The sequence below is a fragment of the uncultured Desulfobulbus sp. genome (genome assembly GCF_963662935.2).
Classification (GTDB): domain Bacteria; phylum Desulfobacterota; class Desulfobulbia; order Desulfobulbales; family Desulfobulbaceae; genus Desulfobulbus.
Window position 1 is genome coordinate 807,244 of record NZ_CAXXTL010000002.1, and the last position, 115,343, is coordinate 922,586.

General features: G+C 52.4%; 103 protein-coding genes, 1 tRNA gene and 1 pseudogene (2 of these 105 only partly in view). 43 read left to right on the top strand and 62 right to left on the bottom strand.

Translation table 11 applies throughout. The features are described 5' to 3' along the window. The 4 genes from ACHZCX_RS07840 to ACHZCX_RS07855 form a co-directional block, all read right to left on the bottom strand. Positions 1 to 773 carry the beginning of an ABC-F family ATP-binding cassette domain-containing protein gene (locus ACHZCX_RS07840; RefSeq protein ID WP_319586678.1) on the bottom strand. 868 nt of this gene lie to the left of the window's left edge, so 773 of the gene's 1,641 nt are visible here — the first part of the coding sequence; the start codon lies at positions 771 to 773; its stop codon lies off the left edge, out of view. A gap of 312 nt (positions 774 to 1,085) precedes the next feature. Then, positions 1,086 to 1,970 carry a radical SAM/SPASM domain-containing protein gene (locus ACHZCX_RS07845; RefSeq protein ID WP_319586679.1) on the bottom strand — a complete coding sequence of 295 codons (885 nt, stop codon included), beginning with the start codon at positions 1,968 to 1,970 and terminating at the stop codon, positions 1,086 to 1,088. Between the two features lie 11 nt (positions 1,971 to 1,981). Continuing rightward, positions 1,982 to 3,121 (bottom strand): radical SAM protein, encoded by a 1,140-nt coding sequence (locus ACHZCX_RS07850; protein ID WP_319586680.1) that lies wholly within the window; start codon positions 3,119 to 3,121, stop codon positions 1,982 to 1,984. Between the two features lie 61 nt (positions 3,122 to 3,182). Continuing rightward, positions 3,183 to 3,590, bottom strand: a complete 408-nt coding sequence (locus ACHZCX_RS07855) for a PilZ domain-containing protein (protein WP_319586681.1) — start codon at positions 3,588 to 3,590, stop codon at positions 3,183 to 3,185. 122 nt (positions 3,591 to 3,712) lie between these two features. Between ACHZCX_RS07855 and ACHZCX_RS07860 the strand changes: the two genes are divergently transcribed. The 4 genes from ACHZCX_RS07860 (at position 3,713) to ACHZCX_RS07875 (ending at position 7,199) form a co-directional block, all read left to right on the top strand. Continuing rightward, positions 3,713 to 3,925 (top strand): hypothetical protein, encoded by a 213-nt coding sequence (locus ACHZCX_RS07860; RefSeq protein WP_319586682.1) that lies wholly within the window; start codon positions 3,713 to 3,715, stop codon positions 3,923 to 3,925. A 207-nt stretch (positions 3,926 to 4,132) separates the two neighbouring features. Beyond that, positions 4,133 to 4,654, top strand: coding sequence for an NUDIX domain-containing protein (locus ACHZCX_RS07865; RefSeq protein WP_319586683.1), 522 nt, complete (start codon positions 4,133 to 4,135; stop codon positions 4,652 to 4,654). A gap of 366 nt (positions 4,655 to 5,020) precedes the next feature. Beyond that, positions 5,021 to 6,001 (top strand): malate dehydrogenase, encoded by a 981-nt coding sequence (locus tag ACHZCX_RS07870; protein ID WP_319586684.1) that lies wholly within the window; start codon positions 5,021 to 5,023, stop codon positions 5,999 to 6,001. A gap of 142 nt (positions 6,002 to 6,143) precedes the next feature. After that, entirely contained in the window at positions 6,144 to 7,199 is a 1,056-nt protein-coding gene (locus tag ACHZCX_RS07875) for a LysM peptidoglycan-binding domain-containing protein (protein ID WP_319586685.1), read from the top strand. On the opposite strand, the gene ACHZCX_RS07880 is transcribed toward ACHZCX_RS07875, so the two are convergent. The 4 genes from ACHZCX_RS07880 to ACHZCX_RS07895 all read right to left on the bottom strand — a co-directional run bounded on the left by ACHZCX_RS07880 (position 7,163) and on the right by ACHZCX_RS07895 (position 9,712). Beyond that, entirely contained in the window at positions 7,163 to 7,807 is a 645-nt protein-coding gene (locus ACHZCX_RS07880) for an RluA family pseudouridine synthase (RefSeq protein ID WP_319586686.1), read from the bottom strand. The two genes, ACHZCX_RS07875 and ACHZCX_RS07880, sit on opposite strands and share 37 nt — an antisense overlap. Beyond that, complete coding sequence (locus ACHZCX_RS07885; protein WP_319586687.1) at positions 7,804 to 8,499, bottom strand: hypothetical protein; 696 nt, start codon at positions 8,497 to 8,499, stop codon at positions 7,804 to 7,806. The genes ACHZCX_RS07880 and ACHZCX_RS07885 overlap by 4 nt, the downstream gene beginning before the upstream one ends. A 107-nt stretch (positions 8,500 to 8,606) precedes the next feature. After that, positions 8,607 to 8,807: a DUF2905 domain-containing protein gene (locus ACHZCX_RS07890; RefSeq protein WP_319586688.1), complete on the bottom strand. Its 201-nt coding sequence runs from the start codon at positions 8,805 to 8,807 to the stop codon at positions 8,607 to 8,609. After that, positions 8,804 to 9,712 (bottom strand): DMT family transporter, encoded by a 909-nt coding sequence (locus ACHZCX_RS07895; protein WP_319586689.1) that lies wholly within the window; start codon positions 9,710 to 9,712, stop codon positions 8,804 to 8,806. The genes ACHZCX_RS07890 and ACHZCX_RS07895 overlap by 4 nt, the downstream gene beginning before the upstream one ends. 18 nt (positions 9,713 to 9,730) lie before the next feature. On the opposite strand from ACHZCX_RS07895, the gene ACHZCX_RS07900 reads away from it, so the two are divergent. The 6 genes from ACHZCX_RS07900 (at position 9,731) to pgeF (ending at position 19,070) form a co-directional block, all read left to right on the top strand. Then, positions 9,731 to 12,181, top strand: coding sequence for a hypothetical protein (locus ACHZCX_RS07900; protein WP_319586690.1), 2,451 nt, complete (start codon positions 9,731 to 9,733; stop codon positions 12,179 to 12,181). An 8-nt stretch (positions 12,182 to 12,189) separates the two neighbouring features. Then, positions 12,190 to 13,551 (top strand): DNA polymerase III subunit delta, encoded by a 1,362-nt coding sequence (gene holA, locus ACHZCX_RS07905; protein WP_319586691.1) that lies wholly within the window; start codon positions 12,190 to 12,192, stop codon positions 13,549 to 13,551. Between the two features lie 203 nt (positions 13,552 to 13,754). Then, entirely contained in the window at positions 13,755 to 14,072 is a 318-nt protein-coding gene (gene clpS / locus ACHZCX_RS07910) for an ATP-dependent Clp protease adapter ClpS (RefSeq protein WP_319586692.1), read from the top strand. Between the two features lie 73 nt (positions 14,073 to 14,145). After that, the gene (gene clpA, locus ACHZCX_RS07915; protein ID WP_319586693.1) at positions 14,146 to 16,419 is read left to right on the top strand and encodes an ATP-dependent Clp protease ATP-binding subunit ClpA; all 2,274 of its coding nucleotides are present in this window, start codon (positions 14,146 to 14,148) and stop codon (positions 16,417 to 16,419) included. A 249-nt stretch (positions 16,420 to 16,668) separates the two neighbouring features. Continuing rightward, the gene (locus tag ACHZCX_RS07920) at positions 16,669 to 18,234 is read left to right on the top strand and encodes a DUF3373 family protein (RefSeq protein ID WP_319586694.1); all 1,566 of its coding nucleotides are present in this window, start codon (positions 16,669 to 16,671) and stop codon (positions 18,232 to 18,234) included. A gap of 74 nt (positions 18,235 to 18,308) precedes the next feature. After that, positions 18,309 to 19,070 (top strand): peptidoglycan editing factor PgeF, encoded by a 762-nt coding sequence (gene pgeF, locus ACHZCX_RS07925; protein ID WP_319586695.1) that lies wholly within the window; start codon positions 18,309 to 18,311, stop codon positions 19,068 to 19,070. A 90-nt stretch (positions 19,071 to 19,160) separates the two neighbouring features. On the opposite strand, the gene ACHZCX_RS07930 is transcribed toward pgeF, so the two are convergent. The 16 genes from ACHZCX_RS07930 to ACHZCX_RS08005 form a co-directional block, all read right to left on the bottom strand. After that, positions 19,161 to 20,156 (bottom strand): hypothetical protein, encoded by a 996-nt coding sequence (locus ACHZCX_RS07930; protein ID WP_319586696.1) that lies wholly within the window; start codon positions 20,154 to 20,156, stop codon positions 19,161 to 19,163. Next, positions 20,156 to 20,608, bottom strand: coding sequence for a universal stress protein (locus ACHZCX_RS07935; protein WP_319586697.1), 453 nt, complete (start codon positions 20,606 to 20,608; stop codon positions 20,156 to 20,158). The genes ACHZCX_RS07930 and ACHZCX_RS07935 overlap by 1 nt, the downstream gene beginning before the upstream one ends. A gap of 135 nt (positions 20,609 to 20,743) precedes the next feature. Further along, positions 20,744 to 23,239: a PAS domain S-box protein gene (locus ACHZCX_RS07940; protein WP_319586698.1), complete on the bottom strand. Its 2,496-nt coding sequence runs from the start codon at positions 23,237 to 23,239 to the stop codon at positions 20,744 to 20,746. A 186-nt stretch (positions 23,240 to 23,425) separates the two neighbouring features. Continuing rightward, positions 23,426 to 23,965 (bottom strand): Hsp20/alpha crystallin family protein, encoded by a 540-nt coding sequence (locus ACHZCX_RS07945; protein ID WP_319586699.1) that lies wholly within the window; start codon positions 23,963 to 23,965, stop codon positions 23,426 to 23,428. Between the two features lie 66 nt (positions 23,966 to 24,031). Further along, complete coding sequence (locus ACHZCX_RS07950; protein ID WP_319586700.1) at positions 24,032 to 24,226, bottom strand: hypothetical protein; 195 nt, start codon at positions 24,224 to 24,226, stop codon at positions 24,032 to 24,034. A gap of 22 nt (positions 24,227 to 24,248) precedes the next feature. Continuing rightward, positions 24,249 to 24,470 (bottom strand): hypothetical protein, encoded by a 222-nt coding sequence (locus ACHZCX_RS07955; protein WP_319586701.1) that lies wholly within the window; start codon positions 24,468 to 24,470, stop codon positions 24,249 to 24,251. Between the two features lie 140 nt (positions 24,471 to 24,610). Continuing rightward, the gene (locus ACHZCX_RS07960; protein WP_319586702.1) at positions 24,611 to 25,114 is read right to left on the bottom strand and encodes a universal stress protein; all 504 of its coding nucleotides are present in this window, start codon (positions 25,112 to 25,114) and stop codon (positions 24,611 to 24,613) included. Positions 25,115 to 25,349: 235 nt separating this feature from the next. Beyond that, positions 25,350 to 25,946, bottom strand: coding sequence for a response regulator (locus ACHZCX_RS07965; protein ID WP_319586703.1), 597 nt, complete (start codon positions 25,944 to 25,946; stop codon positions 25,350 to 25,352). Between the two features lie 71 nt (positions 25,947 to 26,017). Then, positions 26,018 to 26,638: a lipoyl(octanoyl) transferase LipB gene (lipB, locus tag ACHZCX_RS07970; RefSeq protein ID WP_394708777.1), complete on the bottom strand. Its 621-nt coding sequence runs from the start codon at positions 26,636 to 26,638 to the stop codon at positions 26,018 to 26,020. 36 nt (positions 26,639 to 26,674) lie between these two features. After that, positions 26,675 to 26,920: an acyl carrier protein gene (locus ACHZCX_RS07975; RefSeq protein ID WP_319586705.1), complete on the bottom strand. Its 246-nt coding sequence runs from the start codon at positions 26,918 to 26,920 to the stop codon at positions 26,675 to 26,677. Then, positions 26,917 to 28,125, bottom strand: coding sequence for a dihydrolipoamide acetyltransferase family protein (locus tag ACHZCX_RS07980; protein ID WP_319586706.1), 1,209 nt, complete (start codon positions 28,123 to 28,125; stop codon positions 26,917 to 26,919). The genes ACHZCX_RS07975 and ACHZCX_RS07980 overlap by 4 nt, the downstream gene beginning before the upstream one ends. Next, a complete protein-coding gene (locus tag ACHZCX_RS07985; protein ID WP_319586707.1) occupies positions 28,118 to 29,116 on the bottom strand; it encodes an alpha-ketoacid dehydrogenase subunit beta in 999 nt (332 codons plus the stop codon). The genes ACHZCX_RS07980 and ACHZCX_RS07985 overlap by 8 nt, the downstream gene beginning before the upstream one ends. Then, positions 29,113 to 30,093: a pyruvate dehydrogenase (acetyl-transferring) E1 component subunit alpha gene (gene pdhA, locus ACHZCX_RS07990; protein ID WP_319586708.1), complete on the bottom strand. Its 981-nt coding sequence runs from the start codon at positions 30,091 to 30,093 to the stop codon at positions 29,113 to 29,115. Before pdhA ends, ACHZCX_RS07985 begins: the two co-directional genes overlap by 4 nt. After that, positions 30,093 to 31,853: an acetate--CoA ligase gene (gene acsA, locus ACHZCX_RS07995; RefSeq protein ID WP_319586709.1), complete on the bottom strand. Its 1,761-nt coding sequence runs from the start codon at positions 31,851 to 31,853 to the stop codon at positions 30,093 to 30,095. Before acsA ends, pdhA begins: the two co-directional genes overlap by 1 nt. Before the next feature lie 285 nt (positions 31,854 to 32,138). Beyond that, complete coding sequence (locus tag ACHZCX_RS08000; RefSeq protein ID WP_319586710.1) at positions 32,139 to 33,443, bottom strand: response regulator; 1,305 nt, start codon at positions 33,441 to 33,443, stop codon at positions 32,139 to 32,141. Between the two features lie 235 nt (positions 33,444 to 33,678). Then, entirely contained in the window at positions 33,679 to 37,209 is a 3,531-nt protein-coding gene (locus ACHZCX_RS08005; protein ID WP_319586711.1) for a PAS domain S-box protein, read from the bottom strand. A gap of 509 nt (positions 37,210 to 37,718) precedes the next feature. Between ACHZCX_RS08005 and ACHZCX_RS08010 the strand changes: the two genes are divergently transcribed. Both ACHZCX_RS08010 and ACHZCX_RS08015 read left to right on the top strand, forming a co-directional pair. Beyond that, positions 37,719 to 38,303 (top strand): hypothetical protein, encoded by a 585-nt coding sequence (locus ACHZCX_RS08010; protein ID WP_319586712.1) that lies wholly within the window; start codon positions 37,719 to 37,721, stop codon positions 38,301 to 38,303. Positions 38,304 to 38,874: 571 nt separating this feature from the next. Beyond that, positions 38,875 to 39,231, top strand: coding sequence for a hypothetical protein (locus tag ACHZCX_RS08015; protein ID WP_319586713.1), 357 nt, complete (start codon positions 38,875 to 38,877; stop codon positions 39,229 to 39,231). A 152-nt stretch (positions 39,232 to 39,383) separates the two neighbouring features. Here the strand turns inward: ACHZCX_RS08015 and ACHZCX_RS08020 are convergent, their stop codons facing one another. From ACHZCX_RS08020 to ACHZCX_RS08045, 6 genes are all read right to left on the bottom strand, one after another. Next, positions 39,384 to 41,120, bottom strand: a complete 1,737-nt coding sequence (locus ACHZCX_RS08020) for a ParB N-terminal domain-containing protein (protein ID WP_319586714.1) — start codon at positions 41,118 to 41,120, stop codon at positions 39,384 to 39,386. Next, the gene (locus ACHZCX_RS08025; RefSeq protein ID WP_319586715.1) at positions 41,071 to 42,597 is read right to left on the bottom strand and encodes a YihY/virulence factor BrkB family protein; all 1,527 of its coding nucleotides are present in this window, start codon (positions 42,595 to 42,597) and stop codon (positions 41,071 to 41,073) included. The genes ACHZCX_RS08020 and ACHZCX_RS08025 overlap by 50 nt, the downstream gene beginning before the upstream one ends. Beyond that, entirely contained in the window at positions 42,570 to 44,726 is a 2,157-nt protein-coding gene (locus ACHZCX_RS08030) for a response regulator (protein WP_319586716.1), read from the bottom strand. The genes ACHZCX_RS08025 and ACHZCX_RS08030 overlap by 28 nt, the downstream gene beginning before the upstream one ends. An 11-nt stretch (positions 44,727 to 44,737) precedes the next feature. Beyond that, a complete protein-coding gene (locus tag ACHZCX_RS08035; RefSeq protein WP_319586717.1) occupies positions 44,738 to 45,586 on the bottom strand; it encodes an HDOD domain-containing protein in 849 nt (282 codons plus the stop codon). Between the two features lie 51 nt (positions 45,587 to 45,637). Then, the gene (locus tag ACHZCX_RS08040; protein WP_319586718.1) at positions 45,638 to 46,000 is read right to left on the bottom strand and encodes a molybdenum cofactor biosynthesis protein MoaE; all 363 of its coding nucleotides are present in this window, start codon (positions 45,998 to 46,000) and stop codon (positions 45,638 to 45,640) included. 135 nt (positions 46,001 to 46,135) lie between these two features. After that, positions 46,136 to 47,188, bottom strand: coding sequence for a lytic transglycosylase domain-containing protein (locus ACHZCX_RS08045; protein ID WP_319586719.1), 1,053 nt, complete (start codon positions 47,186 to 47,188; stop codon positions 46,136 to 46,138). Positions 47,189 to 47,437: 249 nt separating this feature from the next. Between ACHZCX_RS08045 and ACHZCX_RS08050 the strand changes: the two genes are divergently transcribed. From ACHZCX_RS08050 to tyrS, 5 genes are all read left to right on the top strand, one after another. Next, positions 47,438 to 47,923 (top strand): NUDIX domain-containing protein, encoded by a 486-nt coding sequence (locus ACHZCX_RS08050; protein WP_394708778.1) that lies wholly within the window; start codon positions 47,438 to 47,440, stop codon positions 47,921 to 47,923. Between the two features lie 163 nt (positions 47,924 to 48,086). Next, complete coding sequence (zapB, locus tag ACHZCX_RS08055; protein ID WP_319586721.1) at positions 48,087 to 48,404, top strand: cell division protein ZapB; 318 nt, start codon at positions 48,087 to 48,089, stop codon at positions 48,402 to 48,404. Positions 48,405 to 48,422: 18 nt separating this feature from the next. Beyond that, on the top strand, positions 48,423 to 48,710 hold the full coding sequence (locus ACHZCX_RS08060; RefSeq protein WP_319586722.1) for a cell division protein ZapA: 288 nt from the start codon (positions 48,423 to 48,425) through the stop codon (positions 48,708 to 48,710). A 669-nt stretch (positions 48,711 to 49,379) separates the two neighbouring features. After that, positions 49,380 to 50,945: a ribonuclease Y gene (gene rny, locus ACHZCX_RS08065; RefSeq protein WP_319586723.1), complete on the top strand. Its 1,566-nt coding sequence runs from the start codon at positions 49,380 to 49,382 to the stop codon at positions 50,943 to 50,945. A 9-nt stretch (positions 50,946 to 50,954) separates the two neighbouring features. Further along, complete coding sequence (gene tyrS / locus ACHZCX_RS08070) at positions 50,955 to 52,169, top strand: tyrosine--tRNA ligase (RefSeq protein WP_319588725.1); 1,215 nt, start codon at positions 50,955 to 50,957, stop codon at positions 52,167 to 52,169. A 90-nt stretch (positions 52,170 to 52,259) separates the two neighbouring features. Here tyrS and ACHZCX_RS08075 read toward each other — a convergent pair whose 3' ends face one another. After that, a complete protein-coding gene (locus ACHZCX_RS08075) occupies positions 52,260 to 52,679 on the bottom strand; it encodes a transcriptional repressor (RefSeq protein ID WP_319586724.1) in 420 nt (139 codons plus the stop codon). 173 nt (positions 52,680 to 52,852) lie between these two features. On the opposite strand from ACHZCX_RS08075, the gene ACHZCX_RS08080 reads away from it, so the two are divergent. Continuing rightward, complete coding sequence (locus tag ACHZCX_RS08080; protein ID WP_319586725.1) at positions 52,853 to 53,860, top strand: tRNA-dihydrouridine synthase family protein; 1,008 nt, start codon at positions 52,853 to 52,855, stop codon at positions 53,858 to 53,860. On the opposite strand, the gene ACHZCX_RS08085 is transcribed toward ACHZCX_RS08080, so the two are convergent. The 3 genes from ACHZCX_RS08085 to glgP form a co-directional block, all read right to left on the bottom strand. Then, positions 53,802 to 55,097 carry a radical SAM protein gene (locus tag ACHZCX_RS08085; protein WP_319586726.1) on the bottom strand — a complete coding sequence of 432 codons (1,296 nt, stop codon included), beginning with the start codon at positions 55,095 to 55,097 and terminating at the stop codon, positions 53,802 to 53,804. The genes ACHZCX_RS08080 and ACHZCX_RS08085 overlap by 59 nt on opposite strands. Positions 55,098 to 55,109: 12 nt before the next feature. Continuing rightward, complete coding sequence (locus ACHZCX_RS08090; protein ID WP_319586727.1) at positions 55,110 to 55,532, bottom strand: hypothetical protein; 423 nt, start codon at positions 55,530 to 55,532, stop codon at positions 55,110 to 55,112. Between the two features lie 393 nt (positions 55,533 to 55,925). Next, positions 55,926 to 58,121 carry an alpha-glucan family phosphorylase gene (gene glgP / locus ACHZCX_RS08095; protein ID WP_319586728.1) on the bottom strand — a complete coding sequence of 732 codons (2,196 nt, stop codon included), beginning with the start codon at positions 58,119 to 58,121 and terminating at the stop codon, positions 55,926 to 55,928. A gap of 192 nt (positions 58,122 to 58,313) precedes the next feature. On the opposite strand from glgP, the gene pal reads away from it, so the two are divergent. The 7 genes from pal to rlmB all read left to right on the top strand — a co-directional run bounded on the left by pal (position 58,314) and on the right by rlmB (position 63,224). Then, on the top strand, positions 58,314 to 58,820 hold the full coding sequence (gene pal, locus ACHZCX_RS08100) for a peptidoglycan-associated lipoprotein Pal (protein WP_319586729.1): 507 nt from the start codon (positions 58,314 to 58,316) through the stop codon (positions 58,818 to 58,820). Between the two features lie 135 nt (positions 58,821 to 58,955). Further along, entirely contained in the window at positions 58,956 to 59,486 is a 531-nt protein-coding gene (locus tag ACHZCX_RS08105) for an OmpH family outer membrane protein (RefSeq protein WP_319586730.1), read from the top strand. A 31-nt stretch (positions 59,487 to 59,517) separates the two neighbouring features. Then, positions 59,518 to 60,519, top strand: coding sequence for a D-glycero-beta-D-manno-heptose-7-phosphate kinase (rfaE1, locus tag ACHZCX_RS08110; protein ID WP_319586731.1), 1,002 nt, complete (start codon positions 59,518 to 59,520; stop codon positions 60,517 to 60,519). Between the two features lie 59 nt (positions 60,520 to 60,578). Then, entirely contained in the window at positions 60,579 to 61,460 is an 882-nt protein-coding gene (locus tag ACHZCX_RS08115) for a YicC/YloC family endoribonuclease (RefSeq protein ID WP_319586732.1), read from the top strand. Between the two features lie 54 nt (positions 61,461 to 61,514). Then, positions 61,515 to 61,820: a DUF370 domain-containing protein gene (locus tag ACHZCX_RS08120; RefSeq protein ID WP_319586733.1), complete on the top strand. Its 306-nt coding sequence runs from the start codon at positions 61,515 to 61,517 to the stop codon at positions 61,818 to 61,820. Further along, positions 61,813 to 62,421, top strand: coding sequence for a guanylate kinase (gmk, locus tag ACHZCX_RS08125; RefSeq protein WP_319586734.1), 609 nt, complete (start codon positions 61,813 to 61,815; stop codon positions 62,419 to 62,421). Before ACHZCX_RS08120 ends, gmk begins: the two co-directional genes overlap by 8 nt. After that, complete coding sequence (rlmB, locus tag ACHZCX_RS08130) at positions 62,421 to 63,224, top strand: 23S rRNA (guanosine(2251)-2'-O)-methyltransferase RlmB (RefSeq protein ID WP_319586735.1); 804 nt, start codon at positions 62,421 to 62,423, stop codon at positions 63,222 to 63,224. The genes gmk and rlmB overlap by 1 nt, the downstream gene beginning before the upstream one ends. Positions 63,225 to 63,295: 71 nt before the next feature. On the opposite strand, the gene rpsA is transcribed toward rlmB, so the two are convergent. From rpsA to ACHZCX_RS08155, 5 genes are all read right to left on the bottom strand, one after another. Continuing rightward, positions 63,296 to 64,450, bottom strand: coding sequence for a 30S ribosomal protein S1 (gene rpsA / locus ACHZCX_RS08135; protein ID WP_319586736.1), 1,155 nt, complete (start codon positions 64,448 to 64,450; stop codon positions 63,296 to 63,298). A gap of 78 nt (positions 64,451 to 64,528) precedes the next feature. Next, entirely contained in the window at positions 64,529 to 65,044 is a 516-nt protein-coding gene (locus tag ACHZCX_RS08140) for a YfcE family phosphodiesterase (RefSeq protein ID WP_319586737.1), read from the bottom strand. Positions 65,045 to 65,248: 204 nt separating this feature from the next. After that, positions 65,249 to 65,974 (bottom strand): outer membrane lipoprotein carrier protein LolA, encoded by a 726-nt coding sequence (locus ACHZCX_RS08145; RefSeq protein WP_319586738.1) that lies wholly within the window; start codon positions 65,972 to 65,974, stop codon positions 65,249 to 65,251. Beyond that, positions 65,967 to 66,755: a glutamate racemase gene (murI, locus tag ACHZCX_RS08150; protein WP_319586739.1), complete on the bottom strand. Its 789-nt coding sequence runs from the start codon at positions 66,753 to 66,755 to the stop codon at positions 65,967 to 65,969. The genes ACHZCX_RS08145 and murI overlap by 8 nt, the downstream gene beginning before the upstream one ends. A gap of 216 nt (positions 66,756 to 66,971) precedes the next feature. Continuing rightward, positions 66,972 to 67,409, bottom strand: coding sequence for a MucR family transcriptional regulator (locus tag ACHZCX_RS08155; RefSeq protein WP_319586740.1), 438 nt, complete (start codon positions 67,407 to 67,409; stop codon positions 66,972 to 66,974). A gap of 361 nt (positions 67,410 to 67,770) precedes the next feature. Between ACHZCX_RS08155 and ACHZCX_RS08160 the strand changes: the two genes are divergently transcribed. Then, positions 67,771 to 68,064 carry a zinc ribbon domain-containing protein gene (locus ACHZCX_RS08160; protein WP_319586741.1) on the top strand — a complete coding sequence of 98 codons (294 nt, stop codon included), beginning with the start codon at positions 67,771 to 67,773 and terminating at the stop codon, positions 68,062 to 68,064. Positions 68,065 to 68,149: 85 nt separating this feature from the next. Here ACHZCX_RS08160 and queA read toward each other — a convergent pair whose 3' ends face one another. Next, positions 68,150 to 69,256 carry a tRNA preQ1(34) S-adenosylmethionine ribosyltransferase-isomerase QueA gene (queA, locus tag ACHZCX_RS08165; protein WP_319586742.1) on the bottom strand — a complete coding sequence of 369 codons (1,107 nt, stop codon included), beginning with the start codon at positions 69,254 to 69,256 and terminating at the stop codon, positions 68,150 to 68,152. 163 nt (positions 69,257 to 69,419) lie between these two features. On the opposite strand from queA, the gene mqnB reads away from it, so the two are divergent. The 5 genes from mqnB to ACHZCX_RS08190 are packed head-to-tail and all read left to right on the top strand — an operon-like array spanning position 69,420 to position 73,679. Next, positions 69,420 to 70,082, top strand: a complete 663-nt coding sequence (gene mqnB / locus ACHZCX_RS08170; RefSeq protein ID WP_319586743.1) for a futalosine hydrolase — start codon at positions 69,420 to 69,422, stop codon at positions 70,080 to 70,082. After that, complete coding sequence (locus ACHZCX_RS08175; protein ID WP_319586744.1) at positions 70,075 to 70,911, top strand: 1,4-dihydroxy-6-naphthoate synthase; 837 nt, start codon at positions 70,075 to 70,077, stop codon at positions 70,909 to 70,911. The genes mqnB and ACHZCX_RS08175 overlap by 8 nt, the downstream gene beginning before the upstream one ends. Continuing rightward, positions 70,908 to 71,528 carry a molybdenum cofactor guanylyltransferase gene (locus ACHZCX_RS08180; RefSeq protein WP_319586745.1) on the top strand — a complete coding sequence of 207 codons (621 nt, stop codon included), beginning with the start codon at positions 70,908 to 70,910 and terminating at the stop codon, positions 71,526 to 71,528. The genes ACHZCX_RS08175 and ACHZCX_RS08180 overlap by 4 nt, the downstream gene beginning before the upstream one ends. Before the next feature lie 43 nt (positions 71,529 to 71,571). Further along, positions 71,572 to 72,921, top strand: a complete 1,350-nt coding sequence (gene gdhA / locus ACHZCX_RS08185) for an NADP-specific glutamate dehydrogenase (protein ID WP_319588726.1) — start codon at positions 71,572 to 71,574, stop codon at positions 72,919 to 72,921. 17 nt (positions 72,922 to 72,938) lie between these two features. After that, on the top strand, positions 72,939 to 73,679 hold the full coding sequence (locus ACHZCX_RS08190; protein ID WP_319586746.1) for an arginyltransferase: 741 nt from the start codon (positions 72,939 to 72,941) through the stop codon (positions 73,677 to 73,679). A 10-nt stretch (positions 73,680 to 73,689) separates the two neighbouring features. On the opposite strand, the gene nadE is transcribed toward ACHZCX_RS08190, so the two are convergent. The 3 genes from nadE to hisS all read right to left on the bottom strand — a co-directional run bounded on the left by nadE (position 73,690) and on the right by hisS (position 77,941). After that, positions 73,690 to 74,691, bottom strand: coding sequence for an NAD(+) synthase (gene nadE / locus ACHZCX_RS08195; RefSeq protein ID WP_319586747.1), 1,002 nt, complete (start codon positions 74,689 to 74,691; stop codon positions 73,690 to 73,692). Positions 74,692 to 74,766: 75 nt separating this feature from the next. Continuing rightward, positions 74,767 to 76,554: an aspartate--tRNA ligase gene (gene aspS / locus ACHZCX_RS08200; RefSeq protein ID WP_319586748.1), complete on the bottom strand. Its 1,788-nt coding sequence runs from the start codon at positions 76,552 to 76,554 to the stop codon at positions 74,767 to 74,769. Between the two features lie 112 nt (positions 76,555 to 76,666). After that, entirely contained in the window at positions 76,667 to 77,941 is a 1,275-nt protein-coding gene (hisS, locus tag ACHZCX_RS08205; protein WP_319586749.1) for a histidine--tRNA ligase, read from the bottom strand. Between the two features lie 289 nt (positions 77,942 to 78,230). Between hisS and ACHZCX_RS08210 the strand changes: the two genes are divergently transcribed. The 5 genes from ACHZCX_RS08210 to ACHZCX_RS08230 all read left to right on the top strand — a co-directional run bounded on the left by ACHZCX_RS08210 (position 78,231) and on the right by ACHZCX_RS08230 (position 83,932). Then, complete coding sequence (locus tag ACHZCX_RS08210) at positions 78,231 to 79,208, top strand: nitronate monooxygenase family protein (RefSeq protein WP_319586750.1); 978 nt, start codon at positions 78,231 to 78,233, stop codon at positions 79,206 to 79,208. A 55-nt stretch (positions 79,209 to 79,263) separates the two neighbouring features. Then, positions 79,264 to 80,658 carry a polynucleotide adenylyltransferase PcnB gene (gene pcnB / locus ACHZCX_RS08215; RefSeq protein WP_319586751.1) on the top strand — a complete coding sequence of 465 codons (1,395 nt, stop codon included), beginning with the start codon at positions 79,264 to 79,266 and terminating at the stop codon, positions 80,656 to 80,658. 18 nt (positions 80,659 to 80,676) lie between these two features. Beyond that, entirely contained in the window at positions 80,677 to 81,408 is a 732-nt protein-coding gene (locus ACHZCX_RS08220; protein ID WP_319586752.1) for an endonuclease/exonuclease/phosphatase family protein, read from the top strand. Between the two features lie 524 nt (positions 81,409 to 81,932). Then, positions 81,933 to 82,718: an integrase arm-type DNA-binding domain-containing protein gene (locus ACHZCX_RS08225; RefSeq protein WP_319586753.1), complete on the top strand. Its 786-nt coding sequence runs from the start codon at positions 81,933 to 81,935 to the stop codon at positions 82,716 to 82,718. 66 nt (positions 82,719 to 82,784) lie between these two features. Beyond that, positions 82,785 to 83,932 (top strand): IS3 family transposase gene (locus ACHZCX_RS08230; RefSeq protein ID WP_319585211.1). Its coding sequence is split into 2 segments (ribosomal slippage): positions 82,785 to 83,043 and positions 83,043 to 83,932, totalling 1,149 coding nucleotides; the frame shifts between segments, so codons are not numbered across the junction. A gap of 486 nt (positions 83,933 to 84,418) precedes the next feature. On the opposite strand, the gene istB is transcribed toward ACHZCX_RS08230, so the two are convergent. The 6 genes and pseudogenes from istB to ACHZCX_RS08260 form a co-directional block, all read right to left on the bottom strand. Beyond that, complete coding sequence (gene istB, locus ACHZCX_RS08235; RefSeq protein ID WP_319586754.1) at positions 84,419 to 85,147, bottom strand: IS21-like element helper ATPase IstB; 729 nt, start codon at positions 85,145 to 85,147, stop codon at positions 84,419 to 84,421. Continuing rightward, positions 85,134 to 86,659, bottom strand: a pseudogene (gene istA / locus ACHZCX_RS08240) (IS21 family transposase). The gene istB and the pseudogene istA overlap by 14 nt, the downstream one beginning before the upstream one ends. Before the next feature lie 651 nt (positions 86,660 to 87,310). Beyond that, the gene (locus ACHZCX_RS08245) at positions 87,311 to 88,351 is read right to left on the bottom strand and encodes an IS481 family transposase (RefSeq protein WP_319585981.1); all 1,041 of its coding nucleotides are present in this window, start codon (positions 88,349 to 88,351) and stop codon (positions 87,311 to 87,313) included. Positions 88,352 to 88,712: 361 nt separating this feature from the next. Next, entirely contained in the window at positions 88,713 to 90,047 is a 1,335-nt protein-coding gene (locus ACHZCX_RS08250) for a diguanylate cyclase domain-containing protein (RefSeq protein WP_319586755.1), read from the bottom strand. Positions 90,048 to 90,078: 31 nt separating this feature from the next. Continuing rightward, positions 90,079 to 93,522: a CHASE domain-containing protein gene (locus ACHZCX_RS08255; RefSeq protein ID WP_319586756.1), complete on the bottom strand. Its 3,444-nt coding sequence runs from the start codon at positions 93,520 to 93,522 to the stop codon at positions 90,079 to 90,081. A gap of 112 nt (positions 93,523 to 93,634) precedes the next feature. Further along, positions 93,635 to 93,850 (bottom strand): ATP-binding protein, encoded by a 216-nt coding sequence (locus tag ACHZCX_RS08260; protein ID WP_319588727.1) that lies wholly within the window; start codon positions 93,848 to 93,850, stop codon positions 93,635 to 93,637. A 249-nt stretch (positions 93,851 to 94,099) separates the two neighbouring features. Here ACHZCX_RS08260 and ACHZCX_RS08265 point away from each other — a divergent pair, with 249 nt between their 5' ends. The 5 genes from ACHZCX_RS08265 (at position 94,100) to ACHZCX_RS08285 (ending at position 100,633) form a co-directional block, all read left to right on the top strand. Continuing rightward, positions 94,100 to 94,342, top strand: coding sequence for a hypothetical protein (locus tag ACHZCX_RS08265; protein ID WP_319586757.1), 243 nt, complete (start codon positions 94,100 to 94,102; stop codon positions 94,340 to 94,342). A gap of 166 nt (positions 94,343 to 94,508) precedes the next feature. After that, complete coding sequence (locus ACHZCX_RS08270; protein ID WP_319586758.1) at positions 94,509 to 94,964, top strand: hypothetical protein; 456 nt, start codon at positions 94,509 to 94,511, stop codon at positions 94,962 to 94,964. Next, a complete protein-coding gene (locus ACHZCX_RS08275) occupies positions 94,942 to 95,340 on the top strand; it encodes an antirestriction protein (RefSeq protein WP_319586759.1) in 399 nt (132 codons plus the stop codon). The genes ACHZCX_RS08270 and ACHZCX_RS08275 overlap by 23 nt, the downstream gene beginning before the upstream one ends. A 799-nt stretch (positions 95,341 to 96,139) precedes the next feature. Next, entirely contained in the window at positions 96,140 to 98,971 is a 2,832-nt protein-coding gene (locus tag ACHZCX_RS08280; protein WP_319586760.1) for a phage/plasmid primase, P4 family, read from the top strand. 498 nt (positions 98,972 to 99,469) lie between these two features. Further along, a complete protein-coding gene (locus ACHZCX_RS08285) occupies positions 99,470 to 100,633 on the top strand; it encodes a site-specific integrase (RefSeq protein WP_319586761.1) in 1,164 nt (387 codons plus the stop codon). A 155-nt stretch (positions 100,634 to 100,788) separates the two neighbouring features. Here the strand turns inward: ACHZCX_RS08285 and ACHZCX_RS08290 are convergent, their stop codons facing one another. After that, complete coding sequence (locus ACHZCX_RS08290; protein WP_319586762.1) at positions 100,789 to 101,325, bottom strand: lipocalin-like domain-containing protein; 537 nt, start codon at positions 101,323 to 101,325, stop codon at positions 100,789 to 100,791. A 603-nt stretch (positions 101,326 to 101,928) separates the two neighbouring features. Further along, the gene (locus ACHZCX_RS08295; RefSeq protein ID WP_319586763.1) at positions 101,929 to 102,426 is read right to left on the bottom strand and encodes a hypothetical protein; all 498 of its coding nucleotides are present in this window, start codon (positions 102,424 to 102,426) and stop codon (positions 101,929 to 101,931) included. A 104-nt stretch (positions 102,427 to 102,530) separates the two neighbouring features. On the opposite strand from ACHZCX_RS08295, the gene ACHZCX_RS08300 reads away from it, so the two are divergent. Both ACHZCX_RS08300 and ACHZCX_RS08305 read left to right on the top strand, forming a co-directional pair. After that, positions 102,531 to 102,857, top strand: coding sequence for a transposase (locus ACHZCX_RS08300; protein WP_319585208.1), 327 nt, complete (start codon positions 102,531 to 102,533; stop codon positions 102,855 to 102,857). A gap of 74 nt (positions 102,858 to 102,931) precedes the next feature. Next, the gene (locus ACHZCX_RS08305) at positions 102,932 to 103,873 is read left to right on the top strand and encodes an IS3 family transposase (protein WP_319586764.1); all 942 of its coding nucleotides are present in this window, start codon (positions 102,932 to 102,934) and stop codon (positions 103,871 to 103,873) included. A gap of 69 nt (positions 103,874 to 103,942) precedes the next feature. Here ACHZCX_RS08305 and ACHZCX_RS08310 read toward each other — a convergent pair whose 3' ends face one another. The 11 genes from ACHZCX_RS08310 to cysS form a co-directional block, all read right to left on the bottom strand. Beyond that, complete coding sequence (locus ACHZCX_RS08310; RefSeq protein WP_319586765.1) at positions 103,943 to 105,469, bottom strand: ankyrin repeat domain-containing protein; 1,527 nt, start codon at positions 105,467 to 105,469, stop codon at positions 103,943 to 103,945. Positions 105,470 to 105,545: 76 nt separating this feature from the next. Then, on the bottom strand, positions 105,546 to 106,064 hold the full coding sequence (locus ACHZCX_RS08315) for a hypothetical protein (protein ID WP_319586766.1): 519 nt from the start codon (positions 106,062 to 106,064) through the stop codon (positions 105,546 to 105,548). 79 nt (positions 106,065 to 106,143) lie between these two features. Then, positions 106,144 to 106,860, bottom strand: a complete 717-nt coding sequence (locus ACHZCX_RS08320; protein WP_319586767.1) for a thermonuclease family protein — start codon at positions 106,858 to 106,860, stop codon at positions 106,144 to 106,146. A 796-nt stretch (positions 106,861 to 107,656) separates the two neighbouring features. Then, positions 107,657 to 109,090, bottom strand: a complete 1,434-nt coding sequence (locus ACHZCX_RS08325; protein WP_319586768.1) for a type IV secretory system conjugative DNA transfer family protein — start codon at positions 109,088 to 109,090, stop codon at positions 107,657 to 107,659. 20 nt (positions 109,091 to 109,110) lie between these two features. Further along, complete coding sequence (locus tag ACHZCX_RS08330) at positions 109,111 to 109,896, bottom strand: MobA/MobL family protein (RefSeq protein ID WP_319586769.1); 786 nt, start codon at positions 109,894 to 109,896, stop codon at positions 109,111 to 109,113. Between the two features lie 104 nt (positions 109,897 to 110,000). After that, positions 110,001 to 110,792, bottom strand: coding sequence for a hypothetical protein (locus ACHZCX_RS08335; RefSeq protein ID WP_319586770.1), 792 nt, complete (start codon positions 110,790 to 110,792; stop codon positions 110,001 to 110,003). A gap of 75 nt (positions 110,793 to 110,867) precedes the next feature. Further along, on the bottom strand, positions 110,868 to 111,137 hold the full coding sequence (locus tag ACHZCX_RS08340; RefSeq protein WP_319586771.1) for a hypothetical protein: 270 nt from the start codon (positions 111,135 to 111,137) through the stop codon (positions 110,868 to 110,870). 152 nt (positions 111,138 to 111,289) lie between these two features. Beyond that, entirely contained in the window at positions 111,290 to 111,598 is a 309-nt protein-coding gene (locus tag ACHZCX_RS08345; RefSeq protein ID WP_319586772.1) for a helix-turn-helix domain-containing protein, read from the bottom strand. A 726-nt stretch (positions 111,599 to 112,324) separates the two neighbouring features. Further along, positions 112,325 to 113,074: a hypothetical protein gene (locus ACHZCX_RS08350; protein WP_319586773.1), complete on the bottom strand. Its 750-nt coding sequence runs from the start codon at positions 113,072 to 113,074 to the stop codon at positions 112,325 to 112,327. A gap of 451 nt (positions 113,075 to 113,525) precedes the next feature. Then, positions 113,526 to 113,602 (bottom strand) — tRNA-Arg (locus tag ACHZCX_RS08355). Positions 113,603 to 113,703: 101 nt separating this feature from the next. Next, on the bottom strand, positions 113,704 to 115,343 hold the 3' portion of the coding sequence (cysS, locus tag ACHZCX_RS08360; protein WP_319586774.1) for a cysteine--tRNA ligase. 688 nt of this gene lie beyond the right edge of the window; only the last 1,640 of its 2,328 coding nucleotides appear in the window; its start codon lies off the right edge, out of view; it ends in the stop codon at positions 113,704 to 113,706.

Below are 115,343 nucleotides of genomic sequence, written 5' to 3' on the forward strand. Positions count from 1 at the left end.
AGTTGTTCGCGCCGGATCTCCCGTTCGCGCAGATAAAAATCGTAGTTGCCGCTGTAGGTGGTCACGGTCTGATTGGCGACCTCGACGATCCGGCTGACCACCCGGTTCATGAATTCACGGTCATGGCAGGTCATCAGCAGCGCGCCCTTGAACTCGCTCACCAGCCACTCCTCCAGCCAGACGATCGATTCGACGTCAAGGTGGTTGGTCGGCTCGTCGAGCAGCAGGACATCCGGGTTGATGGTGAGGATCCCGGCCAGGGCGATGCGCATCTTCCAGCCACCGCTGAAGGTCTCGACCGGAAAGCCGTAGCGGTCGCTGCCGATGCCGAGTCCGGTGAGCACCGCCTGGGCCCGATTTTCCAGGTCATAACCGCCCCGATGCTCAAACTCCTCGGTGGCGTTGCCGTAGCGCTCGAGCAGGGCCGTCATCTCGTCATCCGCCATCGGCGTGGACATGGCCGCTTCCATCTCCCGGATCTGCTCGCCCAAAGCCGTAATCGCACCAGCGGCAGCCATGACCTCGGCTAGGGCTGAACGGCCGGACATCTCGCCCACCTCCTGGGAAAAATAGCCGATCACCGTCCGTTTGGAACAAGAGATCTCACCCTTATCCGGCTCCTCCTGGCCGGTAATCAGCCGGAACAAGGTGGTTTTACCGGCTCCGTTGGGCCCGACCAGGCCGGTGCGGGTGGCAGGGAGGATCTGCATGGAGGCGTCGCGAAATAAAACCCGGGAGCCGTGCTGTTTGGTGATATTGGTCAGATGGATCATGGAAACTCACAAGGAAAGGGACGGATGGAGACAGACGGGAACCAAGGTGGTGCTCCGCCTAAAAAAAGGCCGCAACATAGCCGGGAAAGGAAGCACATGCAAGGGGCAAGCAGCTTTTTGTGCAGCAGAGGAGTCTCGTGCAAAATGACACAATCACACCGCAGGTCCCACTCGTCTCTCGGGAGGCTGAGGACTAGATGTCGTCATTTCGAGTGTTAGCGAGAAATCTACGCCTTCAAGACAAGGAGATTTCTCCCTCCGGTCGAAATGACACAACCTGCAACCGTTCATTGTGCAATAGGCTCAGAGTAATCAGGCCCGGGAAGTGGTGGAAAAACGAAGCCGATACGAACAGCGGCGGCAGAGGGGCTCGACCAGCCATTGATGGCCAAACCCCTCCTCCATCCGGCGAGCACGGGGACCGGCGAGAATATCATCCAAGGATTGGCTGAAAATATTACCCAGAGCCAGCAGGCCCTCGGCATCCAGGCAACAGGGAACCACTGTGCCGTCCACCAGGATAGCGAGATGATCGCGCAGGCCCCGGCAGTATCCCTGCCGGCCGAGATCCGGGCTGGAAAGATGCGGCCAGGAAAATTGCGGTTCAGGATTGAGAAAAACCCTGGGCGCCAGGGGAAGGCCACGTTCCGCCCGAAGGGCATCGGCCCGGATGACCGGCAGGGCAAAGGCACTGCCCAGCCGCTCCAGCAGCCATTCGTTCCAGCCACTGCCCTCTTGGCTTTTCCCCGTTCCCAAGTTCCACAGCCGCAGACTGATATAGAGCCTAGTGGTCCGGCTCGCCTCCTTGGCAAAATCGATCATTTCCTGCAGGTGCCCCTCCGCAGCCTCGCGCTCCAAATGGGCCAGCCCGTGAAGAGAAATATTGATCTGGCGCAGGGCCGGGGCAGTGAGCAGGGTGCGTCGGTGCCGGCCCAGCAGGGTACCGTTGGTGGTGAGGTTGACTTGCATCCCCTGCTCGCCGCTGATGGCCAGCAGTTGGCAGAATTCGGGATGGAGCAGAGGTTCGCCGAGCACGTGAAAGGAGATGAATCGGGTGGCGCCGTGGATGCGGCGCAGCACCTCGGTAAAAGCCGCTGCAGCCATGAACGCTTTGACGCGGCTGCTCTGGGCGCAGAACGGGCAGGCCAGATTGCAGCGGTTGGTGATTTCGATATAGATTTTTTTAAAACCGGGCAAGGTGGTGTCTCTTAGATTAACCGCTTGACCAGCTCATCGCAGATCAAATCGACATTCTCGGGCGTGACCATCCATTGCTCGACAAATTCCTGGGCCTGCCGCCGCAATCCCGGGTCGCGGCAATCGTCGAGGCGCCGGAAGAGGCCTGTGCGACGGCCGATCTGGTAAAGCACCTGCTCCTCGGGGTCCATGGCGAGAAAACGGCGGATCACGGCCAGCATCCGCTGGCGATCATCGGGCAGGACGCCATCGATCTCCTCGAACAGATTGAGAATGTGATCGCTCTTGACCCGGCTGGTGATCCCGGAGAGCGATTGCAGAAAGAGCAGCAGCTCCTCGGCGGTATCCCGGTCACCCATTTTCTCGAAACCACCTTTTGCCTGTTCACGGGTGAGTTCATGCCCCTCGGGCAGGGCCAGGGTGCGCAGCCGGATAAAATCCGGGTTGATCCGGTTGAGGGCGTCGGCACTTTCCAGGGCGTGCTGTTGCGAGAGCGTGCGCCCACCGAGACCGGGCATGTAGTATTCGGAGAGTTCCATCCCGGCCTGCTTCACCATGCACCCGGCCAGAATATGGGCCGCCTTGTCCGCTCCCTTTTTCACCCGAGTAAGCACGGCGTCGCAGCCCGATTCCAGGCCGATATGAATGCGGTTGAGTCCGGCGGCGGCGATGCGGCCAAGATCGGCATCGTCCATCCGGGCGATGGTCTGGGAACGGGCATAGGAGGTGATGCGTTCGATGCCGGGAAAGACCGCCTTGAGGTGATGCAGGATGGCCACCAGGTGGTCCGGATTGATGATCAGACTGTTGGAATCCTGGAGAAAAACCGAGATACCGCCTGCCAGCAGCCAGTTGCGGGCCGCGTACAGGGCCATCTGGTCGTCCCAGTTCATTGCTGGGTCAAGCGTCGGGAGTGAACCGAATGCTCCCTGCCCCCCGCGCAATAATTCGACGTAGTGCCGGACAGTCTCGATATCCCGCAGCACATGGGCCACGGGCCGCTGGCTGAAGGGCTCGCCTTTGTACAGGCCACAGAAGGTGCAGCGGTTCCAGGGACAGTTCCGGGTGACCCGGATCAACAGGCTGCCGCTCTCACTGGGTGGCCGGATCGGTCCCTGTTCAAAGCCCTGGTAGGGTTCCACTTTATGCATGTATCGGGCTGATCTTCAAAATGGCCTAAGGAGCGGAGGGGAAGATGGGCCCACTTGGTGCTCAATCATTTGGGGGTGAGAAGCGAGCCGTGCTGGATTCGAGCAATTTGACGCTGATCAGGTTGGCGATATTGCCTCGGCTCTCCTCCGGCAATTCAAGAAACCGGCACCCCATATACAGTCGGCTGAATTCAGCCTGCGTGAAGACCCACCGAATCTCCACGGGAATCTCCTCCTCGCACACCAGCCCAGTTCGGTGCCTTAATCGGGTCAGAATAATGCGGTCGCCGGTCACAAAATTGAAATCGCCGGTGACGGAGAGATGCAGCCCCCCCAAGCTCAAATCAAGAACCGATGCCCGCAACATCTTGGTCGCCCCGGCACCATTACTGAATTCGCACCCCATCTCCTCCGTGGCATCAAAATAAACACGAATATGTCGCCTTCTTTCCGCAAAATCCGTCTGCATTCCTTCCCCCCTTGCATAAACGCTCATAGGTTGACGTAGCAAATACAGTTTCCGACTTTTCCCTCACCTTATACAAGGGAAAAATGGATTATCGTTTAAATACCAAGAAATCGGGATGGAGCATGGCGAGAAAGGGGGATCAGCTCCAGCCGGCCGACCACCATATCAACGATGAAGATAATCTTGGTCAAACTGGCGAGGTGGCCAAAACTGCCCATGGAGCCAATGGCACCGTATCTCGGCCCGATATTGCTAGGGTGGCAGCCGTGCCGACAATACCGACGGCGGCATCGCCCTCGATGATGCTCACCGCCAGCGACGGCAGAACCAATTGAGACATTCAACGATGCCATACAGTTTAGGATGAACTTCTCTTCATCCTCTGGAAAATTATGAAAAAATGATTATTCTTAGAGCGAACATACAAGCATTTGAGAAAAAATGTTTGTGGCCAATGACTGTTCCGGTTGGATTGCATCATTTTTTCTTCTATTCGGTTCTTGGCGCACAGAGAGATTATTTGCTATAAAGAAGGGATGGACGTGCATAGAACAACCGAAGCCGCCGTGGCGACCATCATTACCTGTGAACCGGTTCCGGAGGTGCTGGTCCTGAAACGCAAAGCCAACCCGAGGGATCCATGGTCCGGGCACTATGCCTTTCCCGGCGGCCGGCGCGATGAAGAGGACCCGTCCCTGCTGGCGACCTGCCTCCGGGAAACCTACGAGGAGTGCGGCATTCAGCTTTCCGTCGGCAATCTGGTCAAGCAGTATCCTGTTCGCAAAGCGGGCAACCACCTGAATCAGCCCGTTCCGGTCACTACCTATCTTTTTGAACTGAGTGAGCAGCCGAATATCAGGCTGCAAACCTCTGAAATCAGCTGCCACGAATGGCTTGAACTGGAATATATTGCCGACAGTGCCAATATCATCCAGCGACCGATGAGTCCGCGCTGTCCCGACGTTCTGTTTCCCTGCATCCCTGCCACCGAGGGCTTTGTCTGGGGATTCACCTACGAGACACTCATGATGGTGATCGCCGACCGCTACGCCTCTATTTCCTGAAAAATCTCTCTATTGCAGAGAGTTACACCGTGCAGCAAAGAGCGCTTGACTTTTGAGCCGTTGACTTGTATCAATAACGGCGGATTTGAAAGGGGATTTGTCTCTTTGGTTGGAGCGTTTAAGAATTCTTCACATTTCTTCCGTCTCCCGGATTCGTGCCTCTTCCGCGACACGCTTCCCGTCCGGCCCACCAAGCCACATCCAAAACATTCCTACTCTTCATTTCCATTGTTCGGCCTTGCTTCACCAAAGGTACCCAGCTTCTTGATCGACATTCCTTTCATAAGGAAACGCATGACAACGTTACGGTAGGTTACCAAATTTATTGGTCTACTAATTGTTAGGTTCAACCACAAGGAGATACAAATGAAAGCACCAGTACGTGTAGCAGTAACCGGAGCTGCCGGCCAGATCAGCTATTCCCTCATTTTCCGCATTGCCAGCGGCAGCATGCTCGGACCTGATCAGCCTGTTATCCTTCAGCTCCTGGAAATCCCCCCGGCAATGGGCGCCCTCCAAGGCGTTCTGATGGAGCTCAATGACTGCGCCTTCCCGCTGGTTGCAGGTGTAATCGCCACCGATGATCCCAATGTCGCCTTCAAAGATATCGATTTCGGCCTGTTGGTCGGTTCCAGACCACGTGGACCGGGCATGGAGCGCTCTGACCTGCTCAACGCCAACGGCGCGATCTTCACTGTCCAGGGCAAGGCTCTGAGTGACAATGCCAAACCCACCGTCAAGATCCTGGTTGTCGGCAATCCTGCCAACACCAACGCCCTGATCTGCATGAAAAATGCCCCGAAACTCAATCCGCGCAACGTCACCGCTATGATGCGTCTGGACCACAACCGGGCCATGTCCCAGATCGCCGAGAAAACCGGCACCCACTCCACCAAGGTCGAGAAGGTTGTTGTCTGGGGTAACCATTCCGCCACCCAGTATCCGGACATCAGCTACGCAACCGCTGACGGTAAAGCGGTTAAATCCCTGGTCAGCGACGAGTGGAACAAGAGCGACTTCATCCCGACCGTCCAGCAGCGCGGCGCAGCCATCATCAAGGCCCGCGGCGCTTCCTCTGCAGCATCCGCAGCTTCCGCCGCGGTTGATCACATGAGAACCTGGGCTTTGGGCAGCAACGGCCAATGGGTCAGCATGGGCGTATTCAGCAAGGGCAACCCCTACGGCGTTGACCAAGACCTGATTTTCGCTTTCCCGATCACCTGCGAAAACGGCGACTGGAAGATCGTTGAAGGACTGGAAATCAGCGACTACAGCCGCGAGATGATCAAAAAGACCGAAGCCGAGCTGCAAGGCGAAAGAGCCGCTGTAGCCGATCACGTCAAATAATCGTTTCCTCGATTTCTGATGCTGTCCAAGGGGTGCTCATTGAGCACCCCTTTTTTTTACCCAATTTTTTCCACTAGCTTGACAAAGCGATCGGCCGCCCGTTACGCTCCTTGCAAAGTGAACCTTCTCCAGGAGCCGCCAGTTGGACACCATCACCGCAGCAACCATTGAGGAAACGATGAAGACCGGCCGGATAGTAGAAGCCAGGACCCTGCTCACTCTGCATGAATCCGCTCTTAGCACGGAAGAATGCCAGGCGCTCAACCGGGAGTTGGAACAACAGCAGGCCAAGGCGGAAACCATGATTGCCCAGGCAGAGGCGCTGGAAATTTCAGGGAAAACCGAAGAAGCGAAAGCGCTCTACGAATCGGTTCTGCTCTTAGCCGTCGATTTCCCCGACATCCACGAGCAGATCAAACGATTGGATGAGGCCCTGCTGCTCACCAAGGCGGTCAAACGAAGAAACCAGCGGATCCGGGAAACACCGTCGACGCCCAAACAAGGGACTGCGGGAAAACGACTTCTGCCGCTGCTTGGCGCGGGAGTAGCCGCAGGTTTGGCAGCTGCGATCATCTTCCTGATCTTGGCCAAACCTCAACCGACTCTGTCTCCAGAAAAAACATCTTCGGAGGTGCAGGTGCCGAGAGCAAGCCAGCAACCCGTCTTTGCTCCGGCAACGCCAGCGGCAATGGTGACGGAAAAATCTCAAGAAGTGAAAACGGCCGATCCACCGGTTCAGGAAAAAATATTGCCGGAAACGCTGGTCCCGGTGGCGGCCCAAAAAACCGTCGCTGCTTCGGAGGCACCGGCACCGCCGACGTTTTCACCACCGGAAAAAGTTCAGAATGCGAAACCGGTTCAGGCTCATCCGGTCCAGAGCAGTCCACCCGAGAACATCATGGCAGCCGAACAGGAGCCTTCCTTACCCGCAAACAATCACCGGAATCGCATCGATACCTACACGGTGCAATCCGGCGACTCACTGAGTCTGATTGCCGAACGGCAGCTCTGCCAGGAAGATTTGTGGAGAAAAATCCATCAGCTCAACCGGGAACAGGTTACTGATCCACGGAAGCTTCAACCTGGCATGGTTCTGCGCCTGAACGGCATAGAAAACCGCTGCCCCGTTACGGACCAGCCAGTCCTGAAAAGCCAAACCGGTCAAAAGGAAGGATCCGAAAAAAATTCCACCCTTTGACCGGTCTCCGGATGCACAAATTGCAGCCATGCGGCATGGAGCATGAGTTGCTCGCCAAGGCATCCGGCCCCATACAGACGATCACCGACGACAGGACAGCCCAGGCCCAGAGGATGACTGGCATGTAAACGGAGTTGATGCGTCCGGCCAGTCAGCGGCGTGAAAAGCACCCGGGTGCGACCGGATCGAATCTCGATTCTCTGCCACCGGCTGATACCCACCTTGCCCTGGACCGGGTCATAGATCTGGTAGGGGCGGTTGGCCGGATCAAGCCGGAAGGGCAGTGTTATTTCACCCGACTCTCCCGTCACTTCTCCTTCGAGCAGGGCAAGGTACCGTTTACCCACCCGCCGTTCGGCGAACTGGAGCGAGAGATGGCGATGGGCTGCGGGTGTTAGGCCCAGGACCATCAGGCCGTAAGTGTCCATATCCAGGCGATGCGCCGCCGGTTGATCGATGCACCAGGGGATCATCTGCCGCACCCTGCCGACCACCGAATCCTGCTTGTCCGGACCGCGCCCTGGAACCGCCAGCAACCCGCCGGGTTTATCCACCACCACAATTGCCTGGTCCTGATACAGGATACGCAACAACCCCGGTTCGCTCATTCCAGGCCGCACAGTTGAAAGCCCAGGATCATCCGGCATTTTGCGGCGCAAGCCGGATACAACTCGCGGTGGCTCTTGGTAGCAGAAGCATTGCTTCGGCCCCAGTAGAACTCGGCCAGCGCCTCCGGTCGCAATCCGTTGATGGCGGCACGATGGAGTAATTTCGGACCACAGCAATCACCCGTACCCGACGGTGGCGCCCCGTCGCCGCAAAAGGCTGCGACAAGCGGCAAGGCCTCACCGCGAAAATTGACCAGCCGATACAGATCGTGGATCTCCCGCATCAAGAGTCGGGAAAGTGTTCTCCGTTTGACAAGGAGCTGCCGGCGGCGGACCGAATCCTTGGGCAGCAGTGCCATCTCCCTGCCGATTTGCTTGATTTCTCGCTCGGGCTCCAAAGTGAGATGGGCAAAAGCGGCGACATCGAAGATCGGATCCACCCATCCCGCCACCCGCCACAGACCATTGAATTGCCCGGAAAAAGCGCGAAGCACCACCCGTGCTCCGGCTGCGTCCCGGCAGCAGAGGACGCCGAACATCTTGCCACCGGCGTCGCCGAACAAGGGGTCGGTCGAGCAGCGGGGATCGGCCAGAGCCTCCGGAATCGGCCAATCGATCCGCCGGTGGTAATGAAGAAGTGCCATCAGCTCCAGGCAATCCTCCCTGGCTGGAGCTGATGGCAGCTCGTGCATCGTCCCGCAACCTGAGCACCAACCACCGTTCACGGGCGGCCGAAGGGTATCCTGATCCTCACAGTCAGGACATGGTGTGGGTGATGAGGCTGGGTAAGGAAGCAAGGTTATTTGCGAAACAGCCAGAAAAGGATCGTCAGCAGCACACTGACCACAACACAACTGGTGAGGGGAAAAAAGAAACGAAAATTCTCTCGAACAACAACAATATCACCCGGAAAACGGCCGAGCGGCACCGCGCGCAGCCAGGGCCAAAGCAGTCCGGCGACGATACAACAGATGCCTATGAGGACCAGAGGCCTGTTCATGCCGCGCACACCTGTTTTTTCCCAATTGCGGAATCCTGGCTCAACAGCACTCCGCTGAACACCAAGGCACAGGCCATCCCCTGCCCGAAGGTCAACCGCTCTCCCAAAAGAAAAAATCCCAGGACAATGGAGAACACCGGGATCAAGTTGACAAAAGCAGAGGCCTGACTTGCCGGAATCCGACTGATACCGAAATTATACAACCCGTAGGCCCCGACACTGACCACGGTTCCCAGATAGAGCACAGCCAGCCAGCCGTTCACCGACAGCGACGTGGCCCGCACCGAAGGCAGCAGCAAGGCCGGAGTAAAGAAGAGGGCACCGGCAAAGGCCTGCAGCCCGGTGAGAAAAAAAGGATGGAGCTCTTTACTTAACCGTTTCATTAGAATAGTATAGCCTGCTGCACAAATCATGGCCATAAATTCGAGGAAATTGCCCAAAGCGGGGTGGGGGGCCGCCACGGTTGCCTGGCCGCCCATGCTGAGCCAGAGCGCACCGGCGGCGGCGACAACAAACCCACCGATGGTCCGGCTGGAGATCTGCTCTCCGAGAAAAAAACCGGCGCTCAAGGCAACCATAAGTGGCAGCATGGATGTGATCATGGATGCTTGCGAAGCACTGGTATAGACCAATGCCATGGATTCAAATAAAAAGTACAAGCAGGGCTCACACAGACACATCGCCAGAACCGGCAGAAGGTTCCGTCGCTTGAGCCCCATTCTGCCCACGGAACGATAAAAAGGAAGAAAGCAGAAGGAAGCGATCACCATTCGCCCCAGAATAACCATCAGGGGGTGCATCTCCTGAAAGCTGTATTTCAATGCCACAAAAGAACTGCCCCAAAGCGCCATGGCCAGCACCAAGGCCATAAAGGGTAACATTTTTTGCAACCCTTCAGATTCCATCAACCCACTCTTCACACTATGCGACATCACACTCTCTGTCCCCGCGCCCTGCTGTTTCTAGCCACGTTTGTTGTTTTTCTCTCCGGTCCCGTGCTACCGGTTCGCGGGGCAAGCCCTCAGCCGAACCAGGCAAGCGCCCAGTTGGACCAGGCAAGCGCCCAACAAACCCTGGACCTATACCAGAGCATTCCCGGTTTGACCAGCCAGCAGATTGACTATGGCAAGGCGGTCATACCCAAAATGCACTATAACGCCCAACGCATTCTCCGCAAGATATGCGCCCTGCCCGGCGTCAACTTTGAGTACGCCAAGCAGACGATTGACATCCTCGGCCGGGAGCGTTTCAACTTTGAGCAGGTCCAGACCTTCGAGTCCTTGGCCAGCCTTAGCACCGCCGACATCAAACTCGGCATGGCCAGCCTGGCCACGGTCAAGGAAATGAGTTTCGAAGCGGGCCGAGCCTTCCGCAGTTATCTCGGCATGCAGGGCGTGACCGCTAATCAGGCCATGCCTATGATCTCGCTGCTCAACAACATGGACGACTACAACAACCGGGCTGCCAAGGCTTTTTTTGCCGTCAAGGGCATGCGGGTCGATATTGCCCAAAAAGGCATGCCGGCCCTGATGCGGCTGAGAAACAACCAGGCCAAAGCGGCGGAAACCTATGCCAAAGTTTCCGGCATGGACATCGAAACCCTGCTCGACGGCCTGGAACTGATCCAGAAGCTGCACCAGGACGACGCCTGGAACGCCCGTTGCCTGTTCACCGACAAATCCCTGGCGCCCCGGGATGCCTGGAACTGGCTGGTCAGCTACTTCGCTCTTCCCGCCAATGTCCAGGAAGCTCAATACGACAAACTCGACAGCCACCAGAAGACCGTTCTGCTCCAGGCCCTGGAGGAAGGTAGCACGGAAATAGTATGGAAAATCAATAATTTTCACGCCGTTACCGATGCAAACGGCTACGAGCTCTCCGAGTCCACACTCAACAGCTATTCCATGGGTCAACTGGCAAATAAATTCGGAGAACTGCCCCCTTCGGTTCAGGAACGGTTCAGCGGCCAATTTTCAGGCGGCAGCAAGGGCCAAGCCATCTCCGTTCTCAAGCAGGCTACCTCAGCCGCCAGGGTGCAGACCGCCCGCGACCTGAGCGTGGCCAACGCCTATGCCGTCATGACGCAGGGCGGCGAACTGTATGATTCATCCTTTCGCGAAATCCTGGTACCTGTACTACAGGCTAGAATTGCCAGCAGAAACCAGGGAGATCTGTTGAGCTTTCTCAAGTCGATTGATCCGGAAAGCCGTCTGGTCTCCGATTTCATTTCCAGTTGCGCCCAGAAAGGGAAACTGACCGTTTTTTTCCCGACCGATGGCGGCAAGCAGCGGGAAATCCTCAGCCTGGTCGCTGCTTCCGCCTTCCAAAACGAGGATTCGATTCTGCTCTTCTCCGCCACCCTGAGCCATCTGCTCAAGGTGTTGACGCCCGACGCCCGCACCTATCTGATTACCATTATGGCACAGAACAGCGAAGCGGAGAACTCGGCCTTTGCCAAACTGATCAATGTCATTCTCCAATACTATCTTCAGACCTATCCGGAACTGCTTGGTCCGGCAGACCGCACCCTCATCAGCCGGCTTATCGTCCGTCATGGCGCGGTCAATCTTGATCGTTATCAGGTCACCCCGTTTGCCGAATGGAAACAGGACGGCCGCCTTGGTTCGGTTTCGATGTTCCACCCAGACGACGACGGACGGCAGTCGTTTATCTCCAATGCCAATCTACTGCTCAGCAATGGCTACCAGTTGGTGCCCTCGCAACAGTATTCCGTAGGCTCGGCCCCCTCTGGCGTCCAGGGTATCGGGCTGGCCTCACTGTTCCAGTCTATGCGGGAGCGGCATTTCGCTGTGGCTTTTGTCAAGAAGGTGGGGAGCGTCACCATCGTGCATACCCAATTCGTCTATTCCGATAAAGAAAACCAGATGGAGATGTTGAACCGCTTCATCCATTCCAAGGACGAGATGCTCGCCCAGCGCGGCCACAGCTACTGGCGCTCGGAACAGATTATTGAGCCGCTAACCAAGCTGATCGAAGATAACAAGGTGACCGAATCCGAGCTTCGCGAAAAACAACGCTTTCTCAGTCTCGGTTCCTGCGGCGGGGTCAAAGTGTACACCACCCTTACCCGGCTGTTCGCCAGTTCGGTGGATATTCTGGCCACCATCGGCACCGGTCTGGCCCTGATCAACGATCCCTACAACAAAATGTTCTTTGAGATCATCGCCAGCAACCCCTCCACCATCTCCTGGAAAACCGTGGCCCAGCAATCGTCCTCTATTTTCCAGGGCGACCGGGGACAAGACTACCTGCTGCCCGGCTCACTCACCGCTATCTTGCACAAAATTCTCGATGAAACCCAGCAGGCCTCCGGCACGGCAACGAGGAACCGGTTCGAGCGCCCCCAGGGCTGAAACCGGTTATGGCGCTCTACACCCGTGAAACGCTGCCCGCGCTGCTCACCCAGGCGGCAGTTGGCCCCTCACAGGTGTTTTTGCTGTTTGGCGAGCGTTACCTCTGCCAGAATGCACTGGAACAACTGGAACAGGTCCTGCTGCAAGGATCGGGCGGCACCGTTCACCCCATTGACGGCGATCAGGAGGACGGCACTGCCACCCTTGCCAAACTCCGCAGTTTCAGCCTCTTGCCCGGTCGACAGGTCTACAGAGTCACTGACACCCGGCTGTTTCTCTCCAAACAGGTCGCGAAAAGCATCTGGGACAGGGCGTGCAAGGCCCACGCCGACGCCAAACCGGAGCAGGCTGGGCGTGCGCTCCGTGCCCTGCTGGAAAGCGGCGGCCTTGCGCAGGTCCCGGATAACGACCTGGAAACCATGGCTGCAGCCGAGTGGCAACAATGTTTCGGCTTTGCCCGGCCCGATGGCGACCTGAGCTGGACCCGGAACTCTTTGTCCGCCGACCGGACAACCTCGCACGGCAGTGGGGGGGCGACCACACCATCAGATCCGGGGGAGATGCTGGCGGCCATCCTCGCTACGGGCATTCCGCAGAACAACACCCTCATCCTGCTGACCGAGGAGGTCGACAAACGGAAAAAACTGTTCAAACTGCTCAAGGATGAACAGACCGTGGTCGACCTGAGCGTCGAAGGCGGATCGGGTGCGAAGGCGCAGAAGGAACAAAAAGCCGTCCTCCAGGAACTGGTCCGGCAAACCCTGGCCGAGCAGAACAAGACCATAGCGCCGGGATTGACCGACCTCCTCTTCGAACGGGTCGGCTTCCACCCCGTGGCCGTGGTCATGGAGCTGCGCAAGGTAATGGCGTACATCGGCGAGCGCCGGCAGATCACCCGCGACGACCTTGATCTCCTCGTCGGCCGCACCCGTCAGGAAGCCCTCTTCGAACTGACTACCGCCCTCTCCCGAAGGGACCTGGAACAAGCCCTCGTTATCGCCGATCGGCTCCAGGAAAACGGCATTCACCCCCTGGCCGTGGTCGCCACCCTACGGAATTTTGCCCGGGGGCTCCTCCTCTGCCGCGCTCTATTGGAGCAACCTATGGTGCGCTATGAACCGGCCATGACCGCAGCTGCATTCCAACAGACCTGCCTGCCCCTGCTTAAGGAGCGGGAACAGTGGAAAAAAGAGTTGGGAGGCCATCCCTATGCCCTCTTCATGCAATTCAAAACCGCATCCCTCTTTCCGCTGCCAGTGCTCTCCTCATGGCTGCAGCTCCTTCTCCGTGCCGAATTGCGGCTCAAGGGATCACCGATTGCTGCGCCTACCATTCTGCAGCACTTGATTCTGTCCATGCTTTCCCGATAGCCTGCAAAAGAAAGAGCCGCCCGCTTAACCGGCCTTGCAAAAACAAAAGCGGGCATTAAAATAATAACATGGATTATCGTTTCAAGTCGGCACCCGACGATAACCATGGCCCTGTTGATCTTGTCCCCTATCAAGGGGTGACGGACACCAGGGAAATGATGAGGGGTTGAGGCGCAGACCATCCGCCCCGATTGAGTTGAGGCATGGCGAAAGAAGATTCATTTATTCAAGAAAAAATTGAAACCACCGATCGGGAATCCGTGCAGGAACCACCTCTCTACAAGGTGCTGCTGCATAATGACGATTACACCACAATGGATTTTGTCGTCTTGGTTTTGCAAACGGTTTTCCACAAGGATACGGACGAAGCCACCCGGATCATGCTGAATGTGCATCATCAGGGAGTGGGCATAGCGGGTCTTTACACCCGTGAAATCGGTGAAACCAAGGTGGCCATTGTTCACCGGATGGCGAGAAGAAATCAGTTTCCGCTGCGGTGCTCGCTGGAAAAAGACAGTTGAACATGACACAATGTTTTAGACATCGGACAATCCAGAGAAGCGGAAAGATGTCTTCCTCCAAAGGAAAGAAATTATGTTGAGTAAAGAGCTCGAACTCGCCCTGATTAAGGCGATCAAGGAAGCAAAAAGTCACCGTCATGAGTATGTCACGGTTGAACATATGCTCTACGGATTGCTGCATGATGACCTCGCCCGCCATATCATCGATAAATGCGGCGGCAATAACAGCACCCTCAAAGAACGCCTCGAACGTTTCTTTGAAACAGGTATGCCTGTCTTGAAAACGGACGACGGCGAACCGGCGCAGACCGTTGCCTTTAATCGGGTGCTGCAACGGGCGGTTAGCCATGTCCAGAGTTGCGGCAAAAAACAGGTCGACACCGGTGACGTTCTTGTCTCCATTTTCACCGAGCCTGATTCGCATGCCGTTTACTTCCTTGGCAGTGAAGGGGTCGGCCGCCTGGAAGTGGTGGAATACATCTCCCACAGCCTGCCGGAATATCTGCAAAGCGAACCGCTCCGGCAGCCACCTCCTGGGCAGCAGCAAACGAAAAAGAAACAAGATAAACCCACCGATGCCCTAGACGAATTCACCGTGAATTTTGCCAAACGGGCCGCCGAGGGCACGATCGATCCTTTGATCGGACGGGATCGCGAACTGTACCGGATGATGCAGGTCCTCTGCCGGCGGAAAAAAAACAACCCGCTGCTGGTCGGGGAACCAGGGGTCGGCAAAACGGCCATGGCCGAAGGACTGGCTCTCAGAATTCACGAGGACAGCATTGCCCGGCGGGAACTCTACCCGGATCCGAAAAAGCTGATCCCCGACTTGCTCCAGGATGCGGAAATTTACATGCTCGATCTCGGCACTCTGGTGGCCGGCACCAAATACCGGGGCGATTTCGAGAAACGCCTGAAAGAAGTGGTGGCAGCCATCGAAAAGAAGGACAAGGCCATTCTGTTTATCGATGAGATGCACACCATCATCGGCGCCGGGGCCACCAGCGGCGGTTCCATGGACGCCTCCAACCTGCTCAAACCCGCGCTGCAGGCCGGCACCATCCGCTGCATCGGGTCCACCACCTACGAGGAATACAAAAATCATATCGAAAAAGACCGGGCCCTGTCCCGCCGCTTTCAAAAGATTGACATCGACGAACCCTCGGTGGAGGATACCTGCAAAATCCTTCAGGGCCTGCAATCGCGCTATGAAGAGCATCACCAGATCCGTTATGCCAAGACCGCGATTGAAGCCACGGCTGAATTGGCGCATCGCTTTATCAACGACCGGTTCCTGCCGGACAAAGCCATTGATGTAATGGACGAAGTCGGAGCCTTCTTCCGCTTAAGCGGCAAGACCGGACGCACGGTCGGGGTGCGTGATGTCGAGCAGATCGTTTCAAAAATAGCCCGGGTACCGGTCAACAGCAAGGCGACAGGCAGCGATACCGGGGAACTCCTGCATCTGGAAGACAAACTCAAAACCGTGATCTTCGGCCAGGATGAGGCCATCAGCGCCCTGGTCAAGGCAGTTAAGCGTTCAAGAGCGGGGCTGGGCAATCCGCAGGCGCCGACCGGCTCCTTCCTCTTTGCCGGCCCCACCGGCGTGGGTAAAACGGAAGTGGCCCGGCAATTGGCGGCCTCCCTCTCGGTTCATTTCGAGCGTTTCGACATGAGCGAATACATGGAAAAACATGCGGTGGCCCGACTGATTGGTGCTCCTCCCGGCTATATCGGCTTTGACCAGGGCGGCCTGCTGACCGACGCCATCCGCAAGCATCCCTACACTGTGCTCCTCCTGGATGAAATAGAGAAAGCGCACCCGGACGTTTTTTCCATCCTCCTCCAGGTTATGGATCATTCCACCCTGACCGACAATGCCGGACGCCGGGCCGATTTCCGCAATGTCATCCTGATTATGACCACCAATGCCGGCGCCCGTGAAATGAGTGAACGAGCCATTGGTTTCCTTGGTGATTCCAAAGGCAAAGAACAAAAGGCTATTAAAAATCTCTTTTCACCGGAATTTCGTAACCGGTTGGACGCCACCATCACCTTTTCGGCGCTGGAAATCGAAACTGTGGAGAAGGTAGTCGACAAGATGGTCCAGGAGCTGCAGCAACAACTGGCCAGCAAAAAAGTGACCATCACCCTCAGCCCTTCGGCCCGCTCCTGGCTGGCCAAGGAAGGCTACGAACCGGCCTTCGGCGCACGGCCGCTGCGACGGCTGATCATGAAGGAGATCGGTGATGTGCTCACCGAGGAGATCCTGTTCGGCAGCCTGGCCAAAGGCGGCAAGGTGGAAATCAGCAGGGAAAACAACCAAACCACCTTCTCCTACCTCTAAATCCCCCCTCAAAAAAAAGCCGGGCAGTATCACGATGCCCGGCTTTTTTTTTCTCTTCCCCTTCCGTTAGTATCATTTTTTTAACTGTGCCGTTCTGTTCAATTGACATCAGGCAATAAGCAAGATAGTGTTTGTTGGCAATCAGGAATCTTACCTATTGTCGTCGGCCCGGACTTGCAATGCCGGATACTAACCAGCAAGATCACGCCGTGGCAAAGCTGGGGAATCAACCGAGAGGGAGGGAGAAGAATGGTAAAAAAAATTTCCATACTGGCCTTTGCTGGACTCTTTGCACTACCGGCGTTTGCAATCGCCGGCGGCGGTAAAAACCCGGCGGACCTGGAGCGCAAAATCGACGAGCTGTCGCGCCAACTCGATGAACTCAAAGCCCAGATGGCCCGGCAAAACGAGACTGTGACCGAGTACAGCACCAAAGTCGACGACATGGACACCATGCTCGAAGAAAAATCCGAAAAATGGGACCTGGCTTCCCGCTTCCAGTTTGACGGCGATTTCCGGGCTCGGGGAGATTATTATCAAGGGAGCAATGTGTTTGCAGCGGGTACCCCTATAAGAATGGTGGGATTGGATGGCGGCGGTAATCCAATATGGGGTGCACAAGCCGCCGGTGATGAGGGCAACGATACCCTTATGACCAACCGCCTCCGCCTCAACATGCGGGTCAAGGCGACTGAAGATGTGGAATTTAAGGGACGACTGGCCATGTATAAGGCATGGGGCATGCAATCCACCCCTGACGGCTTAGGTGGGGGAATGCCTATTTTTGATGGCAACACTACCCGGACCCCCAATGACAGTGCCCTGTATGTTGACCGCGCCTTTGTCAACTGGAACAATATTGGCGGAGCACCGGTGTGGTTCTCCATTGGCCGGCGACCCACCACCGACGGGCCGCCCGCAGATCTCCGCATGGGCACCGACACCCGGATGGCCACACCACCAGCCTATATGGATTACCCCTTTGACGGCCTTTCCCTTGGCTATGCCTATAATTGGGGCAACGATGCCCTGGGAGATGGCCGTATCCGCTTCTGCTATGGACGCGGATTTGAAAATGGACTGGAAAACGATTTGGGTCCAAGAATTGACGACACCGATTTCGCCGGCTTCAGCTGGGATGTCTTCAAAAAGGGACCACGTTTCCTTAACGTCCAAACCTTTGAGGCCTTCAATCTCTTTAACTACCCAGCTTTTTCTAGCGATCTTATTCGCATTGCTGGGGCACCTAGTCTTTATGGCGACCAGGTCAATCTGGGCAACGTCTATCACACCAGCGGCGTCTACATGGACAAAATCAACAACCTGAACTACTTCATCGCCGGTGGCTGGAGCCGGACTGACCCCAATGAGAATGGTATGTTCAATGACTACACAAGTCGCACCTCACCTTACAATACTGATTCCGAAAATGGCTACTCCGTCTATGCCGGCATCCGCTATGACATTGACAGACTAGGCCTCAAACTTGGTGCCGAGTACAATTATGGTTCACAGTACTGGATCTCTTTCTCGCCCGGACATGATGACCTCTACATGTCGAAGCTGGCCACCCGAGGCAACGCCTATGAATTGTACATGATTTATGATTTGCCCACAGGGGAGGCCATCTCGAAATATGCCAAAACCTTTATCCGCTTGGGCTGGCAGTTGTATGACTACAACTATTCCGGCGGATTCGATTGGAATATGAAACCGTATGATCTGGATGACGAGAAAGATAAATTGCAGGCACTGGGACAGAATCCGGTTGAAAGCGCCAATCAGGTGTACCTGACCTTTGAAGCGTATTTCTAACCTGTCCTAGCCCACCATCACTTCAATCAAGGGAAAGCCTTAAGGGCTTTCCCTTTTTTCATTCCACGCCAGTTATGCAACTTCAGGAAACATCGCCTCCCCATTACACCAGTCAGCTATTGCCCGTTCCCCATGGGATGTTCTCCAATGCGGGCGGTGTGAACAGCGAGTTGTTCGCCTCGCTGAACCTCAGCTATCATGTGGGAGATCAACCCGAGCGGGTACAGACAAACCGGAACCGCGCCCTGGCATCCCTGGGGCTGCACCACTTAGTGTCGGTCAATCAGGTTCATTCCGATCACATTCTTTTGGTGGGGGAGGAGCATGCGAAGGTTGAACTGAAAGGCTATGACGCCTTAATTTCGACCTTGCCAGGAACCGGTCTGCTGATTCAGCAGGCCGACTGCCAGGCGATCCTTCTGGCAGCACCACAATCAGGAGTTATCGCCGCCATCCATTGCGGCTGGCGGGGCAGCGTGGTCGGTATTATCGGCAAGACCATCCGGTGTCTGCAAGAAAAATACAACGTGGCTCCAGACAGTCTGGTGGCGGCGATCAGCCCATCCCTTGGGCCGTGCTGCGCCGAATTCATCCATTATCGCAATGAACTGCCGGCCTGGATGCACAAGTATCAGGTCCGGCCGCATTACTTTGATTTCTGGGCCATCAGCCAGCGGCAGTTGCTTGATGCGGGAGTGCTGCCCGCACATATCGATGTGGCCGCCCTCTGCACCTGCTGCAATCCGCAGTTTTTTTCTTATCGCCGGGCAACCAAAACAACAAAGGGAATAACGGGTAGAAATGGCTCGATCATCGGCCTACCGGCCGTTGCCTGAATCAGGGGCCGCATTCCACGGAGAGAGCCAACGTGTGAGCCGAGAAGCTTCAGGCCCAAAGGTTCTCCGCCGGACCAAGGGTTCTCCGCTTCACCCTCCCAGTTGTTGCAGGGCGTCACTGAGATCTTGTTGGAGTTCATCCACTGTCTCATAAAATACCTCGGCGCCGAGAGAGAAATGCAGCAGAATATTGTTTAATTTTTCGGGAATATACGGAAACAGCTTGCGCAGATTGACGATTCTGTTTTGTGAGAGCAAGGCATAGTCTGAGGGAACGATGGTCTGCAGCACCGTGTCCCCCATCTTCGGATTCGCCAGGATCTCCCTTGGATTATAATCGCCTTTGCCCGTGAGATAGATCAGAACATTGCCCAGTTCAAGCAGATCCAGGGCAAAGGGCTTCTCGGGCAGATAGAATTCATAATCAAAATCGATCCAATAAAAAACGCCGGTGTTGCGATCAACAAAAATATGATCCCGCCTGATATCTCCATGGCGGAAGCCATGCTCATGGAGAAAACCGATAGCCTGCAGGGCTCCGAGAAAACGCGCCAGGATGCCTGGCAATTCTTCGAAAAAATACTCTTGATGGGGAAGTTCGCTGCGATGGATGACCTTATCAAGACGATTGCCGCTGACCGGAACGATAACCCGAATCAGATTGCCGACGGCATCCAGTAACAATTCGCCCTGCATGAAATGCGGCCGCCCCTGCACAAGCTCCAGGATGCGCGCCTCCTTTTCAGGGCTCCGGTAGCAGGGAATGGTGAATGGCCCGAGGTTGATTTCAAATGTCTCGTAAAAGACTAATTTGACAATGTACGATACCCCTGTAGCCAGATCCTCGACCTTTGGAACCCATTGCTTGACCTGCTCATCCACGCCAAACCGCCCCTCCTTGGTGTAGGAGGTAATAAGAAAATACCTGTCTTCCACCTGAAGAATGTCGCCGTAATCAATCGAGGTAAAATCGGTTGTATCGGTGAACACTCGGGACGCCCGCCGCAGACTTCGGGTCACCCGGTGTTCTTTCAAGGTGCGGGCAATAGAATCAGGTAAGGAACTGACTTCAGTGTAGGGGCCCATCAGCCGATCACCCAGACGGCAATATCCTTGCCGGTATGAACAAGGGCATTGGAAATGGAGCCGAAGAGAAATTCCTCTGCCTTGGGTATCCCCCGTTTGCCGACCACGATGGTCCCGTAATGTTCCCGCACCTGCATATCAAGGATAGCGGCACTGATCGATTTCTGATCCGCCATCAGGCATCTGGAGGTCAGGTTGGCAGCCGTAACCCCATACCGCACCAGAATTGTTTCCGCCCGGTCGAAGAGCTTCTGCGCCTGCTCCTCCTGCACCTTTTTATAGGCGTCCAAGGTTCCTCCGGATCGATAATAGTCTGGCGGCGGTTCCGGGTAGATATGGAGCAAACAGAGAACAACATCCTCCCGATTCCCCAGGAGACGGCCCACATACTCAACTGCATTGAATGCTCTGGCTGAATCATCGAGCGCGATAATAATTCTTTTCCAATCCATGAGTTGACTTCCTCCCCCGAGTGGGTACTACCCTCTTGTCCCTGTTGTTCAACGCCGGAAAAATTCCGTGATCTGATCTTGGCGAGACAGCATCAACGTATCTCTCATCCCCCGTGTCGTTTACAGCCAGGTCTATCACCGCGGAGAGACCTTTTGTTCATTGAGGATGACCTCTCGCAGCTTTTTTCGTAAATCGGAAAATCGATACGGTTTGGCCATAACGCCTCTGAAACCATAGCTCTCAAAATCAGCCATAACCGAATTGCTGCTGTAGCCGCTGGAGACAATCACCTTCACATGCGGGTCAATTGATTGCAGTCGTTCCATCGCTTCCCTGCCCCCCATGCCGTCAGGAACGATTAAATCCATGATGACCACATCAAAAGGCGCACCGGATTGCTGGGCTTGGACGAACTTTTCCACAGCCTGGGCACCATCTGTTGCGAACGCTGCTTCGTGCCCAAGTCTTTCAAGCATGGCCCCGAGGATATCGCGCACCATAGCGTCATCGTCCATGACAAGGATTTTCTGCCTCTCATCCTCCCCCTGGGGTTCCTCCAACCTCGGCACGGTCGCCGAAGAGAGCGAGGCGGGGAGGAAAAACGTAAAGGTAGCGCCCGCCCCTTCGGTCGATTCCACAGTAAGATAGCCCTCATGTTTTTTCACAATCGAGTAGGCAGAGGTCAGTCCGAGTCCGTTGCCCTTTTCTTTGGTGGTGAAATAGGGATCAAAAACCCGGGAAAGATACTCTTCAGGTATGCCTTTCCCCGGGTCGGTAATTGATATTTTCACATACCGGCCACTTTTCATCGGCAGGTCGTCGCCGGAGATCATCACATTTTCGCAGTTGACCTTGAAGACCCCACCATCCTGCATCGCCTGGTCAGCATTGATCAGGATGTTGGTCACCACCTGGCCGATCTGCCCCTCGTCTGCGTCAATGCGCCAGAGATCATCGGGAATGACGTACTCACAGGTCGACAAGGTCCCGCTCAGGGTTAAACGACCATACGATTTGACCAGATTCGCCACGGAAACCGAATGCTTAACAGGAGCGCCCCCCTTGGCGAAGGTGAGAAATTGTAGGGCAATTTTTTGAGCCTTTAAAGCTGCGGTTTCAGCTGTTGTCAGACGCTCATAGGCGTTGTCCGTTGGAGAGATATTAGTTTTAGCAAAAGAAATATTGCCCATGATCACCATGAGAATATTGTTGAAGTCATGGGCAATACCACTGGCGAGCAGGCCGAGGGATTCAATCTTTTGAGCCTTGAGCAGTTCCTCCTCGGCCCATTTACGCCGGGTGATATCTTCGTATGAGCCCAAAACCCCGATAATTTCACCCTGTGTATTGCGAAGCGGCACCTTGGATGTGGAGAGCCAAATCTGTTTGCCATCGGGCGTGGTCTGTATTTCTTCATATTGCAATTTAGGCTTGCCGGAGGTCATGACTTCAAGGTCGTCCCGGCGATATCTCTCCGCTTGCTCTTTCCAGCCCATACTGTAATCGTCTAATCCGATCACTTCCTCTGGCACCTGAAATCCGGCGTCCTCGGCAAAGAGTCGATTGCATCCCATAAAGGTTGAAGTCAGGTCTTTCCAGAAAAGACGAACCGGTATGGTATCCAGCACCAACTTCAACAAATTTTTTGCCTCATTCGCCCGCTGTTCGCTCTGTTGGAGTGCTTCCTCTGCTCGTTTTCGTTTGGTAATATCGGTCAGCATGGCGAACGAACCGAGGAATCGACCATGGCTATCCCTTTGCGGTGTTGCAGAGACCAGCACCCAGACTTCGCGACCCTCCTTGTGGCGGAATCGGCATTCGCAGGTCTCGCTTTGGCCTTGCTTTCGTGATTGCATGCGCTGAAGATACTCGCCGGTTTCTTCTGGAGAGATAAAATCAGCAAACGGCCTTCCCATCATCTCCTGGGGATCATGTCCCAGCAGCTTGGCCATTTGGGGGTTCACATAGGTTGTTTTCCCGCTTTCATCGACCGCCCAGATGCCCTCTTGCGCGGTTTCCACAATCCGGCGATATTGCGCCTCGCTTGCATGGACAGCCTCTTCGGCCTGTTTACGATCAGTAATATCGCTTATCACCAGCCGACATTCGAGCTGGCCGCTCGTTGTCCGAACCGCGGTGGTGGCCAGATGCGCCCAAAACTTTGTTCCGTTCTGTTTCACCATCCGCAATTCACAGACCTGTGGATCAAAGACGTCGTTCTGTGTGTTATGGAGGCAAAAAACATCCTGATCCTTGCCGTCAATGAAGAGGAAGAACGGCTGGTTGATCAGATCTCCCTGCGATATGCCCAGCATTTTGGCGATAGTGCGGTTCGCCTCCAAGATCACCCCAGTGTCGGAGAGTGTGCAATAGCCGACCGGGGCGAAATCATAGAGATCAAAATACCGGGCCCGTTCGTTGTCCAGTTCACTCTGGAGACGGCGGAGTTCCTCGTTTTGCATCTCCAGTTCGATCTGATGCACGGAGAGTTCGTGGAAGATCAACCGGGTTTCTTCCGGCGTCTGGGCATCGAGAGTATCCGGCGACATGCCCGTCCTCTTTTCAACCGCTTCCTCGGCGAACTGGCGTAATTGAGCAATCGGTTCTGTCGGCTTACCGGTCTTGATCATTGAGGCGCTCCATCTCGCTTGGGTCGGCCATGCATATATTTTGATCTCTCGTGTTGTCTTCTTTCACCCAAGGTGAACGGGGAAATGATCTGCCAATCGCATGCACGGGTGAGGAAATCATCAACTGCCACGAGGACGAAGTGCGGTGTATTTCGTCCTCGCGGCCTGGAAAAAATTAGAATGCTATCACTCGACTTTGATTGTTGACCGTTTGGCCTTTTCCATTTTGGGGATTGTCAACTCCAGGACACCGTTCTTGAAGGTGGCTTTGGCCTCGTTTTCCTTCACCGCTGCCGGTAAATCGATAACCCGCCTATACGAGCCACGGCAAATTTCCTGCCGGAAATACTCAGCTTTTTCCTCCTTCTCCTCTTTGCTCATGTTGGCTTCAAGCGTGAGCGTATTGTTGGTGATGGTGATATTGATGTCCTTTTTCTCCACCCCCGGCATCTCGGCTTTGATCAGAAAATCATTTTCCCGGTCCTGGATATCTACACTGGGTGATTTACCCTCGAACGGCAGCATCCCGTGGCCAGCCAATCTACCCGGCCATCCAAAATTTGCATGCCGCCACCGGCGGGGGAGGTAATCCTCAAAGAACCGGTCCATTTCCTTAAAAAAACCGGAATCGGAGAGGAGATCAAACCGTTCAAAGGGTGAGGCAAGACCTCGGGGTTGCACTTTCTGCACTTCCTGTTTCTTTTCTTCATTTTTTTTGTCGTTCATGAACGTTCCTCCAAGTTGAAGCGAGTTGAAAAGAACAGTCGCATACGCGGCAGGCTGCCAAGTTGTTTACGACATGGCGATGGTCTCGCCCGGTTTGCAGTCATCACGCCAGCAGCAGTCGTCCTGATCACAGCTGGGCTGATCGGTCTTGAAGCAGGGGATATTCCCCTCCTGCTCCTGGATGAACCGGATCAACTCTTTCTTGTCCATCGGCCCGGGATCGATACTCATCTTTTTTGCTATTGCTCTGATTTTATTCATGTGCATAAGCGTTCTCTCCTTTTTACGGTGCGTTGTCAGCGAGCAAGACGTAGCAGCCAAACAGCAAAAGCAGTATCCCATTGAAAAACAGCGGCTGTTTGGTAAGGGCAATGTCGGCGATGTAGAGCAGGACACAAATTATAAAAAATATTTTTCCATAAAGAGGGCTTCGTCTATTGTTGCGAATCCTCGCCCCCGTCCTTCCGGCTTCATTGGTGTTCATGGTCCGCATCAAGATGTCCATAAATATCCTCCCTCTCTGCAAGCCAATCTTTGGGTTTTCTTTTCTCAACGCCTGTCGTGTTCGAATAGGGCAGAGGCATCGAAGAGATCCAATGCCTCTTGCCCCCAGCCAGCATGGCCGCACCCGCTGCAGCCAGCGTGCTACACCGGCTGCAAAATTTCATTGATCGGGGAACTGATCTGATAGCCTCTCTCGCCCTTGTACGGGTTGAAAATTAAGACCGGACAAGAGGCCCTCTTCAGCACTCTTTCCGCAACGCTGCCCAACAGGATCTTTTCAATCCCCTGAGCACCGTGGGTCGCCATGATGATCATGTCACTGTTCTTATCACTGGCATAATCAACAATAGCATCGGCTACCTCGCCCCTGAGCACCACACCGGTGCAACCGGGGCAGGTGCTTTTGCTTTTCTCCACTAGGTTGGTCATCTTCTTTTGCGCATAACCGAAGAGCTCTTCATCGACCACCGCAAAGGAGGTGGGCACAACGTCGGAATAACTGGCGCCTTCTGCCATTATTCTCGACACATTGAGGAAGGTGAGTTTGGCCTCCAACTTGTTGGCAATACCGATGGCGAAGGCAGCCAGATCTTCGGTATGCTGATGAAAATCAACCGGCACGATAATCTCTTGAATGTTCTGCATGTGCTCCTCCTTTGAAAATTTTCGATGATAGCCCCCAATCCTGCGGCGGATGACCTGCGCTGCCCCGTGCTTCTGTTCATCGCTGACAAAAAAGACGTGCAGCCAGATTGTTGTGCAAAGAAAATAGAACGTGGAAAGCGATTTGATAAGGAAGCTTAAATAAAGAGAAAATGGATATATCAATTATTCATTCAACCAAAGGCACCCTGTCAGTGCCCCTCATCTTCTCTTGCAATTACGAGGAATTATCCATCTCCAGAGCGATGCCTGGCATCAGCTTGGCAAAACAATCGGGACAGCAGCCATGCGAACAGTTCACGCCTTTCACTTTCACGAAGTATTCTTCCAGGCTGTACCACTGACCTTTGCCGAGTTCTCCTGGCTGACCATCCCGTATTCTCTTGCAGTAGCTGCACACCGGCAGGATTTTTTCATACATTCCAATGGTCCTCTGCAGGTCCTGCTTGCTGAAACAATTGTTCATCCTGTACAGTAACTCATCAGTATCACATGGTTTTTGCAGAAAATCATCTGCGCCGAGCCGCAAGGCATCAATGGCGGACTGCATGTCCGCATACCCGGTCAAAATAATCACCATAATATGGGGGTCTTTTCGCTTCGCCGCCTTGAGTACCTGGAAACCGTCGAGACCCGGCATCAGCAGATCGGTGACCACAAGATCCCAATGACCGCTGTTGATCTTGTCGATAGCCTCCTCCCCGCTTGTTGCCAGCCCCACATCAAAACCGAGTGGTTCACTGGTCAACTCTCTGGAAAAACATTCCAAAATCAGTTGTTCATCATCGACAAGAAGTATTGATTTGCCATCCATTTTCTCTTTCCTTCCCATTGGAATACGCGCTGATGCCGGCTCCGTGGGCTGATAATTCCATGAGTTGCTGGTCATGGTAACGGCAGCCACCTGTTCAGGAGATGGACAAAGTCATTCTTCAACTGCAGCACAACCTGTTGTTCTGAAAGAGGGGATTGTCCCTCCATCGCCATGGACGTCACCGGGCAGCCGGAAATGCCGCAGGGGTTGATCCGGCTGAAGACGGCAAGATCGGGGAGTACATTGAGGCTGAACCCGTGCATGGTCACCCAGCGGCGGACGCCGACACCGATAAAAGCGATTTTTCCCTGCGCGGTCCAGACCCCGGTGCTGCCTGGGCACCGGTGCCCCTTGATGCCGAACGCGGTCAGGGTGTGCACCAGCACCTCCTCCAGAAAACGCAGCCAGCGGTGCAGGTCACGGCCGCGCCTGCCCAGGTTGACCAGGGGATAGCCGACCACCTGGCCGGGACCGTGCCAGGTGACATCACCGCCGCGATTGACCCGTTCCACCCTGACCGCCGGATCAAGGATATTGGCGGGATTGCCGCCGCGGCCGATGGTGTACACCGGCGGGTGCTGCAGCAGCAGAAGTGTTTCCTCTTCATTGCCTGCCCCAATGGCGGCAACGAGCCGTTCCTGCAAGGCAAGAGACTGGTGATACTCCATCAGGCCGCAATCGATGATCCGCATGCTCTCCACCTCGCCTTGGATAAATGCTCGGTCAGTTCAATGAAGGTGTACGGTGAGGTAGGCGGTCATCGTCGCCACAGTCGGCACCTTGCCGTAATCGCTCTCCGGAATGTCGATACCGGTCCGCTCACTCAACCCCACTAAGACCCGGAGAAAACTAAAAGAGTCGATATCGAGCGACTCACGAATGTTCTCGTCCGGGCCGAGTTCGGCGGGATTGCTCTCCGGTGCGACCTTTTGTAACTCCTGAAAGATGATGGCTTGTAATTCTTGCTCGGTCATAGCCCCTCCGGCGACTGCAGATGACGATTGAGGGCTTCAAGAAACAGGGCGCCCTGATGCCCGTCGGTGGCCCGGTGGTCAGCCGCCAAGGTCGCGGTGACGCACCGGCGCGCGCCGACCATGCCCCCTTCGGCCCAGGGCCGTTCCATGATGCGGCCAAAGGCAACCAAGGCGACCTGCGGCGGGTAGATGATGCCGTACACCGTTTTCACCCCGCGATCGCCGAGGTTGGTGACCGAAACGGTGGCATCGGTCATCTCCGAACTCCGCAGGCGACCGGCACGGGTCCGCTCGATCAGATCGCCCATGGCCTGCATCAGTTCTCCAAGGCTCAAGGTATCGACATTGTGCAGGGCGGGGCTGAGCAAGCCGCCTTGGCGCAGGGCCACGGCAAAGCCGATATGGATTTTCGCTTTGACCTGCAAGCGGTCGTCCAGCCAGTAGCCGTTTAATTCCGGCACCTCGCGCAGCGCCTTTGCCACCGCCTTGAGCAGCAGGGTTGCCGGCAGGATGCGCTCGCGGATGGGCCGTTTCAAATTTTCCGCCTCCAGCCATTGCAGGGGACGGCTCATATCGATCTCCATCTCCAGGTAATAATGCGGGATCTCCCGGTTGGAACGGCTCATGGCCGCGGCAATCGCCTGCCGCATCCCGGCACGCATCCCTCCGGCTTCCGACTCGACGCGGACAGGTGCTGCAATTTTTTGGACTGCGTCTCCGGTTTTCTGCGCCGCCTGCTCGACATCGCCGCGCTGGATAACCCCATGCGGACCGGTGCCCTGAACGGTGGCCAAGTCCACCCCGAGTTCCGCCGCCAGTCGGCGTGCCGAAGGCGATGCTGCTCTCCGTTCCGTTTCATCCTTCGGCTGAGGCGGGGCAACAGGGACCTCCGGCGGTGGTTGCTGCGGGGTTGACTGTTCCACCGTGCTTGCTGTCGCCGGGGGAGCAGCCGTGTCCACCGCCGTTGCGCCCTCGCTCTGAATCAAGGCCAACACCGTGCCCACCGCCACCTCCTCTCCCGCTTGGACCAGCGGTTCGCCCATGATTCCGTCCTCGAAGATCTCCACCTCAAACAACCCTTTCTGGGTCTCGACCACGGCGACGATGTCCCCCCGTTTGACCGGCGTCCCCGGTGCAACCAGCCATTCGACCAGCTTACCGGTTTCCATATCCGCGCCCAAACTGGGCATGCAAAATTCACCCATGGCTCATCATCCTCTGCACTGTGGCAATGATGCTGTCGACCTGCGGCAGGGCCGCCTCTTCCATGTGGCGGGCATAGGGCATGGGCACCTCGGCGCTGCAGAGGCGCTCCACCGGCAGATCAAGATCATAGAATCCCTGCTCCATGATCCGGGCCGAAATTTCGGCCGCAAGGCTGCCGCTGCGCCACCCCTCGTCGACGATTAGCACCCGATGCGTTTGGGCGATGGAGGCAAGATAGGTGGCGTCGTCCAACGGCCGCAAACTGCGCAGATCGATGACCTCTGCTTCGATCCCTTCCCGCGCCAGCGCCTCGGCGGCATCAAGGCATTTGAACAGGCTGGCGCTGTAGGTAATCAGGGTGATGTCGCGCCCCGGCCGCCGCACCCGCGCCGTGTCGATATCCACCGGCCCCGCGTTTTCGCTCAGCATGCCCTCCATATTGTAGAGGGTATTGTTTTCAAAAATCAGCACCGGGTCGGGGTCCTGGAGAGCCGTCCAGAGCATGCCGCGCGCGTCCTCGACCGTGGCCGGCGACAGGACCCGGATGCCGGGGATATGGGCAATCCATCCCTCCAGCGAATGAGCGTGCTGGGCGGCCAATTGCTTGCCTGCGCCCGTGGCCATCCGGATCACCAGCGGTACGTTGAACTGACCACCCGACATGTGGAGCAGGGTGGCGGCGGTGTTGAGAATCTGGTCCAGGGCCAGAAGACTGAAATTGACCGTCATCACCTCGACAATCGGCCGCATGCCGCCCAGGGCCGCGCCAATTCCCGCGCCGACAAAACCCGATTCGCACAACGGTGTGTCACGGATGCGCTCCGGGCCGAACTCGGCCAGCATCCCCTTGCTGACTGCATAACAGCCGCCGTAATGGCCGACATCCTCACCCATGAGAAAAACCCGCTCATCCTTGTGCAGGGCTTCACAAATGGCCGCTTTCACGGCCTCGCGGTAGGTGATCGCTTTCATTGCCGTTTGTTCACTCATGCCGACCTCCTTTCCGAAGTGACAAATCGAGTCAGGTCCTCAACCGGCTCCCAGGTTCCGGCCTCGGCAAAGGCCACCGCCGCCTCGACCTCGGCGGCGACGTCCCGCTCCAGAGCGTCCCGGTCTGCCTGCCGGAACAAACCGGCGTCAGCGAGATGTCGCGCCAGGACTTCGATCGGGTCACGCCGCTTCCACAGCTCCACCTCCTCTTTGGTACGGTACAGTTCGGTGTCGAACATGGAGTGCGGCCGGAACCGGTAGGTCCGGCATTCAAGCAGATACGGCCCATCTCCCCGGCGGATGTACTCCACGGCTATTTGAGCCGCGTCCTCCACAGCCATGACATCCATGCCGTCGGCAAAGGCCGAGGCCATGGAATAGCAGCCGCCCTTGCCGGCAATATCCTGGTTGGCCTCGGTGTAGCGGAGGGCGGTGCCCATGGCATAGAGATTGTTTTCACAGAGAAAAAGCACCGGCAGTTGCCAGAGCGCCGCCAGATTCATGGCTTCGTGGAAATCGCCCTCGGCCACGGCGCCGTCGCCGAAGAAGCAGGCAGTCACCCGTTTGCGCCCCTGCATCTTGTCGGCCAGGGCCAGACCGACCGCGAGAGGAAGGCCGCCGCCGACAATGGCGTTGCCGCCGTAAAACCGGGTGGCCGAGTCAAAGAGATGCATCGAACCCCCGCGACCCCGGCAGCACCCCTCCTGCTTGCCGTACATCTCGGCCATGATGACGCCTGCGCCCATGCCGCGGGCCAGGGCCTGACCATGTTCACGGTAGGTGGCCACCACGGCGTCCTCGGGGGTGAGCACCGCCATGACGCCCACCGCCACCGCTTCCTCACCGATGTAGAGATGCAAAAAACCGCGAATCTTGCTGGCGCTGTAGAGCTCGGCCGATTTTTCCTCGAAACGGCGGATCAGGAGCATCTGCCGCAGCTGCTGGATCGCATGATGCCTGTCGATATAGGTCTCCATTACAATTCACTCCCTTCCAGGGTAGAGGTGTCGCCAATGGGCAGTCCCAGTTCCCGCGCCTTGAGCAGCCGGCGCATGATCTTGCCGCTGCGGGTCTTCGGCAGATTATCGGTGAATTCAATCTCCTTGGGGGCCACCGCCGAGCCGAGCCGGGTGCGCCCGAAGCCAAGTAATTCCAGTTTCAGCTCTTCGCTGGCCGCAAAACCGGGCTTGAGCACGACAAAGGCTTTGACCAGCTCCCCGATGGTCGCTTCCGGCTTGCCGATAATCCCGGCCTCGGCCACGGCGGGATGTTCCATCAGGCTGCTCTCCACCTCAAACGGCCCGACCATGTGACCGGCCGTCTTGATGATGTCGTCGGCCCGGCCGATGAACCAGTAGTAGCCGTCCGCGTCCCGTTTGGCGAGATCGCCGGTCAGGTACCAGTCTCCGGCAAAACATTTGCGGTACCGCTGTTCCTCATGGAGATAGGTGCGGAACATAGAAGGCCAGCCGCGCCGCAGGGCCAGTTCGCCCTCGATCCCATCGCCCTCGACTCGAACAGTATCCTCGTCGAGGCGGGTGACAATAGCCGCCTCGATCCCCGGCAGAGGCAGCCCCATGGAACCGGGACGAATATCCAGGGCAGCGTAGTTGGCGATCATGATCCCGCCGGTTTCCGTCTGCCACCAGTTGTCGTGGATCGGCAGCCCCAGCACCCGCTGGCCCCAGAGGACGGCCTCCGGGTTGAGCGGTTCACCGACGCTGTGCACCAGCCGCAGCGCCGAAAGATCGTGCTGCTGCCGCTGTTCCGCCGGGGTGCGCATCAGCATCCGGATCGCGGTCGGGGCTGTGTACCAGACGGTGACTCGCTGCTCGGCAAGGATGCGGTACCAGCGGTCCGGATCAAAGTCCGCCTCATCGACAATGCTGGTGACACCATGAACCAGGGGCGCGATAATGCCGTACGAGGTGCCGGTCACCCAACCCGGATCGGCGGTGCACCAGTAGATATCCTCGGGATGGAGGTCAAGCACATACCGGCCGGTGATGAAATGGGTATGAACGGCATCATGAACATGGATCGCTCCCTTGGGCATGCCGGTGGTGCCGCTGGTGAAATGGAGGATCGCCATGTCCTCGGGGCCTGTCGGCGGGATGGTGAAGCTGGTGGAGGACTGCTTCATAAGCCGCGGCAGCGAGAGGGCGCGTGCATTCAAATCATCCTCCCGGTCAACCAGGAGAACGGTGCAGAGTTCCGGCAGCCGCCCCAGGAGGCTGGCCACCTTTTTGCTGTATTGCCGCTCGGTGGTGACCAGAACCCTGGCATTGCCCCGCTCCAACCGTTGAAAAACCGGTTCCGGGCCGAAGGCGGAAAAGAGGGGGCAGAAGATATTGCGGTTCTTCAGGGTGCCGAAAAAGACCGGATAGAGAATGGGGACACGCCCGGCCAGCCAGAAAACCCGTTCCCCCCTGGTTATTCCCAACGTGCCGAGGAGATGGGCAAAACGGTTGCTCTGCTCTTGCAGATCGGCATAGGTCAGGTCGGTGACCGTCGCGTCCTTGCCCAGACAGCGAAGAGCCACCCGGTCGCGCAAGGGGCCGTTGGCGTAGCGGTCCACCGCCTCATGGGCGATGTTCAAGCCGTTGCCATCGGGCAGACCATCCAGCTCCTGACGGACAGCGTCCCAGGAAAAGCCGGCGCAGGTTTTCGCATAGTCGAGCAGATTGGGTTGCACCGGCATGGATGCCATATTCTTCTTGATGGGGAGGGCAGCCATAAAAACCTCCAACAGCAGAGTCGGTCACCCGAGGGAAGGGCAACCATGGGGAAAGGCAAGAACCTACGGTGGAACTATGACCAGATGTCCCACAAATGACAATGGAGCAAAAAAAGAGGAAGAATAGATAGAAGATCTACCTCCTTGATCCGGAGCACAATGACGATGATTATTAAAAAAACCGGAAAAAAAGGCAGAACCGTGCCCTTTCGCCCCTCTTTCGAGGGGAAGAGCACTGGGCAAAAAATCAGGAGGGAGGAACGAAAAAGAAGGTCGGCTAGCGCCTTACGATTCGATAGACAGCATGGTCTGGAGATTGGTTTTCTGGTGGGTCAAATTGAGTTTTTTCCGGATGTTTTTGCGATGAATACTGATAGTTCCCGGCGACAGATGCATGATGTCGGCGATCTCCTTGGTTCTCTTGCCCAATTTGACCAGATTGGCGATTTGCATTTCCGTGGGAGTCAGCCGGATCAGTTTGCTGGAAAAACCAGCGGCAAACGGAGAGGTCAGCTCAACGATATTGGCGCGGAGGATCTCAACCAGCGCCCGCTGTTGCTCATTGAGTCCGCTCTCCGAGAGCCGGTCAAGAAACGGCTCAACCAGCTTGGTCGAGTTGGCGAGCACCTGCTCAGACAGGGTCGCCCGGTCCTCTTCCCGTTTTTTCAGCAGCACGGTTAAGGCGATGTTTGTTTCGGATAATTCGGCGGTTCGTTCCTGCACCCTCTTTTCCAGATCAGCCTTGGCACAGTGGAGTTCTGCCTCCACCTCCTTTAAGCGGGTTATGTCGGTATGGGTGCCGATGATCCGCAGCGCCTTTCCCTGCGCATCCCGATCAACAGCCTGCCCCCTGGAGAGCATCCACTGCCAGCCGCCCTCCTTGTTCCGAATCCGGAACTCAGCCTCATAACGCGCTGTTTCTCCTTGGATATGGGCGTCCCGCAGAGCCAGTACCCTTGCCCGGTCTTCGGGATGGAGCAGCTCTTCAAAGGATTGATTGTCACTGATCTCGCCTTTGTCCCTATAGCCCAAAGTGCGGTGCCAGTTTTCGCCAAAATAGACCTCGCCGGTGCGCAGGTCACGATCCCAGACACCGTTGGATGAGGTGTCCAGCGCCAGACGGAAACGATGTTCACTTTCGATCAATTGCGTTTCCACCTGTTGCCGGCGATGAATTTCCTCCTCCAGGCGTTGATTCTGTTGCGACAGCATCTGCAGCAGGTTTCGTTTCTCCAGACAGCGCCTGATTCGAAAGACCAGCTCCTCGACCTCGCAGGGTTTGAGGGTGAAATCGTCCGCTCCCAGACGCAGGGCGTCGATGGCCGAACCCATGTCTCCGTATCCGGTGAGGATGATGACGCTGGTAAACGGTGCAAGGTTCTTGGCAGCTTTGAGGACGCCAAAGCCGTCAATGCCGGGCATCATCAGGTCGGTCACAACCAGGTCGTATTGCCCGTTTTCCAGGGCGCTGATCGCCTCACCGCCGCTAGCAACTGCAGTGACCTCGAAATGTTCCAGCTGCAGTTCCCGGGTAAAAGACTTCCGGATAATATCCTCGTCATCGACAAATAAAATCGTTGTTTCAGCCAAAAGGGTTTCTCCTCTCTCGTGCATGCTCAAAGGTGCCATCTGATCCGCTTATTTGCAGCTGCATTCAAGATGTCCTCGTCAGTATGTATATTTCACGCGGTCACAATCCCTGGATTTGTCATTGCGAACGCATGTGAGGAATCTCGAGATTTCTCCCGTTCGGTCGATGACAAGCCGGAAAGTGTCAATTTGAAAGCAAACCGAAATTACACTACGTTCAGTCTGGAGGCATGGTTCATTTATCGATTGCCGAAACGGCGCGGACCGTACTGTTGATGGGGAGCAGAACCGTAAACGTTGCGCCTTCCCCCGGCCGGCTCTCGACCCGGATCTCACCCCCGTGGCTTTCGACAATGCCATGACTGACCGACAAGCCCAGACCAGTTCCCTTAATTTCGGGCTTGGTGGTGTAGAAGGGTTGAAAGATTAAGTCCATTTCCTCGGGTTTGATGCCGATACCGGTATCCGAAATGGTAATGGCCACCCGGTTGCCCTCTTGCCGGGTGCCGACGGTAATCACCCCACCGGGCAGCCTGCAGGCATCCGCCGCATTGGTCAGCAAATTGAGAAACACCTGCTTGATCTGGTCGGGAACTGCCAGGATGGGGGGTAACTGCTCGGCGTAGTGGCACTCCACGACAATCCGTTTCCCCTTGAAATCACTTTTGTGCAAGAGCAGCATGGAATCAAGCGCCTTGTGCACATCCATCGGCACCTTACGCCCGGAGGAGGGGCGGTTAAACTCCTGGAGGCCGCGGATCAGCTCCTTAATCCGGTCGCTCTCGCCAATGGCTGCATCCAGCAAGACCGTATCTTCCGCCCCCAATTTTGCCCTTTTCCTCAACCCTTTAAGAATGGTCAGGATGCCTTGCAGGGGATTGTTGAATTCATGGGCGATTGAAGCCGAGAGCTTGCCGATAGCTGAAAGTTTTTCAGCATGGAGATATTGTTTTTGCGTTTCCTGCAACTCCCGGGTCCGCTGCTCAACCCGCAGCTCCAGCTCCTGATTGAGAGTTTGGAGGTGCTCAGCCTGCTGACGTTTGGTGATGTCATGCGCGATCAGGGACGCAGCAATCATCTTGCCATTGGCATCCCTGATCGCCGAGATAGTCAGGGAGATGGGGATGATCACGCCATCCTTCCGCATGCGGACAGACTCAAAATTCTCTACGATTTGGCCGTGCGATATCCGCTCCAGGATCTCGGGAATCTCATCAGTATGACCGGGAGGAACAAGAAGAGAAATATTTTTGCCAATCACTTCATGGGCTTTGTATCCAAAGACGTTCTCTGCGCCCACATTCCACGTTTGAATGATTCCATTCAGATCCTTACTGAGAATCGCCACTTCCGCGCTCGCGACAATGGCTGCCAGACGGCTCTCTACCACGGCGGATTGCTTCCACTCGGTGATATCCTCAAACACCGTTGCAAAAAAATCCTGCATCGGCCGGTAGGCCATAACTGCGTACCAGCGCCCGAGCTGTTCGGAATATTGTTCAAAGCAAAGTTCTTTGCCGGTCAGCGCAACCTCGCCAAAGAGGTCTATCCAGCCGGCGGGGTCTTTCTCAATACCGGGCAGCACATGGGTTACCGTTTTATTGAGAATATCAGCGGACTTCAACCCCGTAAGCTTTTCAAAGGCATGGTTGACTTCCCGAAAAATATAATCAATGGGTTTTCCTGATTCATCGGCGACAATTTGATGAAGCGCGAACCCGTTGATCATGTTCTCGAACAGCGCGCGGTACTTTGTTTCGCTGACTCGTAATGCCCCTTCGGCCTGCTTACGCATCAACGCCGCCCCAATATGCGAGGCGATTGTTTCCAGGATTTCAATCAAGTTGAGACTGAAACTATCTTTGCGCTGATTGTTGAGTTGGAGCAACCCAACAATCTTCTTGTGATCCAGAATTGGGATCAGTGCAATAGAGGCATAATCGTAATGAATGCAATGGTTGCGTGGCTGAAACCGGAGATCTTCGTTGGCAGGGATGTCCAAGAGTACCGAGGAATCGTTTGTCCAGAAACTCCCCCCCGGTGTGAAAAGGGAATTACCTGGGTCGGTTTGGCCGGAAATGACCAGGCCGCAGGTACACTCGAGCCGAAAGTTACCGTCTTCGTCCTGGCAAATCGAACCCTCCAAGTTACGCGCAATAATGGTGTTTTCCCGCTGTACAAACTCCTGGGGAAATCCTCTTTGGGCAACATAGGGGAAGTCCTCTCCGTCTTGCAGGCGAATACCCACAGCATCCAATCCTGTTCCATTCTGCAGCACATCGACAACCTGGTGAATGGAATCTGTTAACATTCCTGGATTGTTGAGTATCTGCAGGACTTCCCTGCCCATTTCCCGATAGGATTCCGCTTGCTTACGCTCGGTGACATCACGACCTGTGACCACGGACCCGATGATTGCGCCACTTTTATCGCGAATGGGAGCGAAACTATAACTGCCCACCCAGGTCTCGCCCGTATCTTTCCGCCGGAAGGTGTATTCCACGTTTTTGGCCGTCTCTCCACGGAGCGCTCGCGGTATGGCCCACATTTTAGGCGGCACGGGCTCACCGTTGGGCGTAAACATCTCGAACAAGCCAGGGTATCGGGTTAAATCTCTGGAGCACTCATTATTATTTTTAAACCTGTGAAACGTCACAAAAGCGTCGTTGAAATCGATGAACTGTCCATCAGCATCGGAAATACACACGGCTTCCGCCATGCTGGCCAGCGCTGCTTCCAGCTTTATCTGGCCAGCACGCAATGCCGCTTCCATATGCTTGCGAACGGTTATGTCGTTGCCGACGGAGAGGATTTCGACAACCCGGCCGTTCCTATCGAGTATCGCCTTGTTGGTCCAGTTCATCCACACCCTGCGACCGTTCCGGCAGACATTCTCGTTTTCGGTGTTCTGGGAACACTCCGGGTGGGCGACTGCATCACAAAACGAGTCTGGAAGGTCAGGCCCTTTGCGATCCTTTTGCGGCAGCAGCATGCTCACGTTCCTACCGACCATCTCGTCTGCGCAGTAACCGAAAAAAGACTGGGCGAATTCATTGCAGAAGGCAATGGTGCCGTCATTCTTAAAACGGAAGATGGCACTATTCGCATTCTGCACCAGCTCGCGGTAACGCTCTTCGCTCGCCTTCAACGTCGCCTCGGTATGCTTTTGCTCGGTAATGTCGCTCAGCACGAGACGGTAGACAGGTGTGCCATCGGCATCACTCGCGACAATGGTCCGCAACTGTGCCCAGAATGCCACGTCGCCCTTGCTCACCATCCGCAAATCGAACACCTGGGGACTGCCGGTTTCAAATAATTTTTTCCGGTGTGCGTAGTAGATATCCTGGTCTTCCTTATGAATAAACCGGGAGATCGGCTGCGTGACCAGCACTCCAAGCTCTACTCCCAAGATCACCGCGGCGGTAAGGTTGGCTTCCAGGATCAACCCTTTCTCGCTGAGGGTGCAATAGCCCACCGGCGCCAGATTATAGAGCTCGAAGTAGCGTGACCGGATGCTCTCGAGTTCTTCCTGCGCCCGGCGCAGCTCATCATTTTGCAGCTCAAGTTCGACTTGATACACCTGCAGCTCATGGAGTTTGTGCCGTATTTCTTGGGGCCAGGTCAGCACTAGGTCTCCCGGCAACTGGACCGTTTTCTCCTTAAACATTTCTTCAGCCCGTTGGCGCAGAGTTTGCGCAGCTTGCACCTGGCGTGTCGTGCGCGTTGAAGGGACAGCTTGTTCGGTTCGTTCATCTTTGCTGGTCATTGTTGAATCCCCGGATCACATAATTCCCGCCTGGTAATTCTCGGCCCATGCCGGTGCACTGATTTTAAAGCCGGTTATCTGCATCGTTGTTGCAACCTGATTCATTGCCTACATTATATTGAGAAAAATGGCCTATCAATACGTCCCTGATCTTGAAAACTTGACACGGTTAGAACGCCGGATGAGGTCGGCAAGGAGAACACGAGGCGAAGATCGCCATCGGTTGGTAATTCAAACTGAACATGGTAATGATGACAATAAAATCTCATCATTTTCAATAAAAAGATGCAGAGTGACAACCAGGCAGCTCCCTTCCAGAAAAATTGGGGGCGAGATTGTTCCCGCATGAGAATTTCATTACCCCGAAAAGGTACCGTTTCCATTTTACTTGAGCATTAAGGGGCAATAAAAGTTACCCCTTACGTGTACAAACATATTGATGTATCAATTGCCCTGTTCGGTTACAACACTTTATAAAGAGTGCAACACTCAATGCGGATGACCACAAAATGAATAAAATTCAAAATATTATAGAAGAAATAAAGAAACTTGAAAAAGAATTACTCCTTGAAGTAGAAAAAAAGGAGGACGAATTTTTTTATAGAATAAAAGGGAAGAAAATCTATTTTGAGGAAGAGGCAAAAAAATACCAGAGAAAATTCCATGTGAAATTATCAGCGTATCTAATCCAGGCTTCTTTTTTCAACCTGATGACTTTTCCAATTATTTGGATCTGCCTAATTCCTGCAGTCTGCCTGGACTTATCTGTAACTTTTTACCAAATGATTTGCTTTCCCATCTATGGGATGCCTAAGGTAAAAAGAAGTGAATATATAATAATAGACAGACATTCTCTTCAATATTTGAATATCATTGAAAAATTAAACTGCTCCTATTGCGGATATTTCAATGGGTTGATCGCCTATATTCAAGAGATAGCAGCGAGAACGGAACAGTACTGGTGTCCGATTAAACATGCCAGAAAACTGGCTTCCATCCATAGCCGTTATCACAAGTTCTTAGAATATGGCGACTGTAAGGATTACCAGGATAAACTTGCAGCGTTACGGAAAGATTTCACGGATCTTCAATGAAAAACGTTTTTTTGCGCATGCCCTGGTTCCCGTAGAGTTCATACCCAGTCGCAGCAATGAGGCCTTCAGAAGTTGAGCACAATGAGCGGGATGACCTCTTTCTTTGGCACCCGGGGTACCCCGATACGCCAGGATGGAGAAGGCTCAGTTTTCTGCAGGTCGACCGACAAGTCGACTTGATTGAGCCCCCCCCCCCCCAGAGAGTTCGCTCAACCAACAGTCATGAAAAACTTGGCCTCTCCAAAAGGGTCCTCGATCAAATGCATCCGCTCCGCACAGGATATTTGTACTATCCATTTTACCTGCAATTTCTCTTTGTTGATTTTTCTTCTCTATCTGAGCATCGTTATTTTAAATAACTGGAGTGGCGGGACAAGATTGCTTCGTTGGTGTACGAAAAAAATATTTCTCAACGGATCAAGGATGCTGGTTCAAAGCTTTCGACTCATGATCGAAAAGAGCCGTTTCGGAAAAGGGCAGCTCAACTTTTCATCGCATCGTCCCGTCTATACGCTTTTTCATTAAATGTAACCATGGACATCCACCAACCTGACAGTGAGGAGGGAACCTGATGCAGCAATTTTCATTTACCCATGTGGAAAACGAACTGATATCCAAATTTAGGAAGAAAATCAACGAGGCCGAGTCGACTGAGGATGTGAAGAAATCGTTTGTCTACTGTATGCAGGAACTGTTCAGGAAAGTCAGTGACGGCGCCTTGGAGGTACGGCCTGACGAAATCTCCCTGAAACCGGACGAGGCTTCCTTTTTTATTGGAGAAAACATTCGCTCCCGCACAGAGTTTGCTAGGGTCTGGAACAACTCCGACTTGCCCCGCATCGTCGGCCGGTTCGCCGAACTCGCGCTGAACCAGTACAAGCATCTTGCGAAAAATCCAGCCAAGACCGAAGCCAAAATCAGGATGTAGCCCACGGGAGCTTGGTTGGAGGCGAAACGCTCCAGTTAGAACTGGGCATAGAGCGCTCAATCAATGCTCAAGCAGCCAGCCAATTGAGCACTTGTCGAGAGGGGCGGGCGGTCTTTTCGCATGCGAAAAAAGCCGCCCCTTTGATCAGGGGGCTACGTGCTCTTCGGTTCAGCAAAAAGATCGTTTTGTTCCAGGGCGGCGCGCAACCGCTGCAAAATGTCCTGGGTTTTTCCTTTTTGAATACGGACATTGATAATGAGTTCGTCTTTACTTGAGGACGAAGAAGGAACAATATTGAAATCGCGTTTGCTGGCTTGCTCACCAAAGTAGTTTTTCCTGATCATATCCACTTTACTCTCGAAACCAACCTGCCGCGAGCTCTGTTGATCTTCATTTTTTTTATTCAAGAGCTTGAGCAGGGTCGCAGCCGGTTGGGGCGATTTGTTGGCTTTGGTCAATGCCTGTTGCACACTTTTCAAAGCAATCGCTTCATTCAGGCTGGGGGCCATGTTTCCAAGAAGATCGAGCATTTTGGTGAGCTGGGGCCGTGTCGGAGCAAGCGGCTTGACGAGCTGCAGATAGAAGCTATCTCTATCCTCGCCATTTTTGATGGGCGCTAAAATTTCGGAAGCGATTGAAAACTGCAATTTTTCATTGATGACATCGGAGATGATTTCCGGAGATTCGCCGCAAAGGCGGATCTGATTCACCTTTCTGTATTTATGAATAGTTGAATGCGAGACCTTTTGACCGGGTTTACCGATGCCGAGTGTGCCTCCGAATTGCTCGGCCAGCGCCGCGTTGTTTAACCCCAGAGAAACGCTGGCTGATTCGAGAAAATTGCCAATTTCGATTGGATTGAGGTTCCTTCGTTTGGTGTTTTCCGCCAAGGAGATATTAAAAAAATCTTCAGCCGAGAAATCTGTTTCCTGGTAAACCTTGGCCTCCACCAACGGACGGTTGAGTCGTTTCAGGGCCTGGTATCTTCTAAATCCGCACAGAATTTTATAGCGCCCATCATTTTTTTTCAGCAGCACCAGCGGATGCAGTAAACCATTTCGCTCAATCGATCCCGCCAGTTCCTCAATGTACGATTCCCGCAACAAATCAGCATATCGCTTGTCGCCCTGTAGCCGGAAGATATACTGCAAATCGCCCGAACTGGCGGTGTCGATATTGTTGATGTCAATATTGCGCACCAAGGACATGGCCAAGCTAAACTGGGCCAAGGCCGGCGCCAACATCAGGGCGATTGATTCAGCTGTCTGTTGTTGATTGACCAAATCATCGCGAACGGAAATGAGCACGGAACGGACTTCAGGATCATACAAATCCTCAACTGATTGTTTTTGCCGGAACAGTTGATTGAGGTGGTGCGCTTCCCTGCCACTATGCGGCGAATCAACGGGCGCGAGTGCAGTGCTGAGATGCTGATCCTCAACGGCGACCCGGATTCGGGAGAGAAGAGAGGGTGAGATGGTCGGGCGATGGGGGGCGGCCAAAGAGGCGCGTTCACCCTGCCCATATCCAAAAAGAAACATCTCCTCGCGCATTTCGGCACTGGGGAGCATCTGAAAGTAAAAAATAAGCGGCAGCAATCCATTGCTGGTGATTTCATCCTTGAACTTTACAATCGGCTGAAGAAACGCCTCTCGCACCTTGGAACGGGTTTGGATGGCGCTGACATCAAAAAGATCCATGATCTCTCTTTTGTACTTGGTGTTGACAACGGCGTAAGAGGTAAGTTTCGCCGCCAGGGTTAGGGCCATATCGGCGAGATAATTGCCTGGCTGATCACCCGACGAGGTGTTGTACCCGTCAGCGACAACAATGAGAATATTATTGCTTCCAAGAATTCGATGAATGGTCTGGGCCAAGGGTCGCTTCATGTTCGCTCGACAAGATGTTACGTTTGAGGAAGGTTGCATCTAAAGCGCCTGCTGCCGCATCAATTGCCTGTGTGGCAAGGTGTCCGCCGGGTGCAGGATACGCCTCCCCGCCGAGAATCAATCGCACGACTTCGCTGGCAGGCAACCTGTCCGCTGTCGTGACCGGGACAAGCATAACTTCAGACTGTTTGTTGCTGCTGTTGAGCAGATGCCCTTTGACGAGAAGGTCTACAGCCATCTGAACGTCAGCGCATCGGGCTTGCGGTAGTTGCTTGCACAGCGAAGCCATTGTGGTCGGTAGCCGTCTTTCAAAGCTGTCGTAGACAATCCGGAGAATGTCAAAGGCGACCTGGAGCTGTCTTTGTGGCGGAAGTGTTCCGTCGGAATGATGGTAATGATGGTGGTGTTGAATGGCATAGGCCAGGGATGCGCCGAGAAGAATGAAGGTCCAGCCGATTTGCAACCAAATGAGAAAAAGAGGAATGGACGCAAAGGAGCCGTAGATAGCGTTATAATTGGCCACACCCACCTGGAGAGCGATGTACAATTTCTGAAAGATAAACCAGAAGATGGAGGCAAACACCGCCCCGATCAAGGCTGCCGATGTCTTCACTTTCACGTGGGGGAAAAACAGATACATAGTCATGAGGGTGACGACTATGAAGAAAAAAGGCACCAGCTTAATTAAAAAAGTGACCATCCAGGCCGATGGCAGGAGCACACTCAAATACTCCATAATTTTTTGATTGGCGAGAATGGCTTCCCCTGCCAGGGCAACGTTCAGGGATATGGGCAAGAGGATCAACAACGCCATGTAATCCATTATTTTTCGTAAAAATGACCGCCCTTTCTGGGTATGCCAGATAACGTTCATCGCCTCTTCAATGGAAGAAAGGACAAGCAGAACGACAATTATCAGGCCAAGGACGCCGAAAATACCGAGAGCGGCAAAGTTGGTGCGATCAACGTACTGAAATATAATATCAACGGCCCGATGGAGATGCGCTGTTGCCGACAGACTCGCCGGCTGAGATGCGTTGGGAGTGTCAGGTGCGACCGGTTGGAGTTGCGACAGGTCCATGGCTGCCGGCACTTCTCTCGAGAGAACCGGCGCTTCCAATTGATCGATAAAGCGTATAGCCGCTTTTTTTAATTGCTCGTCATTGCCGAGCCCTTTCAGGATGGACGTGCTGAGCGCCAGTATGGGAATGAGGGAAAGAAGAATGGCGTAGGTAAGGGCGGACGCCCTGATCGCGAGGTGAGTCCGGAAAAACTCCTCATACATGATGAGAAGGATACGCAGGCTGATGCGAAAGAAATGAATGCATCTGTTGGTTGCAGTCGCCGAGGAAAAAACCCATCGGTGAAATCGGTGGGAACTGTCATGGGGTCGAGGCCAGGAGTCAGAGGGTGCCGGTGAGGGCATCGTCCCTGTGTCTTCCGGTTCGGTTATCTCCCCAGTTCGCGGTGCAGCCATTTCTCAATGATCTCAAAGATAATTTCCCGTTTCACCGGTTTAGTGATGTAATCGTTCATGCCGGCCCCCAGGCAGATTTCCCGGTCGCCTTTCATCGCATTGGCGGTCATGGCAATGATGGGAATAGAGTTGAATCCCTTGGCCCGCAGCTCCTTGGTTGCGGCAAGGCCATCCATCTCGGGCATTTGAATATCCATAAGGATGAGATCGAAATCTGCTGAACGTTCCGAGAACGCCTCAACTGCTTTGCGGCCATTATTGACCACCTCAACCTTGTAGCCTGCCTTGGTGAGAATGAGCACGGCAAGCTTCTGGTTAACCGGGTTGTCCTCGGCCAAGAGGATACGAACAGATTGCTTGAGTTCCTCACGCACGCTGTACTGGGTGATGAATTCTTCCTTGGCCGAGGTGGCGGCTGCGATTGGTTCGTCGGTCCCCAGAAGTTTTTCAATGGTTTTGAAGAGGATTTCCCGCCGGGTAGGTTTGGTGAGAAAGGCATCAAAACCGGCATCCTTACAGCGTTGGGCGTTTCTATCTGTTGTTGATGTATATGCCAATAATGGAATGGTCGCTGTCTCGGGTAGCTCGTGACGAATCAGCCGGGCCAGGGCGTATCCATCCGGCGCCGGCATTTGGATGTCGAGGATAATGAGGTCGAAAAGATGACGGGCATTGATAGCCTCCTGGAGAACCGAATGCACAGTGCCGCTCTCCTGAATGGCCACGACCTCAAGCTTCGCAGCCTGGAGGATGTGTTTAAGTATGCTGAGATTGGTGGGATTGTCATCAACGATCAGCACCCGTTTGTCGTCCAAACTGACCTTATTGAAGGTTTTGGTCTGTTGCTGCTGCGCTTTTTGCAGCTTGGCGGTGAAATGAAAGATGCTGCCCTTGCCAATTTGGCTTTCAACCCAGACATGGCCGCCCATCAGTTTAGCGATTTTGCGGCAAATAGAAAGCCCGAGGCCCGTCCCGCCATACTCTCTGGTGGTGGAACCGTCAGCCTGGCGAAAGGCTTCAAATATCGATTCCAGTTTATCCTCAGGAATACCGATGCCGGTGTCGCGGATCGTTGCATGCAGGGTAATGGTTGCCTCGGTTTCCTCGTCGACCCTCAGTGCTAATTCAAGCTCGCCTTGCTTGGTAAATTTTGCCGAATTACCCATGAGGTTGACCAAGACTTGGCGAAATCTGCCCGGGTCGCCCATGACATTGGCCGGTAGAGCGTCGTCGATCCGGCAGAGCACCTCTATCGGCCGGGAGACCACTTTAGGCCGGACCAGATCGCAGACATCCTGCGCGGTAATTTCAGGGTCAAAATTGATGCATTCCAGGTCGAGTTTTCCCGCTTCCACCTTGGAGAAATCGAGGATGTCGTTAATAAGCGAAAGCAGCGCGTCAGAGCTGCGCTTGATGGTCTGGGCAAACTCCTCCTGCTCGCCGTCCAGCCCCGTATCCAAGAGCATGTCGGTGAAGCCGATAATACCGTTCATGGGAGTGCGAATTTCATGGCTCATGGCGGCCAAAAACTCGCTCTTGGCAATATTAGCGGCCTCGGCTGCCTTTTTTGCGGTTCGCAATTCTGCGGTCTGCTTTTTGATTTCCCCCTGCAGCGTGTTGGAATAATTAAGCTGTTGATCTTGTATTTTTCTGTAATTCTGTTCGTTTTCAGCCATGATGTCCTGGAACTTCTTTTCCAGAACCGCCGATTTCCGGTCAAATTGTTTCTTCTGAATCCGGAGCCGGTTGACCGTCTCAACCGTTTCCCGATGGGCAAGAAAGAGGCGAACCGCAAGACGGATGATGGTTGCAACCCAATGGCTGGTTTCACTCTGGTTGGAATCGCTTGGGGTCGCCAGAACGTATCCTTGGAGATCGGGAACGGCCAAAAGGTAAAACATCCGGCCCTGCAAGGAGAAAGCTTGCTCCGAAGATTTCTTTTCATTTTCCGCGATGGCGCCAACAGCTTGGTCGGCCTTTAGGGGAAAACCGTCGGAAACCACATGGTGACCCGAGTGATCCAGGCAGAAAAAAAGGATATCTTCGGTTTCTTGCTCCAGATGAACTCGCAGAGCGGTCAATTCCCCAATCGGGTCAACAAGATCGGCAAAAAGAGGAGTCAGAGTCATAAAATCTAACCTCAACCGCCGTACATTTGTTTTGTTTTTTCAAGCTCTTCCGGAAGATCTTCCGCGAGCACCCTGTATTCTTCCACGTTGGCTTGAATATGCGCGGCCAGAGAGGGGGCGAGGCTGGGTATAAGCCCCTCCTTTATGGCGGAAAAATGGAGTTGCTGAATGATGTATTCACTCATTTGGAGAATACCGGTGGGCGAATGGGGAGCGATGGAGCCGTTATTTTCCTGATGGTGATCGCGAATGGCCTCAGCTATCGGGTCGGTGATGCGCCAATCTTTGGCGAGGATATACCCTATCTGACAATGATCGGTTTGAAACAGTTGGCTCTCCAATTCCACAATAGAAGGGCCACCCACCGCAAGTTGCTCTGTAAGTTGGAGAAAAGTTTCCTGGTCCGCTGCCATTTCCACTATCAATCCAATATCATGGAGGATGCCGCAGAGGTAGGCGTCGTCGCCGTTAATGGTAAAAATGCGCTCAGCAATCATCTTGCAGCAGATGCCGGAGGCAGCGCTGTGCAACCATAAACGCTGAGGAGAGAATTCGGCGGCTCCGGAATGACTGCGGAGCATGCCCTGAATGGCGTCGGTCACCGCAATATTATGCAAATTTTTCATTCCCAAAAGAGCGACAGCCCGGGAAATAGAATCAACCTTCCGGGTCAGGCCAAAATAGGAACTATTGACCAGGGTCAGCAGTCGGGCGACAAGGGCAGGATCCAGCCGGATCACCGCCTCAAAATCCTGCAGGGTCGATTCCTCATCGTTCACCAGCTGGACAAGTCGCGTGACAATATGAGGAAGCGTCCTGATTTTCTTGAATTTTTCAATAAGCGTTTCGGCTGAGGTCATAAAATAGCTCCTTGGCTTAGCTGGCCATGGGCAGACGCGGTTGGAAAGGTGCTACAGAAAAATCTCTTTTTTCCTTACAGCCTCGGCTTTGATGCGGTCAAGCAGTTCGGCCAGCACTGGTTTGATGTTTTCCCGTAAATCGCCGGCAACAATGATGAACAGCAGGTCGTCACCGGGAGCAAAACGACCGGAGCGGGCTTCAACTATTATGTCATAAATACCTGGCCATTCAAGATATTCCTGACGAAGGCGGTCAATCTTTTCGAAATCGACCGTCGTTTCCAGCATGCTTACCTGTTGGCGATCGTTTCGTGACCAACTGCGCACCGTCCCGTTGTGGATGAGAATCATGCCAACTTTCTCATTAAAATCGGGACGTTTTTTCATTTCAGCAATGGTTTTCGAGATGTCCATGGTGTTCATCTACCGAGTGTGTTGAAGTCTTCTTTACCGTTTCCTCAAACGAGGGCGGTGCACAATATTTCCCTGTCCAGGACCGGTTTTCAGTGTACGCCGATCAAACCAGAGACGGGGCTAGTAATCTCTGGGTTATGGAACGCGCCGCTGTTTCCCCTGTTTGGTGGCGGGCAGGCGCACTAGATATCCTTTGGGGACAGCTTTTTCTCCGTTAAGAACGGGTTGCATCAAGGCAGGGTTGAACCGAGCAAAATTCTCGGGAGAAATGTGAAAAGTTGCAAGCAGACGGCCAATGGGCACGTCTTCCTTGAGGCGAAAGATGTCTGTAGCCTCAGGCCGCTCAAAAGGCAATGCCGGGTTGCCTCCCAACCGTTTGGCAACCCGCATGGCTGCAAGGAATTCCGAGTAGAAATTGCGGGAAGCAAATTTGAAATATCCTTGATTGTATGATTTGAAAATGCCTTCATAACTCCCCTCTTCTCTTACGGCTCGCACCATCCCTGCCCGACCATAATTGTATGCCGTCAGAGCCAGTGGCCAGGTTTGCAGTTGTGCGTAGTTCTCTTTGAGCAACTGGGCGGCGGCCTGGGTGGCGAGATAAGGATCGTAGCGTTCATCGACCAGTTGGTTAATGGTCATAAAATCCTTACCAGTGGTTCGGGTAAACTGCCAGAGGCCAGCCGCACCGACCTTGCTATAGGCCTTGGGGTTGTAAGAGGATTCCACATGGGGCAGGAAAACCAGTTCTGCGGGAAGTCCTTGAGCCTCAAAGATTTGCCTGAATTGCTGCAGATATCTGCCGGAACGGATAAGTCCCTCCTTGAAGCGATCGCTTTGACCGATTTGCAGACGGATATTTTCTCCTGCCTCGTGATAGGTGGTATGGCGCTGTTTGGGAAAAAGGCCGGCTATTCGCCGCTCTTCGACGGTACGAGGAGGGGTGCCGGATCCAAGGTTGGCAAGGATGGCATTGATCCGGCTTTTTGCCGCCTGGATGCGTCCACTGTTTGTTTTCGCCGAATCCGGGGCTTCCCAGTCGACAAGGTCGATGACCGCATAGACCCGGCTAAGATCGTCCGTATCATGCAAAATGCCCTGGCGGGTAGAATAGCGGCTGTAGACATCCTCCCAAAATTTTACATTTGCCCTGATACAGGGGTAAAGAGGGAAGTTTTCTGCTGCCAAGGCCCCTGTGGGTGAGACACAAAGCACGAAAGAAAAAAAGAAGAAAAAAGCAAAAAAGAGGAGGACGTGGGTTGCTTTGCGTTCCGATTGGGGAAAAATCATGGTACATGCAGGTTCTGCTGGGGAAAAGGAGGAGGAGACACCAATTAACACATGGGATTGTATCATATTACGTCCGCCCCGGCGATAAAAGTTACAATGACATGTTGCTTCGAGCTAACATGTTGTATTTGTTATGGAGAAAGCCGTATGTATATGCCCATCATTGGCACCCTTGGTTATATTGTTTCCCCCGATGGTTTACAGACCTTGCTGGTGCATCGGAATGCCCGGGAGTCAGATCAACATCTCGGTAAATATAACGGTCTTGGCGGAAAGATGAAGGCGAACGAGGATGTCATGACCTGTATGAGAAGGGAGATCCGGGAGGAATCCGGTTTCGAGTGCACCAGATTAGAGTTGCGGGGCACGATCAACTGGACAGGGTTTGGCCCCGAAGGTGAGAATTGGCTTGGTTTTATTTTTTTGATTACAGCCTTTGCAGGGAAACTGAAAGAAAGCAACGAGGAAGGGGAACTCGACTGGCATCCGATCGCCACCCTCGATCAATTGCCGATGTGGGAGGGTGATCGATATTTCCTTCCTTTGGTTTTTGATGGTGATCCGCGTATCTTTCACGGGTACATGCCCTACGCTAACGGACGGGCCGTTGCATGGGAATACAGCCGGATATAAATTTTATTTGGAAAAAAGAACGCCCTCTCCCCTGCTCCAAGCAAAGTCCTTGCGTTCAGGGGGCTCGATCTGTATAGTTACACCCTGTTTCATTCTGTCACAATTTCGTAAGGTTATGATTTTTTTTAACCTTTTCGGCAACTTAAATATTAAAGGATGCGTTATGGAAAACAATGCGGAATTGGTTCGCCTGGAGGAGTTTGTCGATAAACTGTTGACGAAATACAATCAACTGAAATCGGATTTTCATGCACTGCAGGCGACCTTACAGGAACGTGATGCTGAGTGCGCCGACCTGAAAAGCAACGTCTTTCATCTGAGTACTGAGCGAACCGAGGTCGGCAACAGAGTCGCAGGATTGCTGGATCGTATCGAACAGTGGGAGACTGAACAAGTAGGGTCTCCTGTTGAGAAAAGCGGCTCACACGGCAACATCCAGGGGTCACTGTTCAGTGATGCCCCTGAAGACAAGGACAATTGAGCCTGACCTCTGACTCCGATGCAGGATCGTCTTGTTCGCTTTCATCTGTTCGGGCAGGAATTCACCTTTTATAGCGATGCGCCCGAGGAAGAGGTGGAATCCGCCATCGCCCTTTTACGTCAAGAATTGGAAAGCAGTGAAAAGCTAAGTCGAAGCTCTGTACCTTCCAGCAAAATGCTGGTGCTTGGCTGCTTGCGGATGGCGGCGAAATATGTCAATTTAAATCGAGATTTTAGCGAATTTCGACAGGCGCAAGAACGCGCCATTGACCGCCTGGTCGAGAAAGTATCTTCAGGTTTGGACTGACTTCCTGAAGATTCTCTTTTGGCTGGCGAGACGTTCTGGTATAGTAAAAATAAGAAAGCATTGTACCCCTGCTCTGTTGGTGATCAGCGAAGTATTGAGCCAACTCGCAAGAAAAGGGTAGCCCTAGAGTTGAATCATGGAAATCTTTATTGAATTCCAGCCGTCAGCGGGGGCATTGCCCACCTAATTCAATTAGGTTTAATCATTTCGTTGACACGGCAGCGTGGGGGCTTTTCTTTACCGGCGGATTAAGCCGCTGTTTTTATAGATGCCATTTTCAATGCTGAGAGAGGATGGTTGCGTGGGTACGAACGGACATAGCTGGTCCAGTGATAGAAAGACAACTCTGATGCGATCAGGTTTACCATATACGAGTAATCCTCCATACAGGCTGTTCAAGAAAAATATTTGTCGAATTAATATGTAGCGCCAGAAATTTTTCTTTCATTTCTTTAAGACTGAGAACCACCGGGACGACCTGAGCCTCTCCTGAAAGCGCTCGGGCCCCACTGCTGAATTTCATCAGCGTTTCCGTTTGCAGCGATGATTGATCGCGGCACCCCTTCGCAGCCCCACTTCCCCTTTCTTCATTTCACAATCCGTGCGCATCAGAAAATGGCGTGGCGTGGTTGGTACTTCATTCACATATAGAGGGGCAGGTGTTTTCTTATGGAACTCAATGTTATAACGTTACTCTTGGCGTTGGTGAATCTCGTGGCCGGTTTGGCTATCGGCATTCTTCTGCGCAAAAGACTGGTTGAGGGAAACCAGAAAAATATTGCACTGCAGGGACGGCAGATCATTGAAAATGCCATCAGTGAAGCCGAACAAATTAAGAAAGAAGCTCTACTGCAGGCCAAGGAAGAGGCCTTCTTGATCAAACAGGAAGCTGATCGTGAATTGAAGGCCAGCCGGCTCGAGATCAAAGAGGATCAGCGTCGCTTAAATCGCAAGTTTGATGAGATCCAGCGGGAGTTTCAGATTCTCGAAGAAAAACAGGTCAGCTTGAAATATCGGGAAGAACATCTTGAAAGGAATGAAGCCGATGTTGTCGAGAAGAAGAAACAGTTGGACGGCCTCATTGATGAGCAGCGCTACAAACTCGAACAGATTGCCGGCATAGACCGCGAGGAAGCCAAACTTCAGCTCATGCAGTCTATTGAGAGTGAAGCACGGATGGACTGTGCCAAGCGGCTGTCACGGATCGAAAACGAGATGAAAATGGAGGCGGACCGCAAAGGCAAGAATATTCTGGCCCTTGCCATCGCCAGGTATGCCGGTGATTATGTAGCCGACAAGACCGTTTCCATGGTTCCCCTGCCCAACGAGGAGATGAAGGGGCGGATTATCGGTAGGGAAGGCCGGAATATCAGGGCGATTGAGGCTGCAACCGGCATTGACATTATTATTGACGACACCCCGGAAGCAGTTATCCTTTCCGGTTTCAACCCCATCCGGCGTGAAGTAGCTCGACTTGCACTGGAACAGCTCATTTCCGATGGTCGCATTCATCCAGCCCGGATTGAAGAGGTTGTGCAAAAAGTTGCCGAGGAGTTGGAAGTCGGCATTCGCGAATCCGGCGAGCGTGCCACCTTTGACGTCGGCGCCCATGGCATGCATGTCGAATTGATTAATCTGATTGGCCGTCTCAAATACCGCACCAGCTATGGCCAGAACATTCTACAGCACTCTCTTGAGGTAGCCTTCCTCTGCGGAGTGATGGCGGCCGAACTCGGTCTGGATGTCAAGAAGGCCAAGCGTGCCGGCCTGCTCCATGACATCGGCAAAGCAGTGGACCACGAGGTAGAGGGTTCACACGCGATTATCGGCCGTGATCTTGCCCGCAAATATGGAGAAGCCGAGGACATTATCTATGCCATCGGCGCCCATCATGAGGATCAACCACCCAAAAGCGTGCTCGACGTATTGGTGCAGTCTGCAGATGCCCTTTCAGGAGCCCGTCCAGGTGCCCGAAAAGAGATGCTGCAAAGTTATGTTAAACGACTTGAAGACCTTGAAAAGATTGCCAACAATTTTGAGGGGGTGGAAAAGTCTTATGCCATCCAGGCCGGCCGCGATCTGCGCATTATTGTTGACAGTCAAAAGATCAAGGACGAGGAAACCACGCTGCTGAGTCGAGACATCGCCAAGGCCATTGAAGAACAATTGACCTATCCTGGCCAGATCCGGGTGACGGTCATCCGTGAAACCAGAGCAGTGGAATATGCCAAGTAGGGGGTGATGATGAAGTCGGTAGCAGAACAGATAGCCCTAATCGAAAGGGGCGCCGTTGATTTTCATTCCAAGGAAGATCTCGTCAAAAAACTCACCCGATCCCTGGATACGGGTGTGCCATTGATCATTAAGGCTGGATTCGATCCGACAGCCCCGGATCTGCATCTTGGGCATACGGTTCTCATTCAGAAACTGCGGCACTTTCAACTTCTCGGTCACGATGTCCATTTTCTCATTGGTGACTTCACCGGCCTGATCGGCGATCCCACCGGCAAGTCCGACACTCGGCCGGCCCTGACCCCGGAAGACGTCAAACGCAATGCCGAAACCTACAAAGATCAGGTTTTCAAGATTCTCGATCCTGAGAAGACCAAGGTCGTGTTCAACTCCACCTGGCTGGGTCAATTGACCTCCTTTGAAATGATTCGCCTGGCCTCGGAGTTGACCGTTGCCCGCATGTTGGAACGGGATGATTTTAAAAAGCGATTTGAGTCGAACCGGCCGATCTCCATTCACGAATTTCTCTATCCCCTGATTCAAGGCTATGACTCGGTGGCGATGAAGGCAGATGTGGAATTGGGCGGCACCGATCAGTTGTTCAACCTGTTAATGGGACGAGATCTGCAACGAAGCCGGGGACAAGAACCGCAGGTGGTGCTGACCATGCCGCTCCTGGAGGGATTGGATGGCGTCAATAAAATGAGTAAGTCGCTTGGCAATTATATTGGCATTTCCGAGGCGCCGGACAGCATCTTCGGCAAGATCATGTCGATCAGTGACGATCTGATGTTCCGCTATTACGAGTTGCTCAGCGATCTCCCGATGACGGAAATAACTACCTTAAAGGGAAGAATTGCTGCTGGCCAGATTCATCCTAAGGCGGCGAAGGTCCAGTTAGCCAAGGAAATGGTGGCGCGGTTTCACAATCAAGCAGCAGCTGAGGATGCAGAGCGTACTTTCGAGCAGGTCTTTGCCCGTCACGAAATGCCCGACGAGATTGAAGAGGCGCGGGTCGTTACCACGGAAGCTGAGATCTGGGTGCCAAAACTGCTTCTTGATGCGGGGCTGGTGAAATCAACCTCCGATGGCCGCCGCATGATTCAACAGCATGCGGTTTCAATAGAAGGCGAGAAGGTGGAAGATATCAATGCCGTTATTCCCACTAAGGGCACAGTTCTCCTCAAGGTTGGAAAGCGGCGGTTCTGCCGGGTCATCTTTTCTTGAAATCAGTCCATCAGGGCAAAAAAGAGCGGCTCTCCACAAGGAGAGCCGCTCTTGGCGTTTCAGGGCGGATAAAAGAAAAACACCTTGTCGTCAGTGGGTTTGATGCGTTTTCTGCTGTTTCTGGCAGGCGCTGCAGATGCCGGTGAATTCGACATGATGGCCAAGAATGAGATAGGGCGTGGTGTTGGCCGCCTGGGCCACAAGCTCTTTGACAACCGGCACGTCGATGTCATCCACCTTGCCGCAGGCCGAGCAACGAATATGGTAATGTTCATCGGTGGTGGCATCAAAGCGCTTTTGGGTCCCACCGACTTCAATTTTGAGAATCATGCCGCTTTCCGCCATCAACTCCAAGTTACGATAAACCGTGCCCAAGCCAATACGCGGTAAGCGTTTCCGGACCATATCGTATAATTCGCTGGCAGTTGGATGTGTTTTCACTTTTGACAGTTCCTCAAGAATGATCTGTCGTTGAGTTGTCAGCCGGATCATTGGGGCGGGGGCATTCATGGTTTCTCTATCATTGGCAGTGAAGGTTTAAGTAAATAATAGTTATCAAAGGCTACCATGCTCGATGTTTTTATGTCAAGCCAGAAGTGGCAACCATCGTTTTGGGGCAACACAGGCGGGTTCGGATGCGAATAAAGGAGATGAATATATGGCCACCTCTCTTGTTGGCACCCATGGCTGGATTAACTCACTCAGCCCTCCGGACAACAATTCTGCAATACGGCGGAGTCGGACTGCTCAGCACGGAAATGCTCGCGGCCGCACGTCTGCCGGCTGAGCGGTCACCGCATTCCCCCTATCTTGTGCGGACCGAACAGGAATCGCCCCTTTCGTATCAACTCCTGCTGGCAAACGACAAAAATATCCCCCAGATTTTCGAGGCGCTTCATCGTCTCAAGGCAGATTTTATCGACCTCAATCTAGGCTGCCCGGCTCCCCTGGTCCGCAGGGCGGGAGGCGGCAGCAGTTTGATGGAAGACCCGATACGGGTGCGCAAAATCGTTTCCAGCGCTCGACAAAACACAACTCTGCCGTTAACAGCCAAAATTCGGTTGGGTGAGACACTCGATGAAGACAAACTGCGAAATTTCTGCCTGATGCTGGCCGGCGAGGGGATCGAAATGTTGACGGTGCATGCCCGTCTGCGCTCGGAGCCTTTCGCCCGACTGCCTCGGTGGAACTGGGTTGCCAAGGTTAAGCGATGGGTGGATATTCCGGTGGTCGCCAACGGATCGATCGACTCGGTGGCAAGTGCTCGCCGCTGTCTTGAGGAAAGTGGGGCCGACGGCCTGATGATTGGACGAGCGGCGGCACGAACCCCTTGGGTTTTTGCAACAATTGCCAGGGAGGTTTACGGGCTAGAGATACCCGAGCCGAACATCTGTCTACCGCAACTTTACCAGGGGTATGTGGATGCACTGATCCAGCGCTTTCAACCCGATCGGCGCCTGGGACGGTTGAAGGAATTCACGCACTACTTTGCCAGAAACTATTTTTTTGGCCATCACTTGGCGGCCAAGGTTCAGGCGAGCTCTTCACTTGACGAGGCGTGGGAACAGGCGGTCGCCTTCTTTGTGGTGAACGATGTCGATGGGTGCGAGGGGTTGGCCACACTCTCTGCCACTAAGGCCGAAGAGGTGGATTGTAGTAGCCAAAGCCCAGGGAAGGAAACTTTGCTTTGAGCAACTGCAGCCAGTTTCTGATCCCTAACGGCGGCGTGGCCGCACGGTGTTCAATCACCCGCAGGTAGTATTCCGGGTCCATGTTCAGATTGCGCAATTGGATAAAATCAGGACGATATTCGGTGATCAGCCCTGAGAAGGCAGCAAATTCAGCAGGATCGTCGGTGCATCCTGGCAAGATAAAGTAATTAAGGGAAACATGACGGCCGTAGCCTTTCATGACCGCAATAGAACGACAGACATCTGCAAAGGAAAACCCCTTAGGCCGATAGTAGAGCCGGTGTTTTTCTGGCTGGGCGCTGTTCAGAGAGATGCGGATCGAGTCCAAACCTGCCTTGGCCAGTCGATCGACAGCCTCGGGCAGGCTGCCGTTGGTGTTGAGATTGATGGTGCCCTTACTTGTTCGCGAACGGATAAGGCGAATACTTTTTTCCATGACGCCGGCCTGTAGCAGCGGCTCGCCCTCACAACCCTGGCCAAAGCTGACCACTGGGCGGGGTGCAGTCTCAAGATGCGCTACCGCGACCTCGGCGATTTCTTTTTCCGTGGGAACAAAGGAGATCCTATCCTGGGTCGAAGGGCAGCACCCCGAAGGTTGCAGGGAGATGCATCCAGCGCAGGCTGCGTTGCAGGTTGGAGAGCAGGGAAGTGGCGCTTCCCATCGTCCGAGAAAGTAGTTGCGGGCAGCGGGGCAGCCATAAGTGAGGCAGCATTTGCCGAGATGCTGAATCAGCCTATTTTCGCTCTGTCGCTGGAGGTGTTTTTGGGTGCGTTGCTCCAGGAGGCGCTGATTGAACTGATCGGCGTCCTGCCGGCAATCGGTATCGCTGCGGAAACCTGCTACCCAGAACTTACCGTCAGCCCAGCCGACGGCCGTATAAGCAAAAAGCGGCAGCAGGGCTGTCTTGGTCCCATGATTTTGATAAGCTGCGGTCAAGATGGCCGTATGGGCAGGAGCCATGAAGGCGGCAACGGCCTGAATGGATTCGCTGGAATTGTAAGGGTTGGCGTCGAGTAAGGCCGGCTCGCCGGTTTCAGGTTCGATACCGACCGGCAGGCGATCCGGCAAGGCAAACAGTTCGCTCCCGGGGGGCAATTCGATCAGATCTTCAAGTTGCGGCTTATAAAATAGCCCAGCAGCACTTCCGGCCATTGCCAGACCGTCGTAGTCCAGTATTTCTCCATTGCTCGTAGCAAAAAGCAGAACGGGGAGGGTTTTGGGGTGGGCAACCGCCATGACGCAGCATGATCAGCGAGGACGGATTTTGGAGAAGACCGAATCCACAGCCCGGTAGATCTCCAGGTCATCGCCGAAGACATCCTGGATGTTGGTGTGATTGATTAAATCTTCAATAATATATTGTGTCAGATACAGACTGATGACGTTGGGATCAGGGGTCAGGTTTCTGATCGGTGCAATCTTGAATTGCATGTCGAACTCTTCCATATCGCCCAACTGCTGCAGTTGTTTGGCCATAACTTCCTGAATGGCGTGCACCGAATTGGTCTCGATGATATGGAGGTCCAATAGGCGCTGTACCAGGGATACGGCGAGTTCCGGCGCCATTTCCCGGGATTTTTTCAGCATGAATTGCCGTTCCCTTTCCCGTTTCCGGTCAATGGCGTCTATGGTTTTATTGGTGGAATTACTGGGGTTAATGTGGCGGGCCATGGGTTGCTCCTTGGGTAGTCTATATCTTCTAAAAAAGGTTGTCTTTTATTATAGCGGTGTTAGCGGCTGTCAACCGCTTATTGAACGAAGAGCGGTGAGTGGCTCACAGTGTTTAGCCATTGGCTTGAGTATACAAACGATCTTGAGGACTCACCAGATCCATCATGATTTTTTCTGCCGGTTACCCAAGAGTCGCCAGATGAAAACGCTTATCTGTCAGCAACTCCGCCCTGCATGAACGCTTGCCCTGTTCACTGTTACCGCGAATGGTTCGAGGGAGGATGAAGGTTCTTATACTGTAACTCAAAGCGATAAGCACTGCTTTTGTACGGGAAAGATCCTTTCAACTCGTGGATGGACCTTCCTAAAGAGGTACGGAGGGGGGAAAGCTTTTTACCTTTGGACCTCTTCACTTTGATACAGTCGGCGAAAACGACTGAGCGTGTGTTCTAATTCCGGGTTGAACCGAAGACCGTATTGATCGACGTACTCGGCCGCCATCCTGTGGGTATTGAAAATAGGGACGTTGAGCTGCAGGTTGTTCAGTGCTCGAGCTACATAGGCTTGTGGTTGCTGATAAAATGTCTGGAGCACAGAGGGGAGGAGATCATAGAAAGCAGCGGCATCCTCCGTGTAGAGCAGAGCATCAGGAGCCTCACTGAGATCGGCGTCTTCTACAGGACCCTCGTGCCCGAATTTCCAGCCCGTTTGCCCATCGTGATACCCTTCAACCCACCATCCATCCATGATGCTAATATTAGGGACCCCGTTCATGGCTGCTTTCATGCCGCTGGTACCGCTGGCCTCAAGAGGACGTTTGGGACTATTGAGCCAAGCGTGGACGCCGCTAACCATCAGTTTGGCGACTTGCATATCATATCCCGGGATAAAAACAAGTTTACCTAGGCCGTTGCTCCGCCTGTACAGTTCTTCCTGATTGTCGAGAATCAGCTTGAGCACCGATTTACCGGGCTCGTCTGCAGGGTGGGCTTTACCGGCAAAGAGAAAATTCACCGGCCAGTTATGTTCAATGAGGATGTCAGAAAGACGATCAATATCATCGAAAATGAGATCGGCCCGTTTGTAGGTGGAAAATCGACGGGCAAACCCAAGGGTGAACACTCCGGGCTGGAGCCATTCCGTTTCGGGAAGACTGGAGAGATGGTTAGGCGGATCGATCCAGGTTTCGACCATCTGCTCACGATGACTTTTTAGCATGTTGTTCACATAGTCAATCAACTGTTTATTATCTAAATTCCAGGCGTTCTCAAGTGTTTGGGCCAGCAGCGGCATGTCCTTGTCCGTGATAGCCACAAAACAGCTGGGATCGGTGCGCCAGTTGCGCAGTGAGGGAATCTGGTTAAAGCAGGCAGCACGATTTTCACTGATCCAGGTCAGGTGATGCACGCCATTGGTAATTGCCTTAATCTTATCTGAAAAAACAGGGAACTGCTTCTTGGTGACATCACGATGCAGTCGGCTGACGCTGTTGATCGCCCGGTTAATCCGCATAGCCATAGCCGTGAAATTATATTCATGGCTGACCTCATCATCGTGGGCGAGCAGATTGAGTATTCGCTGAAAGGCAGTGTGGCTGATCGCTGAGTAGAGGTCTCGAGAAAAACGGTCGTGCCCTGCCTTGACCGGGGTATGGATGGTATAGACAATTTTGCGGGAGACTCGGTCCGCCGCTGCCAGGATGTCGGCATCGGTCATGTGGTCAAGGAAGGTGTCACCGAGGGTGGCCTGCAGCTCCTGCAGAATAAGATGCAGGGTAACCGTTACGCCGTGCTGTTCGTTGAGGTGAATAGTTTGTGCGTTGAATCCAAGGGTTTCGAGGAGTGGCAGAATGGCGGCCCCCAACATGCGCCGCTGGTTGGCTTTGATGGTCGCTGATTTAGCATTGTACAATTGGTGGGCCGATTCCCTCACCCAAACCGGGGCATCCGGTAGGTGGTAATCCAACAGGAATTCCGGAACAAAATAGTCAAGTTCGCCGGCGATCTCCAGCTTCATCCAGACATGGGCCTTGATCAGCGTCGGCTTCACTTGCCCGTTGTAGAAGGGGATATCAATTGTCAGCGGTTGCCCGGGGGACAGCGGGTTCCGGAGCTGAAACAGAGTGGGAGTTGTTTCGGGAGTCCAGCGGGTCGCATGGTCGATCTGCCCCACCTTTGAGTCAACAATCTGGGAAAAGTATCCTTCCCGGTATAGTAAACTGACAGCTAGGGCCGGAATGTGCAAATCGGCAAAGCTTTTAAGCGTATCACCGGCAAGCACACCAAGGCCGCCACTGTAGTTGGGAATTTTACGGGGGCCGTGCAAATACTTTTGCAGCAGGGTGTTCAGTTGCGGATTGGGAGTTTCCGTAACCCCTTCCTTTTCCAAAAGGTCACGGACAGGATGAAAGACATCGGGGTCGCCACCGATTTCCATCGAGACATAGGCTATGGCGTTGCCTTCGGGGCGGCTAAGATTATCCCAGACCAGGTCAAAAATCGGCTGGGTCACACCAAAAAAAGTTCCAAAACGGTTGGAACAAACTATTCGTTCGAGGATATTGAGTGAGTTGGGAAACGTGGAACCCATATGAGTGATTCTTTTTCTTGTTAAAAAAAGGAGGAAATTCTCCTCAGAATTGTAAGCGGAATGACTTTAGATAGGCTCTTCTTCTTTTGCAAGGAAATTCATTTTTTTAGGAGAAAATTGTTGTATTTCCTTGTTGGTGCAGTAAATTGTGAACTCGTGCATTTTTAAATTTTAATTATAAGGGAGGGAAGAATGAGCAGTAAAAAAATGGGGTACTGGGTCACCTTAGCGGTGCTTATCTTAGGCTTGAGCCTGACGGGCTGTAGCAAAAAAGCGCCGGAAACCGCACAGCAAGGAACAGAGGGCGCTGGAACATCGGAATCGCTGGAAACTGCGGATTCGGGAATCATGGAAGGCAGAACCTCTGGGCCGATGGTGCCGGTCTATTTTGAGTTTGACAGCTCAAAGATTACCGGCGAACAAGTGCAGCGGATTGAAACTAATGCAGATTTTCTTAAAAAGAATAGCCAGTTAAATATCCGGATTGAGGGAAATAGTGATCCTCGGGGTACGCAGGAATATAACCTTGCCTTGGGTGAACGCCGTGCCCAGGCCGCAAAGTCGTACCTCATTAAGCTCGGCGTCAATGCCGAGCAACTGTCCACGGTTAGTTTTGGCGAAGAGAAACTGCTTCTGTTCGGCCATGATGAAATTTCCTGGGCGCAAAATCGGCGGGACGACTTTGTTATTGTAAAATAACTGGTTGGTTTAATGAGTGAGTGACCGGGTAAGGGCTTGTGTCCCTGCCCGGTTTTGTATTTTTCTGCCCCACATTGCCTCTTCGGTAATAAATACAACAGGGGCGAATGCAACCAATTAAAAGGAGCAAGGACAATGAATGTTGTTAAAAAAACGGTTGGCTGCATTGGCAGCCTGTTGATCGTAGCGGCTGTTCTTTTCAATGGCCAGGCTTTGGCTGCAGACACCAAGATCGGCGTCATTGATATGAAGCAGGTGCTGTCAACCTCCACGGCCGGAAAGAGGGCAGAAGGCATCATCAAGCAGAAAATGGATTCTCTCCAGTCCTCCTTTAAAAACGAGGAAAACGAGCTTATCACTCTGCAGAAGGAAATGGAAAAAAAGGGTTCCGCCTGGAGTGATAGCGTGAAGCAGGAAAAAGCCGCCTCCTTCCAGAAAAAGCGGCGCGATCTCGCGGTGAAGCAGGATGAGGCAAATCAGGAATTAAAGAAACTGCGTGAGCAGCATGTCAATCCTATCCTCAAAAAACTCGAGGAAGTTGTCGGGAAGGTGGCTGCCGACGGTGGGTATTCGGTCGTGCTCCCCCGCAATGTGGTGCTTTATGCTACTGATTCGATTGATATATCGAATGCGGTTATTGCAGAGCTGAACAAAGCGATGAAATAAAGGCGCTGATCACTCGTTTGTTTTATTGATCATGGCCGATTATACGCTTCGGGACGTTATCCCCCGATTTTCCAATGCCAGGGTGCTGGTGATCGGTGACATTATCGTCGATCATTTTCTTTGGGGAACAGCCACCCGCATTTCTCCAGAGGCGCCGGTTCCAGTTGTCAATGTTCAGCGCGAGGAACTCCTGCTGGGTGGCAGTGCCAATGTCTTACGAAACATTGTTTCCCTTGGGGGAAAAGGCGCTTTGTGCGGCATTATCGGGGATGATGCCATGGGGAAAAAAGCTGCCGAGCTGGTCGAGGAGTTGGGCGTTCCGACCCAAGGGTTGGTTGTCGGGCAACGCCCGACGACCATCAAAACCAGGGTGGTGGCGCAAGGGCAGCAGGTCGTCCGTTTTGATCGAGAACAAACTGGTGTCCCGTCGAAAAGTTCGCTGAACGCTCTTCTTTCCTACCTTGAAGAACATGTGCATACCTTTGATGCCGTGATGGTTTCGGATTACGCTAAAGGTGTGGTCAGCGAACAGTTGATGATCCGGCTGCATCAACTGCTCCACGCAGCCCGATATCGGGAAAAACGAAAGCTGCCGTTGATAGTGGATCCCAAACCTTCAAATATTCATTGTTTCGTCGGGGCCACTGTCATCACCCCCAATCACCATGAGGCCATGCAGATAGCTGGAATTCGGATTTCGGATGAACCGAGCCTGATCGCAGCTGCTCGTCATCTCCGCGACGATATCGGCTGCGAGGCGGTCTTGATTACCCGTGGAGAAGCCGGCATGGCGCTGTTGCAGGATGACGACCAACTGGTTACCATTCCGACGATGGCCAAAGAAGTCTATGACGTCACCGGTGCCGGAGATACGGTTGCTGCCACGCTTGCTCTCGGGCTGGCCGCCGGATGCACCATGAATGAGGCTGCAATTTTGGCCAATCATGCCGCTGGTATCGTCGTCGGCAAGATTGGAACCGCTTGTGTCTCAGCCGTCGAATTGGGTGACGCCATCCCCCTCAATCAATCGTAGCGCGTACAAATTTTAGTTTTACTTAACGAATGAGTCCCCGGAAACGGGAAGGATAAGGAATGCGACCACGAAGCATGACAGGATTTGGCCGAGGCGAGGCCTCGGCAGAAGGCAGGACCTGGGTCGCCGAAATCCGAACCGTGAATCACCGCTTTCTTGACCAACGAGTCGTTCTGCCCCGGCTTTATAACGCCTTCGAGGAACCGGTAAAAAAAATGGTGGCGACCATTCTCGATCGCGGCCGTGTCGATATTACCTTCAGCGTGCAAGGTCTTTCCGCAGTTGAACCGCAGTTGGTGGTCAACGAAAGCGTGGCCCGGCAATACCACCGCTGTCTCCAACAATTGATTGACGTTTACGGGCTCGATGGCACGGTAACCCTGCGAGACATGCTGACTCTACGCGATGTGATTACCCTGGAAGAACAGCGGCCCGATTTGGATGCGGAATGGGTCTTGATCAGTTCCGCCTTGGGTGCCGCCCTCAAGGATTGCGACATCATGCGAGAACGGGAGGGTCAAGCCCTACAGCAGGACCTCCTCGGACGCCTTGCCACATTTGAATCGGTTGTTCGCCAGATCGACACCCATATTCCCGAACTCCAACAGCAACGCCAGAGCGATCTGAGGCTCAGGGTAGGAAAATTACTTGAAGGCTTGGATCTCGACCCGATTCGCTTAGCCCAGGAAACGGCGCTCATGGCCGACAAGAGCGACGTCACCGAAGAGATAACTCGTCTCGACAGCCATATGGCCCAGTTTCGCGCCTTTCTTGCCAGCGAAGAACCGGTGGGGCGGCGACTTGATTTTCTTCTGCAAGAGTTCCTCCGTGAAGTGAACACCCTCTCCTCTAAAATCTCCAGCGCCAGCATTGCTCACCTGGGCGTTGAGATGAAAAATGAAATCGAAAAACTGCGCGAACAGGTACAGAACATCGAATAACCACCCCTTTGTCGCCTTTTATTTAGATTTTCCCTTTGAGCACCGCTATCAGCCATGGACAGCAGACTCGTTAATATCGGCTTTGGCAATGCCGTCAAGGTCAACCGTATTCTCGCCATCGTCAATCCCGGGTCCTCGCCCATAAGAAAATTGAAGGACGATGCCCGAATCGAGAAAAAACTCATCGATGTCACCGAGGGAAGGCGGACGCGGGCCATCCTCATCCTTGATTCCGGCCACCTGATTTTGTCCTCGGTTCAGCCGGAAACCATCAACCAGCGCCTGCTGGCCCTGGACCAGGAACAGCGCAATCCGGAAATGGTGCTGACAAAGGAAAAGAACGAGGAAAAAGATGAGTAATGCTCTCCTGCTTGTGCTTTCCGCTCCCTCTGGATGCGGCAAAACAACCATTGTCAACCGGGTGATGCACAACCTGCCAGGACTGGTTTTTTCGGTATCGCACACCACCAGACAACCTCGCCCCGGAGAGGTGAATGGCGTCCACTATCATTTCGTCGAAGGAGCTGTTTTTTCGGGCATTCGCAATCAACAGCCCACTGGCTTTCTTGAATGGGCCGAGGTGCACGGCAACATGTACGGCACCAGCGTTGAAGAAGTCGACAAACATCAACGAGCCGGTTGCGATGTCATTCTCGATATCGATGTCCAGGGTGCGGCCCAGGTTCGCCTGCGGGCCAATCCGGTGACTGTTTTTATTGCACCACCGTCACTTGTGGAATTGGAACGTCGCCTGCGCGGGCGGGCGACAGAGAACGAGACGACCATTGCCGTGCGACTTAACAACGCCCGCAAGGAATTAGCCTGCGTTGGCGCCTACGACTATCTGATCGTTAACGATCGACTCGAAGATGCAGTGGAAAGTCTCCGCAGTATCCTCATTGCCGAGCGCTGCCGCCAGCGTCGCGCTCCTGATGGCCAACCGATGCAATGGGGTGTTTGATGGAGACAAGGAAAAAGGAGAAGAGGCCTGTTGACCGTGGTCAATCCGCAGCAAGCGATCCCGCCGATGACCTGATATGGGGGATCAATGCGGTCTGGGAGGCCCTGGAGCAGAAGGCGGCCAACATCAGTGAGATTTTCATCCAACAGGGCAAGGCTGGTCCGCGTCTGCAGCAGATCATTGACCTAGCCAAGGAACGTTCCATTGCAATCCGTTTTGTCGAGGAAGGCAGAATGCACGTTCCCCGCCATTGCCGCCATCAAGGGGTGGTTGCCCGACAGAACGAGGCCCGGCTCATTTCACTCGACGTCCTTCTGGAAAGCCTGGCAAAGGAGCAAACCACGGGCCCGGCGAGGATTCTGGCACTTGACTCCATTCAGGATCCCCGCAACCTCGGATCAATTCTCCGCTCGGCCCTGGCGGCCGGATTTTCCCATATACTCATGACCCGGGAGCGCAGCGTGCCCGTCACCGGCACGGTCGCCCGGACTTCAGCCGGAGCGGTGGCCCACCTCCAAATCTGCCAGGTCGTCAACCTGGTCGATGCATTCAATGTATTGAAAGAAAGGGGATTCTGGATCTATGGAGCTGTGGCGGAACCGGATGCATCCACGATTTATAGCACCGATTTTTCCGGGCCAATCTGCCTGGTGATTGGTAGCGAAGGCAAGGGAATCCGGCCTTTGGTTCGAAAACAGTGCGATTTTCTGGTGACGATCCCAATGAAGGCGGCGTTTAATTCACTCAATGCCTCGGCGGCGGCGGCCGTCATCATGTTCGAAATAACCCGCCGTTCCTATTGATCCCATTTAGGTCGTCGGTCGTCATTATGCAGGGGGAAACTCAGTCTCCCCCTACAGCAAGCAACAAACCACTATTTCTTCTTTATTTGCGATTTCAGCAGGTCGCCCAGTGTCCCCATCGAAGGAGACTCCTTGCTTATCGGGGGCGGCGTATACTCCTCGGCCGATTCCTTGGCCACATAATCTTCGGGCGCCAAAGAAAGCCGTTTCTGCCCAACATCGATCGACTCAATTTTAACGGTCAGATCCTGACCAACCTCCACTACCTCACGAGGGTGGTGAATCCGGCGGCCGGCGCCAAGTTTGGAAATATGGAGCAGGCCGTCGATGCCGGTTTCCAGGGTGACAAAGGCCCCAAAGGCGGCCATCCGCGAGACCCGGCCCTGATGGATCGAACCGGCTGGGTATTTTTCCGCCACCTTATCCCACGGATTCTCGGTGGTTTCTCTGAGGCTCAGCGAGATCCTGTCTTTATCCCAGTCAAGCCGTTTGATGACAACCTCGACCTGCTGCCCTGGGCTCAATATGTCCTCCACCCTGTCGGTCTGGCCCCAGGCTAATTCCGAGATGGGGATGAGACCATCGACACCTCCGATGTCGACAAAGGCTCCAAAATCACGGATGGAGGTCACTGTTCCACTGACCTGCATGCCCTCGGCGAGCCGTTCCTTGAGCTGCTCCCGATCCTGTTGCCGTTGTTCTTCTTGAATGGCTCGGGCTGAGAGGATGATGTTTTTTCCCTGGCTACCAAATTCAATAATTTTGAAGGCAAAGGATTTTTCAATGTAGTCCTCGGGTTTCTCGACCCTGCGGACATCCATTTGCGAGTACGGACAAAATCCGCGCTGACCGGCAACAGTGACGGAAAATCCGCCCTTGACCTCCCCTGTTACCTTGCCTTCAACGGGAATACCGGAGTGGAAGGCCTCCTCCAGTTCGCGGGATGAGGTCTGGCCGGAACCAAGCCGGGTGGTAAACACCATCTCGCCGTTTCGTGCTGCCAGAAAAAAGACGATCACCCGGTCGCCGACAGCAACCGTAAGTTCTCCCGCCTCATTGCGCAGTTCCGCCGCACCGAGAATGCCCTCACTTTTTCCGCCGGCATCAAGGAAGATATTCTCTCCACTCATGCCGACAACGGTTGCCTCTACCCGGTTGCCCGGCTGGAGGTTTTTACGGGAAGCGGGTTTATCCTGGAAAAGATCTGCAAAAGTTTCGTCACTCATGGTTCTCTGTAGGGTGGAAGAATTGACCGGCAGAATCATACATCTCTGCAGGGGGCTGCAATCGCAGAGAATCTGCGATCAATTATCTAAGACTAATTTCTCCCCAACCTCAATCCGGCGAACGGAAAAATCGTCAGTATCGAAGAGGGCAAAGGCCGGGACTGCATCCTTCCCCAGAAGATCGCCGGGGTTGAGCAACAGGCAGTTCCCAAGCCGTTCAGCATGAAAAATATGATTATGGCCACAACAGACTAGGTCAAAATTCCCTGAGCAGGCCAGTTGGCGAGCCCATTTTGGAAAATGCTCGATGGCAATACGAAGGCCACCTGCGAGAAGGGTTCCGTGCGTGCCGTGGTGCTGGATTCTGCTGTCAGATGAGGCGCATCGCGAGGATATGAGATGCTGATCCCCGGCATTATTCCCATAAATCAAATGCGCCTGACCGTTGAATGATTCAAGGTAAGCCAGCATGAAAGGGGAAATGAGATCGCCACAGTGAATCAGCAGTTCGGCCCCTTCCTGATTGGCACGGAGAACGGCCCGCCTGAGGTGCGGGATGTGGTCATGACTATCCGATAAAACAGCGATGCGCATGAAGATCGAGGGATAGGGTTGGTCTGGCTGCATTCCGTCACCCGCGTAAAAAAGACGTGGGAGACAGCGAAACAATGAACAAGCTGCTCCTCTTTAACCCGCTTGCCGAACAGGGGCAACGTCTTTTCCACTCTGGCTGCACAGAGAAAACGGACAAATTTTAATCAGAGAGTGGCAGGCCTTGGGGCACGGAAGCATCCACAGTCATGGCCGAATGGTTTCCGTTCCGGGCACCAAGTCCAGTTTGAGCAGAGCTTGCACCTGGCGCACATCCCCCTGCGGCAGGGTGTTGATGCGAACCTTGGCAAAGGTCAGCTCAGTCAGCGCACCAAAATGATCCTCCATGAGCAGCCGATGAATGGTGAAGTCGCCGTTGAGCCAGAGCTGGACACGTTTCACCTGCGGATGCGGCTGCCGGGGTGTCAGCAGGATGGCATCGAAACCGGCCGGCGGATCGCTCAGGATAAAGAGCTTGTCCGCAGGCGAAGCCTCGAACTCATCGAGCAGGCTTTTCGTGCCGGTAAAGATTGCATAAGTGATGTCGGATTCCATATCCTGCGCTGGCGAAACGATCAACTGTTTATCTTGGGGTGTATAGATGGAGAGTTCCTTGCCGTCGTTTATGATGGTCTGGGCAGTCGGCTCGATATAGTTCCAGCGCATGATCCCCTGGCTCGTTCCAGCAGGTTTATCGAGAGCCCCCCCCGGTCGGAAAAAAACGGCGTTACCGGCCCCCTGTTTAACCCTGCCGCCGGTCTGGGTCGATTGAGAAAACTCAAATTCCAGACTCCGTAACTGCTGATATTTTTTTTGGAGTTGCAGAACCCGTTGCTCCAATCCGGAGGCCGCCTCGGCTGAGGGGGCCATGAAAAGCGAGCCAAAAGCACTCAATAAAAACAAAACCAGGATAAAACGCCCACGGTTAAACATCAGTTTTTTCCAAGAGAACAGGCCGGCCAAAAATAGCACTGGCCAGAGCATGCACCGGCGAAGGCAGATCGGAGACAAAAAAACGGCTGGGCGTGCCGGGACAGTAGAGTTCATTGCGGAGTTGTTCACCGGAATCAAGAATCGATTTGAGATGGAGCGCCACTTCAACCGAGGAATCGATAATGTGTACCCCGCGACCAATGCGCGTTGCAATCGTTTTTTTCAGGAGAGGATAGTGGGTGCATCCAAGGATCAGGGTGTCGATCTGTTTGTCTCGCAAGGGATGGAGATATTTTTTAACGATCATTTTGGTTTCCTGCCGATCAAGCCAGCCCTCTTCGACCAGAGGCACCAAGAGAGGACAGGCCTGGCTGTACACCTTGCAATCTGGACGAGCCGCCAGAAGACGCTGTTCGTAGAGACCAGAATTAATGGTGGCCCGGGTCCCGATAATTCCGATCCTGCCGTTTTTGCTGACCTCTGCTGCCCTGGTCACTGCTGGGAAGATAACGTCGACGATCGCTTGACTGTAATGCGATCGCAGAAAAGTGGAAGCGGTGCTCGCGGCTGAATTGCAGGCAATGACAATCAGCTTGGCCCCTTGCTTGAGCAGGAACTCAGTGTTGCGATGCGAGTATTCGGTAATCATGGCCGGACTTTTGGAGCCATAGGGTGTCCGGGCAAGGTCACCGAGGTACACCAGGGGATACCCTGGGCAGAATTGTTCAATAGCACGGGCGACGGTCATGCCGCCGACGCCGGAGTCGAAGATCCCAATCATGAGTTAACGAATACAGGTTAGAGAGGAGAAGCGGAAAGCGAGGCGTACAGGCGCGAAACTGAGCGTTATTGTATTGTGAAAAACTCTCTCCACAAGGTAGACAGCCTTACTCTTATCTCGGCACCAGCAAGATTTCAGGACTATTCACTCAGGCGGCGGAAAATGAGAATACCGCCGCCTGAAAGGTCTCGCTGGCGACTGTTACCGGGAATGAAATTATTTTTTCTTGCTCTTGGTTCGCATTTCAATGGCCTTGCGAAGATTATCGGGCAACCCTCTTTCTTTTCCCGATTGAGAACGCCTTTCAGAAAGGGCCTTGGCACACAGCGGCTGCCGTGCTGAAAATCCATGTTTCTTGCGGTACTCTCTTGAGGTGAGTGCATGTGATTTCAGATGCTTTGGCGAAAGCATCTTGAACTCCTGGCCGCATTCTAAACAGACAATTTTATTTTTCTGTATGGACTTTTTCGGATCGATAACAGGATTGACCTCTTCGGGCTCTGCATCAATCCCGATGGCCTCCGAGTCCTGAAGCGCCTTAAGGGTTTGGAATGTATCGTTAAGAGCCGCCTTTATTTCCTCGGTGGTCATTTGCTTGCTGCTGATTTGGGACTGGATTATTTCGGCGGTCATTTCAACGAGTGATTTACTCATCGGTTTCTCCTGAGAATAAATTTAAATGGATGCATATCGCTTGTTCCTGCGACTGCTGCAATAATAGAACATGAAACCGATCAATGCAAATTTTTTGTGCTGTTACAAAATAAATAAAGAGTAAAAAAGGGCGGCAAACGGATCTGTTGATGAATGCGCTAGGAAAGTATGAAACCACCGGGCGGTCAAACCGTTATCGTAGAAAATGGAAGCCTTGTTTCAGTCGGCCAAGGATGTCCTGCGCCTCAGATTATCCCGTCACAGGAGTTGACAGTGCGCAACGGAGACATTAAAGTTGCCGACACTTGACGTTTCGGTCTTTTTTTAACCTTAATATAATAAAGAGTTGTGAGGTGATGTGATGCCGGTGTACGAGTACGAATGTAGCGGGTGCCAGAAAATTTTTGAAATTCAGCAACGTATAGCCGATACCCCCATCTCGGTTTGCCCGAGTTGTGGCGAAAATGTAAAAAAACTGATTTCCATGAGTTCTTTTCGCCTGAAAGGCGGCGGTTGGTACACGGACGGCTATAGCGGGACCGCCTGTGGAAAGAATGCGCAAGGAGACAGTGCTCCTTGTTCAGACTCCAGCGCTCCGCCTTCCTGCCCGGTAGCGGCTGGTTCGTGCTGCAATTGTCCAGCCGCTACACCATGAGCTGTACCCGTATTTATGCACAAAGCCCGGCCTTGCGCCGGGTTTTTCATTTTGATCATCCTCACCAACCAGACAAGGCGCCTTTTTATGGGCACGGCTTGGTGATTATGGTCATGGCGTCCCCATACGAGAAGAACCGATAGTCAGCCGCAACAGCCTGCTTGTACGCCGCAAGAATCCGTTGTCGCCCAGCTAGAGCCGACACCAGAAAAAGGAGCGATGACTTGGGCAGGTGAAAGTTAGTAATCAAGTTGTCCACGACCCGGAACTGAAAGCCGGGATAAATAAATAGATCGCATTCCCCGGTGCCGGGCTGAATGCGCCCCTGCGCATCGGCGGCAAACTCAAGGGTTCGCACAGTGGTGGTTCCCACCGCCCAGATCCTTCCGCCTGAGAGCTTCGTCTGGTTTATTTTTTCCGCAGTCTCCGTTGAAATCTCCACAGCCTCCTTGTGGATCTGGTGATCGCGGATATCCTCTGTCCGCACCGGCGCAAAGGTTCCGTAGCCGACATGAAGGACGACATGGGCAATACCCACTCCTTTTCCCCTAATCTTCCCCAATAAATCGTCGCTGAAATGCAGCCCGGCCGTTGGGGCCGCAACCGACCCGGTCTGCCGTGCATATCGGGTCTGATACCTGTGCAAATCGTCATCGGAACTGCCGTCAGGCCGGCTGATATAGGGCGGCAGCGGCATCTGGCCGTGTGCTTCCAGCAGTATTTCCAGGGTTTGATCATTCTCCGGGTACTGTAGGGTCACCTCGGCTTTGCCATCGGGGAGCAGATCATCGATCCGAGCCCGGAGTTGTTTGCTAAAGTGAATGAGGCTGCCAATTTTGGGTCGTTTTGAACTCTTGATCAGGGCCGGAGCGGTGGCTTCACGCCACAATGATCCTGTGCCGGAAATGGCCGAGGACCTGGGAAAGGAGAGGAGGAAAAGTTCGGCCTTACCGCCGGTCTGTTTGTGTCCGAGCAGCCGTGCCGGAAACACCTTGGTGGTATTGACGACCAGCAGATCAGCAGGATGGAGATAGTCGACGATGTCAGAGAAGGCGCGATGCGCAAGCGATGGCGAGCTGGCATCGAGAACAAGCAGCCGGGAACGGTCCCGCTGCGAGGCCGGGAACTGGGCTATTCGGTCCAGAGGCAGATCGTAGTCGTAATCGTCCAAACGGTGAGAATAATCAGTCATGAAAAACAGGGGCATCAAAGAGACAGGGTGATTTTCTTGCAAAGCGAGATAACCTACTTTACATTGCGCAAAATGTCTTGGCCGAATTTGACGTGATCGGGGTGGGAATCGTATCTTACCCGCCCCAGTCCCCGTGCTCACTCATCGTTAAGAAAGGGATGTAATGTTTTTGGTGACTGCCGCAACCGATTTTGAGATGGAAGCCTATCTTCGCGCCTATTCGCCGACCACAGCATCCGCCCAATTGGTCACCGGCATCGGGCCGGTTGAAACGGCTGTTCGCTTGACTGCTTTTCTCGCCGCGTCCTCCTTGCCGTTGCACGGTATCGTCAATTTTGGGGTGGCGGGAGCGTATATTCGGGATGATCAGAGCGGTGCCGATTTGCTGGACATCTGCCTGGCGGAGCGTGAGGTGCTGGCCGATTTCGGCATCTGTTACGGCGACGAGATTGAGCCGTTGCGGGGAGAGACGCTCGAAATTCTCGACACCTTTGATCTCGACCCCGGTTTACTGGACCAGGCAGAGTCGTTGCTTGCTTCCGCGTCCATCCCGTACCACCGCGGCGTCTTTGCCACCGTCCATGGCGTCAGCGGAACCCGCAAACGAGGCGAGATGCTGGCGCGTCAACACCAAGCCCTTTGCGAGAACATGGAAGGGGCGGCAGCGGCGCGGGTATGCCAGCACTTTGGACTGCCCCTGCTTGAGCTGCGCTGTATTTCCAACCTGGTTGAGGACCGTCATCTGCAAAATTGGCACCTGCACAAGGCCTGCGCCCGCTGCGGTGAGGTTGCGGCATTGGTTGTCAAAGGACTGCAACATGTCTGAAAAAATGGCGGTCACCCTCGGTTTTTCTCCCTGCCCCAATGATACCTATATCTTCAATGCTCTGGTGCACGGTCAAGTGCCGTTAACCCGGCTCAGCTTGGCCGGCGTACAACTTGAGGATGTGGAAACGCTCAACGATTGGGCCTTGCAGGGACGACTGGATATCAGCAAGCTGTCTTTCCATGCCTTTGGCCATATCCGGGATCAATATGCCCTCCTCCAGGCCGGTTCTGCCTTGGGGCGCGGCTGCGGCCCCCTGCTCATCACCGGCAAAGGCGACAAACCGATCGACATTGCCGACTGGAAGATTGCCATTCCCGGTACGTATACCACAGCGGCCCTCCTGCTCCGGCTCTATCAACCGGCCTGTCGCCATCTCGTGGTCATGCGTTTTGACCGGATCATGGAGGCCCTGGCCGAAGGAACGGTCGATGGCGGCGTAATTATCCATGAAAGCCGCTTTACCTACCGGCAATTCGGGTTGCACTGTATCCAGGATCTCGGCGAATGGTGGGAGCAAGCCACCGGCCTCCCTATTCCCCTGGGGTGCATTGCCGCAAAAAAGACTTTGCCGATTGATGTCCGCGAGGAGATCGATGCCGCCATCCAAGCCAGTATCCACTGGGCGGAAGCGCATCCCGGCGAGGGTTGGGATTATATCCGGGCACATGCCCAGGAGATGAATCCGCAGGTCATGCAAAGCCATATTGATTTGTACGTCAATCAGTATTCCAAGGGGCTTGGCGAAGAGGGGTTGCATGCCGTGCGAGAACTGCTACGCCGGGGCGCGGAGGCCCGCCTCTTTCCTGCCGGAGCCGACTTGGCATGACCCCGGAACATCACGTAGCAACCGATCCGGTCTGGGGCTGTGTCCTGATCGGCGGACAAAGCCGCCGCATGGGGAGCCCAAAACATCTGCTGCAACAGGGTGGGCGCACCTGGATTGAAGGAACGGTTTCCCTCCTTCGGCCGAGAGTTACGCAGGTGGTCATCGCCGGAGCAGGACACTTACCCGCATCCCTTGCCGGGGAACGACGGGTCGATGACGTGCCGGAACTCGGCGGACCGCTGGCCGGAATCCTCGCCGCTTTTCGCTGCTATCCCCAGGTGTCCTGGCTGGTGGCGGCTTGTGATCTTCCCGACATACAGGATGAGGCGCTGCAATGGTTGCTGGATTGCCGCCGTCCGGGCGTGTTGGCGGTCATGCCCGATTTAGCGGCAGATGGCCAGCTTGAACCCCTGTTGGCCTATTATGACCGGTCCTGCCGGCCGCTGTTGGAAGTAATGGCGGCCAGCGGACAGCGGCGGATGAACCGATTACGGGAATTTGAAGGTGTGATTACCCCCCAACCACCGCTGTCGCTGCGAATTTCCTGGCGCAATGTCAACACTCCTCAGGAACTCTGCCAGTCATCGCTCCCTGGAAAACCAGCTCCAAAAATATGAGAAATTAATGGCCAACGCACCAATGAGTAGGAAAAACGGAGACATGGAGCAGGTTTTGACAGGCATTATCGGGCGGGATCCCGAACAGCGCGAGTATCATCAGGCAATCAGGGAGTTCCTTGCCAGCGTCCAACCGGTGCTGGAGCGTCATCCTGAATACCGGCGGCAGGCAGTCCTGGAGCGGCTTACTGAACCGGAGCGAACGATCATCTTCCGGGTCCCCTGGATGGATGACCAAGGAGAAGTCCATGTCAACCGCGGTTACCGGGTGGAGATGAATTCCGCCATCGGTCCCTACAAGGGTGGGCTACGCTTCCATCCCTCAGTCAACCTGTCGATTGTCAAATTCCTCGCCTTTGAACAGGTCTTCAAGAACAGCCTGACCACCCTTCCCATGGGCGGCGGCAAAGGCGGCTCCGATTTTGATCCCAAGGGACGCTCCGACACTGAAATCATGCGTTTTTGCCAAGCCTTCATGGCCGAGTTGTTCCGCCACATCGGGGAGAATACCGATGTACCGGCTGGCGATGTTGGTGTGGGGCCGCGGGAGATTGGGTATCTTTTTGGGATGTATAAAAAATTAAAAAACAAGTTCACCGGGGTGCTGACCGGTAAGGGGTTGGCTTGGGGCGGCAGCCTGATCCGGCCGGAAGCCACCGGCTATGGGGTGGTCTATTTCGCCTCGGAAATGCTCGCCCGCCAGGGCGAAACAACGGAAGGAAAACGCTGGCTGGTGTCAGGCTCGGGCAACGTCGCCCAGTTTACCGTGGAAAAAATTCTGCATCTGGGCGGCAGCGTGCTGACCCTGTCCGATTCTTCCGGATATATCCTTGACGAAGAGGGCATCGACACCGCCAAGCTCGCCTATATCAAGGAGTTGAAAAATATCCGCCGGGGCCGTATCCAGGAGTATTGTGAACGGTATCCGAGGGCTACCTATGTCCCGGTTGACCCTGTCCTTGACTGGAACCCCCTCTGGTCCCATCGGGCTGACTGTGCTGTTCCGGCGGCCACTCAGAACGAAATCAACAGCAAGGACGCCCTCCATTTGGTTGACGGCGGTGTCAGGCTGGTCTGCGAGGGGGCCAACATGCCTTCTACCCCCGAAGCCATCGACATCTTCAAAAGTCACAACATTCTTTTTGGCCCGGCCAAGGCCGCCAATGCCGGCGGGGTGGCGGTATCAGGCCTGGAAATGGCTCAGGATTCCATGCGCTTGAGCTGGTCCAGCGAGGACGTTGACGCGCGCTTGCACGCGATCATGAAGCGCATTCACTGCACCTGTCTCGATGCCGCGTCGACCTATGGCTGGAAAGGTGATTATCTTGCTGGGGCCAATATTGCCGGCTTCGTCAAGGTGGCCAGCGCCATGCTCGACCAGGGGCTGGTGTAGCGCCAAGGAGGTTTGAGGTGACGGGGCAAGGGGATGGGCACAAGGAGAATGCCGCACGGGGAATAGTCGGTGACTTGGAACGCTTTTTTATCCATGCGCCGGCAGAATGCCCCTATGGGCTGGCGCAAAGAGCAGTGTATCATCAAGGGATCTTCGGCCGCTTCGATGACGAAAGCATGGGTGAATTTCTTGCCCGCGGCTACCGACGGAACGGCAACTGCATCTATACTATGCGCTGCCCCGGATGCGCCCTCTGCGTGCCGATACGACTGCGGCCGAAACAGTTTCACCCAAACCGCAACCAGCGCCGCGTCTGGAAAAAAAACCAGGACGTGGCAGTCGAGATAGCGCCCCTAACCATGTCAAGGGAGAATCTGTCCCTGTTGCAGCGGTTTCTCTCCACCCGGTTTCCCGCTGGCAGCAGCAGTGCGGAGAGCTATTATTCCGGATTTTTCATCACCAGCATCAGCCGGTGTTTTGAAGTCAGGTATCGGCTGGGCGAACAGCTGCTGGGCGTGGCAATCGTCGACGGCGCACCGTCCTGGATGAACGCGGTCTATTTTTTCTTTGACCCGGATCAGGGGTGGCGCAGTCCTGGCACTCTCAACATCCTCACCCTCAACCATATCTGCCAAAGGCACAAGATTGAGTTGCTCTATCTCGGCTACTGGATCGATGGTCATGCCGGCATGAGCTACAAAAATGCCTTTCGCCCCCACGAACTACTGCTCGATGGCGTCTGGAGGGAGCAAAAATGACCTGAGTTGTTCAGCTCGTGGAGGAAATCTCCGGCACGCTCCCAGTCAGCAGTGGCCCGAGGTGCAGGTATTTGGTGGTAACGCGTTTAGTGTCGATATCTTTGTAGACCCGCTCCACCTGCTCAACCGTCAGATCCGCTCTTTTGGCCACATCCGCAATCGCTAGCTGATTGTTCTTGCCATACAGGCAGATGTCCATCAGTTCATACGGCAGAGAAAAATAGAACTCATCCTGCCCTTGGGGCAACGAGTAGGTATCTGTCGTCGGCCGCCTTTCCCGGATTTCCTCAGGCACCCCCAGGTATTCAGCCAGCACATACACTTGCGTCTTGTACAGATGGGCAATGGGTTTAATGTCGGCCGCCCCGTCCCCCAATTTCACAAAAAAGCCCTGATCGTACTCCAGCCGGTTGGGGGTCCCAATCACCGCATAATGCATGCGATCAGCATGATAATACTCCAGCATTTTTCGAATCCGCTGCTTGAAGTTGGTGGCGGCAACAGTGGCGAGGTAGGCATTGAGCGGTAGCCTTTTCTTGATCACCTCGCCGGAGGGCGATTGGGCGACGATGCTGAAATAGGTGAATCCCTGGTGCACGGAAACGTCAGGGATGATGATCTTGGATCGCCAACCCAGGCCGTATTCGGGGACAACCTGTTGCACAGCCTGATCATATCGATCGTAGAAATGAACGGCCTCAAGGATTGGAGTGATGTCTTCATGCAGGGCCTTGACGCCAAAATGGGCGGCAAGCCGGCCGCTTATCCCAAGCGTTTCTTCGGAAGAATGCGTTTCCGGCATCTGCAGGGCCACCACCTTCTCGGGACCAAGGGCGCGGACCGCCAGGGCCAGACAAACACTGGAGTCGATGCCGCCGGAGATGCCCACCACAAGCCCTCGCCGCTTGAGGGGGTGAACGAGCAGCGATTTCATTTTGGAACAGAGTGCGTCGACTTCCTTGGCCGCATCCAGTTGAAACAGGTCCTGCGAAAGAGCTTTGTCGAATGCCATGCTATTCATCTCACTTGTACGGGTTCAGAGAGCCGATTCGGCAGACTCCCGGCAACAGACACAACCGCTTCGAATTCAGGCCTTCTCCTTCCAGTCCGGGCGCAGATGCAGCTCGGTCAGTTGCTTGCGCGACACCGAGGAGGGAGCCTCCGTCAGCGGGCAGGTGGCCTTTTGGGTCTTGGGGAAGGCGATAACGTCGCGGATGGACGACGAGCCGGTGAGCAGCATCATCAATCGATCCACGCCAAAGGCGATGCCGCCGTGGGGCGGGGCACCCAGCTCAAGGGCCCGGAGGAGAAAACCGAATTTTTCCTGGGCCTCCTCAGCTTCAATGCCCAACGCCTGGAACACTGTTTTCTGCATGGCCGGGCTGTGGATACGGATGGAACCCCCGCCGATTTCGCTGCCGTTGAGCACCAGATCGTAGGCCCGGCTTTTGACGGCGCCCGGATCAGTTGCCAGCAAGGACAACTGATCTTCGTTGGGCGCGGTGAACGGGTGATGGACGGCGGTGTAGCGCTTTTCTTCCTCATCGTATTCGAGCAGGGGAAAATCGGTGACCCAGAGGAAATTGAACACCTCTTCCTGCACCAGCTCAAGCCTCCGGGCCAACTCAAGCCGCAGTTCGGCAAGCACTTGATGCACGGTTTTGCTCTTGTCAGCGCCGAACAAAATGAGATCGCCGGGTTGGGCATCAAGGGCTTGGCCCATGGCGGCAATCTCAGCTTCACTGAAAAATTTGGTGATCGGCGATTGCCACTCGCCATCCTTGACTTTGACCCAGGCCATGCCACGGGCGCCGAAACGGCCGGCGTACTCGGTCAGATCATCGAGATCCTTACGGGAGAATCCGCCGCAGCCCTTGGCGTTAATTGCTTTGACCACGCCGCCTTGTTCCACGACGGAATTGAACACCTTGAAGCCGCAGCCCCGGACAATATCGGTCAGGTCAACCAGCTCAAGGCCAAAACGGGTGTCCGGCCGATCCGTACCGAAGCGGCGCATGGATTCATCGTAGGTCATCTGGGCAAAGGGGGGCTGGAGATCAATATCCCGGGTGACCTTGAACAGGTTCTTAATCATCCCTTCAACTATGGTAATGATCTCGCTTTCGGTGATAAAGCTCAACTCCATATCGATCTGAGTGAATTCAGGCTGGCGGTCGGCGCGGAGGTCCTCGTCGCGAAAGCACTTGACGATCTGGTAGTAGCGGTCCATGCCGGAAATCATGAGTAACTGCTTGAACAGTTGCGGAGACTGGGGCAACGCGTAAAATTTGCCGGCACTGACCCGGCTCGGCACCAGATAGTCACGGGCGCCTTCCGGGGTGGAGCGGGTGAGCATCGGGGTTTCGATCTCAAGAAAATTGTTTTCGTTAAGATAGGCACGGACGGCTTGCAGAGCATGGTGACGGAGAATAAGATTTTTGGCGATCTCCGGACGACGCAAATCAAGGTACCGGTATTGCAGGCGCAGGGTATCGGAAATTTCAATCTCCTCGTCCAGCGGAAAGGGAGGGGTTTCGCTGGTGTTGAGGATGCGGAGTTCGTCGGCAAACACCTCAATGGCGCCGGTGTGCAGTTTCGGGTTTTCCATGGTGGCCGGTCGATTGACGACCCTGCCCCGGACGGCAATGACCCATTCGCTGCGCAATTGGTGCGCTTTGGCGTGCACTTCCTCGTTAATCTCAGGATTAAAGACCACCTGGGTGATGCCCCAGCGGTCGCGCAGATCGATGAAAATGACACCGCCATGGTCGCGGCGGCGGAGCACCCAGCCCATGAGGATGGTTTCTTGGTTCAGAAAGTCTAGGCCAAGATCGTTGCAGGTGTGTGTGCGCCGCAGCGCTCCCATTGATTCCATGTTGGTTCTCCATATAAAAGGACGGGCAGCCGCTAGTGGACTGACCCGAAAAATATCTGTACCGTCGCCGGATGGTTGTTGGGGAAAGAGATTGCGGCGATTCCGGGCCGGGTCATTGGATTGCGATGTTCAAGGCCTCGATCAGTCGCAGGCCCTGTTCATCCGAAGAGCCGGTCAAGGCGAAAGACTGCTGCTCCTGGGTTTTCATATTGCGGAGAATACCTTCGCCCCGCGCCCATTCATCCTCTCCAACGATCAGGGCATAGCGGGCATTGACCCGGCTGGCCTGTTTGAGCTGCGCCTTGAGACTGCGGCTGCTGTAATCGATAGCCACCTTCGCCCCCTGTTTGCGCAGGGCGTGGGCAAGTTGACTGCACGGTGCGAGCGTGTTACCTCCCAGAGCGACCAAAAAAACATCCATGGTGCTGGCAGGAAGCTTGTTGGCATCCTGCTGTTCCATCAGCAGGGCAATGCGCTCCAACCCCATGGCAAAGCCGATACCGGATATCGCCGGGCCGCCTAGTTGCTCGATCAGGCCGTCGTACCGCCCCCCTGCCCCGACGGCTGCCTGTGCGCCAAGATCGGTGGTAAGGAATTCGAAGGTGGTGCGGGTGTAATAATCAAGGCCACGGACCATAAACCGGTTGATTTGAAAAGGAATGCCCAAATTCTCCAACGCTTCCCTGACCTCCCCGAAATGGAGGTCGCATTCAGGACAGAGGGAGTCAAGCAGGCTAGGCGCTTCCTGCACCAAGACCCTGCAGGCCGGTTTCTTGCAGTCAAGAACCCGCAGCGGATTGGTGTGGGTGCGCCGCTTGCAATCGTCACACAAACCCTCGTTTTTTTGCTCGAGGAAGGCTATTAATTGCGCCTTGAACGGGGGGCGGCAAACCGGGCAGCCTAACGAGTTAAGCTCCAGCCTGACCTGCAGACCAAGCTCATCCAACAGCATGTGTCCCATAGCAATCAATTCGGCGTCAACACGTGGTTCCACCGCGCCGATGACTTCTGCGTCCAGTTGATGAAATTGCCGCAGACGCCCCTTTTGCGGCCGCTCGTGGCGAAACATGGGGCCGATGGTGTAGAGCCGGTGCACCGGTTGCTGCACATGAAGGCCGTGCTCGATAAAGGCCCGCATGATCGAGGCCGTGGCCTCCGGACGCATGGTGATGCCCTTATCCCCGAAGGTGTACATCTCCTTTTCCACCACATCGGTGGCCGCGCCGATGGAGCGAACAAAGAGTTCGGTCTTTTCCAGAATCGGCATGCGAATCTCCTGCATGCCGAACCGCTCAAAAACATCCCGCGCCGTCTGTTCAATATACTGCCACTGGCCAATGCTGTCCGGCAGGATGTCTTTAAAGCCGTTGATAGCCTGAATCTTCAAGGTAAACTCCAATAAAACCCATGGGTGGCTCCGCCGTGTTATCCGACTACGTCGACGACACCAGGAAAAAGCATAAAATCTAATCGAGAAACGGGTGAAAAGTCAAGCCGATGTGGCTTCATTGTGGTAGAATACTGTGCAACTTCTTTTTTCAATCTTGACGCCCCACGCTGGTCGTCGCGCTTGACAAACGGACGTGAGCTCGGCATTCTTCCGCATTTTAGTGCGAATATTTACCGAGAGTACGGAGTATTTTTCCCAGAAAGCAACAACTGACCAAGAGGCTTGAATGAAACTGCCAGAACTCAAAATAGGCTCGTTCATCGCAAAAATTCCGATCATCCAGGGCGGCATGTCCATCCGGGTGTCGACCTCCGCCCTCGCCATACCGGTCGCTGAATGCGGCGGCATCGGCACCATCGGCGGTTCCGGAATCCCGGTGCCCGAACTGCAGGAAGATATCCGCAAGGCCAAAAAGGCCACTAAAGGGATTATCGCCGTCAATATCATGTACGCCATGAAAGACTTCTATGAACTGGTGATGGCCTCTATCGAGGCGGGCGCCGACATGATCATCACCGGTGCCGGTTTTTCACGCGACATTTTCAAGATCGGCAAACAACATAACATTCCTATTGTGTCAATCGTTTCTTCGCCTGGCCTGGCGACGCTCGCCGAAAAGCTGGGCGCTGCTGCGGTTATTGTCGAGGCGGCCGAGGCTGGCGGCCATCTTGGCACCGAGATAGCATTGCGAGATCTCTTTCCCTCCATCCGCAAGGTGGTTTCAAAAATCCCCCTCATTGCCGCCGGTGGCATCACCAACGGCTTCGAGATGGCCGAGATGATGGACAAATACGGCGCCGACGGCGTCCAGATTGCCTCCCGTTTCGTCCTCAGCAAAGAATGCTCGGTATCGCAGGCGTTCAAGGATACTTTTCTCAAGGCCAACGAAGAGGATATTGTTCTTGTCTCTTCACCGGTCGGTATGCCCGGCAGAGCGGTCAAAACACCCTTTGTTGAGAAGATGTTACATGGGGATGACATCTCGGCCGACAAATGCCGCTATAAATGCTTGAAAAAATGCAATTATAAATATTGTATCAGTGAGCGATTGACGGCCGCCTTCAACGGTGACGTGGAGAACGGGCTGGTTTTTTCCGGGGCCAACACCTTCAAAATGAAAGAAATTCTCTCCGTGCAGGAGATCTTTGACCGCTTCGTCAAGGCAGCGGAGTCGGTGTACAAAGAAAAGCTCGCCCCATGCTGATCGCCTTGGAGGCCCTCTTTAACGTGAAGCACAGCCCCTTTTCAGCACATATTGTATGACAGGCAAACAGCAGGAACAGGCTCCCGGCCCGGAGGAATATAAGGCGGTAACGGCTTTGGTGATTCCCGAGTCGGAGCATCCCATCCGCGAGCAGCAGCTCGACAGGGAGGCACTCAAGGTCCTTTATCGTCTTCGCGATGCTGGGTTCAAGGGGTATTTGGTGGGAGGCGGGGTGCGTGATCTGTATCTCGGTCGAGCACCTAAGGATTTTGACATCTCCACCGATGCCCGACCCGGCCAATTGCGGCAGCTTTTCCGTAACAGCCGCACCATCGGTCGTCGTTTTCGCTTGGTGCAAGTTTTTTTCCGCGGCACTAAGATCATCGAAGTGTCGACCCTGCGTTCGCGGAGCGAATTTGACATCAATGGTAAGGAGCAGGTGTTGCCCTCGAATAACACCTTCGGCACCCTTGAGGAAGACGCCTTTCGTCGCGACCTTACCATCAATGCTCTTTTTTACGAGATCGAAACACACACCATTATCGACTACATCGGCGGCGTACGTGATCTTGACCGGGGTGTCATCCGCATGGTTGGTGATCCGGACCGCCGCTTCACCAGGGATCCCGTGCGGATGCTACGGGTTGTCCGCCATGCGGCCCGCACAGGCTTCGGCATCGAAGAAGAGACCTTCGCCGCCCTGCGACAACACAATGAGGAATTGCGGCTTTGTCCACCCTCGCGCATCCGCGACGAGGTCCTGAAAGATCTCCAATCTGGAGCGAGTCGGGCCTGGGCCGAACTCTGTATGCGTACGGGGCTCTGGCCAGCGCTCTTTCCCTTTTATGACGAATATATGCAGGGGGAACAGGGCGAGAAAATACAAAAGGAATTATTGAACATCTTTACCGTGTTGGATCGTCTCCATGCTCGCCAGGAGGAAGCAGAGCCGGTGAAGGTACCCGAGACCCTCCTTTTTGCCGCTCTCCTCTTGCCTTGGGCCTGCCTACGGTTCAAGCTACCGGAAACCAATGTCCGGGGGCAGGGATTTTCCCATTTATCCCGTATTATTCGAGAAGATGTCGATCGTGCCTTTGGCGAACCGTTCAATGTTCAGCGCATGGCCAAGGAGTCGTTGACCACTTTACTGGTCAATCTTTCGACCTTTTATCATGCCAGGAGCCAGGGCGACGACCCCAACTGGTTGAAGAAAAAAAGCTATTACGGAGACTGCTCCCGGTTTTTTGATATCTACCAGGAGTCGCAAGGGGTCCCGGCGGTCAAGGTTGAGCGATTCGTAGTTCCACACAAGGACACCGGAACCGTCGAGGTAGTCACGCCGGCCCAGGAAAGCAACGGCGAATCGAGGGCCAGAGGACGAGGCGGAGTTAATCCGGCGTTCAGCAGCACAAAGACCGGGGTTTTTGGTCTTCGCCGGCCCCGGGATTAATCGGCCGGGAGGTTTTAGTTGCGTTTTTTGCTTTACAATATCCGGTATGCTGCCGGCAATGGGGGCCGTTTTCACTTCCCCTTTCCTTATGCCGGCTACCTGCGACGTTCTCACCACAACTTCGATAAGATTCTTGAATTTATCAAGTCGGTGCAACCGGATGTCATGGGTTTGGTCGAGGTGGATGGCGGCTCCTTCCGTACCGACCGGCAGTGCCAGGCGGAGATGATCGCCGAGCAACTGGGCTATCACCATGTCATCGAAACCAAGTATGGGGCCGGTTCAATGGCCCAAAGATTCCCTCTTCTTAAAACCCAAGGCAACGCCGTCTTGACCCGGATGCCGATCATCAGCCATCGCTTCCATTATTTTGACGAGGGGGTAAAACGGCTGGTCATCCAGGTCTGTACCGAGCATCTAACCGTCTTCCTAGTGCATCTCTCGCTCACTTACCGTAACCGGCAGTATCAGCTTGAACGATTGTACAAGTTGATCCGCGAGGTCGACCGCCCTATGATCCTTGCCGGAGATTTCAACGTCCTCTGGGGCATGCGGGAGCTGGAATTGTTTCTCGGCGCAACCGGCCTAATCAGCGCCAATCCCGAAAAGAAGCCTTCCCATCCCAGCCGTGCCCCTAAACGGGAACTCGATTTCATCCTCCACAGCCCGGAGCTGAAGGTTGTTCAGTTCCAAATCCCACCCGTGACCTATTCCGATCACGCGCCCTTGATCTGCGACTTTTCCTTCTGATCAGCACTGCCAATCCTGCCTCTTTTTCCGCACCAAGGCCAAATAAAGGGCTGTAGCAAAAGAAAACGAAAGAGCAATTGATCGCTATTGCCCCTTATTCATAAAGTAAACCAAGCTTATCTCCACCCTTTCCGAACTGATTTCAGGGGTAACTTCCCGTTTGCCACACCAAAACTTGCTCAACCAAGGCAAGATCACGCAAGACGGGTACACAGGCAAATGTGAAAATGTAAATCAGGTATAGTGGTCACACTATACTGGGGGGTTAGCGCAAATAGAAGAGGGGGTAAGTCATTTTGACTTAACCCCCTTAATATTTACTGGTGCGCCAGGCAGGATTCGAACCTGCGGCCCACGGCTTAGAAGTCTCTGGTTCGTATAGTTTACCGAGGTTGATGGTGTGATATTTTCCTTGATAATTAACAAGTTAGTGGCTAGGCTAAGATTAACAAAGAGTAACCAAGACACCTAACCCATAACCAGGAACCTAACCCATACATAACCCAAATCGGAGACCGTGGGCCATGGCAAAGCAGGCAATTAACTTTACCGCATCGGAAATCGAAGCCCTTCCTCTTCCCGAAAAAGGCCAACGCCTTGAATTCTACGATATGAAGGTGAATCATCTGCTTGTCCGAGTATCTTCTACAGGCAGAAAAACCTTCCAGGTGTACCGCTGGCATCAAGGTAAACCGTCACGGATAAACATAGGAGTTTGGGGGAGCGGTCTCACTGTCGAGCAGGTCCGCAAGGAGGCGGAGAAGATCAACGCCCAGTTTGCCGTGGGGGAGAATCCAGCAGATAAGTTAAAACGACAGCGTGAAGAAATGACCTTTGCGGAATTGTTTGACATCTACCTAGAGCGCCACGCCAAGATTAAAAAAGGGACCTGGAAAGAAGATCAACGCTATTATGAGCGCCATCTGGTTTCATCTATAGGCAGCAAGAAACTTTCTACCATCTCCAGAAGGGACATTGCCACCATCCATGGCAAGATCGGTAAAAACCGACAAGTTCATGCCAACAGGGTGCTGACACTCATATCCTCGGTTTTTGGTAGGGCTATCGAATTTGGCCTGTGGGAAGAACTGAACCCTTGCAGGGGTATAAAGAAATTCTCCGAACAGTCCCGTGATAGGTTCCTGAATGGTGAAGAATTGTCACGGTTCTTTCAAGCCGTGGAGCAGGAACTGAACACTACTGCCAGAGATTTCTTTCTTGTTGCCCTTATGACTGGTGCCAGACGTGCCAATGTCCTTTCCATGCGATGGAGTGATATTGATTTGAAAAACGCTACCTGGAGGATTTGAAGAGGTGCCGATTATTGAGACAGGTGTATAAGCAATGAACCAACCTATTTTGCAAGGAGAAGTTCAATGTCAAACCCACCTCATCGTCCACGTCACAGCGCAGAATTTAAGGCCACAGTAGCCCTGGCCGCACTGTCGGAGTCCAAGACTCTGGCTGAACTGGCTACTGAGTACCGGGTTCACCCGACCCAGATCACCCGCTGGAAGCAGGATCTGACCAAGAACGCTTCTGAGCTTTTTGGCAAGGGCAAGAAGAAAGAAGTCAACCATGAGGCCGAAGTGGCCGAGCTCCACCGTCAGATCGGCAAGCTCAAGGTTGAGAACGATTTTTTAGCCAATCTGCCCGGTCTGAACTTGGCCGGGCGCAGAAACAACAGGTGATCGCTATGGGACATCCTGAAGTTTCTGTTCAGCGTTGCTGCCAGCTTTTCGGACTGCCTCGTTCCAACTATTACCGCGGCCTTGGCTTCGGTCTACGTGTTGGTGATTTGGAACTGATGGCCCGGATAGACAAACTCTATATTGAGCACCCCTGGATGGGGAGCCGTTCCTTTGCTGATCACCTCACAACTCCCGAACTCGTGGTGGGAAGAGGTCGTGTCCGTCGCTTAATGCGGGTCATGGGCATCGAGTCTTTAGCTCCCAAGCCGGGCACCAGCAGGCGACAGCCGAAGCATCCGGTCTATCCCTATCTGCTCCGGGGAGTGACCATTGACAGGCCCGATCAGGTGTGGGCGACTGACATCACCTACATCCCTATGGCTCGGGGTTTCATGTACCTGATCGCGATCATGGATTGGGCCACCAGAAAGGTTCTCGCCTGGCGACTATCCAACACTCTGGACACCAGATTTTGCGTTGAGGCTTTGAAAGAGGCTCTCTTTAAATATGGCGCTCCTGAGATATTCAATACTGATCAGGGGTGCCAATTCACCAGCGAAGCGTTCACCTCAGTCCTCAAGGCCTGGAACGTCAAAATCAGCATGGACGGCAAAGGACGATTCAAGGACAATATCTTTATCGAGCGACTTTGGCGCACCCTGAAATACGAAAGGATCTACCTGAAGTCATACGAAACGGGAACTGAGCTTGTCAAGGATCTGACTTCCTGGTTCGGCTGGTATAATGAGAAAAGAAAACATTCGTCACTTGACAAGCAGACTCCAAATGAGGCTTATTCAAAACGAATCGAACAATTGAGCAAGGCAGCCTGAGGCCTGTAACTGTATAATAAAAGCAACATTGCTTATTTCACACCTCAGGATGTCTCACAAACCCCGACCACCTCAGCCCCCCTGGGTGGGGCATACAATCGAGCTGATTTCGTCGAAGAACGCAAACGCATAATGCAAGTCTGGGCCGACTATCTCGATAAACTTAAAACCGGAGCCACGTCTACTTTTATTTGACCACGTCACACCTAGTCGGTGCATTTCTATTGTACTCCATTAGCGGCTTCCAACTATCTTTTCGTAAGCTTCACACACAGCCGAAACTACCTTGTCAATCAGCTTTGAAAAATGACCCCCTTTCAGCGTCCAAAATTGACCCCCTGAAATTGTAAAAAAGTGTTTTCATCTTCCCTTGTCTATTGGTCTGGCAACCAAAGGAGCTCAAGCTTTTTTCTGGAGCGAGAATGGGCCAAAGTGTTGCTCGTCGGAGCGGAAGAAAAGAGCTTGGGCGGGTCCCATCCGATGTCTTTATTCTCTGTTTTTGTAGCGGTAGCTCTCGTTACCGGTCTCGATGATATCGCAATGGTGCGTCAGACGATCGAGCAGTGCGGTGGTCATTTTGGCATCGCCAAACACCTGTGACCATTCGCCGAAGCTCAGGTTGGTGGTCACGATGAGCGAGGTCCGTTCATACAGGGTACTGATCAGGTGGAAGAGCAACGCACCCCCAGCCTTGGAAAAAGGCAGATACCCCAATTCATCGAGCACGACGCATTCTACCCTGACGAGGCGGCTGGCAAGAGCGCCGGCTTTGCCCAACTCCTTTTCCCGCTCCAGTTGATTGACCAAATCAACGACACTGAAGAAACGTGCCCTTTGCCCCAGCTTGACGCAGTGGGAGGCGATGGCGATGGCCAGGTGGGTCTTGCCGGTTCCGGTACCGCCGATCAAAATCAGGTTCCTGGCTTGCCGGAGAAAGCCACCGCCGTACACGTCCCGGATCAAGGGCTCATTGACCGGGGAATCGGCGAAGCGGAAGCTGTCCAGGTCCTTGGAGACCGGAAAACGGGCGGATCCCATCTGGTAGCGGATGGACCTGGCCCTTCTTTCGGCAGCCTCGGCCTGGCACAGGTGGCCAAGGATCTCCTGAACAGTCAACTGCCGCCGGATGCCTTGGGTGACTATTTCGTCAAAGGCACCGACCATGCCATAGAGTTTTAACGCCTTGAGTTGGTCGATGAGTTCATGGCGCTGCATGACCCACCTCCTGCCGCAGCGCATCGTACCGAGCGCAGTCGGCAACCGGCTCTTCCTTCAGGCAGAGGCGCTCCGGAGTTGAGATCGGATCCACAGCCGGCGGGTCCAGGTCCCGGGCAATCAGGTTGAGGATCACCTCTCCGCGAACCGTGGCATCAACCAAGGCTTTGCGGCATGCCCGTTCAACCACCGCAAGCCCATGGGTTCGGGCAGCACAGAGAAGGGCGACAAACTCCCGGTCGCCGCCAGCACAGGCAAGCAACCTTCGTTGGACCTGCTGCAAGCTGGATGGCAGTTCCCAGTCCTTGAATGGAGCACCGTCGCGCAGGGCCCCGGGCTTGTGCTCAAGAATGCCGAGATAGTGCCAGGGATCATAGATTGTCTTGTCCCGGCCAAATTGCCGGATATGCTCGCCAACCACCTCGCCGTTCTTGATCACTCGAATCAGACCGGCGCTGGCCCGGACTGTGGCCGTCTGGCCAGCCACCTTGCTCTCCGCGCTGTAGTGATTGCGGTCATAACTGACCAACCCGGTTCGGGAAACCCGGCACTCCTTTTCTGCATACCCGTCAAAGGGAGAACTGGCCGCCACCAGGCTGGCTTGCTCTTCCTCGAACACCTCCCATATGGTCCGCTCTTTCTCCTCGGGATGAGGGCGCTTCTGGCTGATCGTTCTGCACTGATCGGCAAGCCAGGCGTTGAGTTCCTCAAAACCCTTGAACCGGGGACGGGGAGTGAACAACCATTCCCGGACGCTCTTCACCTGGCGCTCAACCTGCCCCTTCTCCCAACCGGAACCAGCGCTCAACCGTGCAGGCAGGCCACCGGCTCCACCAGATAGTGGCTGCATAACTGCAAAAACCGGCGGTTGAACACTCGCGCCTTGCCTGGCAGCACTTGGTCCACCGCGGTCGGCATGTTATCGTAAATCCCCCGCCGGCAACTGCCTCCAAAAAAGGCAAAGGCACGGTTATGGGCATCGAGCACCATCTCCATGCTCTCGCGGGGGTAAGCCACCACAAAAAAATGCCGGCTCCGGCATAACCGGAAATGGGCCACCTTCGCCTTCTGCACCACCCCGTCAAAAATGACCCATTCATGGCTCCAGTCAAACTGGTAGGCCTCGCCAGGACCAAAACTCAAGGGGATAAATCCAGCCCCCGAACCTCGTCCCTTCTCCTCGCGCCACTTCTTGACAAAACGCTGGATGCTGTCATATCCCCCGCAATACCCCTCGGCGTGCAGCAATTCCATGAGCCGGCGGCTCGTCAATCGGCGTTTCTTCGGCCGCGCCCAATCAACCTCAAGCAGCGCTTCCAGGCGTATTCTATGCTCACCAAGGCGAGGCTGCACTTGAACAGTGCGCTGGTACCGGTGCTCGGTTGCGCCACTCCGGATCACTTTCCGGACCGTGTTCCGTGACAGCCGCAACAATCGGCTGATCTCCTTAAGACTCTTTCCGTCGATAAAATAATAACGACGGATCTTCGCTATTGACTCCACTATCAGCATCCTCCAATTCCTCCGTGTTGGAATAACCACGGAGTGGGTAACATAGTGGGGTCAATTTTCGACGCTGTTTTCTATCTCAAAGGGGTCATTATTCCACGCTGATCAACAGAGGAGCGTGGCACTCTCTTTCTTGGTTATGGGTTTCGTGGCAAATCTCTTTATTCGGTAGCTCTTTGCATGTTCCTTGTTGACCAGGCTGCAGCTTTGATGGTGGATTTCAGTATATCAGAAATAATGAAAGAGCAACGGGGATTGTTTACTGCTTGGAGGGGAATTGAGGGTTGAATTACTGGTACTAGTGCACCAAACCGGTTAGCTCATAAAAATTATTCTATTTACAGTTCGTTAGATAGGGTGCGGAAGGAGTCAAAGCAGAATGGTTTTGGGATGGGAATGGTTGGGGATCGTAATTTGAGCGGTTCTGGCTGGATAAACACCCCATAAAAAGACACTTGATCAAACTGGTAAAAAAAACTCGCTCCACACCGGAAGGAGAGGCGTTCCGGAGGGGCGAGTGTGCCACAAGATCACTTTTTCGTCCGATCAGATGAATCGAAGCTGTTTTGTGTTCGATCAAATATCGTCGTAAGTAACTTGTAGTAGTTAGGACTTAATCTGACAGTTGCCAGTTTTTTATTGGTGTCTGTCAGGTCAAATTTGATTCAATTTTTTATCCTGCCAAAATTTTATTCCATCCTCAAGTGTTTCCAGTGGAGTCCGCCCACAGCACATTTTCCCCTGATGGGTTCTTTGGGTGTTGTAGCGGCCCAGCCATTCATCGAGATCTTTTTGAAGTTCCTCTATTGTAGCATAGAGTTTTTTGCGAAAAGTCACCTGGTAGAATTCATTGAGGATGGTTTTATGGAACCGCTCGCAGATTCCGTTGGTTTGCGGTGACCGGGCCTTGGTCTTTGTGTGCTCGATATCGTTCACGGCCAGATAGAGCTGATAATCGTGCGTCTCCACCTTGCCGCAGTATTCCGTTCCCCGATCCGTCATGATCCGCAACATTGGTAGCTGATGTTCTTCAAAGAATGGCAGCACCCTGTCGTTGAGCAGATCAGCGGCGGTAATCGGTGTTTTGGTGGTATAGAGCTTGGCGAACGCCACCTTGGAATAGGTATCGACAAAGGTCTGCTGGTAAATTCGACCCACACCTTTGAGCGTGCCGACATAAAAGGTGTCCTGGGAGCCCAGATAGCCGGGATGTGCAGTTTCAATTTCGCCAGAGGCAAGGTCATCATCCTTTTTCTTCTCAAGCGCCTGCACCTGTGCCTCGGTGAGGATCAAACCCTCCTTCGCCACCTTGCTCTCCAGTGCTCGCAAGCGATCCTTGAACCGCCCCAGTTGATGACGCAGCCAGACACAACGCACCCCGCTTGGAGAGATGAATATACCCTGCTTGCGCAGTTCATTGCTGGCCCGCACCTGGCCATAAGCAGGTTGTTCGACTGCATAGGCAATCACAGCCGCTTCCGTCATCTCCTCGACACGGTTTTTGATGTTGGGCTTGCGACGGCTTTTATCGATCAGCGCTTCGATGCCACCGTTACCAACAGCCGCCTTGTAACGGTAGAAGGTATCTCGGGAAAGACCCATGATCTTGCAGGCCCTCGAGACATTAGAGAGTTCTTCCGCCAGATTGAGCAATCCAATCTTGTGTTTTACGATTCGTTCGTTACCATGCAGCATGAGGGTTGCCTCCATTTGTTTTGATGGTTGGTTCGCACCATTATCAAAACTGGTAACCCTCATTTTTTCAAGTGAGGTGTCAGGTCAAGTCGAAACTATTTCAAGTAACTCTTATGAAGAGGTCGACCTGCCCTCTTGCCTTAAAGATAATCACTGCTTCTTTTCCGCGCCAATACAACCAGTGCTAAAATTGTGTCCATCTGGGTTGAGACATTTCATGAACAGACAAGCACTGGAAAGAATGGGCACCGTCTCTTTGCTCCACAGGCTTCTCAGCTTTGAGCGGTTCTGGCTGCCCTACACCCCATGAAGAGGCTCTTAATTAGAAATGGCCGGGTGCTTTTATGGGGGATTGGGAGCTTTAACTGACACGGCCAGAGTTCATCTCCACAATGTCTGCCATGAAGACCTTCACGTTGTCTCGACCTTGTTCCTTGGCCAAATACATAGCGCAATCGGCATTTCCGGCCAGTTCGATTGCATCACTACCGTGTTCCGGGTAGATGGCAACGCCAATGCTCGACGATATCGAGAGCATTTTTTGGGCAATATCAAACGGTTGATTCAGTGAGTATCTTATTTTTTCAGCCACAAGGACCGCGGCATCTTCGCTCCCAACATCCAACAGTAACACCACAAACTCATCCCCTCCAATACGACTGACGCTATCTGACTCTCGAATGCAGTTGCACAGTCGCTTAGCGACTTCCTTCAGCACCAGGTCACCAGCAGCATGACCGTGGTTGTCGTTAATCGGTTTGAATTTGTCGAGATCGATATACATCAAAGCCAGACGGGTCTGGTTTCTCTTGGCTAATGCCAGGCCTTGTTCAACCTTTTCAAAGAATAAAGTACGGTTGGGTAGATTTGTCAGAGCATCGTGATGCGCCATATACGCGAGGTGTTGTTGGGCTTCTTTGCGCTCGGAAATGTCGAGATTTACTGCAACGTAATGGGTTATTGCGCCGTTGGCATCCTTGACCGGAGCAATGTGGGCTTCTTCCCAATAAATTTCCCCTGATTTACGACGGTTGACAAATTCTCCTGTCCATGACTCGCCGCGCTCGAGATGCATCCATAAATCCCGATATGTCTCAGGATTGGTTAAACCAGATTTAAGAATACTGGGGTTATGCCCTATTGCTTCAGCCGATGTAAATCCTGATTCTAAGGTGAAATGAGGATTTACATACTGGATGACGGCATCCGCTCCGGTGATTACTACGGAAGTCGGGCTTTGCTCAATGGCAGTTGATAATACCTCTAATCGGCTCTGTACCAGTTTTATTTCGGCCAGACTCTGCTCAAGCTGTTGGTTAAGATTTTCCAGACGCTTACGGTTTTGTGCCAATTCGAGGTGAAGTTTGACACGAGTGAGTACCACTCCTGTGTCGAATGGTTTGTGGATGAAGTCTACGGCACCGGCAGACAATGCCTGTTTTTCACTTTCCGCATCCGTTTTGGCAGTGATGAAGATTACTGGTATATCAACTGTTTTGTCGTCACTTTTAAGGGCGGAACATACCTCGTAGCCATCCATTTCCGGCATCATAACGTCCAGGAGAATCAGGTCAGGACAGTGTAATGCCGCCATTTCTAAAGCTTGCTTTCCAGAAGTCGCGCCAACAAGTTTATGTTCGCCTTTTAATACTTGGTAGAGCACTTCTATATTCTCCGGTACGTCATCGACGATCAAGACTTTCTGCCGGTCAATTTGGGGAGGTCGACTAACGTATAATTTTGAATTCATTGTCAAGGTCTCTAATATTGGCTAGGGCACTGGTAAAATCAAATTGTTTTACATAGCCTCTGAGTGTATCGATTGCAGGGGTAATTGGAACAATTTGTATGAGTTCGGCGACCTTGTCGATCACCTCCAGATCATGGTTCTGCAGCATCATTTCGATTTCGCTTAGAAGCGCTGATAACTGTTCTTTGTCAAGGGGAGTTGCTTTGTCAAGCATGGACGATTCATTGTCAGAGCATGTTCGCAAGACACTGCCCGGGAGACAAATTTTGATTTCATTGAGTAGCTCATTAATCTCGATCGGTTTGGCAACATAGCCGTCAAAACCCTGGTTCAAAATTTTTTCTCGTTCTTCCTGCAGGGCTCGGGCAGTCAAGGCGATAATCACTGTGTGCCGAGGGTTATTCTTTTCTCTTTCCCTTATAATTCTGGTTGCTTCGGTGCCGTGCATGACCGGCATCTGGATATCCATCAGGATGACATCAAACACATCGTGTTCGTATCTTTGCAAGGCTTCTTGTCCGTCGCGGGCTTCAATAACGGTATGCCCGACTCTCTGTAAAACTTCCGTCACAAAAAATAAATTTGTTTCTTGATCATCAACATGGAGTATCCGCAGTGGTGGGCCATCCCAAGGGACAAGCTGTTTGTTACCATTTTTACGATCAGCAAATTCAGTCACGGCTTCATTGAGGACAAAAGGAATTTGAATGAAGAAGGTGCTCCCCGTGCCTTCAGTACTTTCACCCCAGATCTTGCCCCCCATCAATTTTGTCAGTCGATCGCAGATTGTGAGACCGAGGCCTGTACCACCGTATTGCCGTGTAGTAGAGGCATCTTCTTGGACAAAGGGCTTAAATATTTTTTGCAAAGACTGGGAACTGATACCGATACCACTGTCCGTTACCGCGAATTTCAATTGGACAATGCGGTCATCGCGTTCGCTTACCGTAACAGCAATATGGATACCGCCCTCGTGGGTAAACTTTATGGCATTGCTCAAAAAATTAAGCAGGATCTGCTTCAGGCGGAGTTGGTCGCCAATTAAATTGTCTGGTACCTCACTCAATATATCGGTTTTGATACTGAGCCCTTTGCCCTGGATACGTGCGATTTGAATTTTGATGATATCGTTGATGCTAGCCCGCAGACTAAAATTTGCCTGTTCTAGCTCGACTTTGCCGGATTCTATCTTGGCGAGATCGAGAAGGTCATTAATCAACGACATTAATCCGTCAACCGATGCCCTGATGATGTCCAGATATTTCTGTTGGTTGTCGGTAAGCTCGGTGGATTCAAGGAGTTGTGTCATTCCCATGATTCCATTCATGGGAGTGCGGATCTCGTGGCTCATATTGGCGAGGAACTCACTTTTAGCTTTGCTGGCCGCATCTGCCGTATCACGGTTTTGTTCAAGTGCAAGTTCGTACTGCTTGCGCTCGGTTATGTCCCGACTAATGCCGAGTAACCCAATCAAGGCACCATTTGGTCCCCAGTAGGGTGTTTTAACGGTATCAACCATCGCTCTTCGGCCATCGGGATAAGTGATCCATTCTTCATTATGACGCGATTTACGCGATTCCAACATTCGCTGGTCATTCTCCCGGAAGAAATCTGCAACATCCTGATTAAAGAGGTCATAATCAGTTGCCCCTATTATTTCGTCTCTCGGACGACCTACAAATTCGGCAAAAGAAGGATTACATCCCAGGTAAGCTCCATTCAAATCTTTAAAGAAAATGATGTCTGGAATTGAATCAATCAGTGAATTTATCAAGCATGATTGGTACTCGCTTTTTATTTGGTTAGCTTCAGCAGCATCTCTCGCATCTTTTAGCTGAATTGTCTGCTCGTAAACTTTATTATTAATTATTGATGTGCGTCCAGTCATCGACAACAACAAAATTTGCAATAGTGAAGAAAAAAGAAAACCTGTTATACCAATAATCCATGCGAATCCTGATTTGTGCTGATGCAGATATTTCTCGTTCGGGAAGACTTCTAGATTCCACTGACGATCTGCCACAGTCAGTTGAGTTCGATAAACATAGGGATCTATCGGTCGGCTACCCTCTTTATTTGATAGAAAAAGAAGGCTCCGTGAATCATCGGCCAGAGAATCCGTAAGACGAAAAAGAATACCTGTGGGAACCTGGCGTTGAGTAGCGATCTGCACCATTTGGTCGACCTTGAATACCCCTACGGCAAAACCTATCAGATTCTCAGTACCATTATCGGTGGGGTGCCCGCCTTTCCTATAGGCAGGAGTCATCACTAAGACTCCCACTCGATTTTTTTCCTCCTGCACCAGTTGGACAGGAGCAGTCACTGTTGTACACTTGGATGCAATTGACCTTTCGATCGCATCACGTCGAATGGACTCTGAATTGATATCGAAACCTATAGCTGGCTGATTACCTTCAATAGGCGCGATATACCCCACCGGAACATAGCGCGGACGTTTTAAAGCAGGCATAAGTTGTTTCTGATTATTTCGTTCCGTAATCCTGAAAGATTCCAAATTCGTTTGGGCCATAGAGCGCTCAAACGCGCTGCGTGAGGAATCAGGGACATAAGGATTGAAGCTCAGGGCAAAGATGTCTTTATTGTCCTGCAGAGTGATCTGCGTAAAATATTCAAACTGCTGGAACGTCATATCTGGCATCACTTCAACTAGCCTTTTCAGCGCGGAAAGCGCCTCCTGGTGAGCAATGAAACGATTCTCAAGCGAATGGGCTATTACCCTGCCGTGTTCTTCAATCTGCTCTACTTGCTGATTTTGCTGCCGATTTGATGCACCAAGAAAGGCAACCACAATGATAGAGAGGGTTACCAGCATGGGAAATGCTACGGTTAGTCGTCGTGCCTTCCAGAGTAAATCTGCCTGTAATAGGAAAATCAGAGTCAGCGGGGCAACAATCAAGACACCGAGTGTATCGCCTACCCACCAGTTCCACCACGAATAGAAAAATTCTTCGGTCGGAATACGTCCTGTAACATATAGTGTAAAGGTGCCTATCGTCGCCGATATAAGGCTGGCCAGAGGAGCGTTGGTAAATAGAAACAGTGCGATATCCTTTTCTGTTTCAAGGCGACGCCACGAGGCTCCCAACCAGTGCAATGTCAACCAACGGGCTGACCAGGCTTGAAGAACCGCTCCGCTGGCCACTACTCCTGCTATGACAATACTTGTGGAATCGAGCTTACCGTTGAGTAAGGCAACAGCAAGATTAACCGTCAGCGAACCAAGCCATATTGCGGGAAGGATGCGGCTGCCAAAACAGAGTGCAAGGGCAACGGCCAGGCCTGCCGCCGGAAAAACGGGGCTTGCATAGCCTGGTGGGATGGCCAAGGCCAGCCCTGAAACTCCCAACACTACATACGTCAATATGGTAGCGAGCAATGAACCGAGGGTGATCTTCATATTTTTTGCTGCATTATTCTGTAAGGAATAAATAAGTTACAGATACTTATCTTGCCTAGGTCGACTGAAATCCTATAAGACTCCCGCAGTTAAAACGTGCACATTTAACCTTTTATCTTCGCGGCAATTCGAACCAGAATGTACTCCCCTGACTCACCTTGCTGTTCAGTCCAATTCTGCCACCATGAGCCTCAACGGCTAACTTACAGAACGTCAATCCGAGACTATTCGAAGATATTTGGCCTTGCTTGCGCGCTGCACCAGTTTCTATGAACCAACCAAATATTAACCAGTGCAATGCTCCACTGATTATTTTCCAACAAACCATTACTATTTTATGCCCTGCAATCCTCTCGCATAATCTGAATTTACTCACAAAACCCTTCCAGCTGTCAAATTTAAATTAAACATTGATCCTTCTCCTTTCCGCCAGAAGACGGAAATCTCTGGCAGTAATTTCGAATAATTAACCATCTTATATGAAATGAGCTGAACCCTCTTCAGCCATCCCCTCATCAGCCCCTTGGCCATCACGGTCAGGGGGCTTTTTTTTTATTCCCAACTCAAGGAGACCACCATGAAGCACCAAAAACTTGCACGTCACCTGTCCGTAAATCCAGCCGAGATTGTGTTTTCCATCTCCATGGAGGCTGTGCTCTCCGCCATCGTCAAACGTATGGGCAAGGAAGCCCTCTCGCTGACGGTGGAAGAGATCGAACTGGCCAAGGAGGAGATTAAGGCTGCCATCGAACACAACCTGGACATCCGCGACTTTCTCGACGAAGGGCTCGATGCCTGGGAAATTACCCGCAATCTGTGACCTGGAAAGACAGAATGACAAAAAATCAGAGAACTAAGTTGGTGTCCCAAATTGCAGTGTTCATCATCGCATTCTCAATGTTGATGGTGTGCATCCCCTATGCAGCTGTCTTTTTGGCAATTTATTTTGCCGTTCAAGCCGCCAGACGAATCTGAGGAGAAAAATCATGATTATGCGCACCATCAAAACCGGCTACTGCCCATCCCTATCTGGCCGGACCACATTGACCTATCACGTTGGCTGGCTGGAAGCGAAGATATCCTTCCGGCTTTTCGAGAACAGTTCCGGCGGTCTCTTCAGCAAGGAGTGGGTCTCGTTAGAGCGGTTGGGGATCGAGGAAGGCAAGCCTATTTCTGCCACTGCTATTCAATCGCTCTTCAGCGGGAAGTCCTCGAACACCGGAGGCTTTCTTTTGGCCGTGCTCCTCAAGGAAGGGCTGATCAAACCGATCGATAGCAAGGGCCGTCATTATCAGGGATGCGATCCGGAGGCATTCAAGACTGCTATGCAAACATTGGTTGAATCCGAGGCACCGGCGGAGAAGCCACCACGCCAGAAGAAGAGAGGAGCCGCCGTGAATGATATTGGAGAATGCCACAATGAATCGAGAACTATTGAATAACGATGACCGTATCAACTTTCCCGCCGATCTCTTTGGTGTCCATTTCCCTTTCCGGGTGGAGCCACGTATCTATGTCACCGCTGGCAGACTGTCCACTGATTACCGTGGCGGCTATTGGCTGATGTACCGGCTTGAGAATGGCGGCTTCTATATGGCACCGGATGCGGATGCTTTTCAGGTGGTCTGCATGAACGGTTATGAGGGACCTCTGTCGGGGGATGCTTTCGGGATAACTGTCTGCTTGTACGCCTATAGCGAGCTGTGTTTTTCCGGTATCAGCCGCTTGGTTGAGGTGTGTTCGGAGCAGTATCACCTGTTGAGGGAGTATATGTTCGAGCACCCGGAGGTGGCTGCGATCTTGAGGGCCATCGACTGACCCGGCCAAAGGAGCGTTCGATCCCGCCGCTGGCTGTCGAGGCTCACCTGGAGGAGTGGGAAAAGTGGGTTTTTCAGGCTCCTCTGGGGCGGCCGGAAAAAAGTGCGCCTGGGCCTCTCGTTTCACACCGGCTCAGGACCCGTGCTCGAATTCCTCACTTTTCCCACTTCTCAACCGGGCCACTCTGGCCGAGGCCACGCCATCCGTATCGAAAACCTCCTAACGCCATCGGTTCACTTCCGGCCGCCGCTGTCCAAGTGGTAAAAGTGGATTTTTGCGGCCAGGGAGGGGTGGCCGGGGAAAATGTGCATGCCGTTTTCTCCCTGTTCGGGGTTGCCACTTTCGTTGGTGCCTCGATCAGGGCTATTGTGGCAAAAGGCTTTATCTGAGGACTGAACTTTCTGATAAGCCCAAACCGCCTTTCGATAGGATTTTTATTTCTCCCACGTTAACGACCTTTCAAGAGGACGTATCCCCGGTCCCAGTTTTATACGCCTTTAAAATTGGTCTAACAAGTTGAATTATCGAAATAATTTTCCATAATGGCGTTGACACGAACCAAGCCAGGTTGTATATCTAATCAATAGAAACAAGAGGGTGCCCGGCTTTAATCGGGCATGGTCCTTTTCAGCAAATGACGTGGAGGGGTAAACACAGAGGATATTCAAAAACGATTAATCAGCAAGCGCGTCGGTTTGAGCAATCAACATGAGGACGCCAAGCCCTAGGGGCAAAGAGTTCAAGATATTTCGGGATGCTATCCCCCTCTTTAACCTCATTTGTCAAAAGGAATGTCCTCATGTCTCAAAATAATAATGCTGATCTTAGTCAGCAGCCCAATGAAATACTTTCTTCCCCCGGCATCAACCCTGATTCTCCCCAAGAATCAAATCAACCTGCTCCACCTCTACCATCGGACATCATCACCGTCGTCCATGACCCGCGTTATACCCTCGGTAAGAAATTTGCGATAAAGCCTGACGGCAAAATCAGCAAAAAAGCTTCTGTCAAAGTTTCGTCCGGAATCGCAGTCCAACATCGCGTCGAAACCCTCGAATACCTTGAAAAGTTACTGCGAGAGGTCGGCGAGAATCCTAATGCGGCTATCATCAATGCCTATTTTCCCGACATTCCGGTCGGTGAGGAATTTGCCATCCTATCAGGCCGGGAAATTGAGACTCGCCTCGGCATCCCCAGAAACGATCGTGAAAAGCAGAAAGGTGTCCACGAGATCTCGTATGACGGCAAGACTTATAAAGCTGTTGGCCGGTTCAAAGAGAACGTGCTTCCCTCCTGCTGGCAATATCTCGACCGGGATGTAGACGAGTATACCCCGGAGGAGTTTGCCGATCTGTCGGTCGAAGAGTTGCTGTCCAAGATAGCGGATTTCGTGCCAGGAATGGCCGATATATCTTATCTCAAGACTGGTTCAACATCAGCCAGAGTCCTTCGCGATGGTGTTCCCGTTGGCGCTGGTAATGGTCACGTTTGGTTTAAGGTGAAAGACCCCTCTGACATTGAACGCTTCCGGACAGCCGTACTCATCGCTGCTGCCCAGGCGGATGTGACATGGTTGAAGCCTCGCTACAGCCGTAGTGAACCGGGCAAAGTCGAGGGGCATAGTCTCACTACCCTTATAGATACCAGCGTTTTCACACCAGGACGGCTAACTTTCACTGGGCAGCCTGTGGTCAGCGAAGGCCTGACCGTTATACCGCTGCAATGTTCCATCCACAAAGGTGAGATCGAGGCCCTCGATACTACCAAGGTTGTTCTGCCAGAAGCACCAACGGTTCGCGAAATCACCCGCAAAGCAGGCGTTGAAATGGATGTGACAAGCGGCAGCAACGGCCTCCGGGTTACAGCTAACGACCTGACCATAAATACCGAAATCGAAACAGAAGATCACGGAGTGATGACGGTTAGGGAGTATCTGGAGAAAGGCACCACGGAAAAGCTCCGCTGCCAAACGCCCTTCAGGGATTCATCCAGCTTTGCAGCATTTATTAGTGTCGGAAGGGACGGTACGCCGTTCGTTTATGATTCCGGCACTGGCATCACTCACTGGCTAGACGACAATGAACACGGCAAATTTGAGCTGGCAGTCGCTCGCGGAGTCATGAAGTCCGTTATTGAAAAAGCGAAAGATGACTGCGGCGCACCCTTTGAGCCGGATGCGGTCAGTGCGCTTGCGTTCATCAAGAAGCATGATTCGGCAGAGTTCACCCGGATTCGGTCTGCGTTAAAAAATGCCCACAAGGATTTATCTGTCGTCAACCTGGACAAGACGATCAGGGAAATCGCCGCCGAGAAGGACCTCGCCCAAACGCATCATGCCTATTCAATGAATGTACTTACCAGTTTGACCGTCGGTGGATGGAAGCCTGTAGGCTACCAAGGCAGTCTCTATGTGGTGGATGCTGCCACGTGTATTTGGGTTAAGTATTCCTTCGAGGCACTGACACGACGTGTCGCTGAGGACCATGACGGTAAAGATAATTGCAAGCGGAGTTCAGACTATATAGGAGTCGCCGATCATGCGATCAAGCTTGCCACCGATGATACGTTCTTTGCAAATGCACCGGTCGGATTGGCTTGTCCCGATGGGTTTTATCAAATCAGAGGTAACGAGATAATTTGTGAATCCCTTTCGCCATCGCATCGGCAGCGGGTGCAGATCGACGTGACACCGCAACAGCAAGCAACACCGATGTTCGATGCATTCTTGAAAGAGACCTTCATGTCCAGCGTACCGGACGAGGAACAGCAGCAATTGGTCCTGGTGCAGGAAATCATTGGGGCCATCATGCTTGGACTCATGGCTCGGCATCAGAAGGCTGTGCAGTTTTACGACCCTTATGGCCGCGCCGGGAAAGGTACGCTGGAGCGAATTTTAACGAGGTTGGTTCCAGCCTCTTTCACATCAGCTGTATCGCCGTTCAAGTGGGATGGTGAGTATTATCTGGCATCATTGGCAGGCTCCAGACTTAATACCGTGGGTGAGTTGTCTGATTCCAAGCCCATTCCAGCCGCTCCATTCAAAACCGTTACTGGTGGCGATCTCCTCACCGGACGACACCCCACTCATCGGCCTTTTACGTTCAAGAACGAGGCCGCCCACTTATTCATGTCGAACCATCTCATCACTACTAATGATCACAGCGAAGCGTTTTTTACACGGTGGCTAATCGTTGAATTTCCAAACAGTCGCCTCTGCTCGGGATTGCCGATCGATCCCGATCTGGCTGATCGAATTATCCAGAACGAGCTTCCAGGCATTGCTCAATTGGCTTTGGAGGGCGCAAGGCGACTCATGGAGAAAGGTTCGTTCTCGAAATCAATTGTTCATGATCGTTTGATGGCAAAATGGCGTCGCAACACCAATTCTCTCGAAGAATTTATTCATGAAGATTGCGATCGCGGCAGTGAATTCAAGGTGCGACGTTCGCATTTATACGAGAAATACAAAGTTTGGTGCAGTGAAAATGGGCGGCGTCCCTTTGCCAAAAGTAAGGTCAAGGAACTGCTCGCCCATAACATTGGATTGGGTGTTTCCCATGCAAGCCTCGACGGTCATGAAATCTTCCGAGGCATCAAGATGAAAGATACTCCAAACATTACGTCTGTATGATCGGCCACCGGGGGCAATGTTCCAAACCGGTTCAACGCCCCCGTGGTTCCTCGTCTCTGCGCCGCAAGTGGATTAAGTGCGTTTTTGGGGTCGGGGTTATTGCCCCACAAAAAAACACCCACCGGCAGGGATACCGTTTTTCTTTGGTCGGAGAGGGAGGCGAGAAAAAATCCACTTTATCCACTAGTTACGGACTCATGCAGGGCATAGGTTCGCGGGGAGCCGTCGGCCTGGGCCTCTAGTCGACCCGTTGCCGCAAAACCGCCCCGGCGCATACCCAGGCCATGGCCCGCCCCGTCGGCCAGCACAGCGAGGCAACCTGGCCACCTCTTGAGCCTCACCTGCCGCCGACCCGCCCCGACGACGTGGCTCGCCTCAATCGGCTTGGCCATCGAACCCGTTAAGTTAACGAGATGGGGGGTGGGCTAATAACGTATTTTAAGAACGTTTAATCAACCAACCGCCGCCCACTATGCGGCACAGTATAGGAGTTAAGTCATGCCTAAGTTAGCGTTAAATGCCCAGTTCGTGAATTCTATAACCTGCCCTCCAGGAAAATCGAAGGAAAACTATTACGATGTGGCAGTTACAGGTTTCATCCTCGAAGTCAGGGCCAGCGGCGGCAAAACGTACGCTCTACGGTATAAGGACCAGCACGGCCGTCAGATTCAGCACAAGATTGGAGATGCTCAGTCGATCTCCTTCGATAAGGCTAAGAATGCAGCCAAGGTGCTGAGGTCAAAGGTGGTGCTCGGTGAAGACCCCTCAGCCGAAAAACGAATCAAGAAGATGGTACCGACCCTGGATGCGTTCGTCCGGGATAGTTACGTTCCGTTCATCATGACCGACAAGCGGAGCTGGCAGTCTGATTTAACCCTGCTGGATAACCATATCTTACCCCGGTTCGGAGCACTCCATCTCGACAAGATAACCGAGCAGGCCATCAACGACTTCAAGCATTCTATGGTGTCAAAGGGTTACAAAATGGGATATGCGAATCGGTCGTTGGTCTTAATCAAATATTTATTCAACCTCGCCTTAAAATGGGATACTCCGGGAGTAACCACTAATCCTGCCAAAGATGTGAAACTCTTTCAGGCGAACAATGAAAGGACACGTTTCCTGACGGCAGAGGAGACACAGCTGTTGCTTGCCGAACTGGACAAAAGCAGGAATAAGCAGATCAGGTTTGTTGTCCCGCTGCTTTTGCTGCTGGGATGCCGGAAACGTGAGCTGCTCGACAGTAAGTGGGAGGATATCGATCTGGATCGCAGGACGTGGCGGATTCCGATGTCAAAATCAGGGAAGGCTCGTCACGTGCCGTTGTCCAAGGTCGCCATCGAGATATTGAATCAACTGCCACAGTGGGAGGGCTGCCCGTATGTGGTACCAAACCCGGACACCAAGCTGCCCTTCGTCATGATCCAGCGAGCTTGGGATAATGCCCGGAAAGCAGCAGGGCTACCCGAGGTTCGGATGCATGACCTCAGACACAGTATGGCCAGCAATATGGTGAATTCGGGTCGATCGATCTATGAGGTGGCCAAGGTTTTGGGCCACAGTCAGTTGAAAACCAGTATGAGGTATTCGCATTTGAGCCAGGAAACGCTACTGGCCGCCGTGGACGCTGCAGCAACCGCAACAGGAATGGGGCAGATATAAACGTACAAACAAAGAGACTCCATCTGACCCATACCCGGTCAGGTGGAGTCTATAATCATCATCTATTTTTTTTGACAGACTAGCAACCCGACATCGTCGCCCGACTCGCATCAGGTGTGTTGGGTGCATGATGGATAGTCTGCTACTAAGCCCTTCTACTTCACTCGTTTCCAAGTGGGATAGCCTTTGCCGCCGATGGCGGCTGCAGGATTAATGACCTTCATTTCATCTCCGGCGACATTCATAAACAGCTTCTGCTGTTCCCCATCCCAGTTCGGGAAAGTGCTCCCCTCTATGTTAAAGACTACAGTATGTTCCTTTGCGTCCGCTATTTTGTAGCTCCCGAACCAAGCGAGCGAACCTTGAACAACGGCTTGATATTCCTCAGCGGTACCTTTTACACGGCTACTAGCGGCGAATTTTGGAAGGCTTGATTTCATCATAATTACCGAGAAACGGCCGTTTGGAGTCAAAATCATGGAACCTCTCGGGTTGGTGCCGAACACATCGATCTTTTCCCCATCCTTTTCAACGAAAATCGAGACGAGGGTCCAAGTTCCCTGGATTTGTTTCTCCAAAGCGCCTCCCTTTTCTTTGGCCCACGCATTGGCAGATCCGGACACAGTCACAAAAGAAGAAATAATAGCAACAAACGACAGCATTCCGATCCATTTCCAAGCATATTTTCCCATGGCACTCCTCCTTTTATCGGTTGTTATGCGATGACTGTTGCCGAGCAACGGGACACTTTTCTTGCTTCTGGTATTTCTAAGTAGTTCAATACTGACTGTCGCCAATGCAGGTAACCGGTTTTAGAAAAACTGGTTTGGCGAGATAGAGAAGTGATAGGACGCATAGATGCCTCCTGTAGAAAGGGTGTTTTTACGTTACCCTCGCCTTTGATTTAAAATCAACTCAATTTTTTATCTATTACACTGAAATAACGTTATTATTAACCACGATGTGGCACCCGCTAGCTGCCATCGATGAGGTTGCGGCAACCACCGGCGAAAAATGGGAGTAGGCACAGAAACCATAAAAATAAAATCCGGCAACGTCGCCCAGCTCACATCAGGTGGGTTGGGTGTATGGTGGGCGGGATTCAGACGGCCGATTTAGCCAAAGAAATTAAGTTTTTATAGCGAGGGCTATACATACCGCGAGAGGTTGGGTGATGGTTGGGTAACGGAAAGAAAACACCAGAAATCGCCCGTAATCCCTTGGAAACACTCGGTTTAGAAAAACCGTTCCAAGAATTGCTGGTACTAGTGCACCAAGCAAGGATGGTCACGGGATTACGGGAGACCGACAATAGAAAGTGCATTCATGAGTGTGACATTGGCATGCGTGAAGTTGTCCAACTGCCCCTGAATTTCGTATGCCCACTTTGCACCGTGGAATAGGTTGTTTCGTAGCCGGTAGACGACGATGAGAAGCACGGCGATGCGATCTGCTGGGTTTGAGTTTTCACCTTTCAGCACAGCGTGAACAAGGTCTCGACAATCATTTGGCCTGAGATTTAGACCGGCGAGGTGGTGAGTCTCCGCGCCGTTTACGTAGTACCGTTGTTGAAAATATAGAAGACTTTCAGCAAACGGTTCGGTTCTGAGACGGCCTTGCGCTGACCAATCGTGTATAAGCGCAAGGATTGCGCGAGATGAACCGCGCGTTGAAAGTGCGCGCGCCTCAAAGAAACTCCATAAAAGGGCGAAATGTGTGATAGCTGCGCGCTCTTTTTCTGACAACGCTTTGAAGCCGGGAGCATTTTGTTCAAGCCACTGGATTGGATTCATGACGCAACAAGTTATTATCCGGTTTCTGTTTATCACTCAGTGTTTCGCAGCCTTGTCTTGGTTCAACGGGAATAGGACTTTTGAGCTGTTCATGATAAACCATTATGAACGGAGGAAAGTCCATGCGAAAGAAACGTCACAACTACAGCCCTGAAGAGAAGGTAATCATCCTCAAGCGCCACCTGGTTGGCCGGGAAACGGTATCGGATCTCTGCGATGAATACCAACTGCAGCCGAATACATTCTACGGTTGGCAAAAGCAGTTTTTCGAAAAGGGAGCTGCTGCTTTTGCCCTAGAAAACAAAGACTCCAAGAAGGTACAAGAACAACGAATCCATCAGCTTGAAGATAAATTACGTCGGAAACACGAGGTTCTTTCCGAGTTACTGGAGGAGCATATCCAGTTAAAAAAAGAACTTGGGGAGCTCTGAATGGTAGCTGGGTTCCTCATGATACACGTGATACCGTTGTTGATTTCAGCAAGCATTGGAGCAAGAAAGCTGAAGTGGCCCTGCAAGAGATCATCGCTTGGCTGGCCGTTTCCAGGAGCAAGTTTTATGCATGGATCAAGCGGTACGGCAAGGCCAACGAACATAATGGGCTGATCCCCCGGGATTTCTGGCTTGAACCTTGGGAACGGGCAGCGATCGTCAATTTTGCTGTCAACAATTCCCTTGAGGGGTATCGGCGGTTGACGTTTATGCTACTGGATCAGGACATCGTTGCCGTCAGCCCCAGCAGCACCTGGCGAGTTCTAGGCCAGGCAGGGTTGCTGCAGAAATGGAACCGGAAGAAAAGCCTCAAGGGCACCGGCTTTGTGCAACCGCTCAGGCCCCATGACCATTGGCATGTGGACATTTCTTATATCAACATCTGCGGCACATTTTATTATTTGTGCAGCATTCTCGATGGATGCAGTCGTTTCATTGTCCACTGGGAGATCAGGGAACAGATGACGGAAATGGATGTGGAGATCATCCTGCAACGCGCCAAGGAGCACTTTCCCGAAGCCCGGCCAAGGATCATTTCAGATAACGGGCCACAATTTATTGCCAAGGATTTCAAAGAATTCATCCGTATCTCGGGAATGACGCATGTGCGGACATCGCCATATTATCCGCAGTCCAACGGCAAATTGGAACGGTTCCACGCAACCATCAAGGGGGAATGTATTCGTCCCGGTGTCCCGCTTTCCCTTGACGATGCCCGAAGAATGGTTGAAGGGTTTATCCATCACTACAACAACGTCAGGTTGCACAGCGCCATCGGATATATCGCGCCGATGGACAAATTGAACGGCAGAGACCAGGAAATATTCAAAGAGCGAGACCGGAAACTGGAAAAGGCCAGGGAACTGAGAAAGAAAAAACGACTTCGTGCCTACGGCCCAATCAGCCCAAGGGGAGATAACACGAACACTCATACCCCCTTAATGCAAACAGCTTGAATGTCCATTTCCAACTGAGGCGGAACAGCCTAACGAACAGCAGGGCGCGTGAAGGACTGTATTGGTTATCTATTGCTTAGCAATGATCTGTACAATCGAATCTTGTATCTTTGGTATAATCTCTTCCAGTTTAGCATTTGTAACAGTATTCATTGGATAGGATGGTTTTAGTGTTACCGAAGACAACAAAGCGGTGACATAGGCCGATTTGACGGCATAGTTGACACCCTGTGGAACATCCACCCCTTTACTGGTCACCTTGGCGCGTAATGTAGAAGTCGTAACGCCAACCACTTCTCCGTTCATGGTTAGAAGAGGACCGCCACTGTTCCCACTTTGAATAGCCGTGGTGGTCTGAATAATACGAGGGTCATCTTGGATTCCAGACAAGGAACTAATGATGCCATTCGTAACCTTGGGATTTTTTCCCATAACACCGCTTTTAGGATATCCTACAGTAAAGACCTCGGCCCCGATCTTTGGGGTTTTGGATGCTAAGGGTATTCCCTTGGGCTTATATTTACCTGAGGTGTCAATCTTTAATATTGCGAGGTCGTTGTGCTGATCTGAAGTGACAACACTCGCAGGGTACTCCTCAGAGCCAATACTATTAAACCTCACTGTTAGCTGAACCTGCCCTTCAATCACATGGTAATTTGTCACGATATATCCACCTTCAGTTACCCAACCAGTTCCGGTATATGTGACAGAACTCGCTGGGGAATTTGAGGAGGGTGGCTCATTTTGTGACGGGGGGCGCTTGCCAGTTGTCGCAGTCTGTAGAATATCGATAATTGTATGATTTTTATTGGCAACAGCAACATCAAGGGCTTTTCCCCCATTTTTATTCTGAATATTGAGATTGGCTCCTTTATCGATCAACAATCGAACGATGTCAGCATTGCCTTTATCGGTCGCCAACATCAGTGCTGTTACGCCTGCCTCACTCTGGACATCCAGTTTAGCTCCTTTGTCAATTAACATTTTAGCGAGATCAGTGTGGCCATGATGCGCAGCACCCATTAGTGCGGTCTGGCCATCCTTATTCTGAATTTCTAGTTTGGCCCCTTTGTCGATTAACATACGTGCGAGATCAGTGTTGCCTTTAGCAGTCGCCCACATCAGTGCTGTTTCACCATTTCCACTCTGAACATCCAGTTTAGCTCCTTTGTCGATCAACAATTTAGCGATATCAGTGTGGAGGAACGAAGCCTCCATAAGAGCTGTTCCGCCACTTGCTGCTTGAATATCCAGTTTGGCCCCTTTGTCGATCAGCATTTTAGCGATATCAAAATGGCCATTTGTCGCCGCACCCATTAGTGCTGTCTGGCCATTTTTATTCTGAATATTGAGAATGGCTCCTTTATCGATCAAAAGCCGAACTGTACCGATGTTACCCTTAGTTGCTGCCCATATTAGTGCTGTATCGCCAGTAGGGCTCTGCTCGTCGACACTATGACCTTTGTTAATTAAAGATTCAAGCTGGGGCAGGTCCCCGTTCTGGGCCGCTCTCCATGGAGTCGGAGCGCAACCGGTCAGGAAAAAGAAAGCTAAAATTTTAATTAATATTAATAAGTTAATTCCTTTTTTTGTCATTATGTTCCTCGTAACTAAAAAGTTATGCTCATTTCTTGACAGGAAAGTGGTCTTCAGCAATCGACCTTAAAAAAAATTAAATTTCTTGGCCATTTTCGTACCATTCAATTTTATGAGATGTTTCGCCTCTTCCTGTCTTAAAAATAACCAGCGCACCTAACTTATAATTCAAATTGTTCTCATCTTCAGGTGAGGTATATCTGCGAATTTTCACTCTATCGAAATCTTTATCTTTATTTTTTTCTTTCTTGATCTCTATTATCACCAGATTATTTTCTTCACCTCGTTTGTGAACGATAATATCTGGATAAACTGACCTTTTTAACAATTCATCATTTCCATCAGAATCATTTAGTTTTCCTAATTCTTCCAATTCGCAACGGAGAATCTTTAAGTATTTCTTGTTGTTATATGCTTTCGAATATCCGTTATATTCACAGTCAACGTCTAGTTCCGGGAATTTATCATTAAGATAAACGGCAAGTTTATGCGAGATAGCCCATTCACTAATATCCTTTTCAAGGAGGAAATCATCTTTTTCTTTCAAGGTGGCTATAGCAGCCTCAACGATGTCTATTATTTCTTGCTTTTCCATTTTCTATCGGTGAATGCCGGTAAGAGGGTTGCCAATTTCAAGAACTCGCTTTATTTCGGTCTTTTTACTTGATAGAGATTCAACGACACCACTGCCTCTCACAAGGCACCCCATCTCTATTTCCATCCATTTTGGTTCCTGGACAATTCTTCAAAAAGAATGTCGCCTCTTGGCATGATGTCATCTGCGAGCAATACGTTCTGCCGTCACATCCGTTCTGACCACCCGAGGCGCGATCACCTATAGGGCGACCCTCTCGAATGGGTATTTGTCGAGGATCATTGCCCGCTATACTGGACCGCTGTGAAGCTTGTTCAAGATGTCGCCATTCCCAAGGCGGAATGGCATCAGGATCAGCCCATAACCCTCTTTTGCTATGTCGAGCTTCAGCCTCTGACTGTTTCCATTGTGAACAAAACTGTTCTTTGCAATACTGCAGATAGACCCAGGCATAACCGTTCTGGATAATCAATTCGTTGAGATTTTGCCCGTCAACCTGCACCAATCCAACAATTCGGCCATATCGGTCAGTATCCTTTTTTTCAATGTCAATATGCCTGCCTGCGATCAGCGTACTAGTGACTTCCTTTGCTTTCTGGCCAAAAGCCTGTCCATTTTCTGGAGTATCAATCCCATAGAGCCTGATCTTCACCTGTTGCCCTTGGCGAAGAACCGTGATCGTGTCACCGTCGGAAACGGAAACGACCTGTGCTGGCCAAGCCAGACAGATAGAGGGAATGGAAATCAGGATGAGCAGGGTAATGAGATGGATATGGGCTGTTGTTGACCGGTACACGCTGTCTCCTGTCAGTGCAGTAAATAAATAGGATATTGTCTCGTCATCTACTGCACCGGGCGAAAGAAATCAATCCCGGTAAATATACCTATAGCGACAGTATAATATCGGGAATTTAGCGAAATAAAACTAATAGCTGCTTGAAATGAAAATACTCGAATTATCCGGTGCCGATGACCATCAAGGGGTCTCGGATTAGGTCAACTCCATCTTTCATTGCAAGGTATGGTCATTGGCCAGGCAAAAGTGGAAAGCTGCAAGGCAAGGACTACGAATTCATGAGCAGTGGCGGGTCCATGTGTTTTCCGATCCGATGCTATCCACCAACACTTACCTTCCTGGGCATCAAGACCATTTGACGAAAATTGAAACATGTAAAAGTGTCCAAGATATGGAAATAATCCGATAATGCGTAACCTGAAAACGCACTTTTTTTCCACGCTATATACTGAATTAAACTCGACAATTAATCTGTTCAAGTGCCGATCCAATACATTATACAGGCTAGCGATTTAATCGTTACATTAAGCGCATCCTATCAATTCGAAATCATAGAAATTATACCAGTTTTAAATGACACCCCAGGCCTTCGTTAATTTTGCTCCAAAGTTCCCCTGTGCCATAATAGCTACCTCAAGATGTTCACCTTGATGGCTTTGCCAAATTCCAAGAAACTTTGTAGCCTGGGTGCTAAAAGTTTTGATAGGTACCATGCCCCGTAGGACACTTACTGCATCGAGGTGGAAGAACAAAACAGGGTATCCAAACAGAAAATAGCTCGCTTTACTCTGTAGCTTTAACGATACAGTGGGTTAGGACGTATTACATTACAGAATGGTTGATCCGCATAGGATCTCACTTTTCTGTAATAAACCGGATAAGTATCCGTTATAAGAATACCTGTGTCAGCAGGTAAACGTAGGATAGCCTCAGGTGCCAACAAAGGTCTCATAAAAGTGTGGGAGTCATTGTTGGAATAATCGCCTGTTTGTTCCGATCCATACCTCTTTATACCTTGCCCCAACATATCGGAAACGAGTTGTGCGGTTTCAAGGTCAAATACCTTCAGGACCGATATAGCTGAACTGTTTCCAAGGAAGTTCTGCCAGTCGTTGTGATAGTCCCGCTTTAACTGGCTTATAGTTTGAATAAATATCCAAAGCCTAATTCCCCTACCACCCATAAGACCAAAAGCTCTAGAAACAACCGGGAGCGAACCGACTGTACCAAACTCATCCAAGTAAAAATTAACAGGGTTCGTTAAACTGTTGCAATTAGACGACACTGCATTGATCGCCATAGATATCATCATACGAGTCAAACCACTATATGCCTCTAGTAAATGAGGCGGGAGTACAAAAAACACCACTAACTCAGTAGTGTTATCTGTGAATTCCCTGAAACTAAAATCACTGCGAGACAGGCTCTCCTGGATCATTGGGTCATTAAGGAAGTTCAACTGGTTCCTGGCTGTGGAAATAAAATACCTGTCTTCCCTGTTATCATGGGCAGGATTCAAGGTAGAATAACGTTCGAGAAGCATCCGTGCCAAGCAGGTAGAGGGATAAGTCACCGGATCGTCCAGCACGGTATTTGCAAGCGATTTTATTCCCTCGATGCCAGAGTGGATTACTTTCATCACTCCTGGAAGAGTTGCCTCCTCATGCTCACTTCGGATCAAAGCATCTGTTATTCCTATAGCAATGTCTCGTGCGCCATTTATCCAATGATCATTGCGTGGATCTGTGCACGGTATTAAACCAGTAAAAAGATCATATAACTTAGCGGTATAATAAGGATCACTTGGATTAAGGTCAGCAAGAGGGTTATAGCAAGCGATTATTTCGTATATAAAAACAAGCTGACCGTACGTCTTATTGATTTCGTTAAAGGGGTCAACAATTACAACTTTCTTTCCAATAAACCTTAAATAAGGAGCTGTAGCCCACGCTATTTCGCCCTTGGAGTCAAGAACAAAAGCTGATCCAGGAGCCCAAAGTATGTTTGGAATAATTGTTCCTACAGTCTTCTTTGAGCGAGTTGCACCTATTGATACAAGGTGTGCATCAGCTTTAACATAAAGATCGCGAGGGTATACTCTTGGATCATACTCCCTGCCGATGAAACAATGATCCTCTGGGCGACTGTTTTCATCAATAATGCCTATATCAATCTCTTGGCCAAATCTGGAAATACCATTTTGGACTTGGTAACGATTTAGTATATTCATTTGAATTCCCATTGCTTAGTTTAATCCATAAAAAAGAGATCATCGATTTCATGTGAGATCCCCGGATTTTCAATATCACGTGAATCATCGATTTCTTGATGCAGAGCTTGCTCTCTCTTCTTGTTCCTTCTTTCTATGTTAGCTCGAGCTTGGCCCTTAGGTCTCTGAGGGACCCTCTCTATTCCGCGAGCCTTAAGACTCCTGTGGTCCACTCGAATCTGATGGCCATACCGTTCATAAGCGGCATTGACCGCATTGGCCCATTCCTCTCTCCATTCTCTAATAAGAGAGCGGCCTTTTTGGTAAGTCCATTCCCTGTTTTTCAATCCAAAGGAATCATCCCCGATATTCCGTAAAGAAAGCAAAATGTGCGCGTGAACCTGCCTTGGGTCGCCAGCGGGAGGAGGTGGATGTATATCAATCTGGGCAATCCTTCCTTTGCTGACCCAGACCTTATTCACAGTTGATCGGATGACTTCTATTTGCTGAGGAAGTGCCAACTCACAAGGCACAGCAAGGATCGCCTCTTGCATGAGTTGAGCATCGCGTCGTCGTTCACACTTCTCAATCTCGGACGCTAAAGCCTCCGGGGTATTTATCCTTTCCCTGAATCCTGGTGAGGTATTGTCAGGGAACATCAGTTCAGAATGTAGAGTTTTTCCTCGACTACGGTGGTAGAACTTTTTACCTGTGTTACGGTCAGTTAAATTTGATCGATTATTGTAAGCTATTTTATCAACCAAATTCGTTCCATTCTTTCTGGATATGAATTTAGCTGAATAGCGATAAAATCCTTCTTCTTCCATGATGATCTCCTTGTTACTTGAGACTGGAGAAATAAATTGCTATCAGTAATAAAGTCATTTTTTAATGTTTACATGTGCAGTTATGCATTGAGTATATTCTCCGGTTATTGGACTTTATTCTGGCTACCAACATCCCTCACCTCCTCTTTATTTCTTTCTGGAAAATATTCTGTTTTTCCCCAGAGTATCTGATATTTAGTTGAAGGTGGCCTGCCAGTAGCTGGTCTTATCACTTCGACATGCTTCAAACACCCCAATACATCTGATAAATAATTGAGCACAATATCAATATTTTTTGCTCTCAGCGGTGTATTTCTACAAGCTTTTGTTACTTGTACCTTTGCAAATTGATCGTTATTATCTTTGACATCATAAATAATACCAACAATCTTTGATATCTCATCGCTCGGAGGGCAACAAGTATCAATTATCTCAATTGGCAGGGTGTCGATTAGATTGCTGCGCATATTGCAAGGAAACTTTTGGTCGAACCTTTTTGGATCTTCTATCATGATCGGCAACGAATATTCCATCTGGTTGTTGTATGGCTTTAAAGTCAAAACACCATACTTTACCCTTTTGTCTCCTTGTCTAGCAGCAGCAACATCATTTAATTTATCCTTTTGTTGCTGATAAAATAAATAATTCAAATAATTATTTGATTGTAATGAGTAATTGTGTACAATTGGTTTAGTCGATACTACTTGATAATCGTTAGGAAAAAGCGTTGTTGGTAGCGAAATTTTTGGATTATCAAGACGCGTGTCAATGCATCTATTCAGTTGCACATTAGCGCGTTTGACAATACCACCCGTAATTTGTGCAACGTCTATATATAATTTAGGATCAAACTTGATAGGCTCAAATTTTCTATCAATTTCAATTAATTCAATCATTCATTCTCCTCGGGTTAACCCACTTCAGTCCGGCTACCACTAATTGGACTGAAGTGGGAAATTATTATTAATTTTTTATTTATTCCTAACTGGACTAAATATTAACTGTACCTTTGCCGGTTTGATTTCAATATAATCTAAACCTAACTTAGGCATTATCACCCCAGCGCCTTGGACTGCCACTGAGCATTCATATTTATCTCTTAACTCATCTGGCATGCTCATGATTCTTTCAATCAACTTATCGCATAACCCATTTTCATTAAAAAGATTAATACTCTCATGTTCAGTACCAACTCTATCAATTTGATAACCATCTGATATATTTTTATTTTCCTGTTCCATCTTATAAATCTCCAAATAAGTGTGGCACAACTGCACCAGTTGTAAATAATCCTAGATATTAACGACCGTGTTAATACCTTAGTAAATTCCAGGGATTCCCCCTGGAAGTGTCTTGTTGACACCGTCGATCCCCTTTTTGGGGAGTTGCATAATCAGCCCTCCTCCGTTGGCCAGAACCTTTGACCATTGACAACAGGTGAAACGGTCCGGGATTCGATGAATGCTTGTACGTCTTCGGGCTTATACATGACATTCCGCCCGACACGAACCCAGGGCAATGGATAACGTTTTGTACAACGCCATACCGCCAGGGTCTTGACATCAACCCCTAGAATGTCGGCTGTGATCTCTGGTTTCAGGAGGTTGCGAAGAGAAGATTCGCTTGCAGGATATTTGTGAAAGGAATCCGGAGATTGAGAGATGGATTTTTTGGATGTGTTGACAGTGCTTTGTCGGTCCATGTTTTGCCTCGTCGGTTTTGATTAACAACAATCAATTTATGACATAAGCATAGACTGGCTCCACTAGTGGACTGTCAAAAGAAATAAATTACTTTGATTTTAGACAGTTAAAAGATTTCTACTAGTGGAAAGTTAAATAAAAGAGCAGAATTTTTCGCCTTTGGAGCTCAGATTTTTGTGAGTGGCAAGCTTATCATGCAATGTGGGAAGAGCTCGTGGGAAGAGGGGTGTACTACGAGGGATAGAGACGTCCTCTAGGGCTTCATCATCAAGATCTGAAGCAGTAGCCTGGAAAGCCGGCAGCATTTGCCCGGTTGATTGTTGATCAACGGCTTTAGCCAATATCGCTGGTTCTGGATGTGTTACGCCTGCTCTGGTAGCAAGACCAGGTAAGGCGACGTATCTCTGGTGGCATCAAGCCCTCCTTATATTGAATCAAGGAAAGCAGAATACCGGTTAATGGTTACCCGCGACTATTCTCTCTTTAGGCACTGGCCATTTTACCGGAATGGTGACTGCAAAAGAATCAGAATGCTGGCCTTTTTCCCGCCGGATACGCAGGATGACGCTCGGATGCAGAAGAACTACGAAGATGAAGGGCAATTTAACGGGTGATCGGACGAAAACAGACGGCAAGCTGGGGCTCGACTATTTGCTGGATGATTAGGGCGACAGAATCGCGAAATGGAGCCAGGCGCATACGTGCCTGTGAATCAGAAATCGCAATTACCAATTATCTTCTTCATTAGATTGCTTTATTAGCTTTCTTGCACGTGATCGCTGGAGTCCTGCAGGATCCTTCGAATTACTTATTTCTAATTTGGTTAATGGACACAATAAGACACCAACCCTGAAAGCACATATTCCCTTATATTGTTTTTTCAGAGCTCGGGTAATAATGTTTAATTCCAGGCCTTTATTTTTTAGTCGCTCGCAAAATTGTTGATCAGTTTCTTGTGGTTGTTTATTAACGTATTCATTGATTTTTTTTTCTCCATCAAAGGAATATTTTATATTTTGCCTATCAAGAAGCCCAGCGGCATCTGTTTTTTCAATGTAAATTAAGTCTTTAATGTCCCCATCTTTATCCCAAAAATGATTGTAATTCCAACAATCATGGTTCGTAGCATATGTAAGGATATCTATCGCTCTATTTTTTATTTGAGGAGAATTTCCTGAAGAATGTATATTTTTTTTATTAAAGTCATATTCCCACCATAAAAACTCATTATCATTAATATGCAATGCCTGATTTATCAAACGTGCCGTTTCGGAAAGAACGTTAGGAAAGATATTAAAACTAGGCTCAAATCTGTTGTCGTCGGTAATCGTTCCGTCTGTATGACGCACTTTTAATCTTCCTTTATATTCAGGAGGAGAACTCTCTTTTGAGCAACAATCTAAAGATGAACGATTGTTCTGGCTAATTGCAACGTCTACCACCAGTTCTGCCAATTCAATAAATCTTTCTTTCATCTTTTCCTCCTTTCAATGAGAGCGTTACGAGAAAAAATAGGGAATATGTAAAATGTTGCGGATTTTGCCTGGAATGTTCAGTTCCTGGTACTGTGCTTGAAGTTATTGTTGCTGGATTCGTAAACGCCTTGGAAGCAGAACCAACCATACATACAGAGTGTTAAGGAGCGCGAAACGTCGTTCTCGTGGTTTTTTTCGATAACGCCATTTTTGAATTATAACAAATTGATAGGGCCGTGCGAAGAAATAAATGTTTTCATTGTTAGTGTGAGCGGTAATGCGATCCCATCAAACATAAGGGATAAAAATCAAGGTGCAGAATTCTTCTTTTGGGTGGGAGTACTGAGAAGGAATTTATGGTTCTTGCGGGGCGGATAATTTCAAGCCTAACCCATACATATCCCAAAACAAAAAAGCACCTAACGATTTCTCGCTAAGTGCTTGATATTTATGGTGCGCCAGGAGGGATTCGAACCCCCGGCCCACGGCTTAGAAGGCCGTTGCTCTATCCAACTGAGCTACTGGCGCACAAAAAATTTCGTTGGCAATGTACCGAGGAAGTGCGGAGAGTGCAACAATTATGCAAAAGCTCTCCCTCTGAGTTCCCCACTCCTTCTCAGACCCGGGTTCTATTCACCTTCTCCTTCGACCTGCTCCCAAATCGGCCCGGCAGCAGTGTCATGGATGGTCACGCCCTTACGCAGCAGCTCCTCCCGGGCAGAATCAGCAGCGGTCCAATCCTTGAGCTGCCGGGCCCGCTCACGCTGGCGGATGAGCCGGTCGATCTCCGGGGTCAGGGGGCAATGCTCCAAACGGAGCACGCCGAGCACCGCATTGACCATTCTGAGCGCTTCCAGCACATCATTTTTCTGATCGCGATCCAACTGCTGGGCTTGGACCACGGGGTTGGTCTGTTTGATGAAGTTAAACAACGCACCAATGGCACCGGAAATGTTGAGGTCATCGTGCATCGCCTCGTTGAACCGTTTCTCCAATTCGCTCACATAGGTGGCCACCTCGGGATGGGGCAGGCCGGCGGGCAGGCACAGAAGCTTACGCGTAAACTCGTCGATCCGTCGGAGTGCCGTCCGGGCCGCATCCAAGCGCTTGAAGGAAAACAGCATGGGTTTGCGGTAATGGACTCCCAACAGCATGAATCGCAGTTCCCGGCCACTGTAGCCTTTGGCCAGCACATCGCGCAAGGTGACAATATTACCGGTATCACCGGCCATTTTTCGGCCATCCTTGAGCAGTTGACCGGAGTGCATCCAGTAGTTGGCCAAGGGTTTACCGGTAAGCGCCTCAGCAATGGCGATCTCGTTTTCATGGTGCGGAAAAACCAGATCCTGGCTGGCGGTATGAATATCGAGAGTTTCGCCGAGATACTTGGTCGACATCGCCGAACACTCGATATGCCAGCCGGGCCGAATATTGCCCCAGTCGGTCTCGTAAAAAAGGCCTTTTTTTAGCTCTGCCAGAGTCGAACGCTTGAGCAGGGTGAAATCACGGGGATTATCCTTCTCGTAGTTGTCGAGGTCCACGGTCTGCCCGAGCTTTATCTTGCTCAGATCGATACCGGATAGCCGCCCATATTTTTTGAATTTGGAGATATCGAAATAGATCGAGCCCAATTTTTCGTAGGCATAGCCTTTATGAATCAGGTCGTGGGCGATTTCGATCATGTCACCGACATGTTCGGAGGCGAGCGGATAGCTGGCGGCCTTCTCCACATTGAGGATCTCAACGGCCTCCATGAACTCGTCGATGTATCGACCGGTAAAGGTGCGCAGATCGGCGTTGGCCTCGATGGCCCCGGTAATGGTGTTGTCGTCGAGATCGGTGAAATTCATATACAATTCAACAGCATAACCGCAACACCGGAGAGAGCGGTTGATGAGATCGGCAACGATGAACCGGCGGCAGTGGGCAATGTTGGGCGACTCAGCGGCTGTGGGCCCGCAGGCATAGAGGGTTACCCTATCGTCGCGGATCGGTTGAAAGACCTCTTTTTTGCGAGTCATGGTGTTGAACAGCCGCAGTTGTGAGGTCTCTTCCTGGACTTTTTCCTTCTGGGCAAACAGGGTGGTGCTCAGGTAGCGCTCACCGCCGTCGGGCAGGATGACGACTATACAGCCTTCCTCGATTTCCCCCGCCCGCTCAATGGCGGCAAACATGGCCGCACCACTGCTCATGCCTGCAAAAATCCCTTCCTCAGCGGCCAGGCGACGGACGGTATTGAAGGCGTCCTCGTCGGCCACGTTGACGATCG

Excerpts from the sequence above, each read along its gene's own strand:
- ACHZCX_RS07885 (WP_319586687.1), bottom strand. The coding sequence starts at position 8,499 with ATGCACGAGCTGCCATCAGCTCCAGCCAGGGAGGATTGCCTGGAGCTG.
- ACHZCX_RS07945 (WP_319586699.1), bottom strand. The coding sequence starts at position 23,965 with ATGAACGACAAAAAAAATGAAGAAAAGAAACAGGAAGTGCAGAAAGTG.
- ACHZCX_RS07955 (WP_319586701.1), bottom strand. The coding sequence starts at position 24,470 with ATGGACATCTTGATGCGGACCATGAACACCAATGAAGCCGGAAGGACG.
- ACHZCX_RS08345 (WP_319586772.1), bottom strand. The coding sequence starts at position 111,598 with ATGGACCGACAAAGCACTGTCAACACATCCAAAAAATCCATCTCTCAA.
- queA (WP_319586742.1), bottom strand. The coding sequence starts at position 69,256 with ATGACTGATTATTCTCACCGTTTGGACGATTACGACTACGATCTGCCT.
- ACHZCX_RS08210 (WP_319586750.1), top strand. The coding sequence starts at position 78,231 with ATGAAACTGCCAGAACTCAAAATAGGCTCGTTCATCGCAAAAATTCCG.
- ACHZCX_RS08295 (WP_319586763.1), bottom strand. The coding sequence starts at position 102,426 with ATGAATCCAATCCAGTGGCTTGAACAAAATGCTCCCGGCTTCAAAGCG.
- ACHZCX_RS08330 (WP_319586769.1), bottom strand. The coding sequence starts at position 109,896 with ATGGAAGAAGAAGGATTTTATCGCTATTCAGCTAAATTCATATCCAGA.
- ACHZCX_RS07900 (WP_319586690.1), top strand. The coding sequence starts at position 9,731 with ATGCGACATCACACTCTCTGTCCCCGCGCCCTGCTGTTTCTAGCCACG.
- ACHZCX_RS08160 (WP_319586741.1), top strand. The coding sequence starts at position 67,771 with ATGCCGGTGTACGAGTACGAATGTAGCGGGTGCCAGAAAATTTTTGAA.
- ACHZCX_RS08075 (WP_319586724.1), bottom strand. The coding sequence starts at position 52,679 with ATGAATGCCCCCGCCCCAATGATCCGGCTGACAACTCAACGACAGATC.
- ACHZCX_RS07965 (WP_319586703.1), bottom strand. The coding sequence starts at position 25,946 with ATGGATGGCAAATCAATACTTCTTGTCGATGATGAACAACTGATTTTG.
- ACHZCX_RS08175 (WP_319586744.1), top strand. The coding sequence starts at position 70,075 with ATGTCTGAAAAAATGGCGGTCACCCTCGGTTTTTCTCCCTGCCCCAAT.
- ACHZCX_RS08265 (WP_319586757.1), top strand. The coding sequence starts at position 94,100 with ATGAAGCACCAAAAACTTGCACGTCACCTGTCCGTAAATCCAGCCGAG.
- ACHZCX_RS08120 (WP_319586733.1), top strand. The coding sequence starts at position 61,515 with ATGGACAGCAGACTCGTTAATATCGGCTTTGGCAATGCCGTCAAGGTC.
- murI (WP_319586739.1), bottom strand. The coding sequence starts at position 66,755 with ATGATTGGGATCTTCGACTCCGGCGTCGGCGGCATGACCGTCGCCCGT.
- ACHZCX_RS08255 (WP_319586756.1), bottom strand. The coding sequence starts at position 93,522 with ATGAAGATCACCCTCGGTTCATTGCTCGCTACCATATTGACGTATGTA.
- ACHZCX_RS08180 (WP_319586745.1), top strand. The coding sequence starts at position 70,908 with ATGACCCCGGAACATCACGTAGCAACCGATCCGGTCTGGGGCTGTGTC.
- ACHZCX_RS08225 (WP_319586753.1), top strand. The coding sequence starts at position 81,933 with ATGGCAAAGCAGGCAATTAACTTTACCGCATCGGAAATCGAAGCCCTT.
- rny (WP_319586723.1), top strand. The coding sequence starts at position 49,380 with ATGGAACTCAATGTTATAACGTTACTCTTGGCGTTGGTGAATCTCGTG.
- istB (WP_319586754.1), bottom strand. The coding sequence starts at position 85,147 with ATGCAGCGCCATGAACTCATCGACCAACTCAAGGCGTTAAAACTCTAT.
- mqnB (WP_319586743.1), top strand. The coding sequence starts at position 69,420 with ATGTTTTTGGTGACTGCCGCAACCGATTTTGAGATGGAAGCCTATCTT.
- ACHZCX_RS08085 (WP_319586726.1), bottom strand. The coding sequence starts at position 55,097 with ATGGCGGTTGCCCACCCCAAAACCCTCCCCGTTCTGCTTTTTGCTACG.
- lipB (WP_394708777.1), bottom strand. The coding sequence starts at position 26,638 with ATGCGGATCATCGATTGCGGCCTGATGGAGTATCACCAGTCTCTTGCC.
- ACHZCX_RS08140 (WP_319586737.1), bottom strand. The coding sequence starts at position 65,044 with ATGCGCATCGCTGTTTTATCGGATAGTCATGACCACATCCCGCACCTC.
- ACHZCX_RS08060 (WP_319586722.1), top strand. The coding sequence starts at position 48,423 with ATGCAGGATCGTCTTGTTCGCTTTCATCTGTTCGGGCAGGAATTCACC.
- ACHZCX_RS07930 (WP_319586696.1), bottom strand. The coding sequence starts at position 20,156 with ATGGGCCCCTACACTGAAGTCAGTTCCTTACCTGATTCTATTGCCCGC.
- ACHZCX_RS08300 (WP_319585208.1), top strand. The coding sequence starts at position 102,531 with ATGAACGGAGGAAAGTCCATGCGAAAGAAACGTCACAACTACAGCCCT.
- ACHZCX_RS08020 (WP_319586714.1), bottom strand. The coding sequence starts at position 41,120 with ATGAAGCGACCCTTGGCCCAGACCATTCATCGAATTCTTGGAAGCAAT.
- ACHZCX_RS07860 (WP_319586682.1), top strand. The coding sequence starts at position 3,713 with ATGGCGAGAAAGGGGGATCAGCTCCAGCCGGCCGACCACCATATCAAC.
- ACHZCX_RS08050 (WP_394708778.1), top strand. The coding sequence starts at position 47,438 with ATGTATATGCCCATCATTGGCACCCTTGGTTATATTGTTTCCCCCGAT.
- ACHZCX_RS08040 (WP_319586718.1), bottom strand. The coding sequence starts at position 46,000 with ATGGACATCTCGAAAACCATTGCTGAAATGAAAAAACGTCCCGATTTT.
- ACHZCX_RS08260 (WP_319588727.1), bottom strand. The coding sequence starts at position 93,850 with ATGGTTTGTTGGAAAATAATCAGTGGAGCATTGCACTGGTTAATATTT.
- zapB (WP_319586721.1), top strand. The coding sequence starts at position 48,087 with ATGGAAAACAATGCGGAATTGGTTCGCCTGGAGGAGTTTGTCGATAAA.
- ACHZCX_RS07855 (WP_319586681.1), bottom strand. The coding sequence starts at position 3,590 with ATGCAGACGGATTTTGCGGAAAGAAGGCGACATATTCGTGTTTATTTT.
- ACHZCX_RS07940 (WP_319586698.1), bottom strand. The coding sequence starts at position 23,239 with ATGATCAAGACCGGTAAGCCGACAGAACCGATTGCTCAATTACGCCAG.
- ACHZCX_RS07870 (WP_319586684.1), top strand. The coding sequence starts at position 5,021 with ATGAAAGCACCAGTACGTGTAGCAGTAACCGGAGCTGCCGGCCAGATC.
- ACHZCX_RS07980 (WP_319586706.1), bottom strand. The coding sequence starts at position 28,125 with ATGGGTGAATTTTGCATGCCCAGTTTGGGCGCGGATATGGAAACCGGT.
- ACHZCX_RS08245 (WP_319585981.1), bottom strand. The coding sequence starts at position 88,351 with ATGCTGCATGGTAACGAACGAATCGTAAAACACAAGATTGGATTGCTC.
- ACHZCX_RS08030 (WP_319586716.1), bottom strand. The coding sequence starts at position 44,726 with ATGACTCTGACTCCTCTTTTTGCCGATCTTGTTGACCCGATTGGGGAA.
- ACHZCX_RS08340 (WP_319586771.1), bottom strand. The coding sequence starts at position 111,137 with ATGGAACAGGAAAATAAAAATATATCAGATGGTTATCAAATTGATAGA.
- ACHZCX_RS08285 (WP_319586761.1), top strand. The coding sequence starts at position 99,470 with ATGCCTAAGTTAGCGTTAAATGCCCAGTTCGTGAATTCTATAACCTGC.
- rlmB (WP_319586735.1), top strand. The coding sequence starts at position 62,421 with ATGGAGACAAGGAAAAAGGAGAAGAGGCCTGTTGACCGTGGTCAATCC.
- ACHZCX_RS08275 (WP_319586759.1), top strand. The coding sequence starts at position 94,942 with ATGAATCGAGAACTATTGAATAACGATGACCGTATCAACTTTCCCGCC.
- ACHZCX_RS08025 (WP_319586715.1), bottom strand. The coding sequence starts at position 42,597 with ATGGCTGCACCGCGAACTGGGGAGATAACCGAACCGGAAGACACAGGG.
- ACHZCX_RS07975 (WP_319586705.1), bottom strand. The coding sequence starts at position 26,920 with ATGACCGAGCAAGAATTACAAGCCATCATCTTTCAGGAGTTACAAAAG.
- ACHZCX_RS08335 (WP_319586770.1), bottom strand. The coding sequence starts at position 110,792 with ATGATTGAATTAATTGAAATTGATAGAAAATTTGAGCCTATCAAGTTT.
- pal (WP_319586729.1), top strand. The coding sequence starts at position 58,314 with ATGAGCAGTAAAAAAATGGGGTACTGGGTCACCTTAGCGGTGCTTATC.
- ACHZCX_RS07850 (WP_319586680.1), bottom strand. The coding sequence starts at position 3,121 with ATGCATAAAGTGGAACCCTACCAGGGCTTTGAACAGGGACCGATCCGG.
- ACHZCX_RS08090 (WP_319586727.1), bottom strand. The coding sequence starts at position 55,532 with ATGGCCCGCCACATTAACCCCAGTAATTCCACCAATAAAACCATAGAC.
- ACHZCX_RS08080 (WP_319586725.1), top strand. The coding sequence starts at position 52,853 with ATGGCTGGATTAACTCACTCAGCCCTCCGGACAACAATTCTGCAATAC.
- ACHZCX_RS08315 (WP_319586766.1), bottom strand. The coding sequence starts at position 106,064 with ATGGAAAAGCAAGAAATAATAGACATCGTTGAGGCTGCTATAGCCACC.
- rfaE1 (WP_319586731.1), top strand. The coding sequence starts at position 59,518 with ATGGCCGATTATACGCTTCGGGACGTTATCCCCCGATTTTCCAATGCC.
- rpsA (WP_319586736.1), bottom strand. The coding sequence starts at position 64,450 with ATGAGTGACGAAACTTTTGCAGATCTTTTCCAGGATAAACCCGCTTCC.
- ACHZCX_RS08325 (WP_319586768.1), bottom strand. The coding sequence starts at position 109,090 with ATGAATATACTAAATCGTTACCAAGTCCAAAATGGTATTTCCAGATTT.
- aspS (WP_319586748.1), bottom strand. The coding sequence starts at position 76,554 with ATGGAATCAATGGGAGCGCTGCGGCGCACACACACCTGCAACGATCTT.
- ACHZCX_RS08310 (WP_319586765.1), bottom strand. The coding sequence starts at position 105,469 with ATGACAAAAAAAGGAATTAACTTATTAATATTAATTAAAATTTTAGCT.
- ACHZCX_RS08280 (WP_319586760.1), top strand. The coding sequence starts at position 96,140 with ATGTCTCAAAATAATAATGCTGATCTTAGTCAGCAGCCCAATGAAATA.
- ACHZCX_RS08035 (WP_319586717.1), bottom strand. The coding sequence starts at position 45,586 with ATGACCTCAGCCGAAACGCTTATTGAAAAATTCAAGAAAATCAGGACG.
- acsA (WP_319586709.1), bottom strand. The coding sequence starts at position 31,853 with ATGGCTGCCCTCCCCATCAAGAAGAATATGGCATCCATGCCGGTGCAA.
- holA (WP_319586691.1), top strand. The coding sequence starts at position 12,190 with ATGGCGCTCTACACCCGTGAAACGCTGCCCGCGCTGCTCACCCAGGCG.
- ACHZCX_RS08010 (WP_319586712.1), top strand. The coding sequence starts at position 37,719 with ATGAATAAAATTCAAAATATTATAGAAGAAATAAAGAAACTTGAAAAA.
- ACHZCX_RS08290 (WP_319586762.1), bottom strand. The coding sequence starts at position 101,325 with ATGGGAAAATATGCTTGGAAATGGATCGGAATGCTGTCGTTTGTTGCT.
- tyrS (WP_319588725.1), top strand. The coding sequence starts at position 50,955 with ATGAAGTCGGTAGCAGAACAGATAGCCCTAATCGAAAGGGGCGCCGTT.
- gdhA (WP_319588726.1), top strand. The coding sequence starts at position 71,572 with ATGGAGCAGGTTTTGACAGGCATTATCGGGCGGGATCCCGAACAGCGC.
- ACHZCX_RS07920 (WP_319586694.1), top strand. The coding sequence starts at position 16,669 with ATGGTAAAAAAAATTTCCATACTGGCCTTTGCTGGACTCTTTGCACTA.
- ACHZCX_RS07890 (WP_319586688.1), bottom strand. The coding sequence starts at position 8,807 with ATGAACAGGCCTCTGGTCCTCATAGGCATCTGTTGTATCGTCGCCGGA.
- ACHZCX_RS07985 (WP_319586707.1), bottom strand. The coding sequence starts at position 29,116 with ATGAGTGAACAAACGGCAATGAAAGCGATCACCTACCGCGAGGCCGTG.
- ACHZCX_RS07880 (WP_319586686.1), bottom strand. The coding sequence starts at position 7,807 with ATGAGCGAACCGGGGTTGTTGCGTATCCTGTATCAGGACCAGGCAATT.
- pdhA (WP_319586708.1), bottom strand. The coding sequence starts at position 30,093 with ATGGAGACCTATATCGACAGGCATCATGCGATCCAGCAGCTGCGGCAG.
- ACHZCX_RS08005 (WP_319586711.1), bottom strand. The coding sequence starts at position 37,209 with ATGACCAGCAAAGATGAACGAACCGAACAAGCTGTCCCTTCAACGCGC.
- ACHZCX_RS08155 (WP_319586740.1), bottom strand. The coding sequence starts at position 67,409 with ATGAGTAAATCACTCGTTGAAATGACCGCCGAAATAATCCAGTCCCAA.
- pcnB (WP_319586751.1), top strand. The coding sequence starts at position 79,264 with ATGACAGGCAAACAGCAGGAACAGGCTCCCGGCCCGGAGGAATATAAG.
- glgP (WP_319586728.1), bottom strand. The coding sequence starts at position 58,121 with ATGGGTTCCACGTTTCCCAACTCACTCAATATCCTCGAACGAATAGTT.
- pgeF (WP_319586695.1), top strand. The coding sequence starts at position 18,309 with ATGCAACTTCAGGAAACATCGCCTCCCCATTACACCAGTCAGCTATTG.
- clpS (WP_319586692.1), top strand. The coding sequence starts at position 13,755 with ATGGCGAAAGAAGATTCATTTATTCAAGAAAAAATTGAAACCACCGAT.
- nadE (WP_319586747.1), bottom strand. The coding sequence starts at position 74,691 with ATGGCATTCGACAAAGCTCTTTCGCAGGACCTGTTTCAACTGGATGCG.
- ACHZCX_RS08115 (WP_319586732.1), top strand. The coding sequence starts at position 60,579 with ATGCGACCACGAAGCATGACAGGATTTGGCCGAGGCGAGGCCTCGGCA.
- ACHZCX_RS07950 (WP_319586700.1), bottom strand. The coding sequence starts at position 24,226 with ATGAATAAAATCAGAGCAATAGCAAAAAAGATGAGTATCGATCCCGGG.
- clpA (WP_319586693.1), top strand. The coding sequence starts at position 14,146 with ATGTTGAGTAAAGAGCTCGAACTCGCCCTGATTAAGGCGATCAAGGAA.
- ACHZCX_RS08015 (WP_319586713.1), top strand. The coding sequence starts at position 38,875 with ATGCAGCAATTTTCATTTACCCATGTGGAAAACGAACTGATATCCAAA.
- ACHZCX_RS07895 (WP_319586689.1), bottom strand. The coding sequence starts at position 9,712 with ATGGAATCTGAAGGGTTGCAAAAAATGTTACCCTTTATGGCCTTGGTG.
- ACHZCX_RS08105 (WP_319586730.1), top strand. The coding sequence starts at position 58,956 with ATGAATGTTGTTAAAAAAACGGTTGGCTGCATTGGCAGCCTGTTGATC.
- ACHZCX_RS08145 (WP_319586738.1), bottom strand. The coding sequence starts at position 65,974 with ATGTTTAACCGTGGGCGTTTTATCCTGGTTTTGTTTTTATTGAGTGCT.
- ACHZCX_RS07960 (WP_319586702.1), bottom strand. The coding sequence starts at position 25,114 with ATGCAGAACATTCAAGAGATTATCGTGCCGGTTGATTTTCATCAGCAT.
- gmk (WP_319586734.1), top strand. The coding sequence starts at position 61,813 with ATGAGTAATGCTCTCCTGCTTGTGCTTTCCGCTCCCTCTGGATGCGGC.
- ACHZCX_RS08270 (WP_319586758.1), top strand. The coding sequence starts at position 94,509 with ATGATTATGCGCACCATCAAAACCGGCTACTGCCCATCCCTATCTGGC.
- ACHZCX_RS08350 (WP_319586773.1), bottom strand. The coding sequence starts at position 113,074 with ATGAAAGAAAGATTTATTGAATTGGCAGAACTGGTGGTAGACGTTGCA.
- ACHZCX_RS07935 (WP_319586697.1), bottom strand. The coding sequence starts at position 20,608 with ATGGATTGGAAAAGAATTATTATCGCGCTCGATGATTCAGCCAGAGCA.